The organism is Sulfurimonas sp. (assembly GCF_018698455.1).
In the GTDB taxonomy this organism is placed as follows: Bacteria; Campylobacterota; Campylobacteria; order Campylobacterales; family Sulfurimonadaceae; genus Sulfurimonas.
Genome location: NZ_JABIOQ010000072.1, coordinates 1 through 115,343, shown reverse-complemented (window position 1 = coordinate 115,343; position 115,343 = coordinate 1). Strand labels below are relative to the sequence as shown.

Below are 115,343 nucleotides of genomic sequence, written 5' to 3'. Positions count from 1 at the left end.
GCGGCAGAAGCATTAGCTTTACAAATACAAACAATGGCTACTACTGTAGGAGAGTTTGCAATCTCAGCAAATACTACATACGATGAAGCTAGTTTACAAATATCAGATGTGCAAGACACTATAACGCAGATGTACTCTATTGCAAGTCAGTATAATAGTAGTGAAGCATTAGTTTTAGCAAATGAAGCGAATGCAACAGCTCAAACTCTTAGTAATCACTTTGCCACTTTAGAGGGTTATGTAACTACTGTTAATGATGCAAATTCTTCAATGGTAACAGCAGTGTCAACTCAAAATCTTAACGATGCGACAACTGCATTAAACAATGCTCAAACTGCAATTGATGCGATTGAAGTTTTAGGAACGACAGTTGATCCACTCTTTTTGTCAATTGAAACAAATCATACAGCTATAATAGCAATTAAAACAGCAGCTGATCAAGCGGCAGGTACTGCTCTTGCATTTACTGATGGTATGGTAATCTCTGGCTTCGACGAAAGAGATGGAGATCTTCAAATCTATACAAACACTCTTTCAACGGGAAGTTTACTTAAAACAAAAGAGATCCTAGATGTAACATCAAAAGTTTTTGTAGCAGCTCCATCAAATGATGAAGATGACTTAGTACTTCAAGCTAATGGAACATGGGTAGTTGATACTAGCACTCAAACTTACTCTTTAGTTGATGGAAATTTAGAGTTAACAAATGGTACGAAAGTAAGTATTATGCAACAAATTGACCTTACATCAACATCTACTGAGGCATTAGCAGTGATAAGTGAAGTCAACAATAAAGTTCCAGGTGATGCGAACATCACATTTAGTACTGGTGCAGAGGCTTATATACTAGGTTTTATCCAGCCAGAAAGTTATAAACTTTGGTGGATTCCTGCTGATTGTACAGATTATAACCAAACAACAAATACATGTAATGTAACAGATACACCATATAGCACACTAGAAGAGTTCATGGGTTCTAATAATTCACCTGCAGGAATTCATAATGAATTTGGTAAATGGGAAGGTGTAGACTTTGAAAGAAATCTTGATGATAATACATCATCTTGGGTACTTGATAAAGAAGTAATAGATTCTACTGGTGCAGCAATATCTACACTAAGTGCTGGACAAAGTGGTAATATGATTAAATACGACACTGCATCACCATCATATAGTCCAATGACAGTAGGTAGTTGGAGTGTAATCACACTACCTAACACTACTCAGTTAGCTATTGAATTTACTCCACTTACTGGATACGAAAGCCACTTTGATGGTGATAGCAATCTAGTAGCAGTAGCAAATAGTGTTGTCAATGTAGGTGCTCACATACTTGGAACTACTATCTTTACAGTAGATCAAAATAACGGAGCTAACTTTAATAATATAGCTACAGCGGACATTAAAGCAGCGATAGAAGCTTATTCCGCTTCTATCCCAACTGCTTCTACTTTTGACTATGAAAGCTATTTTGTAAACAAAACAATATACAGTATAGAAACTAGTGAAATTAATGGCTCTTCATATGGGACTTCAACGACCTACACAGGTACAGTTAGTCCTACCATAGGTACATATAGTGGAACCGATGAGTATGGTACATGGGATAATAATGAAACTTATGAAGTTCTAACAAATGGAATTAAATTATTTGATCTAGATGGGAATAGTACTGCTGTATATGATGGAACTGCAAACTTTAACGGTACAGTATTCAAGCTTTTATTAGATAATGGAACACTACTTAAGAGTATTGTCTCTTATTCTACTGTAGAAGATAGAGATGCTGCATTAGCTGCAAATTTAAGTGGAGGAACAACAACTTCTCACTCTCTAGCTAACGAATGGGTTGAAAGTACATCAGGTATGACTTTACGTTTAACACAAGACGGTTACTTTGATACAAATTCCACAAACGATATGGAACATGGTACATACACATCTATTGTAACATTTCAGGGAGTGGATGGAGATACTGATGGAATTGTAACTTTTTCAAAAAATGACGATGCAAATATCGCCAATGGTTTATTTACAGATACAAACACTTCTTTAGAATGTTATTATAGCCTCTCTATGATTGACACTTTATTCTTATCATGTGGTGATCTTGATGGTAATGGGAGTGCTTCTATCGGTTATACATTTTCGGTTGCAATCGCTGCAGACACGAATACTACAACTGATACAAACATAACAACAGTAGCATATGACGATATATATTTAAGCATGATTCCAGGAGAGGCTCTAAGTGGTATCATTCCTCAAGACGATACCAATTCTAGTCTCACTTTTATTATAGAAAGCTTTACTGGAGCGATTGGAGCTGGAACAGACCTTAACGGAACTACTGGAGAGTTTACAGTTGTTATAGATGCAAATGCTAGTGTTGGAACAGCGCTGATAAATGTTAATGTAAATGACGAAACAAATACCACAGTGGATCAGTTTACCGTATCTATTAATGTAACTTATCTTCACCAATCGGTTCCAGAAGCTGAGTATAGTAAATCCGATGTTGTTATGGATATTGATGCATTCATTGCTACTTCGACTGTAGCAATTCCTGGAGATACTAGTCTGCATAGCTTCTATGGAATAGATTACGATACAAATATGACTAGAACTGAAATTATGGAGTTTAACACAACATCAGGTCAACTAATGTTCTCTGGTAATACAAACAATGATGTGATATACTTTACTGACACCCTAGCAACAGGGGAAGTAAATGCTTCAGAAGGCGGCACTACTTATGACATCAATTCACAAGTAGTTTCTATGAAAATGATAGGGACAATTGAAGATAATGCTACTCTTTCAAGCGAATTAAATATTAGTATGCCTTCTGGTTCTATCGCTTATCAAGCGGCACTATTGTTCTTAACAGACGAATATGATTTTTATGGCGTGGAATACGACTATAGAGCGGATCAATCTGGAATTGCTCACAACTCTTTGGAATCTTTTGTTTCTGATGGAAGCAGTATTTCTTGGTCAAGTCAAATCAATAGAGTTTTAGTATTTGATAAAAATGCTACTTTAACTGATGGAAGTGGAAATTTAGTTGAGTTGGATATATCCAACTATTATACAACCGGAACTGCTTTTGTTGTAAACGAAATGGCAGGAACATGGAGTGTGACAACAGATATTAATGTCAATGGCGGAAACTCAGAAATGCTTGTAATTACACCTAATGATCTCGAAAGATTTGACAGTAGAGTATATATTTTGGATGACTTTGGTGTTGCCGATGGAAATACATCGAGTGCAACAAATACAGTTTGGGTAGGTGAAATTAGAAAAGCTGGTAGAATTGAGGTAACAAATTATTTCAACGACACAGCTGCTACCGCGATAATGGACCATTTATCTCAACCATAGTACGAATATATATAAAGGACACTGTAGTAGTGTCCTTACGGTGTGATTTAAATTTCCTCGTTCTCACTTTCTCTGGTGAGAATCATTAATTTTCATGTATTTCCAAAATGTAACTAAATTTCAATATAATAAGTAATTAAAATACTAAAGGCAAAAATAATGCAAAATAGAAGAAAAGCATTCTCTCTCATAGAGTTGATGATAGTTATCGTGATACTCGGTCTTTTAGCGGCTATGGTTATGCCAAGTTTAACAGGGAAAGGCGAAGAAGCTAAACGTGACCTTGTTTGTGTTCAAATGAAGTCTATCTATGATGGTGCTTTAGATATGTACAAGATTAAAAATAGTATCTATCCATCAACGGAAGAAGGGCTTAAATCTTTAACACAAGATGATTCATACTTCAAAGATGGGAAAATGCCAAAAGATTCATGGGGTCAAGAGTTCATTTACACCAACGATGAAGGAAGCATAGAACTTATCTCTTTAGCCGCCGATAAAAAAGAAGGCGGGAAAAAAGAATCTAAAGATATAAAAATGAGTGAGTGTAAGTAGTCATTTGAAAAAAGCTTTTTCTCTCATAGAACTGATGATAGTCATCGTAATCATAGGGGTGGTTTATACTCTTGCGGTTACAAAACTTCGAACAGTTGGTGAACAGAAGATAACTCCTAGTTTTTCCAACTTAAAAGAGTATCTTGGTAGCTTTATAAAAGATGAAGCCGCGAGTGCACGACTTTTATGTCTTGATGATTGTAGCGAATGCAGTATCTATGTGGATGGTGAGAAAGTAAAGACAATAGAGAGCTTTTTTGATGAGAGTTCTGAGATGTATCGTTATGATGTTCTTCAAGGTGTTATCATTAAAAAACAGTCCGTATTTTTTAATGAAGAAGATGTTCAAGAGAGTGTCTGTTTCTCTTTTAAAGTTTATAAAAACAGTATTGCCCAGCAAGTCATCGTCTCTTATAAAGATAAAGCCTACGACTATACAAGTTATTTTGACTCAACACCTGTTTATGACTCTCTAGAAGAGGTCGTAGCGCACAAAGAAAACCTAGCACAAGAAGTGATGCAATGATATTTAAGTACAAAGGCATAAATGCCGAGGGTAAAAAGGTAAGTGATAGAGTAGAAGCTTCCAGCATTGAAGAAGCAAGAAGTAAGCTCAAAGTCATTGGTGTGATTTACCAGTCTTTAGATGAAGATACTCCTGCGTTTTACGAGAAGTTTGACTTTGGTAGAAAGTATAAGATTCCACCAAAAGAGTTATCTTCACTCTCTCGTGAACTTTCTATGTATATTCGTTCAGGTATTTCCATTGTTTCAGCACTTAAAATTGTGCAAACACACTATGAAAAAAATAAAAAGATAAAACTCTTTTTAACTACGGTGAGTACCTATCTTGATGAGGGTCAGAACTTTTACTCAGCTCTTGAGGCTCAGACTATAGTCGAACTTCCAGCTTTTTTTAAAGAGTCTATCAAGGTAAGTGAAAGTGGTGGTATTTTAGATGAAGTTTTACTCGAACTCTCGCGTTTTTTAAAAGAGCAAGACCAAATAAACAAAGAGATTAAAGGGGCATTTGCGTATCCATCTTTTATGATCATCATCTCTCTTGTGATGATCGCGTTTATGTTGACTTTTGTAGTGCCTCAGATTACCGGTATATTTGAGAGTATGGATCAAGCTCTTCCACTACCTACACAGTTTGTCATAGCTGCTGGGGATTTCTTCTCAAACAACTTTGAGCTTATGTTGGTGTTTATATTTATGGCCGTTGTCGCGTTTATGACTCTGAAGAAAAAAGTTTATGCTTTCGCTTATGGTGTTGATAAACTGATTCTTACACTTCCACTTTTTGGAGCCATCGCACTCAAAAGTGAACTTGCTCGTTTTTCTTATATAGCCTCACTTCTTACTCGTTCAGGTGTTCCCTTTGTTCAGACAATTAACCTCAGTGCAAACATCTTAAATAACCGAGTGATTAAAGAGCTTTTTGTAGGGGCTAGTAAAAAAGTTGTAGAGGGGAAACTCCTTTCAAAAGCCCTCAATGAGTCAAGCACAAAAATAGACAATGCTTTTATACAGTCCATAGCCTTAGGTGAGGAAACTTCACAGCTTGAAAATGTTTTGACAAATATCTCAGAACTTTACTTTGAAGAAAATCGTGACAAAATCTCCTTACTCCTTACCTTGCTTGAACCTGCTCTTATGCTTTTTGTAGGTGGAAGTATAGGCTTTATAGTTGCGGCTATGCTTCTTCCAATCTTTTCTATGAGTATTAGCTAAACATGAGAGAGTCCAAAAACGCCATCGCATTACTTATAACCGTTATGTTTGTTATAGTCATAACAGTGGCCATTGGTTTTGGACTCAAACAAGTAAACTCTGCTGCAAAAATCATCAAAGATGAGAACTTTATGTACCAGAGTAGTGTCATAGTAGAAGATGTTTTAAATATTTTAAAAAACTCCGCTGATATCGCTCGTGCTGCAGATTCTAACTCTAGTGATGAGCTTTTCATACTACTCTCTTCGGCATCTTTTATTCCTTTTGAGAGTTCAGGTGTTGAGATAATACTAAAACTGCATAGTGCAAGAGCAAAGTTTAATCCAGCACAGCTTGATGCAAACACAAGCCAAGCTTTTGTTAATTATTTAACTAACAATATGATCAATAGCCAATATCTTGATATATTATTAGATAATGTGAGTGGGATTAAAGAAGATAATAGCTATAATAGTGCCATTTTCGAAGAGAATCCTTATTTATTTAGAGATTACATAGCATCTGCTAAACATTTACAGATAATAAACGATTTTTATTCACAAGAGTATAATGATAATTCTCTTGAAAAAATTAATCTTAAAAACCTTTTTTATTTTACACAAGATAAAAATATAAGCATAGACTTAAACTATGCAACGACTGAAGTATGGGAACTTCTTCTGGGAACAACTAAAGAGAGAGCTGAGTTTTTAAGTATAAATGCAGGTACTTATACCGACGATGATTCTTTAAACCTAGATACAAATGAACTAGAAAAACTTCATAAGTTTAAGACTAGTTTTTTTGAGCCTTTTCTTTTGGTTGAGATAGAGATAAGACAAAATAACAGTATCTCAAACATACAGTTTGAGTATGACATAAAAAATAAAAAGGGTTCCAATTTTGTTTATGAAATTTAGACGTGATACAACGACTCTTTTTTTAGATCCTGCTTCAAAAGAGCAGCTCATCTACGATACGAGTAAAAAAGTAAACATCATTCTTTCCCCATCTCTATACTGGGTAAAAAAGATGTCTTTACCAGTAACTAATGTACGAGAGGTTAAGAAGCTCCTTCCTTCTATCTTTGAGGATTCTTTACCTGTGGGGCACTACTCATACACAGCTTATAAACATGGTGAAGATTTTATGCTCTTTGCTTATGAAGATAAAAAAATACTCGACTTACTCGTACAACATGGCATTTCATCTGTAAATACAACATCTATACATTTTGCTCAAAGTGAGTTTATAGAGATTCCAAGTGCATTTTGTATAAATGAAAAACAGTGCATGTACTTAAAAGGTGAACTTTTAGTGCTTGCTCCATCAGAATGGATAAGTGAAAAAGAAAAACTTAACCTAGATACAGTAACACTCTCAAAACACACCATAAAATTACAACAGTTTGGACACATAGTCGATAATGGAAGTCTCTATAAAATAGGAGCACTTCTTAGTACTCTAGCACTTATACTCATAGGCGAGATATTTATAACAAGTGTAAAAAAAGATACTATCACCCTCGCACAAGACGAGCTTTTTACTAAGTATAAACTTCAATCAACAATGTTTCAAAATCGTTCATCACTGAATAAATACTCTAAGATACATAATAGACAGACAAAATTTAGAGAAAGCATCTCCTACTTTTTAGCCTTAAAGTTAAAAACAAACCAAAAGATTTCACTTGTAGCTTATAAGAGCAATCTCTTAAGTGTTACTATTAGTGGGGTTAATACTTCAAGTAAAAATGCCATTATAAATCAGTTAAATGCTAAAGGTATAAAGTCTACAACTTCACTAACTAATGATAAACTAAAAGTGGAGGTAAAGATATGAACCAGATAAATCCTCTTCATATTGGGGCACTTCTAGTGGCACTTATAGCATTTTTACTTTTTACTTTAAGTAGTATGAAAACAGAAATGCTAGAAGAAAAAACACTCTATGAAACGAGTGAAAAATTAGCGCTAAAACTCAGTTCACTCAAAGATGTATATGCAGACAAGAAAAAGACGAAGAGAGCGATAGAGAGAGTTCTTTCTCAGAGTTCATTAAAAACAGCTGCCCTAGATGTCAAACGCGAGAAATCTTCTGTGAGAATCAGTTCTAAAAGCATAGATACAAAAGCACTCAATGCACTCATGGGGAAAATCTTAAATGGTTCATATAACATTACAGAGCTCAAAATAAAAAAGCTCAGTGAGACTAAGGCAAGTCTTAAGATGGAGATAAAATGGTAAAAAAGATATTGAAATTTTTAGCTTTTTCTTTGTTCTTTGTTCTTGCTCTTGTAGCATTTACACCAAAAGAGAGTTTCTACTTTTTACTAGAAAAAAATCTTAAAAAATTTGATGTAGTTGTTTCAAATGAAATACTTGAGAGTAACTTTTTTGGTCTAGAAATTGAGAACCTAGAGATAAGTACAAAAGGTGTAGAGAGTGCCACCGTAGAGCAGGCTAACATAACACTCCTTCTCTTTTATAATTCACTTAAGTTTACAGATGTAAAACTCTCTTCCCTTGTAGATGCTTATGTGCCCTCACATATTCAAACCATAGAAGTGACTTATACACTGTTTAACCCTCTAGTTCTTTACGTAAATGCTGAGGGGAAGTTTGGTAAAGCAGAGGTGGCGTTTAACATTTTAGATAGAGTGCTAAATGCACATCTTTATCCTTCAAAGATTATGTTGAGTAAGTATAAAAAAACGATGAAGATGATGAAAAAAGATGAAAATGGGGAGTATGTTTATGCAAAAACTTTCTAACACTAAACTCATCGCAGTTATAAGTAAACTCCTAGTACTTTTACTCATCGCCAAAATCATCGCACTTGTCGTTTGGTGGTATCTTCCAAGTGAAGGTGTCGCACTTCATGCCAAGAAATCCTACCAAGCTAAGTATCAAAGAGTGCAGTTCTCCAATATGTTACTTCATTCAAAAGCGGCAGATGTTGCAGGCCTTGAAAAAACTAAGACCAAGGCATACAGTATTAACAACTTACTACTTAAAGGACTTTATGGAAGTAAGTTTAATGGTTTTGTAATTGTTGCTAAAAAATCTTCTCCTAAAAAGACAGAGATTACAGCAGTAGGAGAAAGTTACGAAGGTTATAAGCTTAAACAAATAGACTTAAATAATGTTACTTTTACTAAAGCGTCTAAAGAGTATATATTGTCCCTTAAAGAGAGTAAGAACAAAATGAGTGATGTTTTTACAAAAGTCAAAAGAACTACATCAGCGAGCGAAGATGAGAAGCAAGTAACAAGAGAAGACATTAAGAGATACTCAAATAATCCTTCACAGATATGGAAAGATATAGCAATAGCACCTTTAAAAAAAGCGGGAAAGATAGTAGGTTTTAAAGTAAACCGCATCAAGAAAAACTCTAAAATGGCAACATTAGGACTTAAAAAAGGTGATGTTATTACTAAAGCAAACAATGTCAAACTTTCATCATTTAACGATGCACTTAAACTATATAAAAACATAGACAAGATAGACACTATAGCACTCACAATCCAAAGAGACAATCAAGAGAAGGAAATAATATATGAAATTCGTTAAGACACTACTCCTAAGTACATTTTTAGTTTTTTCGCTAAACGCCAGAGAACAGGTAAATGTAAATTTTTCTGATTTACAGATAGATGACTTTATAAAACTAATCTCCAAGATTACTCATAAAAACATACTTATAAATAATAAAATAAACGGCACGGTTAACTTTGTGAGTACAGTACCCGTTTATGATGATGAGCTTATAGGTATTCTTATTTCTGTTCTAGAATCTAAAGGTTTTACACTTGTAAAAAAAGGTTCTATTTTTGAAGTTGTTCGTTCAACTGAAGCTGCAAAAAACAATGTAGCAGTTATGACTTCTGGAAAGAAAATTTATGGTTCGCTTATGGTCACTCAGGCTATATCTGTTAAAGGTGAAAATGTCGATATTATCGCAGCTAAAATCCGATACCTGATTTCTAAAACAGCAAAACTAATGACAATGAAAGAGAGTAATACTATACTCCTTACCGATTATCCTAAAAATATAGAGACTATCAAGCATGTTATAAAAGAGATTGATACAAACAATCAAGCTATAGTAAAAATCATCCCAATAAAAAATGCAGAAGCAAAAAAACTCCAAACAAGACTAGTCGACATAAGTAAGTCCATTTTTAATGTAAAAGTACTTACAGAGCAGGTCAAAATTATTTTAGATGATAATATTAATGGCCTTATAGTTATAGGACTTAAAGATAACGTGGCAAAGATACAAGAGCTTGTAACTACTTTAGACGTAGAGTCTCATGCGAGTAACGGCATACAGATTTTCTCTCTTAAAAATTCAGATGCAAAGACTGTGGCAGCAACTTTAAATGACATCATTTCAAAACAGACATTTACTGATCCATCCATGAAACCAAATATCGCAGCGAGTGAAGAGATAAACGCCATCATCGCCATCGGTGAACCAATAATAATAAAAGGGATTAAGCTTATAGTTGATGAACTAGATAAAGAGCAGTATCAAGTTTATGTAAAAGCTAGAATTATTGAAATAAATAACAATGATAGCTCTGATATAGGTATAAAATATGGTTTAGCTCTGGGAGATGTTACACCTTCAGGACTCTATGCTATGAGCGCTAATTTTGGTTCAGATGCCTTAACAAGTACTGCAAGTGCATCAGTTCTAGATCACCTAGGAGGGATTGGTAGCGGTGCGGGAAAATCTTTAGCACTAGGTGCTACACTAGATTTTCTTGAAGCAAATGGTGCTTCTAAGTCAATCAGCAATCCATCTATATTATGTGTAAACAATAAGGAATCTTCTATCTATGTTGGTAAGACTATCTCTGTGCAAACAGCCTCAACAGTAGGAACAACAGGACTACCAACTGCCTCTTATAAACGTGAAGATATTGGTTTGACTTTAAAAATAAAACCCTTAGTATCTTCTACTGACAAGGTAACATTAGATGTAGAAGCTATTTTGGAAAATATTTTAGTACCAGATATTAATGGTAATCCAATAACATCAAAACAAGAAGTCAAGACACAGGCTATTCTTGGTCATGGAGAGAGTATTATTATTGGAGGACTTGTTAAAATTTATGATACAAAAACAGTGAGTAAAATTCCTCTCTTAGGTGATATCCCTTGGATTGGTGAATACTTATTTTCCTCAACATCAGTTAATGAAGAAAAAGACAACCTAGTAGTTATTCTAACCCCTTATGTTATTGACAAAAGTGAAGAGTTATCTAAACTCCAAAAAGAGCTAGGAGTACTTGCAAAAATTCAAGCAGAGTATAGCCAAGAAGCTATGGATGCACTAGAAAAAAAGAAAGAAGAAGAGAACGAATAGATGCTAAACCTAGACCCTATTCATAACCTCAAATTAGAAGTATATGAGCCTCAAGAGTTAGTAACTGACATCAGTGTTAAAAACTATCTTCTATTTAGTCAGATGAATGAAGAAGTAGCTGCATTTGCATGTGAAAATCATTTTGCCGAGGCGAGTAACTACTACACAAAACTAGAACAAGAGTACCCTCTTTATATGTTGGACGAGGACTCTTACGACAGACTCTATAATCGTTTTTTAGAACTTCGCACAGATAAAGCCATAGAGACTATGAAAGAAGACTCTGATGAAGAAGACTCTGAAGAAGACATCTCTCTTACAGATTTTTTACGTACGTCTTCAGATATTCTGACAAGTGAAGAGTCAGCACCAATCATTAAGTTTGTAAATGCTCTTTTTTACCAGGCAGTTAAAAAACGTGCTTCAGATATTCACATAGAAGTACAAGAGAAAAAAGGTGAGGTACGTTTTCGTGTAGATGGAATTCTTGCTAAAAACGCCGACCTAGATAAAAAAGTAGTGAGCCTTATAGTGAGTCGTATAAAAGTTATCTCTAACCTTGATATTTCTGAAAAACGAATCCCTCAAGATGGTCGAACACAGATAAAAATAGCAGGAGAGGTTTTAGATATTCGTGTCTCTATACTTCCTACTTTTTACGGTGAGCGTGTTGTTATGCGTTTACTGATGCAGAGTTCTCAAATACCTCAAATAACAGAACTGGGATTTAATGACTCACTAATAGATGACGTTAAAAAACTTCTCCGTTCTTCACATGGAATCATCTTAGTGACAGGTCCAACCGGTTCGGGTAAAACAACTTCACTTCACTCCTTTTTACGTGAAGTGGAAAAACCTGAGATAAACCTTATAACAGTGGAAGATCCCGTTGAGTATAAGTCAGACAAGATTGCTCAGATTCAAGTAAATGAGAAAGTTGGGCTTACGTTTGCCGCAGCTCTGCGTTCGATTTTGCGTCAAGATCCAGATGTCATAATGATAGGGGAAATCCGTGATGAAGAGACAGCAGCCATCGCCGTTCGTGCAGCACTTACAGGTCACTTAGTTTTTTCAACGCTCCATACTAACTCCGCAGCAGCTACAATCTCGCGTTTAGCAGATATGAACATAGAACCATTTCTAATAAGTTCTTCTCTTTTAGGTATATTGGCACAGCGCTTAGTGCGTGTTCTTTGTGATGAGTGTAAAGAAGAAGATGAAATAGCCGAAGATTTTGCAGATGACTATGGACTCTCAACTGATGCAAAAATCTACAAAGCATGTGGTTGTAAATCTTGTAACTATAGCGGTTTTTCAGGCCGTCGTTCCATTGGGGAACTGCTTGTGATGAATGACTCTCTTAAAGAGCTTTTAAAAACAACTACGGATGAACATACTATAAAAATGCAATTAGAGAAAGATGGTCTTAAAACTATTTCTCTACAACTTTCCCAAATGTTACTCGATGGTGAAACTTCTCTTGATGAAGCGATACGCATCGGTTTAGGCCATGACTAAACGCCACTCCACTTATCGCAGTGCATTTACTCTCATAGAAGTGATGGTCGCTGTTATGATAGTCTCTGTTGTTATAGCCGCCCTTCTTCAAATGAGAGGTGATACTAGCAACAAACTTTTTCAACTAAAAAAGATAATTAACACAAATCAATACAACTCGTTTCTACTCTCAAATAGTGAAAATTATGCATTTGAAGATAGTAAAATTGACATGAAAAGACTAGTTAATGAGTTTGAACTAGAGAGTGATTTAAGACGAAAACTAAAAGCCATAAAAACTGAGATACTGTACGAAGAGCTAGAAATTATAGATACGAATGAACTCCAACAAAGTGAAGATGAAGAGATAACAGATGGTAGTGGCATAATCTTCGAGATAGGAAAAACAATGCTAAAAACAGAGGATTTCAGTGGAACGCTAATACGAGTGAGACTTCAATGAGAAAAGCCTTTACTCTCATAGAGCTTATGATCTCTATAGTCATTCTAAGTATATTGATGCTTTTTTTATATAAAAGTTACGCAGGACTCAACAAGTCAAATATAGTATTTGCAGAGGAAGTTCAAAAAGTCTCAAAAATTGAGCGGCTTAAAAAAGTAATATATTTAGACTATAGTTTGGCAATTAAAACCGACATAAATAGCAGCACAATAAAGATTATAAATCAAGCGAAAAATGAAGATGTAATTTTCATGCAGACATCAAATTCCATCCATAATAGAGTGAACCCTTATGTAGCTTATATAGTTAAAAAAGAAAAACTCTATAGACTAGAATCTCTAAAAGAGTTTAGAGAATACCCCTTGGGGACTGATAGTGAATTTGTTGTTGATGAATTGGGTAATGTAAAAAGTTTTAGAGTTTACAAATCAAGAGAAGCTAGTAAAGAGCTCTATTTAGTGCATATGGCGTTTAAAGAAGAGAACGAAATACTTTTAAAAATAAAAGTATTAAACGCGGGTTAGTCTTCTCTATACTTAGAGATTCCACAAGGTTGGTTTGGTGAGGGTGGGTTCTCTTTTAGATATGTTAAATCTTCTAAAGTTTGAGCAAGCACTCTTTTTTGTTGTAAAATTGGAAGCATAAGATTGTCTTTTTCATTGAGTGGAATATCCCAGTTTAAAAGAATCGTTTGGACTTCATCATCAAGCTCTTTAAGGGCATTTTCTATGTGTTTAATTGAATTCATACTTGGATTATAACCAAAAATAAGAAATATTTAGATATAATCCCATTCTCAAAGTATGTTTTGCTCTTCTCTACCTCATAAATGAGGTTAGATTTAGTGCCAGAGCGGTTAGCGCTTTTTTATGGATTTAGTTCATAAAAAACATATTAATGATATTTTTACGTAAAGGACTATCGATGCCAAAAATGAAATCGGTAAAAGGCGCGACTAAGCGTTTTAAAGTTAAGAAAAATGGTACGATTAAACGTGGTAAAGCGTTTAGGAGTCACATTTTAACTAAACAAGACGCTCAAACTCGTCGTGACCAAAACAAGCCAGCAACAGTTGCAAAAGCTGACGCTGCAAACATCAAGGCTATGATAAACTAATTTTTAGTTTATGCATAAATCTCCAATTTTAAACAATTGGGCAAGTCCATCACAGTATGGCACCTTGACTACGTTTAGTAGCTAGGTAAAGAAAAAGGAAAGATATGCCAAGAGTTAAAACAGGTGTTGTTCGTAGAAGAAGACACAAAAAGATATTAAAATTAGCGAAAGGTTTTTATAGTGGTCGTCGTAAGCACTTCCGTAAAGCCAAAGAGCAAATTGAACGTTCACTTTATTATGCATTCCGTGACCGTAAGCAGAAAAAACGTGAGTTCCGTAAACTATGGATCATCCGTATTAATGCAGCAGCTCGTTTAAATGGAATGAACTATTCAACATTTATGAATGGTGTTCACAAATCAGGTATCGAACTTGACCGTAAAATTCTTGCTGACATGGCTATGAACGATGCAACGGCATTTACTGCTGTTGCTGATGCTTCAAAAGCTGCACTAGCAAAATAAGCCATCTTCCTCTCTTTCGAGAGGAGCTTATTTCTTCTCTACTTCTCTAATCTCAAAGTTTATATTATGTTTTCTTATGTTAGACTCAAACTATGATTTTTTTACAATACATAGAGCCTCAGGCTGAACATGTCCAGTTTCAAAGACTAATCTCTGGTCTATTAGTACTTATATTTATTTTTACCAATAATCTTTTATTTATAGAAATTTTTATTCTTTTAAATTTTATTAACCTTATAACTAGGGTAAACTACTCTCCGACAACCCTTCTCTTTAGAGTACTTAGTATACTTTTAAGAAAACAACTTTTTTCAACACCAGTTCAGTATGCCCATTCCTACAAAACTACTCCCTTAGCTTCTATCATTGAAGACTTGATGCGTCTAGTTGGAGGAATATGCATTTATTATCTCTATTTCAACTACTACGGTATCGCAGTAGCAATGGCAATGTTTATGTCTGTAGCCATGCTCATATCTAGCTTTTTTGGTTTTTGTTTATCATCTCTTGTGTACATCGCCTACAAAGTAATAAGGAAAAAGTAAAACAACATGGATGCTATCAATATTTTCACAAAACAAAAACATAATGTAAATAAAAATTGTTCTCTTGCTAGAAATGGATTTACACCTTATGAACGCTGTAACTACTGTAAGTTACATGTTAACTCATGTAGTGGTATGCACTTAAATATTTTCACACTTATTTCGGGTATCTCCATCTTATTGTTTATGTTTTTAGATGACCCTCTACTCATTCGTATAAATATTTTTGTTCTACTAGCTCTTATCTTTGCCTTTGGATACAAAATAACTGTTGATACTGACTCTCTAGCTAGAACAGATTTTATAAACAACAAACTTAATGAAGAACTCAATCAGCACTCAAACTTACTTGAAGAAGAGATACAAGAGAGAACACAAGAACTACAGCAGTTAGCAACACATGATAAAATCACAGGACTCTTTAATAGATATGAATTTGAAAAACGTCTCACTAATCTTTTAAAGTTTTCACCTACATCTTCTTCTAAAAATATTTTATGTTACTTAGATTTAGACCAGTTTAAAGTGGTAAATGACACATCTGGCCATGTCGCAGGAGATGAGCTTCTTAAACAAATTGCATTTATTATGCAAAAAAATGTCGGTCCTAATGACCTAGTATCGCGTTTAGGAGGAGATGAGTTTGGTATACTTTTTACTTCTAATACTCTAAATCAGGTGCATGACAAAGCATTAAATCTTTTAAAGGCAATAAAACGTTACCGCTTCTGCTGGGAAGATAAAATCTTTGTTGTCGGTGCGAGTATGGGGCTTGTTGAAATAACACGGGACAGTTCTTCTCTCCTAGAAGTGGTAGCTTCTGCAGATGCTGCTTGTTATGCAGCTAAAGAACAGGGCAGGAACTGTATTCATGTTGCAACACAAGATGATGTAAAAATGTTAGAAAAACGTGGGCAACTGCAGTGGGTTGAAAAACTAACACGTGCACTTGAATATGATGAGTTTAGACTCTTTATACAGCCAATCGTACCTCTAGACTATAGAGAAACTAAAAAACACTATGAAGTTCTAATTCGTTTACAGAATGAAAATAAAATAATCCCACCAATGGCATTTATACCAGCAGCTGAGCGCTTTGGACTTATGCAAGAAATTGATAGATGGGTTGTAGAAAATCTATTTATCCAGTATGCAAAGATACTAAAACAAACAGGAATTTCCTACTCTTTTAGTATTAACCTTTCTGGAAATTCATTTAGTGATAAAAAACTTGCTGCTACCATTGAGGATCTCTTTAAAAAGTATAAAATACCCTATGAAGATATATGTTTTGAAGTGACTGAAAGTGCTGCAATCGCAAATATTGACACCGCGATAGAGTTTATAAATAAAATGAAACTCTTAGGTGCTAAAGCTTCTCTTGATGACTTTGGCTCTGGTCACTCTTCTTTTGCATACTTACATGACATACCAGTTGATTACCTAAAAATTGACGGTGCCTTTGTAGCAGATATAGATACAAATGAAATAAATAGAGCCATGGTAAAGTCTATAAATGAGATTGGGCATATTATGGGACTAAAAACCATATGTGAATATGTCGAGAATGAAGCTGTAGAGGAAATTTTAAGAGATATGAAAGTGGATTATGCACAGGGTAACTACTACTCTAAACCTCTTCCTATTGAGATTATAGTAGGCTCAGAGTAAGTTTTTATTTTAAAAACTATAATAGCCCTAAGAGAGCCACAAATAGCACAGGTGGAGTAATTACAAGACCTACTTTCATATACTCAGTCCATGTTATTTTTACACCTTTCTGTGCTAAAACATGAAGCCACAGAAGTGTTGCAAGTGACCCGATTGGTGTCATTTTTGGACCAAGGTTTGAACCTAAGATGTTTGCATACACAAGTGATTCATTTCCAATGTAGCCTACTTTATCAATGGCTATATCCATAATCATAATCGTTGGCATATTGTTCATAACAGAACTAACAAACGCAGATAAAAATCCTGTCCCAATGATAGCTACAGTTTTTCCATGCTGGCTAAGCTCTACAATCAGAGATGCTATAACATCGGTTAATCCTGCATTTTTAAGACCATAAACAACAACATAGAGACCTATACTAAACCAAACAACCTGCCAAGGAGCTCCCTTGATAATACTCACAGGTTTTACTGCTTTTTGTAGTGTAGCAATTGCTAAAAACACTAAAGCCCCGCCAAGAGCAAAAAGAGATACTGGAAGATTATATTTATCACCGATGAAATACCCAAGCATTAATATGGCTAGAAATACCCATGAAAACTTAAACATCATCTTGTTCTTTATAACCGATGAAGCCTCCGGTAAATCATCTACATTTACAACAAGTGGAATGTCTTTCCTGAAGTAAAGCCACAAGACAACTATGGAAGCCGCTATACTAAGTAAGTTTGGTAAAAACATATTTTTTGCATACTCTGTAAAGCCTATGTCAAAATAACCAACAGTTACTATGTTAGTAAGATTTGAGATAACTAATGGATTTGAAGCACTATCCCCAATAAATCCTCCAGCCATTAAAAAGGCGAAAATTGCTAGTGGTTTCATTTTTAAGTATTTCATCTTTGCGAGTAAAATTGGAGTGAGTATAAGTGCAGCCCCATCATTTGCAAAAAAAGCGGCTACTAAGGCGCCTAGAAGTAGTATGTACACAAACATTTTATTTCCACTACCACCACTAAATTTTGCCATTTTAATAGCAGCATATTCAAAGAAACCTATCTCATCTAAAACCATTGAAAGAATGATAATACCTATAAACGCAAGAGTCGCGTCCCAAACAATTGAAGTTACTGTTATAACGTCTGCATAACTAACAACACCTATAACCAAAGCCACAATAGCTCCAATAACTGCCGAAGTTCCTATTTGTAAACCACGAGGTTGCCAAATTATAAATACTAAAGTTATTAAAAATATACTAAATGCTATTATCATTTATTTTTCCTGAATTAAAATTATTTATAAAACTATAACACAGTTTTAGACGATGTACTTAGACTTACTTTAAGAGAATGAGTCTCCCCTGCTTTTATGACTCTAAAGTCATCAAAAGCATTTGCAGACTCAATGCACACAAACTCTTTATAATCTACATCTCGCATTCCAGCGAGTCTTGTAGCTTTCTCGCACCATGGATTCCAAACAACCACAGAAGATGAACCACTGTTTTGTACATGCACTACTCTTTTCTTATCTTCTAAAACTACTATAGTATCTACTTCTTGGTAGACTCTATCAACTTCTTTTTCAAATGTTACATCACCTTTTTGAAAGAAAGTTTTTCCTAAAAGAGCATCAAAATAAGGTTTTTTATCTAGGTTCTTGATTTTTACATGACTGATATCTGAAACGCAAAAGTAAGAATGGAGTGCTTGTGTTATCATAAACTCTTCACTCTCACAGTTTTTTGTTTTAAGCTCAATTTCTAAAGACTCGCCAATACTAAAAATCACTTCAAGTTCAAACTTATGGTTCCATATTTTACGGCTTTGCTCATCACCTGTGAGTAAAAATCTCACTTCTGTCAAATCTACTTTAGTCTCAAGAACCTCAACTAGAGTAAACATTGCAGTTCTTGAAAATCCATGTGCCGGCATACTCTCATCAAGTGTTCCAAAACGCGGCCAACAGATGGGAACTCCCCCTCTTATAGCTTTTCCTTTCTCAAAAAAACTCTCAGTACTTAACCATAAAAGATCTTCTTCTTTCTCTCGTTTATACTCAAATATATGCGCACCTTGTAGTGCTATTTTTGCATGTGCGACACTGTTTTGAAGTTCTAAGTATTCAAATCCATTTTCTCTTTTTTTTAAAGTGTACACTTAAAATCTACCAAGTCTTCATTTTATGCCATTTAAGAGCATAAACCAATATAAACAGATAACAAACAATCCCATAAAGATAAGCTTCTTGCATGCTGCCGCTCACCTCTGCAATCTTACCAAACGCGATAGGAAGCAATGCTCCACCGGCAATTGCCATAATGAGTAAGGCACTTCCCTTAGCCGTATGTCTCCCTAAGTCTTCAAGAGCAAGCGGCCAAATAGTAGGCCAAACAAGAGCATTTGCAAATCCTAGTAGCGCTACAAATGTAACACTGTCTGGCAGTGTCATAATCCCACTCCATCCCCATAAAGTCTCCGCTATAACTGAAGATGTTGTTGAGCTAAACGCGACTCCTAAAAGTAGTAAGATCCCACTTACTGCGGAAAATACAAGTGCCTTTTCTTGAGAAAGAAACTTTGGTATGCAAGTCACTCCTACGATATAACCAAAAACCATAAAGACCATAGTGTACGATGTAAGAGTCGTCGCGTTTACAACTCCTAAACCTTGTGCATATAGCCCAATAGTATCTCCTGCTATAACTTCTATACCTACATAGAAAAAGAGTGCTACAGCACCTAACACGACACGAGGAAAGGCAAAAACTGTTCCATTATCAAAATCATCGTCATCTTCATACTCTATCTCTTTTAAAGTCGAGAACTTTACAAAAACAGCTAAAAAAACTAAAGCAATAGCCATATACATATAAGGCTGTATAAGTTTTTCTCCAAGAGTTTCTATTTGTAAAGCATCGAGAGTTTCTATGCTACCGATTCCTGAAAAGATATATGCAGTAAAAACAAGAGGAGCTAATACCCCTGCACTTTTGTTTATAAGTCCCATGATACTTATTCGCATTGCAGCACTCTCTTGTGGACCAATGAGTACGATGTAAGGATTTGAAGCAGTTTGTAAAATAGTAAGTCCTGTTCCTAATGTAAACAGTGCGACTAAAAAAAGTATGTACTCCGCGTTTAATGCCGCAGGAATAAACAATAGACTCCCAATAGCCATCACTAAAAGCCCGATACTCATCCCTTTTTTATACCCAGTTTTCTCTAACAGTGCCGCCATTGGAAATGCCATAACCGTATAAGCTATATAAAACGCGAAGGTTACAAACAGTGCCTGAAAGTCACTCAAGTCACAGATAACTTTTAAAAACGGAATCAAAGAACCGTTAAGCCAAGTCACAAAACCAAATATAAAAAACATTATTCCAATAATTATCATTTTCTTAATCCTTCTAAATACTTTGCTACCGCATCTTCGTGATTTGTATGAGGAAGTACGATGTCAGCTAGTTCTTTCACACCAACTTGTGCATTTGCTACAGCGACAGAGATTCCAGCTAAATCAAACATTCCTACATCATTAAAGTTATCTCCAAAGACTGTAAGCTTTTGTAAGTCAAAGCCCATATACTCACTTATGGTTGTTATGCCATGAGCTTTGTCTGCGTTTTTATGTAAGATGGTTAAAAAATAGCATCCAGTATAAGCTTCTGGAGCAAGAATGTATTTGAGAGTATCGCTAAAGGTAGATTCTAAATTTTTTGCTAATTCTCTGAGTTTTTGCTCTTCACCCATATAGACAAGTTTAAAGTTTTTCTCCATTGCTTGAATGTTCTTTTTTTCTATCAAGTTGTCATCTTTTGTATAACGGGTAAGCACTTCTACTTGGTCTTTGTTTAAAATGTCTGAGTGAAGAAACAGCTCGTTAAAACCTCCATCATCAAGCGCTATTATAAAAGGGTAAATACAAAGTTTAGCTCCTAAAAAGATGATTTCATCCGAAACCTCTTTACTCATAAACTTTGTATCGATTATCTTTTTATCTTGTGTTACAACGAGTGCCCCATCTAAAAGTATCATCGGTGCGTTTACGCTAAAACCATTTAAAAACTGCATTGTTTTTTTGTAGGTTCTCGCAGTAGCAACACTCAAAATCGCTTCATTTTCATAAGAGTTCCATATATTTTTAGTATAATCACTTATGGATAAATCATCATACAGTAGTGTATGGTCTAAATCAGTTATATAAATATTTTTCATAAAAGTAGTATAGCTAAAATTTAATACTAGGAGTACGAAATGCATAGTCATAAAAATGTAGTCATTACCGGTGCAAGTAGTGGAATAGGTAAAGAAATAAGCCATAGACTACTAAGTCTCGGATACAGTGTCATAGGTGTAAGTAGGTCCATAAACATAGACTTTTTTGATAATGGTAATTTTCAAGCTATTCAAGCTGATTTATCAGATGAGAAAGAGACCTTAGTACTGTGTAAAAAACTGGGGCAAGAAAATATCTCCATCCTTATAAATGCAGCTGGTTTTGGTCGTTTTGAGCCGCACGAAGAACTAAGTGCTCAGACAATAACAACTATGACATTCTTAAACCTTACGGCACCTATGCTTCTCACAAATGCTCTTCTTCGAGATATGAAAAACAATGATGGTTATCTCATTAATATCAACTCCATTGAAGCACTTCGTGCTAGTAAATTTGCCGGTGTTTATAGTGCTACAAAAGCTGGTCTGAAGTCATTCTCTAGTTCACTCTTTGAAGAGACTAGAAAAAGTGGACTCTCTGTCACAAACATAAACCCTGACATGACTGAGTCAAACTTTTACGATGAGTTGCGTTTTGCCACAAGTGAGAGAGAAGATGAAAAACTTTTATGTTCAGACATTGCAGATGCAGTTGAGCATATACTAACCATGAGAAAAGGTGCCGTTGTAACTGACTACACTATAAGAAGTTTGAAGTTTGGCATAAAGAAAAAGTAGTTTATAGTTTTATATCTAAACGCCGTGGTGCTTTCAGTTGAGTAGCTTCTAAAAATTTGATATTTTTTTTCATTTGTATCATCGATACTTGGGTATCATCTTTAAAGCCTTGAACTAAAGTAGTTGCTTCTTTTAAAAGACACACTGCCTGATCTAAGTCTTCTTTTTTTTCAAGTTGAGGAAGATTATCCATCAACTCATTTACTTTATCAATGTTTCTCTCAACTATGGCTATAGTAAGCTGCTTAAGCCACATCCGTACTTTCTCTCCATGCCTCCAAAAGAGTTTTGAAAACATTGCTACATTCATCAATCTCTGCAAAACTATTTTTATTTCCTGCTTCTGCTAAAAGGTGTATTTCGTAGTTATATAGACCCTCAAGGTACTCAGAAATATTGCCTTCTTTCATATCAAGAGTAGATATTAATTCAGTAATGACTGCAACAGAACGGTTGAGCCAATAAACTCTTTTCTCAACATCGCTATCTTTGACAGCTTTTTTTGCCTGAGCATTAAAACGAAGTACCCCCTCATATAACATCTCTATAAGCTTAGTGGGTGATTCCACACCAGCATCGTTTTGAGTATAAATACTATGTGCATTATTACCATACATTTGAAATCCTTTTCATGTCTCTTAATTATAATTTTATTTACTAATTACATCGGCATCTTCAATATATTGTTTAGCCATTTACTCTAAAATCAAGTCAAAATTTACAACTTTACTAATTATTATTATTATTATCCGCTGCTACTATCTCAGAGAACATTGATGATGCAGAATTATATTTATTTATCATTAGGTCATATGCAGCAAATTGTTTTTTAAGTATTTCATATCTTGCATCTAAGCGCTCAGTAGCTGTTATTTTTCTATCTTCTAAATCTGAGATACGATCCACTATTGAAGTACTAAATTGATTAAGAGTAGCATTGTACTCTGTGTATCCCTCTACAATTGCCGACATTTCTGTGAACACCCCATCCACTTCCGTAGTACTTGCATCACTATTTGTAAATGTTCCACCTGAGAAAAATGCTTCTATATTTTTAGAATTATCATCCATAGTACTATTGAGAACATCTTTATCGAGGGTCATTCTTCCATCTCTATCTACATCAAATCCAAAATCAGCCATTCTCCCAACACCCCCTCCAACACTACCAAACATACTTTCAATAGCTCTTTTCATGTTCTTTATAGTGCTCTCTGATGAGAAAATTCCTTTGTCCGAATCAGCACTCGGTTTGGTCATCCTATCTAGTTCAGCAATAGATGAGTTGTACTTCTCAACAAAAGAGTCTAGTTTCGTCATAATATTATCACGGTTTTGGGATACACTAACAACTGATGTCCCGGTCTCTTTGAGTGTAATGTCTAGACCAGAAATTAAGTCCTCTACTCTGTTACTACTTCTTGAAATAGCTTGACCATTAAATGTAAATTCAGCATCTACTCCAGACTGTATGGCTGTCATAGCGGTAGTTAGATTTACTCCACCTGCAGTTGTCCCACCATCATCTGATAAGAATCCACTTGTATCAGCAAGAGTTATATCTTGGTTTGTACCCGTATCTACAGAACTGATAAAAAGACGAAACTCTCCACTATTTATCTGAACTATAGTTGCATCTACCTTATCACCTGCTTCTTCGTTAATTAATGCTTTCAAGTCTTTTAGAGTAGTGGTTGTGTCATAAGCTATACTGAATGCTTCACCATCAACATTCAACTCCATTGTACCCGCAGCAGTTGCGACCAATATGTCTTCAGAAGCAAATGCACCCGACTCTTCTATTTGCTTAGTTGCTAAAACATTAACACTTAAAGTAAAATCCTGAATATCCGTATTTGCGGCGGCTATTACTTCAGCCGCTGTACCACTCACTTCTGTCACACGCTCATCATAAAGTGACTGACTTTTAACATCATTGATGATATCAATAAAATTTGTCATAGATGCATCTATAACATCCATCGCATCTTTTTTGTCATTCTCATTTGCAATATCCAATGTAATTGGCTCTATCTGTCCAGCCTCATCAGCCTCTCTTAACTGATCTAATACATCTTGTGTTAGTATACTTGAGCCAACACCTAGAGAACTGATACCCATAATAAATCCTTCAAATAATAATATCTACTATAAAATATAAATCGGCTATTCATCAAAAACATTTAATGTTAACTCAACTACTATGGTACTATTATTGCTTTTAGATTAAAAAAAATGGAATTATTATATGTTAACAAATAAAAATATACTTATCACAGGTGGAACAGGTAGTTTCGGAAAGCAGTTTGTTCGTACAATTCTAAAAAACTATAAACCAAATAAGATTATAATATATTCAAGAGATGAATTAAAACAGTTTGAAATGGCACAAAAATTTAATGACTCTTGTATGAGATACTTTATTGGTGACATTAGAGACTTACCGCGTTTACAAAAGGCGATGGTTGGGGTGGACTATGTTGTTCATGCTGCTGCACTAAAACATGTTCCAATAGCTGAGTATAATCCTATGGAATGTATAAAGACAAATGTTATGGGTGCTCAAAATGTCATTGATGCATGTATTGCAAATGAAGTAAAATATACTATTGCACTCTCAACAGATAAAGCTGCATCTCCAGCAAACTTATATGGTGCATCTAAACTAGTATCAGACAAGCTATTTGTTGCTGCAAACAACCTTACCGGTTCACATGAGATAAAATTCTCAGTAGTAAGGTATGGAAATGTTCTAGGTTCTCGTGGTTCCGTAATACCTTTCTTTGAAAAACTTATTGCAGGGGGTGCTACAGCTTTACCTATCACTGAACCAAATATGACAAGATTTTGGATTACCCTCCAAGATGGTGTCGATTTCGTACTTAAAAATTTTAAACGTATGCAGGGTGGGGAAATATTTGTTCCAAAAATTCCATCTATGAAGATGACTGAACTAGCCTATGCAATAGCACCAAACATGAAACAAGAAGTGATAGGAATCCGTCCAGGAGAGAAACTTCATGAGCTTATGTGTCCTGTTGATGACTCCCATATTACACTAGAATTTTACGATCACTTTGTTATAAAGCCAAGTATAACTTTTTCTTCGCCTATTGACTACTCAACCAATAGTATTGGAGAAAAAGGGGAGAGTGTCGGAGTTGGTTTTGAGTATAACTCAAGAGACAATGACCTCTGGCTCTCTCGCGAAGATCTACGAAGAAAAGTTCAAGAGACAAAAGATGAAGAAAATAAATGTCTAACTTAAGTTACTCGACACAACTGATAGAGGAAGATGATATTGCTGCAGTTGTTAAGGTTTTAGAAGGTAATTTTCTCGCACAGGGTCCAAAGGTTGCAGAGTTTGAACAATCGCTGTGCGACTATACTGGGGCAATGTATGCTGTCTGTTTTAATTCCGCAACTTCTGCACTTGCGGGTGCCTATAGTGTTAGTGGCATCACAAAAGGTGATGAAGTGATTACTACTCCCATTAGTTTTGTAACCACTTCAAATATGTTCGTTGACTTAGATGCTGTCCCTGTTTGGTGTGATGTCACGCTTAATGGCAATATCGATGCAGAAAAAATAGAATCACTCATAACACCTAAAACAAAGGCTATTGTTCCTGTTCATTTTTCAGGAAATCCTGTAGAGCTACAAAAGATTCACCTCCTAGCAAGAAAGCATAACTTGCTTGTTATAGAAGATGCTGCACATGCTCTAGGGTCATCCATAAATGGCAAAAAAATCGGTTCATTATCAGATATGACTCTGCTTAGCTTTCATGCTATAAAACCTATTACAACAAGTGAAGGTGGTGCTATTCTAACAGACAATAAAGAGTATGCCACTAAACTTCGTCTTTTTCGTTCACATGGTATAGTGAAAAAAGAGCTATGGAACTCAGATATGATAAGCATGGGATATAATTATCGTTTAACAGAAGTCGCTGCGGCACTTGGTATTTCCCAACTCAAAAAACTTGACAAATTTATAAATATTAGAAATGAAATAGCTGCATATTATGATAAAAGATTTAAAGATCAGAACTCCTTTCTCACTTTTGAAGTAAAACAAACACACCGTAGTGCAAGACATCTCTACCCTATCATTTTAAACTCGAAACTTCGCTCTAAAAAAGAGGCTATTTTCCAAGAGCTACAAAAGAGAGAACTCGGTGTTCAAGTTCATTATAAACCTATCTATCAAAACTCTTTTTACATAGAAAAATTTGGAAAAACTTTTCTACCTGTAGCTGAAGAATTTTACAAGGGTGAAATCTCCATACCTTGCCATCACAACATGACCCTTAATGATGCGGTATATGTTGCAGATACTCTTTTAGAAGTTCTAGTCTAATGACAAAAAATGCCATTGCGATAATTCCAGCTCGTGGCGGGAGTAAGCGAATACCACGAAAAAATATAAAAGATTTTTTTGGAAAACCACTTATAGCTTATAGTATTGAAGTGGCCCTTAAATCTGAACTTTTTAATAAGGTTATAGTCTCAACAGATGACGATGAAGTTGCAAAAATAGCTAGAGAGTGTGGAGCAGAAGTACCCTTCATTAGACCTAGTGAGCTTTCTGATGATTTTACAGGGACAGGCGAAGTTATACTACACACAGTAAAATATCTCCAAGACCAAGGAGAGAAATTTGACTATATATGTACACTATATGCAACCGCTCCTTTGTTGCAAGTGAAATACCTTATCGAAGGCTTCAACACACTCAAAAATAGTAATGCGCGACACTCTTTTAGTGCAACAAGTATGCCTTTCCCTATACAGAGAACATTTAAACTTACACATAGTGGAAGATGCCAAATGTTTACACCAGAACATTATATGACAAGAAGCCAAGATCTAGAAGAAGCATATCAAGATGCAGGACAGTTTTACTGGGAAAACATAAATATACAGAGTTCTGAAATTATATTTTCAAAAGATTCTATTCCTATAATTTTACCTAGACATTTAGTTCAAGATATAGACACCTTAGAAGATTGGAACAGAGCTGAAAAACTTTATGAGATTTATCTCTTCGAAGGAAGATTAGCCAACAGAGGTAAGACAGTTGATTATCATAACAAAAAAGATTAAAAATGTCAGAAATTAAAAATATACTTTTTAGAGCAGACTCTTCTTCAACTCTCGGTACTGGTCATATAATGCGCGATTTAGTTTTAGCTAGTCAGTATCAAAATGCAACTATTACTTTCGCTGTTCAAAATTTAGTCGGTAACATAAATTATAAGATTTTAGAAGCTGGATACAAGATAAAAATCTTAAAATCAAATGATATCAAAGAACTTCATAAACTCATTGTCAAATTAAATATTGATATGATAGTTATAGACCATTATGGAATTAATTACAGCTATGAAAAAAACTTAAAACTTAAAAACTCATCATTAAAGATTTTCAGTCTTGATGATACTTATAAAAAACATTATTGCGATATACTCTTAAACCATAATATTAGTGGAGATAAAAAGAGGTACAATGGTTTAGTACCAAAATATTGCGAAGTGAGAGCAGGCAGTAAATATACCCTGCTAAGAGATGAGTTCATTAAAGAGAAGAAAAAACTCTATAAACAAAACAAGAAAAAAACTATTTTTCTGTCTATAGGTGGATCAGATCATAGTAATATAAATATTAAAATTTTAGAAGTTCTCCAAAAGTTTAAAAACTTAAAAGTTAATTTACTTACAACATATGCAAATGCAAATCTTCAAAGACTTAAAAACTATACTAAAAATAAAAAAAACATTAAGCTACACGTTAACTCATCTAGTGTTGCACGACTAATGAGAAAAAGTGATTTTGGAATCATAACACCTAGTGTAACAGCTAATGAAGCTTACTTTTTGCAACTTCCTTTTATGCTTGTAAAAACAGCCGATAATCAAGAAGACCTATATACATTTCTTAAATTAAAACACTATGCAACAATTAAAAAAATCAACTATAAAAAACTCACTCGTCTACTAAAAAAGACATTAAAGCAGCTTTAATGAAGAATACTCAACTTCTCAACTTTACTCAACTTTCTAAACAAGAGCTAGAAATGACACATAACTGGAGGAATACAAAGAGTGTTCAGAAATTTATGTTAAACCCTTTAGATATCTCTCTAAAGTCACACTTAGACTTTGTTTCATCACTTAACAATAGAGATGATAAACTTTACTTTTTAGTAAAATATGAAAATAATTATATTGGTGTTATTGACTTTACTCAGATTAAAGGTAAGGGTTGCATGCTTGGTCTTTACAAAAATCCTCAAACCCATAATGTAGGGGATATTCTTTTAAATATCATTAGCGAGTATGCCTTTGATACCCTCAAGTTAGCTATAATTGGTGCTGAAGTATTTTCAGATAATACACAAGCGATTATGCTCTATAAACGACACAGCTTTCAAGAGAAAAGTAGAAAAAACTTAGAAACAAGAGAACTAATATACATGGAGCTAAAAAATGAAGATTAGCAAGTTTGATTTAGAAAATGATGGTGTATATATTATTGCTGAACTAAGTGCAAATCATGGTGGAGAAATCTCTATAGCAAAAGAAACTATAAAAGCAGCCCACGAGATTGGGGCCAATGCAATCAAACTTCAAACCTATACAGCCGATACACTAACACTCAACAGCGACAAAGAGGATTTTATTATTAAAGGCGGCACACTCTGGGATGATAAAAAACTTTATGATTTATACAAAGAGGCCGCTCTCTCTTGGGAGTGGCATAAAGATCTTTTTGAATATGCTAAAAAAATTGGAATAGATATTTTTTCTTCCCCTTTTGATAAATCAGCTGTTGATTTTCTTGAACAGCTTAACCCTTCGGCTTATAAAATAGCATCTTTTGAAATTACAGACTATGAACTTATCCGATATACTGCATCTAAAATGAAACCTATCATCATATCGACAGGTATTGCAACTATAGACGAAATACAAGATGCTGTTGCTATATGCAAAAAAGTAGGGAATAACAATATCATACTTTTAAAATGTACAAGTGCCTATCCTGCAGCACTTGAAGATGCCAATCTTTTAAGCATCCCGAACCTAGCTCAAACCTTCGGGGTTATAAGTGGTTTTTCTGACCATACTCTTGGAGTTACTGCACCAGTTGTTGCTGCGGCACTAGGTGCTAAAGTGATAGAAAAGCATTTTATACTAGACAAATCTCTCGGTGGTCCTGATGCTGCTTTTTCTTTGGATAAAGAAGAGGTTTCACAGATGATACAAGCTATTAGAGATACTGAAAAACTACTTGGTAAAGTTGACTATAGTGTTGATGAAAAAAAGAAACAAAATAGACAATTTGCAAGAAGTCTTTATGTTGCCAAAGATATAAAAAAGGGTGAGGTTTTTACTGAGGAAAACATACGAAGTGTTAGACCTGGTCATGGTCTTCATCCAAAATATTTAAATGACTTTCTTGGTAAGACTGCAAAACATGACATAAAGTTTGCAAACAGACTACAAATGACAGATAAGGAGTAATTATATGCAACAAACACAACAACTACAGGAACTTTTAAAAGAGATGAGTAAACAGTCATCTCTTTACAAACCAACTACATTCTGGCAAGAAGCATCTAAAATTATTAGTGATGAACTTAATGCTAAAGATATAAAATACTTTAGAGCATTTGATTCATCTTTAAGTATGTTTGCACCAACATATGCTTTTCCTTATTATCTCAAAAACAAATCAAAATTTGAACCAGTGCAGAATCTTTTAGAGAAAACAACTGATGACATTAAATCTAAGATAAAACTCACTAATACAATTACAGGGAAAGTGCAAGCATTTGCAGATTATAGAGTACTAAATGCTGGGAATATAGACTCCCCTCCGTACACCGACAAAGTTTCTGAGAGCAATATTGGTACTCCACTTGAACAGTTTGAATTTGATGGTAGAAAATTTTCAAGATCATTTTTAAATTATCTTCTTGGCTTATCTTTCTTAAAGAAGCATTTAGACACAGAAGAAATTAAAACTGTATTTGAGATAGGTGGAGGTTACGGAACTTTAGGAGAGATACTACTCGGAGATTCACGTAACGATTGTTTTTATATAAATGCGGACATTCCACCTGTTGTCCATGTATCTAGTTATTATCTTAAAGAAATATTTGGGGAGTCAAATATTGCAACATTTGAGGAGTTAAAAGATCTAGATACGATTGATATTCAAAGCTTAAAGGTAAATTATAAAGCACTCAATATTCCATCATGGTTCACACCAAAATTACAGGGAAGTATTGACTTGTTTGTTAACTTCATCTCCTTTCAAGAGATGGAACCTGAAGTCGTAAAGAACTACTGCAAGCACGTAGATAGGCTCTCTCCAAAATATATCTTACTTAGGAATATAAAAGAGGGAAAAAGAAAACAAGATAAAGATTTTTTATATGGTGTAAAAGACCCTATTAAAGGTATAAACTATGATGAATACCTTTCAAACTATCGCCTTGTTACAACAGATGAAGCAATTTTTGGATTGAAAATGGAAGATGATTTTCATTCTCAGCTTAGACTATACAAAAAAATAAACACCTAGGGATAACACCAATGGAAATAGATATAAACACAATAATTGCAAAAAACTTTGAAGACAACATGAACTACTTTGAAGTGCATCACCCTAAAGTGTTTCAAAAATTAACTGAATTTGAAGTAGCAATTGATAAGGGATATCACACTCAACAATATACATTGAGCTATAAAAACTCTTCTTTTGATGTTTATGAAGAAAATAGCGAGTCTACTCTCTATCAGGGAAAAGAAATGGAGTATGCACAATGTGCAGCACAAAGTATCAACTTTAATGTGGATGAAGACACATTTGAGACTTTTCATAAACATAGTATCTCAGATAGCGACTTAGATATAATAACAAAAATAGAACCTTTTAGTCATGCAATGTATGGACATGCTCCAATTATGAATTATGCACAAAATATTTCTAAAAAAGAAATATCTTTAAAAAAAATTGAAAAATTTATTTTCTTTGGTACAGGACTTGGTACACATATCAGTACTATTAATAGTAAAATACTTTCTAAGTCTTATCTAATTATTGAAGACAATCTAGAACTATTCAGATTATCTGCAATGACAACGAACTACAAAAACTTATCACAAAATGCTCAATTATTCTTTTCTGTATTTGATGAAAGAGATGAGTTTCTACTTGTAGCTGAACAATTTTTAAACTATAAACCTTACTTTAACCACTATATCAAGTTTTTTCACATGCTAAACCATGAAAATCATAAAAAAGAACAGTTTCACTTAGCAACCTTGTTGCAATCACATCTTTCATTTTTTTACAATGACTTGCTCAACCAAGTACTTCAGCCACTAGAATACATTTCCAAAAATTATAAAATGCTAAAAAAAGGTGGTTCGTTATCAACAAATAACTTGAAAAATAAACCTTTTTTATTACTTGCTGCTGGTCCCTCATTACAAAAAAACATACATTGGCTCAAACAAAACCATCATAAGTTTTTCATTGTAGCCGTTTCGGTTACACTGCCATACTTGGAAAGTGAAAATATACATGTTGATATTATAACTCAACTAGATGCCCAACAAATTGCAATGCGCTATTTTGAACAAATAAAAGATATTAACTACTTTAAAGACTCAATTTGTTTATTTTCTGATAGAACTCACCCTGAAGTCATAAATCTATTTCAAAAAGAACAAGTATTTATGTTTGAGAATGGTACCAACTATACAAAAAACTCTCTCAAGCCAACTGCTCCCTGTGTTGGTTCTATTAGTTACCAATTACTTTTGTTACTTCAAGTTGATACACTCTACCTTCTTGGTCTAGACCTTAGCATTTACATGAGTACAGGACAAACACATTCCTCGTTTCACGAACATAAAAAACTGCAAGTACAAAAGGCTTCGAATGATTTAAGTATACTCAAGTTTAAAGAATCATTACTAGAAGTAGAGGGGAACCTTTCAAAAAAAGTTTTGACTACTCCTCACTTTTTTACTTCAATATACACAATCAATAATTCAACACGACTATTTAAAGGGGACACTGAAATCTATAATCTATCAGATGGTGCGATGCTACAAGATGTACCTGCTGCTAGCAATATTTCTATAAAAGAATCATCCCCTAACATATCCCAACTCACAAGTGCCCTTAATAAAAACATTCAGGAGAACTTCACAAAAGAAGAAATTCTTACACTTAAGAAGAAATTAGCTATTTATAAATTATACAAAGATAATATATCTCAAATTGCCTCAACAAACTATGTATCACATCAACTATACTTAGATGATATCTCTAAGCTCTATGAGCGTATTAGTACATATGAAACAACTTCCTCTGAGCTCAACAATGTATTAAATACATATTTACGTTATGTAATGAGCTATATTTTCAACTTTTTTAACACAAATGAATATTTATCTAGTAATATTTCACACTTTAATATACTGTTATCATCTCACTTGATTGAGATAATTGACTTTTATACTCAAACAGTACAAGAAAGCCTAAAACACGAGGAAAGTAAATGAAAAGTATTGAAGAAAAAGCCCTTCACACATATGAAAAAAACATGAGTTATCTTCTAGATTCACATCCAGATATACATAAAATAGTAAGTTCCATAAGCACTACAACTTATGCCTTGGATTATCTCGAAGAATATTTTGATGTCAAAGAGTTACACACAAATCGCTATCTTTATGCAGGTAATAGTAGCAATATTTCTAAACAATTAACAGATAGAATAAATAATTCTAAAAGTACTTCTTGTTTTGAGGGATTCCCACTTTATTATATTACAAATCAACATAGAGAAAATATAAGTGAAATGAATAATACAATCAAAGGTGTTTTACCTATTATGGAATACTATATTGATAATGTTCACCATTTAAATTTAGAAACTATGAAGAAAATCGAAAAGTACATTTTCATTGGGGTAGGATTAGGCATGCATATAGAGCTAACACATGAGAAGTTAAATGCCCATCAATACTTCATCATTGAAGATGATATTGAGTTATTTCGTCTTTCATTATTTACTACAGACTATGCTAAAATTTCGAAGAATTCTAATATCTACTTTTCTATAAATGATAATGAAAATATTTTTACAAATAAATTTCGAGTTTTTCTGGAGCATACCTTCCACCTGAATAGATTTCTCAAATATACACATTTCCCGGCACATGATACAAGCAAAATTAAACTCATTCAAAATGCACTCTCTTCAAACGACTTTGCAGTCTTTGGATATAATGCTTCTTTATCGAAATTTATTCGGCCCTTAGAGCATATCAATGATGGATATAATAACCTAAATGTTTCTAAGCACTTAGAAGATAAACTTTTTTTTGAGAAACCCGTACTTTTATTAGCTTCTGGTCCATCATTATTAAAAAATATAGCACTGGTACAGAAAAATCAGGGCAAGTTTATTATTATTGCTGTTGCTTCTTCTCTAAAAATCTTACATAAACACAATATTCGACCAGATATTGTCACACATATTGATGGTTTTAATGCTTCATATAGCTTATTTGAAGGCTTTAATGCTAAAGAGTTCCTCCAGGATACTATCGCAATTTTTGGTCCATTCACACCAACAAATTTGAAAATCAACTTTCAAAAACAAAATATATTTTTTTATGAAGAAGGAACTTCTTATTTCAAAGACTCCGGGAATCTTCAAGGCTCATGTATAGGGTCCTTAACTCTTGCATTATCTTTGCTACTAAATACAAAAGAACTTTTTCTGCTAGGTTTAGACCTAGCATTTGATCAAGAAACTGGAGCAACACATTCCAAGGACCATGTAACAAAGACAGTTGTTAATCTTGACAACAAAGAAAGTATTTCTCAAACGATGGGTCTTCGTGTAAATATTTTTCCAATTCCGGGAAATTTCACAGATACCGTATACACCTCATCTCTATTTTATCTTTCAGTTCAGGCTATATTTAACCTTATTAATAATTATAAAACGAAAGAACAGCATATCTACAATCTCAACGATGGGGCAAAACTAAGGTTAACGATTCCTACAAAAATAGAAAGTTTAGATTTTAATAACTTTAAAGAAATAAACAAAAAAGATTTGCACTTTGACATTGAAAAGCTCTTAAGCTCTCATTCTTTTAAAGATTTAAGTAAAGAAGATGAAGTATCAATAAAAGAGAGACTAAAGCATTCCAAAACAATCAAAAAGTATCTTCTAAAGTACAAAAAAAATGTAAAGTATTCTGATACTAATAAATACCTCTACAACTTGCTAGCACTAGAGTTGAAAATTATAGAACGGTTTGACAGAGAATCATCAAATTTGGCTTCTGTGTACGATAGCTTTTTTAAATATATTCTTCCAATAGTTTTTGATTTCTTCAATACAGAGGGTATTAAAAATGAAAAAAAACATCTTAGAGACATGGATATATTTATCCAAAATGCATTATTCGATATCGTAAATATTTATGAAGGAGCTTTTGAGAGTTTTATTGAAAAAAGGTTGTAAATCACAAGAAAGGCTTTAACCCCTCTTATGATAAAAAATATAGTGCCTAAGCAACCTCGTAATGAATCTACTGAAGTAGACGCATTACATTTTGTTGAACAGAGTTAGCTTGACTCATCGCATAAGATCCAGACTGAGCTAAGATATTATGTTTTGCAAAGTTTGCACTCTCTGCTGCAAAATCAACATCTCTAATATTTGATTCAGCTGCAGCTATATTTACTTGAGATACAGAAATATTTCTAACAGTTGATTCAAGTTTATTTTGAGCAGCACCTATTGTTGCACGTAAGCCATCAACAGCTTTGATACCTGCATCCATAGTACTAATAGTAACTTCAGCCTTTGTTAAAGTAGTTACCTCAAATGTTGTCGAAGCACCAACTAAATTTGTTACAGTTGCTGTAGCAATTTGCACACTTTGTGATTCACCAGCATATGCACCTGTATGGAAAGTAAAGGTACCTGAACCTCCAGTACCCCCACTAGCATCTAATAAGTTAATACCATTAAATTTTGTAGTTGATACAATATCATCTGCTGCTTCCATCAATGATGTGATTTCTTGAGAAATAAATCCACGTGAATCAGTATCTTGAGTATCATTTGTTGCTTGTGTAGCCAATACACGAACTCTTTGAAGGATGTTTCCAAACTCTTCTAAGGCTCCATCAGCAGTCTGAAGAAGACCGATACCATCATTAGAATTCTTAATCGCTTGGCCAAGACCTTGTGACTGAGAAGAAAGTTTGTTAGCAATTGCAAGACCAGCTGAATCATCAGCAGCTTTATTGATTCTTAAACCTGAAGAAAGTGAGTTAAGACTTTTATCAAGTCCAACATTATTTCTTGTAGCATTCATATGTGCATTCATAGCACCGACGTTTGTGTTAATTCTAAATCCCATAATAAATCCTTTTTGGGTAGAGCCTTTCGCTCTGGTTAATTTTTAATCTTTCCGGCTTCCTTGCCTTTTAGATGTTAATAGAATCGGCACTACAAAAAATTACTTTAGTAAATTTGCAAATTCTTTTAAATTTGGCTTATTATCTTCAATAGAGTTATAATAGCCTAAGCAGACGAAAGGATTATTTATGCATATTATATCCGCAACAGAGATTAAGCAAAATTCAGAGATAAACCATATGTAGTAGTAATGGACTATGAAAAATATATAAAAATAAATAGTACAAATGATGAATGGGTATTTTGGTCAGATAATGAAATAGATAACTTTTCAAAAATAGTCATCGGTCTCTCTAATAATAACTTTGATGATGAAGATGAGGACTATTGTAAATGGTAGGTCATATCTATTTTATCTCTATGCCCTACTCTGACTTTACAAAAGTCAAAGCTAGACCTATTTTAGTTTATAAGGCCATAGATAAGAGTGACTATTTAGTTTTGCCACTTACTAGTAACCTCAAAAGAGATGGCATCATCATAAAAGCCGATGACATCCTGGATGGAAGTATAAAAAAGGAGTCTGTACTTATAGTTCCAAAATTGACTGCCGTTGATGCAAGCTTACTCATGGGATCAAGATTTATTGCATCACTAAAAAAAGAAAGTTTTTCTAAAGTTAAAAAAGAGTTATCTGCTCGCCTAGAATGCTCGTGATATATTTTATTTAATCTTTTTTTGATACACTTTCGAACTTAAAACAACTATACTACTTATATAGGAAAACTATTTTGGATTTAATAATTGTCGAGTCACCAGCTAAAGCTAAGACTATAAAGAACTTTTTGGGCAAGGGCTATGAAGTTATCGCTTCTAAAGGTCATATTCGTGATTTACCTAAGTCGCGTTTTGGAATCACACTTGATGAAGAGACTTCTCAACTTGTCCCTACTTACTCCGTAGCAAAAGAAAACGCAGCTATCGTCAAAGAGATTAAGGCTTTAGCAAAAAAAGCAGAGATCATCTATATCGCGACCGATGAGGACCGCGAGGGTGAAGCTATTGGATGGCATATTGCCCATGCTATTAAAAAAGACCCTGCAGAGCTTCCTCGTATAGTCTTTCATGAGATAACAAAAACTGCTATCAAGCATGCTCTTGAATCTGCTCGTACACTAGATATGGACATGGTAAATGCACAGCAAGCTCGTCGTATGCTTGACCGTGTTGTGGGCTATAAACTCTCACCTCTACTAGCATCTAAAATCCAAAAGGGTCTTTCAGGTGGTCGTGTTCAGTCATCTACTCTAAAACTCGTAGTAGAACGTGAACGCGAGATCAAAGCTTTTATTCCTGTTGAGTTTTGGACTATTGACACTGCGTTTACAAAAGACATAGAAGCTGCACTCATCTTGCATAAGGGCGAGAAAATTACTAAGATGTCTATAGAAAACAAAGCACAGGCTGAAGCTATCACTTCAAGTGCATCTGCTGACAACTATATTATAAGTAAAATAGAAACGAAACAGAGAAAGTCTTCTACTCCTCCACCATTTATGACTTCTACTCTTCAGCAGACAGCTTCATCTAAACTAGGCTTTACTCCTAAGAAAACGATGATGGTTGCACAGTCTTTGTATGAGGGTGTAAAAACACCAGATGGAACTTCAGGTGTTATAACTTACATGAGAACGGATTCACTTAACCTTGCTGGCGAAGCTGTAATAGCTGTTCGTGGTATCATTGAAAGTAGATTTGGTAAGAAATACTTACCCCAAGAACCAAAAGTTTATAACAAAAAGTCTAAGGGTGCTCAAGAAGCTCACGAGGCTATCCGTCCAACTATGCTTTCTTTTACTCCAGAAGTAGCACAGAGCTTCCTCAAAGCTGATGAGATTAAACTTTACCGTCTTATATATGAGCGTTTTATGGCTTGTCAGATGGAAGACGCACAGTTCGAACAACAAAGTATCATCTTTACTGGTGAAGAAAATGAGTACCGCGCAAGTGGTAGAAAGCTTATTTTTGATGGTTTTTACGCGGTAACTGGAGCTGAAGATAAAGATAAACTTCTTCCAGTGCTTACTAAAGGCGACAAGGCTGAGATACAAAGTATAAAACCAGAACAACACTTTACAGAACCACCTGCTCGTTACTCTGAAGCAAGTCTTATCAAAAAACTAGAGTCTGAAGGTGTTGGTCGTCCATCTACATATGCACCAACAGTTGCAACTTTAAGTAGTCGTACTTATGTGACTATAGAGAAGAAACAGATCATTCCTACTGAGATGGCGTTTACTGTTACAGAAATACTAGAAAAACACTTTGCAAACATAGTAGATATCTCTTTTACAGCAAACATGGAAGAAAAACTCGATGAAGTAAGTGAAGGTAATGAAGACTGGCAGAAACTTCTCGCTGACTTCTATACTCCTTTTATGAAACAAGTAGAAGAAGGAAAAGAAAACATAGTAAGTCTCAAACTAGCGAAACCTCTTGGAATAACTTGTCCAAAATGCGGAGAGTCAGAACTTCTACTACGAAGTGGACGTTTTGGAAACTTCATAGCTTGTAGTGGTTTTCCTAAGTGTAAGTACACTGAACAGTGCGATGAAGAGGGAAACAAGGTAGAAGAGAAAAAAGAGTTAAGCGAAGAGAAATGTGACAAATGTGGGAAAGATATGGTAGTTAAAAATGGTCGTAATGGTCAGTTTTTAGCATGTAGTGATTACCCTGATTGTAAAAACACAAAAAGTATTAATGTTGAAGAGCAAAACAGTGAAACGCCATGTCCAGACTGTGGTGGATCTATAAGTCTTAAAAACTCTCGTCGTGGGCCTTTTTGGGGTTGTAACAACTACCCTGATTGTAAGTTCATCTCAAAGTTTGAACCTACAACTATCAAGTGTAAAGAAAAAGGCTGTAAAGGTGTTTTAGCCCCTCGTACATACAGAAATAAAGAAGTATATGAGTGTGTAAAATGTAAGGCTCGTACTCCTAGAGAAGAAGAAACACCGGCAGTAGTAACAGAAGAAAAGCCAGCAGAATAATATGAAACTAGGAATACTCTCAGACACTCACTCTAAAGTCAAAAAGGCTTCGCGAGCCTTGGACCTACTCATAGACAATGGTGCCGAATTTATAGTTCATGCTGGAGACATAGTCGAGTATGAAGTACTAGAACTTCTTAAAAACTGCGGTAAACAGTATGTTGCAGTCTACGGGAACAACGATGCGCATCTTGCCCAGTATCATAATGACTACAACCTTGTACAAGAGCCTTACTACTTCAAGTATGCTAAAACAAAGTTTAAACTTATGCACCTGCCTTTTTATATGGCTCCTGATGCTGATGTAGTTATTTCAGGTCATACGCATGAATTTCATAGTGAATTTACAGGAGATACCCTCTTTTTAAATCCAGGTGAAGCTTGTGCAAGAAATAAACCTCTTTCAGAATGTGTAATGCTTGAAGTAAGTAAAAAAGAGCTTAAGGTTTCTTACTTTGTCAGAAAACCAAAAAAAGAGTTTCTCTTAAAAGAAGAATTTTTATATAAAAGGAATTTATAATGGATGAAAAAATATTTTTATGCTCAATTTGTAATATAAATAGTGGAACATGTAAGGAAGATTGTAAGTTCTGTTCTCAGAGTGTCCGTTATAAAGCAGACATAGATAGATACAAACAAAAAGATATAAAACTCATTCAAGAAGAAGCAATTACTGCACGAGATAACGGTGCCTTAGGTTTTTGTTTAGTTACTGCAACTAAGGGTTTAACTCCTAAAAGTTTAGAGTTCGTTTGCACTGTAGCTAAGGCAGTTTTAGAAGTAGCACCAAACCTGCGTTTAATAGCGTGTAACGGAACAGCTTCACTCGAACAACTCCTTACTCTTAAAGCAGCGGGTATAAAAGCATATAATCACAACCTTGAGACAAGTGAAGCTTTTTACTCCGAGATCTGTACAACACACCCTTGGAGTGAACGCTACGAGACATGTCAAAATGTTAACAAGTCAGGTTTAGTTCTTATAAGTGGTGGTATTTTTGGTCTTGGTGAAACACAAGCGGATAGAGAAAGCATGTTAGCATCTCTTGTTTCGCTTAACCCAACTTCTGTTCCTATAAACTTTTATCACCACAATGAAGCTCTTGACCTTACCCCAAATTCTCTTAGTATAGAAGAAGGCCTAGAACTCATACAACTAACTCGAAACACACTTCCAAACGCAGAAAGAATTATGGTTGCGGGTGGACGTGAGCTTATGTTTGGGGAACGTCAAAATGAGATTTTTAGTCATGGTGCAAATTCTATAGTTATTGGCAACTATCTTACCACTTCAGGTAGACTAATGAGTAAAGATTTAGATATGTTAAAAGATTTAGACTTAGAAGTAGCAAAAAAAGTACAATAGGAGAAATAAAATATGAATGATAATATCGCACTTATTACGACAATATCGCTCATTATTATATTTTCTCCATTTTTTGCGAAATTTTTAAAACTTCCTACAACACCTATAGAAATCATTCTTGGTTCTGTGCTTGGATATGCTGGATTTATTCATTCAGAACACCTTTTTGACATCATTGCCGAACTGGGATTTTTGTATCTTATGTTTATTGCAGGTACTGAGATTAATCTCAAAAATGTTCTACAAACCTCCTCAACAATTATAAAAAAAGTTGTTATTTACCTAATATTTCTTTATAGTTTTTCCATTATATTTTCCATACACTTTCAGCTTGGTAAAATATTTATGGTGCTTCTACCACTTATCTCCGTTGGCCTTGTCGCAACCCTCTCAAAAGAGTATGGAAAGACCCCTTGGCTTAGTCTTTCTATGACTGTTGGAGGGATTGGAGAAGTCGCTAGTATTGTTATTCTTACCATTACCTCAGCGGCACTCGAGTCAGGCATAGGAATTGGACTTTTTCAAACTATTTTAGCACTCATCGCGTTTTTAGTTTTTATGTTCTTACTCTTTCGCGCGATGCAGCTCCTTTTTTGGTGGTACCCAGTTCTCTCAACCATACTGATGCCTCATGAAGACAACAAAGAACAAGATATACGATTAAGTATGGGAATCTTTTTTCTTCTCATAGGGGCTATGCTTTATCTCCACCTAGAGCTAGCTTTTGGTGCCTTTTTAGCTGGAATATTTATCCCTACATTTTTTGAACACAAGCATGAACTTCCAGAAAAACTTGCCTCTTATGGTTTTGGATTTTTAATTCCTATATTTTTCATTCACATTGGGAGTTCTTTTAACCTTGATGCACTATTTATGACTGGACTCATTGAGAAAGCTCTTACTATCACCGCTGTTATGATTATAATGCGTATCATCGCATCTTTAGTTTTTATACAAGAGTTGGGGGTGAGGGGAGCTATTCTTATGGGGCTTTCTCACTCTATGCCGCTAACACTTCTTATAGCAATGGCTACTCTCGCATTTACAGCGGACTCAATAGATAAACTACATTACTTTGCATTCATCTTAGCGGCACTGTTTCAAGTCATCAGTGTTATGATAGTCATCAAAGTCATTCATATTTTTAAACAAAAAACTGTGAGCCAATAATGGCTAGATCAGTTCTACTTCAACTCGCTCGTGATTCCATAGAAGAAGTCATACAGGCTGAAAATAAAATAGATTCTAAAGCTCTTCTCCTCGAACATCCCTTACTTAATGAAAAAATCGAAGTAACTGTACAGGTATATATAAAGGGTGAATGCAAGCACTCTTTTAGTACAAACAATTCACTAGACTCTCTCTTAAAAAACATCATCATTGCTGCAAAAAAAGCTGCCTTTAGTGACAAAGAAAACTGCTTGTCTACAGCCCAATATCTACACTGCGAATTAGCACTCACTCTAAAAACACCTGATGGAGAAATGAGTGAGAGAGACTCAGCTCTTATTATCTAGATATGCTTAGAAATCTCTAAGCTAGTTTTTGGGGAAATGTCATCATAAACTTTTGAAGTTTTGGTGCAATAACCACCTGACAATAGCCCTGATTTTTATTTAAATTATAATAATCTTGATGATACCCTTCTGCTGGATACACTTCAGGTAGAGCACTTACTTCAGTCACTATCGCATCACTAAATGAAGCTTGGTTTCTTTTAATTGCATCATTTATAATAACTTCTTCTTGTGTATGTGCATAGTAGACCACTGAACGGTACTGTGTTCCTCTATCTCCTCCTTGTGCATTTAAAGTAGTTGGATCATGGATAACAAAAAATATATCGAGTAAATCACTCAAAGTAATTACATCGGCATCATACTTTATATCTACTATCTCTGCATAACCACTTACTCCAGTGCAAATCATCTCATAGTTTGGGTTTGGTCTATTACCACCTGCATAACCACTTGCAACACTTATAACACCTTTCACATTTTTATAAACTGCTTCTGTACACCAAAAACACCCACCACCAAGTACAACTCTTTGCATTGCCATGATTAACTCCTATTTTATTTAATTGTAGAGATTATTACACAATAGCATTAATTAAGATAATAAATAATTCTTTATCTTAGAAAATTAAGCATTAACACAAATAAAAAGGCTTATACTTCCTATAAAGTCACGTATCTAAGGAACTATTATAAAACGCTACAAATGTCCAACTTGTAACTATATTTATGACCCAGAAACAGGAGACCCTGATGCAGGTTTTCCTCCAGGAACTGCCTTTGAAGACTTGCCTGATGACTGGGTTTGTCCTGATTGCGGGGAAGCGAAGTCGGAGTTTGAACTTATTGATGAATAAAGAGAATTTTTCATGCCCTTAATTGATGATGTAACATTTTATTCTAGTGCAATTAAAAAGCATGGAATAACTGCCAAAGGTGTTAACTGGGCTTCAAAGGAAAATCAACTTCTTCGTTTTAAGATGATTCTTGATTTTCTACCAAAAGATTTAACTGACTTTACTATTGTTGATGCAGGTTGTGGTTTTGGAGACTTTTATCATTATTTACTCAAGAAAAAAAGAGTTCCAAAAAAGTACATCGGCATTGATTCGCTCACAGATATGCACTCTATCGCTTCAAACGCAACAGGTCAAGAAATTATTCATGCTAATATATGTACCCAACAACTTCCAACAGCGGATTATTATATCTGCAGTGGTGCGCTAAATGTTCTGACACCATTTGAGTCCTACCAGTTCATACAAAACTGTTATGCATCTTCTAGAGTTGGCTTTATTTTCAATGCCTTATATGGTGAAACAGAGAGTGAAACATACAATTATATAAAACCCTCTCAACTAAAAGACATGCTCCTCACCCTCAATGTTACAACAAAGCGAGAAGCAAAAGACTACATCCAAAATGATATCACTCTAGGCTTTTATAGATAATGTGTGGTATATTTGGAATAGTTGGTGCATATAACGATACTACTGCTAAAGATGCGCTGTCGCGTTTAGCACACCGTGGACCAGACAATTGTGGCATCATCCAAAAAGAAAACCTCTTTTTTGCACACCAGCGTTTGAGTATACAAGACACTCATCACAGTGCACATCAGCCATTACAGCATAAAAACATTTTACTCTCTTTTAATGGAGAAATATACAACTTCAAAGAACTCAAAAAAGAGTTGGGGTACGACTACCAAACACAAAGTGATAGTGAAGTTATCATAGCCGCTTATCTTAAATGGGGAGTTGATTTTGTCCAGCATTTACGAGGGATGTTCGCAATAGCACTCCTCGACAATGACACCTTATACCTTTTTCGTGATAGACTTGGTAAGAAACCACTTTTCTATCTTCACAATAGCTCTTTTGTTTTTGCATCTGAGATAAAAGCATTGACTCCATTTTTAGCGAAGAAAGAACTTGATGATGATGCCCTCCTCTCTTATCTCTCATTTTTAGCACCAACACCTCCTTATACATTTTATAAAGGCATAAAAAAGTTAGCTGCAGGTGAGTATTTAAAACTCAAGAACAATCAAGTCGAGATAAAAAGATATTATGACATCCATACTCCTCCAAATATTATCACCAATGCAGATGAAGCTATTTCTAAGTTGGAAGAAACTTTAAAAGAGTCTATTTCCCTGCGTTTAAGTTCTGATGTTCCAATGGCTTCACTCCTCTCAGGTGGAATAGACAGTGCCACGATAAACTACTATGCAAAAGAGTTTGGTAAGCCACTCCAAACTTATACTTTAGGGTATAAAGAGTTTAGTAAGTATGATGAGAGAGACAATGCAAGGGAGAGTGCTAAGCTCATAGGTCTAAACAACAAAGAAATTGAGATAGATGAACATCAGTTTATAAATGCGATGGATAGTGTTTTGGACTCACTCGATGAACCATTAAACGACCCCGCTTCCATACCTCTGTATCTTCTTTTTGGCGAGATTAAAAAAGATGGATATAAGGTTGTTCTTAGTGGTGAGGGAAGTGATGAACTCTTTTTAGGCTATCGAGAATATTTTGAGTACCTAGACATCCAAAAGACACAAGAACTTGCCCATAAAAGTTGGCTCAAAAACTACTTTAGAGCTAACTACTCTCAAAACCGTGAGTGGGAATGGTATAAACGTATCTTCGATGACACCCTACTCTTTCGTACTTCAGGAGAGAAATTTACAGACCTACAGAAAAACTTTCTTCTTAAACGAAATGTTAAAGATAATCAATCACTTAAATATCTTCAACCATATAGAGATAGATTTGATGCTTCAGAACATACAGATGAAAGTTCTTGGTACTCATACATTGACCTCAATCTTTTTCAGGCCGAGCACTTTTTAACAAAACTCGACCGGGTGAGTATGGCTCACTCCATAGAATCTCGCACCCCATTTTTAGACCATAAACTTGTAAACACTCTCTTTTCTCTTTCTCCAAAATTAAAGTATGAAGATGGTGTGACTAAGTCACTTCTCAAAAAAATAATGCAACCTCATCTAGATGAAAGTATACTCAAACGCAAGAAAAAAGGATTTTCTAATCCTTACATGGAGTATTTAGTAAACTCGGGTAAATTAGAACTCATTCATGAAGTGAATGAGCAGACTGGTTTCTTTAAACGCGATAAACTAGATGAATATGTCCAAGGAGCCTCAACAGGTAAGTTTAAACAACATGTTTGGGGATTATATGTCCTATCTTACTGGATCAAAAAGAATTTACTCTAGTTTATGCTAATATACACTACTACATAAAAGGCTCATAGTGATTCAAAAAATAAAAAAATATTCGACGACAAATACTCTTGTACTACTAGGAATTATTTTGGGAGCTCTCTTTGGAAGCTTTCTACCTGAAATAGCACTCCAGCAAAAAGTTATAGGAAGTGCTTTTGTGTACTTCTTAAAAATGCTTGTTGTCCCTCTTGTTTTTTCAAGCATTTATATTGCCATTTTAGGTTTAGGCTCTATAGAACATCTTAAAAATATGGGTCTAAAAACCATAGGACTTTATCTCCTTACAACGGCTATAGCTGTTCTAACAGCTATCATAGCGATGAATCTCTTTAATATCGGGGAGCAAGTAAGTAATGAAGGATTAGAATTTGCAAAGGCTGCGACTATTGCACCTTTCTCTTTTGAATCCATGATACTCTCATTTATCCCAACAAACATTTTTCATGCTCTTAGTAGCGGAGCCATGATGCAAATCATCGTTTTTGCTATTCTTTTTGGTATCGCCTCTTTATATCTCTCCCAAAAACAACAAGAGCCTTTAGTAAATCTCTTCACTTCTGTAAGCGAAGCTATGCTTAGGATGGCTGGGTGGGTCATCTTAATAACTCCCATTGGTGTTTTCTCACTTATCTCTTATGTTATTGCCGAACAAGGGATAGAAGTTATTTTTGGACTTTATAAATATGTCCTTCTTGTTGTGGGTGTAATCCTATTTCATGCACTATTTACACTTCCAGCAGTCCTTAGATTCTTTACAAAAGTAAATCCTTATAAATATCTATCCCTAGTAAGAGAGGCTCCAATTATGGCATTTTCTACAGCTTCATCGGCAGCAACTCTTCCAGTATCTCTGAGAGTTGTTGAAGAAATTGGTGGTGTTGAGAAAAAGAATGCCTCCTTTGTGCTTCCATTGGGAGCAACAGTTTCTATGGATGGTACTGCTGCTTATCTTACAGTTGCTGTACTCTATATAGCAAATCTAGCCGGAGTTGCTCTCTCATTTGGCGATCAGGTTCTCTTAGGAATTACTGTTGTTGCTTTAAGTGTAGGGGTTGCAGCACTTCCGAGTGCTTCACTTGTTATGATGGTAGTTATCCTTAACCAGATTGGGCTTCCTGTGGAGTATATGGCTCTCATTGTAGCTGTAGACAGAATCTTAGATATGTGTAGAACCTCACTTAATGTAACCTCTGATCTTATAATTACTAAAATTATAGATGAATCTGAAAAACGAAGATAGACTCTACTCATGGCTACTTGTTCTAGCCATGCTCTTTTGGGGTGGAGGCTGGACTGCACTTAAAATACTCACTATAAATATGCCAATGGATATCATTATATTTTGGCGTTTTTTTCTTATGAGTCTTGCGTTTATCCCTATTCTTTACTTTTTCAAAAAACCCATAATCCTTAATAGAGGTGCCCTAAAGTACATTTTTGGAAGTTCTGCACTCAACATTGCATTTATGGTTTCTTCATTTATTGCTGTAAAACATGGTCTAGCAGGTGCGGGAAGTGTCATCATAACCTCCCTATCTCCTCTTTTAACCTTTCTTATCGTTGCGCTACTTCTTAGTAAAGCTATACAAAAACATCAGTACATTGGTCTTTTTCTCGGGCTAGTAGGTGGTTTTGTGATTTTAGAATTAAATGATGTCGACCTTTTCTTACAGGGCTCAAATATCTACTTCGCCTTATCTGCTCTATTCTGGGCATTTGTGACTATATTCTCTCAACGCTCTCATGCATATATTCATCCCATTCACTACAGTTTTTTCATTTCTATTGTAGCTACTATCGCTGCGTTTATATATGCTTATGATTCTGATTTATTAAGTGTGTTTAATCAGGATTATGTATTTTGGTTAGCACTCGTTTATCTCGCTATTTTTGGTCAGACTATTGCCACAACTATCTTTTTTATGGCATCGGGAAAACTAGGGAGTCAAAGAACAAGTTCGTTTATGTTTTTAGTTCCAATATTTGCTCTTTTGACTGCTTGGCTAGTTCTTGATGAAAGTATCCAACTTCACATTGTTATAGGTGGGCTTATAAGTATAATCGCAGTATACTTTATTAACACAAAATTTGATTAAATGTTTAGTTCTCTGCTCTTTCTTTGCGTTTAAGTTTCATTTTTCTCTTTGCTAATTCACGCATATCTATTGTTGTATCACTTTCATCTACTATTTCAACACCTAAGATTGTTTCTACACAATCTTCAAGTGTTATGATTCCCTCTGTTTGATCATAGTTATCCATCACTAAAAACATATGATCTTTTTTGTTAATGAATCTATCTAATGCTTTACCCACTGGAACATTCTCATTTATGGAAAAAATATCTTTTTTGATACTGGCTAGTGTTACACTATCATCAACAAGTGCTTGCTTGAATATCTTTTTAGTAAGTACTAAACCTGTCACTTCCTCTATACTTCCATTAAAAACAGGAATACGAGAAAATCTAAAGATTTCTTCTTGAGTGTTAACAACTTCTTTTATTGTCATGCTCTCATCAATTCCAAAAACAACACTTCTAGGTGTCAACACCTCTGCAATTTTAATATTATTAAGATTTAAAATATTCTCTATTACATCTGATTCTTTCTCATCAATGACACCATCATCTTCACTTTGAAGCATACTCTCTAAGAGTTCCTCTTTAGTAAGTGAGTTTGCATCATCATTTCCATTTGAAATTTTATTGGTTACTGCTAAGGTCGTAAGTATAATCGGGTAAGTAATCCAGATAAGGATTCTTATAAACTGAGAAGCTAATGGTGCTAGCTTCTTCCAGTAAATTGCCCCTATAGTTTTTGGAATAATCTCAGAGAGAAATAAAATAGCAAATGTTAAAACAACAGAAACAATCACAACAGCATCATTTCCAAAAACTAAAGCAGCCTGAGCACCAACTGCAGCTGCACCAAGTGTATGTGCAATTGTATTTAGTATTAAAATTCCCGAGAGAGATTTATTTATGTTTTCTTTTTGCATTCGTAAGAGATGTCCGGCAGCGGGTCGTTCCCTTTCAAGAACAGCGATATAAGACATGTTAGTAGAAAGGAGTACCGACTCCAAAACAGAACAGAGAAATGATATTCCAACTGATAAGATAAAAAATAGTATTAAGAGACTCAATGTTTACAATTTCCTTAAAATAATATATATGTAGCGAGTGCCAGAAAACTAAAAAAACCTACAACATCTGTCACCGTTGTAAGTATAACTGTACTGCCTATGGCAGGATCTATGTCTAAACGCTTAAGTATAAGTGGTACAGATGCACCAAAAATACCAGCCATAAAAAGATTTATAAGCATGCTAAGTGCTATTACAACACCTAACATTCCCTTGTCATACCAGATTGTAGCTATAATTCCCACTATTATAGCGAAGAAGACTCCGTTTAATAGAGAGATTGTTACTTCTTTTTTGATTGTTCTCTTTGCATCACCAGTACTGATGTCCCCAAGAGCTAACTGCCGTACCACAACTGTTAGAGTTTGAGTCCCTGCATTACCGCCCATAGAGGCTACAATAGGCATTAATACAGCAAGAGCAACCATGTTTTGAAGTGTCTCAGAAAATATACCAATAACAGCTGAAGCAATGACCGCTGTCAAAAGATTAAAAAGAAGCCAAACGGCACGCTTTTTGCCTGCTAAAAATATTTCATCATCTTCTTCAGCTTCATCATCAACCCCAGCAAGGTTGTACATCTGTTCAGTTGCATGCTCGTTAATGATGTCATATATATCATCTGAAGTAATTCTACCCAGTAAAACACCGTAATCATTAACAATAGCCAAAACTGAGAGGTCATACTCTTCAAAAGTATGAACAACATCTTTAATGGGATCTGTATCTTTAGCAAATATAGGTTCGAAACTCTCATCAGAAGTATCGATATTTTCCTTTACTGTTTTAGTAAAGTCAAAAATTAATAGATCGTCTAGCCCAACTGCATATTCCAATCTATTATCTTTGTTTTTGATAAAAAGATTTTGTACATTCTCAATCGTATTTTCTTTACGTAATCTTGCAAATCTCTTTATTACATCTGTAACAATTTCATCTTTGTAGGCTGTAAAAAGCTCGAACTGCATATGAGAACCAGCTTCACTTTCGTCATAGTTATGAAGTCTGCGTATCTCTTTTTGATCATCTTCATGAAGTGTTTGAAATACTTCAAAAGCTTTTTCCTCATCAAGTTCGGTAAGCTCTTGCATAAACTCAGCCTGGTCATCAGACTCAAGTTCAGTTACAGCATGTGATATCTCATCTACACTTAAAGACTCTACTAAATCATCAAATAGTCTATCAGGAAGTGCTAATGCAACATCCCCGAGTAAATCTTTTGGGACAAGTGTTAGGGCTTGCGTAAATTCTTCATCATCAAATTCTTTAAGAATTTTTGCAATTTTTGAGGGATGTATCTCACTTAAATCGTGAGATTGAAGATACTCAGTTAGTTTATTCATTATAAACCTAATCGTACTTCATTAATTTGTTATATCGTATCATACTTCCAAGCTCTTTAATGTACTTTTTACCAATTTCTGAATATTTATCTAAGCCATTTATAATTATAAAAACATCATTACTGTCATATCTATACTCTCTAAAGTTTTTATATGCTCGTCCTCTTCCCATCACCTTATAATATTCTCTCACTGACTCTTCTAAAGATGAAAACTTGCGTAACCAAATAGTTTTAGTCCCACCACGTTTTTCACCAGCAGCTATACGAGGTTGGTTTTTATTTGAGCTCCACATTCCAAAGACATTATTTGCCTGTCTAAAAAACCTTGAAGTCGCCCATGCACTTTCCATAGCAGCTTGAGCAAGAACTATACTTGGGGAATGTGGTTTAAGTGCTTTTAAAAGTGCTTTATCGCTTGTGACTTTGTACTCTTTCTTTAAAACTTCAATTCTAGCTTGGTTTATGCCTAGTTTAAGGCTTGACTTCACATCTTGAAATTCAACTAATAATTCTTTATGTACTTTTTGTATGGGAGAAACCATTAGTGCAAAAAATCTTTCCTTTTTTACTTTTACAGTCATATTTTTTGGAATAACTGAAGCTTTATATAAAGGTTTTATCTCAAGTGCAAAAATATTTAAACTTATTAATAAACATAAAAATATATATCTCATCTTTGCTCCAAAATTATATTATTTACAGTAATGAAAATATATATCCATCAGCTATTTTCTTACTCTTATATCTATAGTAACCATCAAGTTCTATAACAACTCTGTAATATCCACTATGATTTCCTACTCGGACACGTGTTACTAAACCTTCATTCTTTACATTCTTTTCATAACTTCGTATATCTATTTCTCTTCTAAAGTCACATACAATTCTATGAGGTTTTACAAGAAGAAACTTTCTCAAAAGTTTATCTTTAGTTGTAATTTTAATTTCATTATCTTTACTATACAAAGATATAAATTTTAAAGTAGCTATCTTTACAAACTTCTTTGTTTTTATTTTTAGTGGCACTTTCTTTTTGTTAGATGCAGTGTCGTCAATATTTTGCGATAAGAAAAGAGGGATATGCCAGTCTATAGAATTTCCCAGAATCTCTTTTTTATCATGTATAGAACCATCTAAGTCTTTATAAGTAATAGTCATACTTTGGATTGTTCTTGCACTAGAAGGTAATGTAACAGCAACACGCTTCAATGGGGATAGTTTTTTCACCTGATTAGAAGTAATTATCATGTCCACTTCACCATCAGATGGGAAGAAAGGGTTCTCTCTGGCATCAACAAAACTAATTATAAATAATAAAAAGATAAAAAAACGTATCATTAAAAATCCTAATATTTGTATGAATTATTGTGCTGTAATCTCTTTTAACTCAAAATATTCACGCTGAAGTTCAGCATTATCTAGTTTAAGTCTATAGACTTCATCTTCAAGATAGCTTTTGTAATCTTGAAGTCCAAAAAGTACTTCTAAAGAACTTGTGCCATAAAGTAAAACACCTAGGTAAATTCCTAGAAATATCACTATAAAAAAAAGAAGGAAAAACTTACTTAAAGAGAGACCTAGATACCGTTGAGTTACACTCTCTGATGTATCTATCTCTTCAAGAAGTTCTTCTGTTTGCATAAAATTACTTAGTTAAAAAGTGCAGTGCCTAAGTACTCACCATATACAACTTCGTTTTCTATTTCAAGCAATCGGTTATACTTAGCAGTTCTCTCACCACGTGCAGTTGAACCTGTTTTAATTTGACCACAGTTAAGTGCTACAGCGAAGTCTGCAATAAATGCATCTTCACTCTCACCAGAACGGTGACTCATAACACAAGTATAACCATTACGTTGTGCTAAACGCACAGTAAGCATAGTCTCAGAAACTGAACCAATTTGGTTTGGTTTAATAAGAATTGAGTTAGCTATACCTTCATTAATACCTCTTGCTAATATGTTGGCATTTGTAACAAAAAGGTCATCCCCAACGATTTGAATCTTGTCACCAAGCTTCTCTGTCATTAGTTTAAAACCATCCCAATCATCTTCGTTAAGACCATCTTCTATAGAAACTATAGGGTATTTAGAACATAAATCAACATAATAATCAACTAACTCTGCAGAAGTAATTGTACGATTTTCAGACTCTAGTCTATAACCACCATCTTCTGCAAGAATTTCAGAAGCAGCTACATCTAAAGCGATTCCAATTTGTTCACCAGGCTTATATCCAGCTTTTTCAATTGCTTCCATAATAATTTGGATAGGCTCTTCATTTGAAGAAAGGTCTGGTGCAAAACCACCCTCATCACCTAGAGCAGTATTATGTTTTTTAGCTTTTAAAATACCTTTTAAAGTATGGTAAACTTCAGCAGATGCACGAAGACCTTCTGCAAAATCTTCAAATCCTACAGGAACAATCATGTATTCTTGAAAATCAACAGAGTTATCAGCATGGCTTCCACCATTAATGATGTTTAACATTGGTGTAGGAATTGTCATTGCGTTTGCACCACCAAGGTAACGGTAAAGTGGCATGCCAAGACTTTTAGCAGCACATCTTGCAACTGCCATAGAAACACCAAGAACTGCGTTAGCCCCAAGGTTTCCATAGTTCACAGTTCCATCAACTTCTTTCATGATAGCATCAACAACAGCTTGATTAAATGGAGATTGACCGATAAGAGCATCAGAAAGCTCGTTATTAACATGAGAAACCGCTTTTAAAACGCCTTTACCCATATAACGCTCATCACCATCACGAAGTTCTAATGCTTCGCGTTTACCAGTACTTGCGCCACTTGGTACTATTGCACTTTCGATCGTTCCATCACTTAACTCTACTGTTGCCTTAACTGTTGGATTACCACGTGAATCCATTACTTCTATCGCACTTACATTTTCTATGTACATCTATTACCCTTATTTTCAAATACCTAAAATGGTATAAAATATTATTAATTAGTGTAATTTTATCTAAATAATATTAAATCTTAGATATCTAGTATAATAAAGATATCTACTTAAGCATCGCTATCTGCATCAGAGTCAGCATCAGAATCATTTATTTCTGATACATCCATAACCATTACATCACTAATTCCCATTGCAACTTTGATTTTTTCTTCTATTTCCGCGGCTAGTGCTGGTTCATCTTTAAACTTTTGTTTAACATTTTCACGACCTTGACCAAGTTTTTTATCTTCATATGCAAACCATGCTCCAGCTTTATCGATAACATCAAGTTTCACACCGTAGTCAACTAGCTCACCCTCTTTAGAAATTCCTTCTCCAAACATAATGTCGAACTCTGCTTGACGGAATGGAGGTGCAACTTTATTTTTAATAACTTTTGCTTTAACACGGTTACCAATGTTATTTTCACCTTGCTTAAGTGCTGCAATTCTTCTCACGTCAATACGAACAGATGCATAAAACTTAAGTGCATTACCTCCGGTAGTAGTCTCAGGTGAACCATAACCCATCATTCCAATTTTCATACGAAGTTGATTGATAAATATAACTGTACAGCTCATTTTACTAAGAACACCCGTAAGTTTACGAAGTGCTTTTGACATTAGACGAGCTTGGACACCTACTTGCTGGTCTGTCATTTCACCTTCAAGTTCAACCTTTGGAGTAAGTGCTGCAACAGAATCGACAACTATTAAATCAACTGCTCCACTTCTTGCAATAGTTTCAACAATATCAAGAGCTTGTTCTCCATAGTCTGGTTGAGAAACTAGAAGATTCTCTACATCTACCCCAAGGTTTTTAGCATATAAAACATCAAGTGCATGCTCAGCATCAATAAATGCGCATACACCATCATTCTTTTGGCACTCAGCTGTAATTTGAAGTGCTAAAGTTGTTTTTCCAGAACTCTCAGGACCATATATTTCTATAACACGCCCTTGAGGAATACCACCTATGCCAAGTGCTAAGTCAAGTCCAATTGAACCTGTACTTATTGATTTCATCGGTTGGATGTCCTTGTCGCCAAGACGCATTAATGCACCTTTTCCAAAAGCTTTATCTATTTGTTTCATCGCTAAGTCTAATGATTTTTGTTTATTTGCATCCATCTTGGGCTCACTTGTTTTAATTTTTATAATTATATGTAATTTTTGATTATTATATTAAAAATATGTCAATTTGTTATATTTTTTATGGAATAAAATTTGAAGAATCTAAATATCTTGGAGGGAGAAATAAAAAAGAGAGTTTCCTCTCTTTTTTACAAAGGCATTATTTTGTTGTAATAGTACCAGTAATCGTTGTATAGTTCGTTGCTAACTCTGCTGGATTAATACCTGAGATACTAATAGTCACATTGTATGTTTTACCAGCCACTTTAAGGTGATCGTTCATTGCTGTAACTGCATCATTACCAGTACAACCGTTAATCGCAGTACAAGCATCAAACGAAAGATCTTCATTGGTTTGAGTTGTTCCAAACGTACCAGTATACTCTGAAGGTTCAGCACCATTAATTGTATCAGTTAAAATAATTGGTGCTGAACCAGGAATTCTTACTTTAGCACTAACATCATTATCTCCTGCTATCAAGACTAAATAATTAAGATTATCACCAAAAGTAGCATTAACTTCATCGCTCGAATCAGCAGCGTTAACAATATGAGCTGATAAAGTTATATTTTGATCTACAAAAGATTTTGTAATTGTTGCACCTGGAAGAACAATACTACTAAAATCAGCAAGAGTGCTAGTACTACTAACATCAACATCTGAAGTAAAAGTTCCAGTTGACGATAAACCTATGCTAAGGTTTCCAAGCTTAAGTGTTGAACCTAAAGTTAAAAGAGCCGGTGTACTTGTAACAGCTGTTTCAAGTTCAGTTACAGCTGCAGAGATATTAGCGTCTAGTGTAGTTGTATTTAAATCCGTACCAGTTGCGTCAAAAACAACTGGATCTCCGTCAGCATCAGTTGTCGCCGAATTTAGAGCATCCGTAGCAGTAGCACCACCATCACTTATCGCGATTATAACTTGTGTAATATCGGTAGTCTGATTTGGAGTTGAATCTACTATGTCTTTTAAAGCGTCAACAACGGTAGCAATGATTTCACATTTTGAGTCAATTGCCGTTTGCACACTTGGAGTCGTTACAGAAGCTGTGATAGCAGCTATATTTGGTACAGTCGAGTTATTTTCTATCAAACTAAGAGTAGACGTTGCATTAAGCTCAGTTGTAGCAGCTGATGATGCACCCGTTTTTTTGATAACCTTGATAGCTTCACCAAGAACCATTAACTGTATACTCTTAGCTCTTGTAGCATTATTGTCACTAGCAGCGCCGATAATGCTCGCAACTGGATTGAAATCTTTCACAACCGCTCTTAAAGCAGTTGCTTCAGCAGATTTACCCTGAGTAATAAAATCTTGAACGAGAGTTGTGAACTGAGAAATAATAGTGTCCTCACCATCAGCCCTCATTTCATAGTTTAAGGTATTATTTTCATCGGCTGAAGTGTAAACATTATCTCCATTAGTATCAACAATTGCATCACGTGGTACACTGATACTACACCCAGTAGCACTACTTAGTCCATTAAAAACCAAAACACCATTGTTTGTCATTACGTTAGTATCCGTTGAATACACCATGTTTCCACAAGTCATTGTCGCAGCAGTATTTATTTTTACAATATATCCATCTGCCGCAATCATTGAAAATGAACTTGAGCTTGAGCTTGAATCTGCTGAATCTTCAGTACCATCAGCACTACATCCAGAAAACATAGTTAGAGCTGTAAAAGATGCAGCCACTAGACCTAAAGTTATTTTATTTTTCATTTTATTCCTTTTTTTTAGCTAATTAAAGTGTAATATCAACCGATATAGTATCATACTTTTAAATACTTTTAACTTAAATTAATGCTTTTTTAGTATAATCTTAGTTATGAATTTAATGAAATACATATCTTTTCTCTTTATTACTTTGTTCTATGGTTGTGGCCCAAGTGGTGATTTAAGCATAGACTCATCAAACAATATTAGCATAAATCTTGATGCCAATCTAACCACTATAACAGTGGAAAGGGGTCCAGTGTTTATGGCAACAGTTAAGGATGCAAATGGTTTAGTGGCGTTAAATAGTAAATTTGGAATGTCAAATATTTATGAATTTAATGCTACCCCAAAAGCTCCGATTAGTGTTAGTGGGGGCTATATTGATATCAATAATAATTCAATACTTGATGAAAACGATACTAAACTAGATATAAACATGAGTTCTTATTCAAATATAGTCTCTCCCATAACCACATTGGTTGGAAACATTGATAATAATTCTACTATATATAACCATCTTATTAATAATTACGAGATAAACAAAAGCCAAATTTTTGACCTTGTACCCTCTAAAACTTCAAAAGATGTAATTATTTTGTCTAATGCAATTTATAAATCTTTGAGATCTAGTTTCGTATTTGCTTCTAGTGACTTTAATCAAAGTATTATCGACATAAACACTTCTTATGAACAAAGCTTTACACATATTACGGATTTAAAAGAATTATCAGTAGAGTTAGAAACTCAACTTATGACAGATTTAGGAATTGCACCGTTAAATAATAGTGATTTTTCAGATAATGATACTCTACTTAGTAGTAAATTCTATGTAGATGCTCTAGATTTAAATAACTCCTCTTTTATAAGAGTTAAGACAAAAGATGACAATATATCCGATATTTGGAATATGGCTCTAAATATTCAGGCAAACCAAACAATAGATAACTTTGATATAGCTGTACATATACTAAAGTCTACTGGAACTATTGGAAACATAATCGCCAAAGGTGTATGTCTAAAAGACAATAATATCACTCAAATATCTTCACTCACTTTCTTCGGTAAACAAGGGACATACACATCAAGAAGACCGTACTCCGCACAACATGAAATAACAAAAAATTCACTCTTTTTGATTCAAAACAAACTCTTGTTTAACCTAGGCTACATAATTAACAACCAAACAATAGTCGCTTCTTCTAAGTTTACAGATCCTGCGAATTACACTGTAAAAATATATGTAAACAAAGTTGATGTCAATGCTTCAGTTACTACAAATGTGGGGTCAATACAAACTGGAAAGAACAGTTATTACTATTTTGACATAGGATCTCAAGAAATTAATGGTACCTTAGAAATTCAATGAATAAAATAAAATTAATACTACTCATACTCTGCTATCAGCTATCTTTCGGGACAGAAACTATTTCTTATTCAAAAAATAGCATTCACGCTTTCTTGCCAAAAAATGGTGAAATCAGTTTAGGAATTGGGATGGAAATGATGAACTCCACCATCGATGTTTTGAAGATCAAAGAACAAGAATTTGGTGGTACGGGACAAAACATAGACTCATTAGGAGACATGAAATCTCTTGATCTTGAGGCGTCTTATGCCGCAAACAATCATTTGTATCTTCATTCTGATTTTAATAAAAAATATTTAGAATACTCAGGTTCGACTCTCGTTAATAACAACGTAGATTTATACGTTAGATATCAAGCTTACCAAAATGATAGTTTTGCTTTTGCAATCGATGGTGGTTTTGAGACGAACAGAGCGGAAGACGTACATTTGTACGACATAGACGTTATCAACAGCAACATTAGAAAAGTGGCGCCAGATAAAGACATTAAAATTTCAGAAGATGGAAGCGACATAACTTACAAACAAGAAGATGGTTTGGAACAGACTGCACCATTAAGCATAAAACCTTATCTAGCGCTACTGGATACGTATGATGAAAGTTTCTATTATAGATTTGTCGCTTCATTAAAAAGTAAAAACATTTTATTTGACGTGTTTGCGGGATACAAACAGATTAAAGTCAACTATGCCATCGATAGCTCTTTAGCTCACGAAACATCTCTTCAAAATGAGATAGGAGATAAAGCGAGTGTCACGCAAGAACGCCAAGATGGAATGATATTTTCTGGATTTGGATTTAGATACTTACTGGGCTCTTTGTCCGGCGAAGTAAACTACAAGTACAACAAAATACTAAGAATTTCGGGGCTATTAGCCATAGACTCTAATCATATTTTAGATATGAATTTACTTTATGGCTTTAACGATGGTTTTGTAATCTACCTTGGTGGGAAAGTAATGTCCAACCAGTTTAACGGTGAAATCCATTATCTATATACGCAATACTCGCAAACCTCTTTTGACCATCCTTATGGATATATGAATATTGGTACAATTATCAGATTTTAATGCTTTTATGGATAAAATGATTTTATGAAAAAAACCTTAATAGCGCACTCACCTGATGCCGATGATATTTTTATGTACTATGCCATTAAATTTGGCTGGGTAGATATGAAAGATACTGTTTTTGATAATATTGCTAAAGATATTCAAACACTTAATGAAGATGCACTCAACGGTGTTTATGACATAGTTGCTATTAGTTTTGCCTTATACCCTCACATAAAAAGTGAATATGCTCCTCTGCGTACAGCTGTTAGTTTTGGAGAAGGTTATGGCCCAAAACTCATTAAACGTAAGGGTGAAAAACTCAAACGCAACTTTAAAGTTGCACTCAGCGGAAAGAATACTACAAATGCGATGCTTTTTCGTATTGCATACCCTGATGCTCGTGTTGTTTACATGGATTTTTTGGAGATTGAGCAAGCTGTTTTAGATGGTGATGTTCATGCTGGAGTTCTCATTCATGAATCTATTTTAACTTATGATGACAAACTAGAAGTTGAAAGAGAAATATGGGATATATGGCAAGAACTGGCAGGAGAAGACCTTCCTCTTCCTCTTGGTGGTATGGCTATTCGTCGTTCACTTCCTCTGCACAAATCTATAGCTTACGAAGAGACTCTTACAAAAGCTGTAAAAGTTGCTCGTGACCATAAAGATAGACTCTCTACAATGCTCATCGAACGTAACCTAGTGCGAATTGATGCAACAACATTAGATAAGTATCTTGAGCTTTATGCAAATGACGAATCAATCACCCTCAGTGACATCCAATACAGAGCTATTGATAGACTTTTTGAGCTAGGCTATGAACATGGTTTTTATGAAACTCCTGTCAATGTAAAAGATTATTTAATTCCAACTGAGTACACCGAGCTACGGAACTCATAAAATGGAAGCAAAACTGATAGCACTTGGTGTTGAAACATTTAAAATAGCACTTATGTTAGCACTACCTGGTCTACTTACTGGTATGTTTATAGGTCTTGCTGTTTCCATATTTCAAGCGACTACTCAGATAAACGAGATGACACTTTCTTTTATTCCTAAAATTATTGGTGTTGTAGTTGTCATAGTTTTGACTATGCCATGGATGCTCAACGAGATGATCGATTTTACAACACATGTGTTTGAATTAATGCCTACTTTTGTTGAGTAATGACTACAAAACTTATAAACTTTAAAAAGTATTCCTCTTTTAAAATAGGAGGAAGTTTTGATGTTTCTATCTTAGAAGAAGATTTTTCTAACATCGAGAACTGTTATCTAATAGGTTCTTGTAACAACACTCTAGTTAGTCCAAATCCACCTCCTTTAATGACCCTTTCCAAAATGTATGACTACATAAAAATAGAAAATGATGTCTTAAAAATAGGAGGGGCAATGCCATCAGGAAAGGTCGCTTCATTCTGCAAAAAGAATAATATTGCAAACTTTGAATTTGTTTCTCATCTTCCCGGTAAACTTGGTGGCCTAGTGTATATGAATGCGGGACTCAAAGAGTATGAAATCTTTAACAATCTTATCTCGATTAAAACGACTAATGGCATTCAAAAGAGAAGTGAAATTGAGCATGGCTATAGATTTACAAATATAGATAAACCGATTTTAGAAGCTAGCTTTAAAATCCAATATGGTTTTGACATCGACAAAGTCGCAATGTTTAAAAAAATGCGCTCAAACCAACCTTCAACTCCAAGTGCTGGAAGTTGTTTTAAAAACCCTGAGGGTGACTATGCGGGGAGACTTATAGAAGCTGTCGGACTTAAAGGAGCACTTAAAGGAGATATGTGCTTTTCTCTAGAGCATGCAAACTTTCTTGTTAACAATGGAAATGGAATTTTTGAAGATGCACTATACTTAATAAAAGAGGCTCAAAGAAGAGTTTATGAAAAGTTTAGTATTTGGCTTGAATGTGAAATTGTAGTTTTAGATGTAGACTGTATGAGTAGCAATTCGCCACTCATAAAGAAGACTTAGAAACGCAGTATTAAACCTGCATAGATTCCTGCAAAGTCAAGTTTAAAATCAACATCTTGAGCTTCGCCCGTTTCAAATTTTTGAACTCTATATCCAACCTCAATAGCCGGTTGAATAAGAGGTGTAATATCAATAGTATAATCAACTTTTACTCTTGCATCATAGATAGTCGTAGAGTCGTAAGAGATATACTTTACGTCTGCTTCAGCTGCTAAATCACTCATTGGGATTTCAAGTCTAGTTCTAACATATACCATAGGAATTGGTAGCATTTGAACTTTATCATACTCTGTACCAGATACTGCATTATCTAGTGTTACACCAGCAACGCTATAATCAACATTTACCATTTTTAAGTCAATACCTAAATCAAGAGTCAGCCAAAAAGTGTTATCCAAAATATTGTAATAAGGAATAATATCGTACTGTGTCATCTCTAATGTAGACTTTCCTGCACTTGCACTAAAGCCAGCAAAGGTACCAATTGCTTCACCCTCACTTGTAACATTTGCATATTCTAAACGCAAGTTAGGGATCACCGGAACAAAATGTTTTACAAGTAACCAAGCATAACCGCCAGCTTGCTGAGTCTCTGATGAAACATCTGAACCAGTTGCTCCACTTTGACTTGATTCAAGACCACCTGTTGGTGTATGCGCCCAAACTCCTGCTCCAACTTCAGCTCTTAAAAAATCTGCACTGAGGGTCGTTGTTAACATTAGTCCAAATGCCAATAAACTTAATACTTTTTTCATATTTCACACCTTTTTATAATTTAAAAGATTATAGCAAATAATCTTTGTCTAATATATTAAAGTCATATGTAAAGTTTTGATAAAAAATAGATTTGAAAAGTTTAAGTTTGAAAAGTAACAAGAAGAATGCCACTCGAATGAGTGGCGAAAGATAATAAAACCTAAAGGCTTAGCTTACTGCAGCGATAGCAGCATCGTAGTTAGGCTCTTCAGTAATTTCTGGAACGATCTCTTTGTAAGTAACAACACCTTCTTCGTTTACTACGAAGATTGCTCTACAAGTAACACCAGCTAAAACAGAACCACCAAGTAGTACACCGTAAGCATTAGCGAAGTCTTTGTTTCTAAAGTCAGAACATACAGTTAAGTCATTGATTCCCTCAGATTGACAAAAACGTCCAGCAGCAAATGGAAGGTCAAGAGAAACGATAGTTGCAGTTACATCACCAAGTGAAGCAGCTTTAGAGTTAAAGTTACGAGTTTCAGTAGCACATACACCTGTGTCTAAAGAAGGAACAACTATAATAAGTTGCTTTTTACCAGTAGCTCCACCAACAACAACGTCACCTAAACCTTCAGAATTTACAACAGTAATTGCTGGTGCTTTGTCTCCAACATTTACTTCATTTCCTATTAGTTCTACGTCTGTACCTTTGAATTTTGTAGTTGCCATTGTGGCTCCTTGAGTTTAATTTTCGTAAGTATAATTGAATCTGATAATTTTACTCTTAAATTCAAGAAACTTCCGTTATGTTCAGTAGATTTTAATACTAATACTAAAGATTACTCCGTGGACTAATGTCCAAATCTTCTAATCTGCTAAACAGTTTTTTCTCATACATCTCAATTGCTACTCGTCCTATCATTGCTGCATTGTCTGAGCAGTACTTTAGTTCACTGAGGATTAACTCAGCATTATGAGGTTTTAACAGTTCTTGTATTTGTCCACGAAGATAAAGATTTGCACTCGCACCACCAACAATAGCAAATGTAGTAGGCTTTATAGTTTTCAAATACTTTTTAAGTTTCATTGTCAAATGTTTCGTCGCTATATGCTCAAAAGAAGCGGCTATATCACTAAAATCTGGTTTTTCTTTTTTCTCTTCTTCCAAAACAGCAAGTCTTACTGCATTTTTAAGTCCTGAGTAGCTAAACGCGATAAGAGGTGACTGATGCAGAGGAACTGTGAAGTTATGCGCAAGTCTATCACCGTTAAGTGCTAGTTTTTCAATGACTGGACCACCAGGATATCCAAGACCCATCATTTTTGCCACCTTATCAAAACTCTCTCCAAAACTATCGTCCATACTCTTAGCAACTGTCTCTATCTCTGTAAGACTTGTTACTTCCATGACTTGTGTGTGACCACCTGAAACTAGTAGACAGGTCAAAGGGAACTGGGTCTCTTTTTCTATAAAAAGCGAATAAATATGTCCGATGAGATGATTAACTCCGATGATGGGTATGTCTAAGGCTACTGCAATAGCTTTTGCCATAGTTACACCCTCAACTAAAGTCACAGCAAGACCAGGAGTTGAAGTAACCGCTACAGCCTTTAAGTCTTTAAAGTAGGGCTCACACTCTTCTAAAATTTTAGGAAGAGCTTCTGCATGAAGACGGGCTGCAAGTTCTGGAACTACTCCACCGTAAACACTATGCTCTAACTCTTGAGAAATTTTTTTATGAAAAAGAAGTTTTTTTGTTTTTATATCCGTGATAGATATTGCACTGTCATCGCATGAACTCTCTATTGCTAAAATCATCTATATTTTCCTTTTATGCACAGTAGTACATTTTTTGTAAGTCTTCTGATGAAATACTATTTTGTGACATAAATGCCAACTGTATTTTATATATTTTACTTAAAATATCACCTTTATTATCACCTGAATGTATCTCACGATGGCAGGTTGGACATAAAGAAAGTATATTATCTACATCATCAAGATTTAATGTGTAATTTTTTTGTTGAAACATTGGCACGACATGATGTCCTTCAACATAATTTACACCCTTTGAGATAAATGTTTCATGTGTCTTATCTATTTGGCATGTGAAATTATCTCTTACTTTAGCATCTTGAATAAGTCTTGCATCGCGTTTATATCTCTCATTCGCCGTTTTTCCATCAAGCTGACAAAACAAGGTCTCATCACCAAAAAAAAGAGACTCAAATGAAAGATTCTTATAAAGTGTCTCTACATCAGCATAAATATCATCAGCTATAAAATAATTTCCATTCTTTTTTTTAAGAATTTCTATGTTTACAAGAGAGTTGACCACCCAAGTATAAAACTTATCATACTCTTGCTCTTTTGCTATTTTTTCTAGATTCCCACTCTTTTCATACAGTACCAAATCATCATAACTTTTCAGATAAATGAGTTGTTCTTTTATAAACTCTTTACTTAAACCCCTTTCCAGTTCACTGAGTAAAAGTTTAAATAAAATCCTAAAAGGAAAAAGTTGTAGTTTAATTTCTTTAGTCGCTATACTCGGGTACTTAGAGTTATCGAGCTGATTCAAAATGTACTTTTTACATTTTTTATACTCTTGTCTTTCATAAAAGTATAAAAACTTATCACCCTCAAGGGTTAGTTCCAAAACCTTTGAGCTACTTATTTTTAAAAAACCTAAAAAAAGAAGTGGTCTAAAAAAATGTGCCGGAGTGGAATTGTTCTCTTCATAGTCTGTATTTTCTTCCAAGTAAGCTTTTATCTCTCGCTCAAACTCGGCTTGTGAAACTTTTACTTTTTCTAAAACAAACTTTAAAACAGCAATAGTTCGACTGTTCATATAACTAACTTCACCTAAAGGCTTGTCAAATATCTTGCCATTCCCAGGAGCCTGCCATCTGTAAACATTAGCCATTATTTTTGAGGCATTACCCCAAGAAGTGAGTCTATTAGCATAGGAGGAACACCTTCTCCTATAACCTGTCTAATAAGATTTTCACTTGCCCACTCAGGAGGAGTCCAGTCATCAGGTAAACCTGTTAATATAAATATCTCTTTAAGAGTTAAAACACGAGCATCACTATATGTTCCATCTGCAAGTAAACGCCCAGGATGAACATTGTTTTGTGAGGAGATTGAACCATTTGCCATTGTAATAGTTGGAGACGGTTTATCCCATTCTATTCGTTTGTAAGTAGTGTCATAGCCTTTAATCCGTGTACCATCTACTTTTTTAGGATAGTGCACCTTGTTATGAAGAGCTGTTTTTCCAGTTGGCGTTTTCTTTAAAAAAGCGATGTGTCTATCGTTATGTTTTTTTGCGTTGTGGTACTTTATATCAGAACTTTGTTCACTTTCTAAAGTTGGTAAATACTCTATCATCTCACGAACTGTAATCTTCTCTTTTTTACTTGGAAGTTCCCATTTTTGGAGTTTAGATATAAGATAAATCGCACGTTTACGACTCTGCGGCGTTCCATAGTCCGATGCATCAACAACAACTGGATTCACTATATAACCTAGTGGTTCTAACTCTTGTTTTATAAAGTCAGTTATCTTTAACTTTTCACCTTTATGAGAAAGGTAAGTATTTAAAACCTTTGGAACATTTTCTATTAAAATATTTGTAGGTTGTAACTCTTGTGCTAGTTTTATTACATATTTTATAAGTGAATTTCTTGGATCGTTTTCATGCATTTTTCCAGCTAAACTCATTCCTTGACAAGGAGGTGTTGCTATTAAAAAATCACATTTTGATTTTTTCGATGCTTTTAGTACTTTAGTAAAAGTTTCATCACTTGTGATATCACCCTGAATCATCTTACATTTAGGATGCATCTCTTGATGAAACCGAGCACGGTTATCTAGAAGTTCATTCGCTACTGCAATGTTAATTTTGTGGTTTTTTATGTAGGTCTCTGCTATACCTACATTTGCAAAGAGGGAAACACCTTGTATCATTTTATTTTTCTCACAAACTCACGAACTTCTGCATCAAGACTAAAAACATCATCAACATTATTTGGTATATCTGTAAACTTGTCAAATGCATTCATAATGTTACTACTGATATCCATAAAATTTATTTCTTTGTTTATAAACTTCTCGATTGCTATTTCATTTGCTGCGTTTACAACAAGACCACGAATCGGATTTTTAAGTAATTCTTCTTTGATATTCCAAATAGGATAGCGACTAGTCTCTATTTCTCTAAATTCTAAACTTCCTATTTTAAGAAGATCAACATGCTCTAAAATGTTCTCATTCATCTTCTCATCAAGTGCATAAGCAATGGGAAGTTGCATGGAAGCATGAGCAAAATGTGCAGTAGTTGAGCCGTCTTTAAAATCTATAAGTGCATGGATAAGTGACTGTGTCTCAATAATTGCATCATACTCACCCTCACCAAAAAGCCATCTAGCCTCAAGAAGTTCAAACATCTTGTTCACCATAGTTGCAGAGTCTATAGTTATCTTTTGACCCATAGACCAGTTTGGATGGTTCTGAGTATCTGCTAATGTTGCATTTTGAATTTTTTTGATATCCCAATCTCGAAATGCTCCACCACTCGCAGTGATAATCATCTTTTTAACGGGTCTGTCTTGCATTAAGTACCAGAGTCCAAAGTGCTCACTATCAATGGGTTGAATTTTACTTACATCTATAAAAGCACCACAAGCAACTAAAGATTCTTTATTTGCTAGTGCTACTTTTTTGTTACACTCGAGTGCTTTGAGTGTTGGACGAAGACCGAGAAAACCGACTAAGGCATTCACAACTAAAGAGCTTGAAGCATCAGCAATAACATCAAGAATAGCTTCTTCACCTGAGTAAACGCAGCTATGATTTACACTCCATATATCTTGAGAATCTGAGATAACTACAACTTTTGGTTTATGCTCTTTTATCTGCTCATTTAAGAGTTTGATATTTTTACCAGCAACTAAAACCTCAACATTAATACCGAATTTTTTAGCGACTAGGAGTGTATTTACACCTATTGAGCCAGTAGAACCAAGGAGAATCAAACTAGACAAGTCCTCTCAAGAGAACAAGCATAATGATTCCACCAAAAAGGTATCCATCAATACGGTCAAGAACACCGCCATGACCTGGAAGTAAATCACCACTATCCTTTACTCCAGCACTGCGTTTGAGTGAAGATTCAAATAAATCTCCAAATATAGAACTCACAGCAACCATAAAAGAGATAACAAAGGCAATACTAAAATCAACAATAGGAAGTCCAAAAAAGAGACCTCCGATAGTAGCAACAGCTACCCCGCCAACTACTCCTTCCATCGTTTTATTTGGACTTGTCTCACAAAATTTTGTTTTACCTATGCTTTTACCTACTACATAAGCACCAATATCACTCAGTGCTACTACTGCAAGTAACCATAGAAGAGAAAGTATTCCATACTCTTGGTACATTGTAAGCATGAAAAGCATACCTGCTGTTGGGTAGATAAAAGGTAAAAAGTCTTTCCATAAAAGTTCTTTGTTAAACGCCACTGCACTCGCATAAACAACACCAGCTAAAACAAAAAGATCATCTCCATAAGGATAGACTCCTGCAAGTAACCAAGTACCTAAAGCAAAAGGGAAAAGATGATCTTTCTCAACTCCAAAGAGTTTCTCTGCTTCTTTAAATGCAAGAAGATAGACACCACCAAAGACTAACCACATTACGAAAAAGTTGTCTATTAAACCTACTATAAGTACTGCTGCTAAAAGAGCAATCCCCGTAATTATTCTCTCTTTATGTGCTTCAAAAATGTCCATATACGTTCCTATTTTAAATAATTAATTAATAGATTATATCGAATCAGACTTTAATCTATTGTTTAATCTCCAACTGGCAGATATGCAAATCCATCATTTTGTTTATCTATCAAGCCAATAGTTGAATTTGGAACTATTTTAACAAAATCCATTATATTATTTACATCAAGTTTATTTTTCAGCATTCCAACTCTACACATTAAAAACTCAACATCATATGTATCAGACATTAATTCGATATGTTTTTTGATGCTCTCCTGTTTTTTAAGTAGTCTCAGGTCATCTTTATATATAGTATTTACAAGATCTTTTACAAAAAACCTGTATGCTCCACCATGAATAACCACAGATACTTCTAACTCCTCAAACTTATTTTCATAATGTGTTTTATTCATTGCAATTGCACTTAACACAACTTTTTCAAATGTTTCTAACTTACTTGTTGTAAGATCGTAAACAACTTTATGCACTTCCTCATCTGCTTGAATTACTGCAAAAGAACACACTAATAGGTAAATTATAATTTTCTTCATTTTCTTTTATACCTCCATATTTTTTATTTTGTATTGCTTTTTTGTAAATTTAGTGTAAAATTGTATCTACTTTAAGCTCACTGGACAATTATGTTACAAAAAATAATTATAATTTTTGTTCTACTTACTGCCATTACTATTTCCATTTTTTTTTATTTTAATAATGAAGTGAATGAGCAAAAACTAAACAATATTGTGGATCAAATGAGATTGACGATTGCCGCACAACTCAAAACTCATCAGATGGATGATTTAAAAGTCGCTATTTTGTTATCAAAGAATGAAGCTCTCGTCAATGCACTTGAAAATGATGACGAAGATTTAGGATATGAATTACTAACCGATGCGCTAAATAGTATAGAAAAAGAGACTAGCCTTCATATCAGAGCACAAATTCTAACAGAAGAATTAAATATATTTGCCCGGAGTTGGGATAATGTTTATACGGGAATGCCCATTGGAGACTACAGGCTAGACCTCAAGTACTTCGACACACATACAAATCCTAGGGCTTCTATTGAAATTGGACGACGAGTGGGAACCAAGGCGACTGTTCCCATTTATGCCAAAGATGGAACAAGACTCGGTTTTGTGGAAGTCATCTCATTTTTTAAATCGATTACAGAATTTTTTAGTAGTATCGGCATTGATTTATATGTTCTACTAGATGTACAGTACATTGATACTGCAGTATTAATGATGCAAAATTTAGCTATCTCCGATTATATTCTCGCAAACAGAAACTATAACTATTCTCATATACAAACTTTAAAGACGGTTGATTTTAAGGAGCTAAAACTAACTGGGTTATTAGATAAAGATAATAAGTATATTTTTTATGACAGCATGCAAGATGGAAATGGAAAAATCATTGGTGGTTTTGTTTTTGTATTACCAAAAAAATATTTAGATTATTTTAGAGACCAAGACGATGATATCTCCTTTTTTATCAACATTACAAAAAGTGGTCTCTATGATATACTTAAAAAAGAAAAGTATGCAAACAATATTTATGCTGATTATTCCGCTAACTCTTTAGTCTATCTACAGGATATAATTGACAAAGAAGATAGAAAACTCTTTTTTGACGAAGCATACGAGAAGTTTGACCAGTACTCAAAAGATGAACTTATACAAATAATGTTAAATAGAAAAATAGTAAAAAAAATAGATGGGAAAATAAAATGAAAATATTATTACTTGAAGATGAGTACTCGTTAAGAATAAGTATTGTGGAATTTTTAATGAAGAAAACCATTATGATATCGTTGCTTGTAAGTACTTCGTTATTTGCTGCTGATTATAGTAGTGTAATAGAAAAGCCTAATGCAAGTGAACTGATTCAAAAAGATTTATTGCCACCGGCTAAAGTATTTACTATGCCTAGTAATTGTGTAACTAATGACAAAGATTCAATTGCTAGAGGTGCTTTTATATTTCACAACTTAAATGGTGGAAAAGTAAAAGGTAAGTTACCTAAAGGCTTAGCGAAGAAAAATGCTAATGGAAAGTCAAAACAATACGGAAACTGTGTTGCTTGTCATAATATAGAAGGTGCCGTAGGTGCTGGAAATATTGGTCCGGATTTAACTGGATACAAAGCTATTTTTGTTGATAGTGGAGTAAGAGATAATCAATTTGTTTATCAAAAAATTGCCGATCCTCGCGTTGAAAATGCTAACACTCACATGACAGTTAACTTAACAACTAAGTTGTTCAATGAACAAGAAATATGTGATATGACTTCATATATCGTATCTGAAAGATAAAAGGAAATTAAATTATGCAAAGAAGAGATTTTTTTAAAAAACTAGGTTTAGTTGCTGCTGCTAGTGCACTAACACCGGCAATAAGTTTTGCAAGCGAAACAAAAGTTGTAAGTAAAAATACAATGTCTTACCAAACAGCTGTTGATGCTATCACTGGAGGCAAAACAGTTACAGTATCATCAAAGATAAAACTTAAAGTTCCAGAAATTGCTGAAAACGGTGCCGTTGTTCCAGTAACAGTTAACATTGACTCTCCTATGACAGAGAATAACTATGTAAAAGCTATTCATATTTTAGCTTCTCATAATTTCAATGCACGTTCTATAGATGTGTATTTAACTCCAGCTAATGGAAAAGCAATGTTCTCAACTCGTATTAAACTTGGTGGAACTCAAGATGTTACTGCTTTAGTAGAATTAAGTAATGGTGACTTCATTAGTGCATCTCAAAACGTAAAAGTAACTATCGGTGGGTGTGGTTGATTTTAACCAAACTAGTTAATTAATTAATTAAATAAATATATATATATATATATAAATTATAGGAAGATTAAAATGCAAAAAAGAAAGTCACTGATTAAAATCAAGCCAAAAAAGTTTAAAGATGGTGAAATTGTAAAAGTTAGTTTTATGGTTATGCACCCAATGGATACTGGTACACAGAAACACAAAGAGACAAAAGAGTTGATACCAGCCAAATTTATAAATAATGTAAAGTTTAACTACAATGGAAAAGACATCACAAATATGACAGTGTGGGAATCTTTATCTACTAACCCTGTTTTTACAACATATATGAAAGTAGATGGTAAAGGCACATTAAAAGTTACTTACACAGATAATACTGGTGAAGTAAATGAAAAAAGTAAAAAGATTAAACCAAAAGGATAATCAATGAAAACAGGAATTAAAATAGCTTTATCTATTACACTTCTTTCATCATTATCGTTTGCTGGTGAACAGTTTGCTATGAGTGATTCAGACCGTGCTATGTATACGGATATGCTAGAAAATAATCCAGCAGACTTAATGATATCTAATGGTGAAGAGTTACTGGAAGAATATTGTGGTGGAGATGCTGGTGTTGCTGCATTTTTTAACATCAGTGAAGATGATCTACCAGCATATATAGCAGGTTTTCCTCGTTACTTAAAAGAATTTAAGCAAGTTGTTACAGTTAGTCAAGCTCTTCAAGGACTTATGAGTAAAAATACTCATAAACCATTTAAGCTTAAAAGTTCTGATATGTTTGACATGAGTGCTTATGTAAAAACTCTTGCTAATGGTGAGAAAAGTAATATTGATGTTAATGCAGATAAGTATATTAAAGAAGCGTTTGTGCTTGGAGAAAAAACTTATATGACTGCTCGTGGTGGAAGAGGTTTATCTTGTAACTCATGTCACTCTGCCGATATCGTTGGTGCAGTTCTTAGAACTCAACCTTTACCGGATTTAACTTCAAAAGGTGTTGCAGTTGCAGCTACTTGGCCAGCATATAGAATGACTAAGTCTTCTTTAAGAACACTACCTCGTCGTTTTCAAGGCTGTATGAAAAATGCACTACTAAAAGTTATTCCTCTAGGTTCTCCTGAAATGGTTGCACTTGAAGTATATCTTACACATGAAGCTAAGGGCACGGAAGTTGCAATTCCTGGCCTTAAGAGATAGGACTGAATAATGGATATTTCTAGAAGAGACTTTATGCATATTGCAGCTGTTTTTGGAATTGGTGCAGCCGCAACTGGCTGTGTCTCTCCAAAAACACCCGCTCAAATATCTATAAATGATATATATAACTTTAAGGCAACTGGTAATTTTACACTTTTACATATGTGTGATATTCATGCTCATATAAAGCCATTGTATTGGAGGGAGCCATCAACATTGATCTCTGCTCCAAACCTTGTAGGTACACCAGGATTTTTATGTGGTGATGCGTTTGCAAAACATTATGGTTTGGAACCAAGTTCACTAGATGCTTACTTTGATACTCATGTTGATTTTGAAGAGTTAGCTAAGAAGTTTGGAAAAATGGGTGGTATTGCTCATATTAAAACTTATCTTGAGCGTGTAAGAACTGAACGCGGTAATGAAAATGTACTGTTTTTAGATTCGGGTGATACATGGCAAGGAACAGGAGTTGCTCTTAAGACTCGTGGTGAAGCTATTGTTAAAGCACAGAATTATCTTGGTGTTGATGTAATGGTTGGCCACTGGGAATTTACTTACGGTAAAGAGAGAGTTAAAGAGCTTATAGAAATGCTAGACGCTAAGTTTGTTACTCAAAATGTTATAGGTAACGATCCTTTTGCAGATGAGTATGAAGAACTTATTTTCGAACCATATACGATTGAAGAAAAAGGTGGTGCTAAGATTGGTATTATTGGTCAATCTTTTCCATTTACATCTACTGCGAATCCTAAAGAGTTTACTGAAGGTTGGAGTTTTGGTCTTAGACTAGATACACTTCAGGAATATGTAAACGAGTTAAGAGATGAGCATAAAGTTGATTGTGTTGTTGTTCTTTCTCATGATGGTTTTAGTGTTGATCAAGAAGTTGCGCGTCAAGTTCATGGTATAGATTTTATACTTAGTGGACATACACATGACCCTTCTCCTCAACCTATCACTATTGATGGAACAGTAATTGTAATTGCTGGAAGTCATGGTAAGTTTATCGGGCGTTTAGATATAGATGCTAAAGATGGAAAAGTAATTGACTACGAGTACAAACTTGTACCAATAGCTTCAAATATTATTCCAGCAGATCCAGCGGGTGTAAAACTTGTAAATGAGCTATATGCACCATTTGATAAAGAGTTTGGTGAAGTACTTGGTCAAACTAAGAACATTCTTTACAAACGCGATACATTCTTTTCAACTTTTGATCAGCTTATCAATGATGCTATCATGGATGAAATGAAATGTGACATGTCATTTACACCAGGCTACAGATGGGGAACTACTGTACTTGCAGGTGATAACATTTTAATGGATAATGTATATGAGATGTGTGGTATAACTTACCCGAACGTATATACATTTGACTTAAAAGGGAAACAAATTGCTACTCTCTTAGAAGATATAGCAGATAATGTTTTCAATGCGAATCCACTTTATCAGCAAGGAGGAGACATGAGTCGTCTCGGTGGTGTTACATACAGTATCGCCGTTGCTAATAAAGCTGGAGAAAGAATCTCTAAACTAATGATTGGTGGAAAACTAATAGATTTAGACAAAACTTATGTTGTTTCATCATGGGGTGGTAACTTGCAAAACGCAGGAAGCAACCTTCAAGAAAACAAAATAAGAGCTGTCTATGATGTTACGAGAGACTATATAAAAAGAGAAAAAATAGTTGATGTAAGTAATGAGGGGAATGTTACTTTAGTTGATTATGATTGTGGGTGTCCGGTTAAAGGTTCTAGAAGCTGTTAAGGGGAAAAATGAAAAAATTACGCATAAGCTTAGTAACTGCTGCGGCATGTTTACTTACTACATCTATAAGTGCTGATGAGGCAAAACCAAAACGTGAATTTAAAAACAATATGATGCTTGTTACAAACCAAGCACCAGGAAGTGTTGATAGCATTAGTGAAATGTTTTCTGAGGGAATGATTTATGGAAGACTTAGAATGAACGCTTTTAAGTGGGACTGGGCAAATGATGATGCTGATGAGTTAAACAAAAGAGATGATAGTCATGCATTTGGTCTTGGTGGTAGCTTTCGTTATAAAACTGCATCATACCAAGGTGTAAGTGCAATGGCTGGACTTTACTACTCTGACAGTCCATTTGAAGCACTACGTGTGAGTCCAGATAACATCGGTACAGTAAAAGCTGGTAAAGACACTGTTAGTCGTTATCAAGTTAAAGAGAATGGAAACTATAGTATGGCTGTTCTTGCTGAAGCTAATCTTCAGTACGAATACTCAAAAACAAAAGTTATTACAGGTCGTCAGATTTTTGAATCATTCCTTACAAAATCAAATGATACAAAAATGATTCCAAATACTTTTGAAGGTTTCGTTCTTGAAACGAAAGATATTCCTGACACAAAAATTCGTGGAGCATACTTCACAGCCCAAAAATTACGTGACCATACTACATTTCATGATGTAATTACATTTAAAGATTCTGCAGAAGATAGCTGGGGTAACAATGATGACTCTGCAGTACACCAAGGTTTATCTTTTGCTAATTTTACAGCTGCTAATGCAGATACTCAACATGAGTTAATTGTAGTTGATGCTAGCAACAAGTCTGTTAAAGGGCTTAAAGTAGATATAACTTATGGTTCTGTACCTGACGTTGTTTCATCACTAACGGGTGAATTAAACTATAAAATTACTCTTGGCGATGGTTACTCTCTAACTCCAGGTGTTCGCTATATGCAGCAAATGGACAATGGGGGTGGTGCTATCGGTGGGGCAACACTTAAAGGTACACTTGCGACTGATGCAACTCCAACAAGTAACTTAGGCTATAAAGAAAGATATACTTTAGATAGTTCACTTGTAATGGCACGTTTAAGTCTTAAAAAGGGTCCTCTTAAGGCTCAAGTTGGTTACTCTGCGGTTGGCGACGAAGCGGATATCGTAGCTCCATGGAGAGGTTTCCCAACTGGTGGATATACTCGTGCAATGGCTCAGTATAACTGGTATGCAAACACTCAAACTGTTTGTGCTGAAGTAAATTATGACTTTGGTAAGGCTGGTTTAGTTCCTGGATTTAGTGCACTTGCTCGTTATGCAATGCAAGACTTTGATGAAGCAAAACAAGCGGCTGGTGTACAGGCTGATAGTAACATCCTCCATATGGATTTCCGTGAAACTATTACACCAAACTTATATGCGAAAATTCGTGTTGGTTTAGCAAGTGCTAACGACCGCGAAAAAGCTGGTGATGGCGATAAAGATTCATACAACGAATACCGTGTTGAATTAAACTACTTATTTTAAGGATTATGCTTTGAAGTCACTTATGTTGAGTTTTGTATTATTTCATTCTCTCCTCTCCTTTGACTATAAACTTCAGCCTATAAAAATCAGTGCAGCAGCAACTCACTGTTTTTTTGGGCTCTCAGAAGTGATGGACGAGCATAACAATGGAAATATTTCTAATTCCTGTTTTGTTAACATGGGGACTAGCTATCTTGTAATAGATAGTGGTCCCTCCTTTTCTTATGCTTCTCAAGCATACTCTCAAATGAAAAAAATCAAAAATCTTCCTATATCTTATGTTGTTAACACCCACTTACATGATGACCACTGGTTAGGCAATGGCTACTACGAAAGTATAGGTGCAAAAATCATAGGTTCTGCCGCGTTTACAGATCTTCCAAAAGAAGAAATGACTAGAATGCAAAAAAGAATTACCAAAGAGGCTTACCTTAAAACAACACAAACCTACCCTTCACTACTAGTGGAAAAAGAAAAAAATTTAAAAATCAACAGTATAAAAGTTTCCATAAAACATGTGAATCAAAAAGCTCATACAGATAGTGATCTTTACGTTTACATACCATCTAAAAAAATAGTCTTTGTAGGAGACATGGTGTTTAACGATAGACTCCCCTCTATACGTGAGGGAAACTTAAGAGGTTGGCTCAAAGGTCTTGATGAGATTAGAAATCTTGATGTAGACTACATAATAGGTGGACATGGAAAGATAATCACTCCTGACTCTGTAAATTTTACATATAACTACATCAAAGGTTTACTCCAACAGATTTCTACTCTAATTGAAGATGGAGAAAATATAACAGATGTCCTTGACATTGTTACAATGCAAGAATATAAAAATATGAATTTTTACGATTCAATACATAGACAAAATGTAGAAATAGCTTACAGAATGTTAGAATGGGACAGTGAGTAGAATTGAAATCTCTTTAGTCTTGTCTACAAAAAAATTTAACAAAAAACATAACTAAGGATAAAAAATGATAAAGTTTACACTAATTTTACTCTCTTTTTGTATTATTGCATTTGGGGAAACCGAGTTCGCTGAGCCAAAACCATCGTTTGACAACCCTCGAAAGATTGTTTTTGGAATTTCAGATGGCACACCACACTCACTAGACCATTTACTTAGTGTTGCGAATAATGTTTTGAAATTTTATGGACCTGAGAATGTGATGATGAAAATAGTTGCATATTCACAGGGAATGAAACTTTTAAACAAAAACAACCCTGTTACTGCAGTACGTGTCGATGCACTCATTCAGTATGAAGTAGAATTTGTTGCTTGTGGGAACACTATGCGAACATTAAAAATAAAAGAAGAAGACCTAGTTGAAGGCTCTGTAATTGTAACTGCTGGAGTAGTTGAACTTATAGAGAGTATAAAAAACGACTGGACTTACATAAACCCTTAGGAAATCAAATGAAAAAAAATCATTACACTTGTACTAGTATTATGCTGTGCAATATCTCTACAAGCAAAAGGTGATTTACACTTACTTAGCGTAGACAACAAAAACGAAACAATAACTCCCGCACTAATAGAAAAAGCTTTAGTTACAAATGGTTTTTCAGTTGCTATAAATTCAGCCATGAATGGACCTTTTCAAAAGCAGTTTCAACAGACTGATTTTAAAGTGTTCAATCTTTTAGTTGTTTACCACAAAGATTTAACAGAAGAAATACCCAGAGGCTGGAGTATTTACTCCAATGACCACTTGTGTAAGTACCATAGCCGAGCACTTCGAATTTTCCCTTCCCACAATTTCTAAACATCTCAAAGAGCTCAGAGAAGCCAAAATAATTACAATGGAAAAAAAAGGAAATAAAATCTATATAGAACCAAATATCGAAATAGTGCGAGAACTAGGTGGTTGCTTCACTACTTTAACAGAAAATTTTGAAAAAAATCGTGAACTATTCTTTGGGGATGTAGTATTCTCTTAAACTTTAATATCTAGCATATGAATAGGTTCGGCTTCGACTTCTTCAGCCTCTTCCTCTTCATGTTTCTCGCTTCTCTCTGTTTCTCTGTCTGCCTCATCACGTGTATGTTCTCTATCTTCATCAACTTCTTGATTCTCTTCTGTTGGACGGACTTCTAAAACTTTTTCATCTTTCTCGTTGACAGTAGCCTGTGCTACCATGTTTTGAAAGTCTACACGATTTTGATGTGCATTTTGAACAGAAGAAACCGCTGGAGTCATCTGGTTTGTAAATATTACACTTCCTAGTGGACTAATAGCCATAACTAACTCCTTTTATCATTTAGCGAGTATCTATCTCTATGGTCTTATACTTATTATACAGTACATTTGCACCATTTTGAATAGTTACTTCTCTTCGTGGAGTATAATCGACCAAATAGCGATCTTTTGTAGTTGTAGTAAAATCCACACAGAGTCTTGCGGCACTTTGCATCACATTCATAGGGAGGTTTTGCTTATCTGTTGTAATGATAACGTGAGCGGATGGTCTATCTTTTAAATGAATCCAAATATCCTTAGCTCTTGCATTTTGAAGTAGCTCAATATTTCCTTTTTCATTCTTACCAAGCTGTACTTTATAGCCCTCAATCCAGAAAACTTCTACAGAATCATTTACTTTAATCTTTTTCGCTTGTACTTTTTTAGGGAAAAGCAGTTCTATTTTAGCAACATCTTGAGCCATTTCAACCGTACTTATAAATAACTTTAGATGCTCTATTTTTGAGAGTAGCGATTCTTCTTCAATATGAAGATGTTTCGCTCTTTGTTTTGCTTTTTTACTCTTAGAGAAGAGCATATTACTTATCATAAAAGCTGTTGGACATGGTTTTTCTATAGTGAGTTCTATCTCTTTTTCTTCTACATAATCATATAGCTTTAGTATCTTTGCATAAGGTTTAATAGTGTTCGCATTGGATAAAACTAGATTTCCATAATGCTCTTGTTCTTTAGCCATCTTTTCCAAGTCAGCTTGGGAATCTAGTTGCTCATAGAGTTTTTTTAGTTTTTTTAGTTTTTTATTTAAAAGTACTGTTTTTTGGGTTTTAAGATTACTCAGTTTTGCATCTTGTTCACGAGAATATGCCTCATACAAAAATACTTCTACATTATCAAGTGGATACTCTTTAGCAACAAAAGGAGCTTGGGGTACGTCAAGAAGAGCTTGCCCTACTCTAACCTCACGAAAAGAAGAGAAAAGGTCTACATGACGGAGTGCCTCAAGAACTACATTTTCCTCATCTAGTATGATGATATTTGTATATTTACCTGTAAATTCTATTTGTAGGTAAGTTGTCTCTTCTTTATATACCGATGTCATTGAAGTCTTAAGACGAATAATTTTATCGCCATTTAAAAGTTCTATATTTAAGATATTTGCACGATTAAAGCGTTTTGCCATAATGACATCAAAAGGAGCATTATAAAGCTTTGAACGCGGATACTCTTCGCACTTAAACATACTAGAGTTTGAACGAGTCATATTGAAGTAAATAGCATCGATTTTGTCAAACACTATTTTGATAATGGTATCGCTAACTCTATGAACAGCCGATATTTTTTTAAAATCTTGTAAGTAGTTTACTATTTGTTTTAAGTGGGAAAGTTTCATAAAAGTATTTTAACATCTATTTTGGTTATAATTCGAAAAAAACAAAAGAGAACTCGTGCATATACCTAAAGGTTTTGGAAAAAACTACTTTTCCCTAGCAGCGATACAAGCCTATATATCTTTAACTAAGATAATTGCACAGGGTTGTTCTGTATACACATTAGATGGTAAACCTCTCACAATTAAAATAGCTTCTCCACCCTCTTCTTAAAATATTTAAACTCATATAAAAAACATAAATATATTAAGGACTACTATGTCAAAAATAATACAATTATCATTACTCCTAGGTGCTTTTTTAAGCCAACTACATGCAACTCAGTCTATAACACTTGCTCCAATTGCCATTACTTCAACAGCCATAAAAACTGATGAATTAAGCTCTACAGATGCTGTAGAAGTTTATACGCAAGAAGACATAGAGAAAGCTCATGTTCAAAATGTATATGAATTTTTGAATAAAAGTACTTCTGTTTTTGCAACATCAGCATATGGAAATCCTTTTTTACAAAAAATGGATATACATGGGTTTGGAGTTGCTGATGGATACCAAAACATAGTTGTTACTATCAATGGGAGAAAGATGAACAATGTAGATATGGTTTCTCAACTATTAGCATCTATATCGCCTAGTTCAATCAAAAAAATAGAAATTATCAAATCTAGCGGAATCGTAGTCGGAGGTGATGGTGCCAATGCAGGTGTCATTAATATAACTACTAAACAAAACAATACAAAAGAAGTTTCATTATATGCTGGTTCATATGGCACAAGGGATGCTTCATTTTATGCTGGGCATAAATGGGAAAAGCTATCAGTTAGTGTAAGTGGAGAGACTCAAAAGAATGATGGAATAAGAGAAATTGATACAGATAGGAATAAAGACGAAAATAAATTTACTACTGCATCTATAGATCTAGAATATTCTCTATCAGATGATTTAACATTAAATATAGGTGCAACAAATACAGCAACTGATGTAACTTATGCAGGGACAATGACAGAAGATGAGTACAAGGACAATCCTAGACAACAGGGAACTAGCAGTGGTTTCGCTAGTTCTTATTCTACTCAAAGGTTTGATTCAACTGTTCTACGTTCTTCTGTAAAGTACTCTATAAATGATGATATCTCACTTAGTGCTCAAGTTGCAAATGAAATAAAAAATTCTGATTACGATCTACCAGCTTGGAGTTCCACTGGTCATAGTGATTATAACTATGTATCTTTTAATACATATCTTGACTATACAACAAACAACTTATCTATCAAAGTAGGTATTGATGGATTTTATGCAGATTTAAAGTATGAAAATAGCTCCAACGTAGATCTAAATATGGAGAAAGATAATCAAGCTATCTACTTGATGTCTGAATACTCTAAAAATAAATTTACGCTAAAAGCTGGATTGAGATATGAAATTATGAAATTCAATGAATCTAATGGTGACAGTGAAAGTGAAGATCTTAGTGGTATTGAACTTGGAGTAAATTACAAACTAAATAAGAATAGTTCAGTATTTACTAATTTTTCACGTAGTTACCAAACAGCACAACTAGATAGATTATTTAGCTATACAAATCCTACAACTGGATACATGGGTTATGTACTACCATCAAAAGCGAATAACTATACTTTAGGATATAACCATATTGTAGCAACAAATAAATTTAAAATTTCTACTTTTTATATTGATATGGAAAATGAAATTTATTACTACTCAGATCCGGGTTGGACTAACTCTAGAAATACTAATATTGATAAATCTCATAAATATGGACTTGATATATATGATAATTATATACTTAACAATCAGCTCAATATGGTATTAAATTATAATTATGTTCAAGCAATTATAGATAAGGAAATAGAAAATGGTGATGACTACAGTGGAAACACTCTTCCTGGTGTATCAGATCATAATGTAAAAGTAATCGTAAATTATCTACCAAATAAAAATTCCACTTTGTCTTTAACACAAGTTTATCGTTCAGAAGCTTTTGCAGCAGAGGACTTTAATAATAATTTTTCTCAAAAACAAGATGCTTTTAATTCTACAGATATATCTGCAACTTATAAAAAGAAAAATTGGGAAATATTTACTAAAATAAATAATCTGTTTAACCAACAAAATGCTTTATGGGTACGCGATAATGCAATTTATCCTGTTAGTTATACAACTACATACATCGCTGGGTTAAAACTCAAATACTAGAAGGTATATGAAAAAAATGAAACTAAACATAAGAGAGTTTATAAAGTATAAACTTCTAAACTCTCTTTTTCTCGGAATAAGTGTTGGGAGTATATTTATATTATATGCTCCACTAGAACCATCAGTTTATAGTCTAGGTGGGATTTTTCTCGCACTGGCTATGCTTGTTGTTGCAAAGTTTTACTATAAGATTTTAAACATTGATTATTTTTTCAAGATTTCTCTTTTTATAGAGATAGTTTTACTCTTGGCTATTAGTTACTTTTTACTTTTTTCGTACTCATATAGCACCGCGTTTATCATCTATATTGGGTATCAAATTACTTTCACTTTTGGCTCTTTTCTCATTCGTGCTGAAACACTCTTTTTAAAATACTCTAAACCTTTAGAGCTAGTCGATGTGGCTAAACAAAAAGGGTATCTTCTAGGTATGCTTATCTCTTATGTTTTTTATCAACTACTGGAGTACTACTTTGGTATAACTAACAAACAAACGCAGGTATATGTTATACACTTTTTACTTCTTTTATCTCAAGTATCTATTATATACTATCTTCTAAAATCATTTAAGAGAATCTCATGACTTATACTTTTTGGCTAAAAGAGCATGAAAAAAAACATAACAACATACTTACTAAACTCCAAGAACAGAACTACACTAAAGAGCAAATAATAGATTACTTTGTTTTTGAAAATATGGTTGAGACGGAGCCGAATTTCTGCCTCCTCTATGCAGAAAAGAAAAAGTGCCATAATGTAGAATACCTCAACTGTTTTCACTGTGCCTGTCCTCACTTCATCTTTAAAGAAGAAGGCTTATATGAAAAAGATGGTTTCACTATTTTCAGTGAATGTTCTTTAGGTCATGGTGGTCAGTTTACACATGAGAAGAAAATCCATCAAGACTGTACAGACTGCACTATCCCACATAACAAGTCCTATGTCAAAAAAACGGTACAATAACACTATGAATATAACAATTAATCAAAATAATTATGAAAGACTAGCCGAGTTCAAAGAGATTTTAAACAAAGATGAATCTACTATGATAAACGCAGCACTCGAACTCTACTTTATAAAAGTCCAAGAAGAGTTAAGCCAAAAAGGTACTAATGATGAAAATGCGATGACAAACTTAGACTTTAATGAGTTTTGGGATGATATAGAGATATGACAAGTTATAATCTCTTCACTTCTGAAGAAGATTCACTTATCTCTGGTAATTGTGACCTCATTACCGACACTTTTGATAACTCCACAGTAAACACCTCTGGGCTTATAACTCAGGCACTCCACAGCTTAAATCCTTTTAGCCATATAGAGCTCTTTAAACCTGAAATTCTTAATGGCTTAGATTCGAAGACTATATTGCGTAAAGGGATGGATCTTGGAATGTCATATGAGCTAAAAGGCACATTTGTTGCACTTAGTATCTCTTTGCAAACACAAGACGATGAGTCTACAAGCAACTTTAATGAATTAGACAATTTCAAATATAAAGAACTTATCTTTTATGCTGGTTTTATTCTCGAAGCATCGAGAAGGTTTCATATAGTCTTAAGTGGTGCAGAGGAAATGGCAATAGTCCTGCTCATAGCAGACAATCTAAGAGAAGAAGTTCTCATGCGCATAAAGAGTGATAACATAACGTTAGCTACAACATCTTACTCAGCAAAAAGTATAGCCCTAAAAACTATACTTGCTAAACTAAGTTACCATCCAAAGGCACTCTATACAGATTTTGACTTAAGTGGTGCAGATATACAAAGTGTAAAAGAATCTCATCATGGGCTAAGAGATAGAAATGGGACAGGTGCTTCCTTGGCTATAGCTTCGAGAGATTCCATAACGAACCAAGAACTTTTAGATGCCCTAGAACTTATAGTTTATATGGCTTAAAAGAAGCACTCTATCTTGAGGAATGTCCTCTTCCTCGTCCATGTGTATAGTTCTTTCTAAAACAGTTCTGACAAATCGCATACTTTGTGTTTAATGGCAAAGGTGCCCTGCAGAGTTTACACATCTGAGAAAGTTGTGCCTGATGCAGTGTTCTTCCTATGTATTTGTTTAAAATACTTCTATATTCTCGAGCTTTATTCTCATCTACAAAGTTCTCACCAAACCTATAAGTAAGCCACAGGTATAAAGATATCTCTTTTACCATGTCCTCAGCTTTTAAGAGTTCATCTGTAGTTCTTGCATGATCACTATTAAGCACAGGGGGATTATAGTAAACATTCTCTTGCTTTTGCAGGGAAAAAATATAACTCTCATAAGCCTCTACAATATAAGGGGATTTCAGTGTCAACGGAGCACAAGCAAGATGATACTTAGTTGCTATGTCTAAATCATAAGTATCAACAATCCTTGAAGCCTCCAGCATATCACTTAAACCTGAGGCATAAAAAGGACCATTAAATTCCATGTTTTCTACAAAGAAACTTAGAATTACCTCAAGAGAGTTCTCTTCAAGTATTTTACTCACAAGTTTTATATGTTCTAAATTTGCCATCACCTTAAAGGGAATAGTTATTGTTTTTGCTTCTTTATAAAAGTTTTTCTTGACTATTTTGAGGGCTTCTTCATTTAATGCACCTACATATCCCTCTTCGCTTAGTCCATACCGTCCAGCACGACCAGCAATTTGATGTACTTCTGATGGCATAAGGCTTCTTTGTGTTATACCGTCAAACTTTTCAGCCTTAGAAAAGAGTATGGTTTTTATAGGTAGGTTCATTCCCATAGCAATAGCATCTGTAGCTATAAGTATTTCGGTTTCACCCTCACGAAAACGCCGTGCTTCTTCACGTCTCACTTCTGGAGAAAGATTTCCATAAACAACACTCACACTAAAGTTAGATGAAAAGTTTTGTTTGAGCCTTAGTACGTCTTTTCTACTAAACGCGATGATGGCGGTTCCCGGTTTTACCTCTGAGGCTTTTGTTGGTTCTTCTAAAAGTGTAAGTGGATTTTTACGTTCAAATTCTATTATTTCTAACTCTTCACCAAGGTACTCAGCTAATGCTATAATGGCCTCTTTTGAATTAATAGACCCCGTCATAATAATCTCTTTAGCAGGTGTTCCTATGATGGCGTTTGCCCAAGCCCAACCTCTATCACGGTCATCTATCATCTGTACTTCATCTATAACACAAACATCAACATCGACTTCAAAGTTTAGCATCTCTATGGTCGAGCTAATATGTGTAGCCTCGTCATCGAGTATTTGTTCTTCACCTGTTATAAGTGAACTCTCGATGCCCTTTGCTTTGAGTGTCTCATAGCCTTCAAGTGCGAGTAAACGAAGAGGTGCAAGATAGTAACCAGTATCTGCTTCTTCTAACTTCTTCATCGCCGTATATGTTTTACCACTGTTAGTTGGTCCTATGTGAAGAGTAAGTTTTCTTCGCATCTCTCTAGCCATTGGAAAGAGGTTTTTAAAGTCACGAATAGTTCGAGCAAGTAATTCTTGGCGTTGTTTTTTTATAAGTAGTTCAGAAATGGAATACACAAATCTTCTGGTAATCTTTTTATGCATCTTAGGAGTTAGGGAGAGTCCATGAGGCATAAGGTCAAGTAAAAACTCATAGACTCTGACATGTAGCTCCTCATCACTTAAATATAAGAGTGCCGTATACTTAGTACAGTCCTCTATTAAAGATTCCAAAGAGCGCAAGAACTCTTTTTCTTCTTCTGCTTTTAGCTCTGCTAATACAGTGTCAAAGTTAAAACGCTCAGCATTCCAAATCTCTTCCAGAAGTCCTTCTAATTCTATGTGTAATTCCAAATTATAAGGAAGCTTTTGCTCTGAGTATGGAAGAGTTATAGATTCATCAACAATAAGTAAAAGTTCTTCCTCATGAAGTTCTAAACGCGACACTTCTAACTTTGCCATTACTATCTCTTTAAGAACTTTCTCTCCTATTCTAGGATGAGAAAATCGCGACTTTGGAGGACTTGACCGCAGGGCATCTATTATTTGTTTTGTTGTGAGGTAAGCATGTGGTGAATGTAGCTGCTCTGTAAATTTTTGAGTATTTTCTTGTTTAGTTTTTGTAGCGAGAAGTTTATCATCACCTATTTTTTGTACTATCTCTTCGAATGAGTTGTTATCTAAAAATTCAAAACTATATGGTTTTGTGTTAAGAGTCACAATTTTGTGAAAACTCTGTCCATAAACCTCATAAAGAATGGAAGCATTAAACTCAAAAGAATCATCTGTGTCAAAGTTTCCCTCTAGCTCTTTTTCTAAGAGGGAGCGTTTATGTTCATGACGGATATGTGTTAGTTTTGATTCCATCTTTTCAATGGTAATCTTTTTACTTCGCATAGTTGAGAAAGCATCATATAACTGTACTGCCTCTTCATGGCTTACATCAAGTTCTCCGAGTAACATTTCTATCTTGTCATCTCTATCTAAAACAGCATCGGGAGTTGTGCTTTTTGGGAGGTTTGATTTATAAATTTCTCCATTATTTTGGAAAAAATCGAGGATATTTTGGCGAACAGAATGTTCTGCTTCACTCCACATCATTCGTATAGTTTTTAAAAGTAATTTTTTATTGTGTGAGATATCATAGATACCAAGTGCTGCGAAGAGTTCACTTAAGGTCTCCGAACTTACACTTTCAATTCCAACATCAAAAGGTTCATCATCAAAATATTTTCGTATTCTCTGGTTTATCTTAGAGTTTTTTTTATTCTTATTAGACATGTGACATTTTATCCTAAATAAATATTATTACTATATAATTAGTTTATGAATTATCCAGATCAATGGACTCAAAAAGAGTTCTTAGAAGCTAAACGTGACCTTGCTAAAGAGAAAATAGCAGTTGTACTCATAGATACTATACTTTCTCCTATAGAAAAAGCATTAACAACTGTTTTTAATCCTCATGAACTTAAAGTGTATCCTGATGGCAGTGTTTTTGTTTTTTACTGTGATAGCGGAAAAGCAACTCTAGATAGACTACAAGAATATAAAGATAGATTTCCAACAATGCACTGCATCTCACTCAAGGGTGGACGTGGCTACTGGAGAAAAAATATGATGCTCATAGACGAGGAAGAATAATGTACAGCCAACACGATAGACTCATAAAAGAGTATAGATTATGTATAGATGAAAAACGTTATTACGATGCTCACGAAGCACTTGAAGAGATATGGTTTCCACGTCGTTTTGAGAAAAATACAGAGATGTTACTACTCAAAGGTTTTATAAACGCAGCTGTAAGTTTCGAGCTTGTTAAACTGGGACGTGAAAAACCGAGTAAAATAGCATGGTTAACATACCTAAAGTATAGACCTTTGCTTTATAAAATTTCATCACCTTACTTGAACGAGTATCATGCTCTTGCTAGACATATTGAAAATTTAAGAAATGCAAAAAAGATTTAAGGCTTTACCTCTTTCCCCCATAAATTTAAAAACACAAAAGCTCCAAACGCCATTACAGCCGAACTTAAGAAGAGATACTCTGCATAGTACTCATAAATATACCCTGCTATTAAAGCTCCGCTGAGTCCTCCAAATCCATAAGTAATTCCAGAAAAAAACTGTTGTGCTAAAGACTTATGTTTGTATAGTACATAGAGATAACTAATGGCTGCTGAATGAAAGAGTGCAAAACTCAGGGCATGAATACTCTGTGCCAAAAACTGAACAAAGATGTTTTGAGCAAAGGCAAAGAGTAAAAACCATCGAAGAGCTGTCATCAAAGTTGTGAATTCTAAGATACGAAGTAATCCTTTTCTCAGAAATCGTCCTTGAAAATAGAGCATAATAATCTCTGTGAAAACTCCAAAACTCCAAAGGTATATAGTCATATCTAATGTAATTCCATTATCTGTAGCATAGATGGTAAAGAAGTTATAATAGGCTCCAAAACTCATCTGCATCAAAATAAGTCCAACCCACAGTTTGTAATCTGCAAAAAGATTTATATCATTTTTTTCATGTTTTGGCTCATGTTCTTTATCTTTACTCGAAACTTGTGAGATAACAAATGCTACCGCTGCTGTTACAAATGTTAGTGTGAGTAAAAAATTCAATGCAATAGTATGCGAATCAAGTATTTTAACTAAGACAAGGGCAACAAGGACAAAACCTATAGAACCAAAAAGTCGTATCTTTCCATATCTTTCTTTGCCTAAAGTATCTAAAGATATAACTTCAACATAGGGTAGAATAAGCCCTAGTCCGAGACTTAAAAATATGTTTGATGTGAGTAATTTATAAAAGTTATCTATAGAGAAGTAAAATGCAATACTACTCAGTGCCATAACAAGAAGGGCTACATTAAAGACTCTGTTGTTTAACTCCAAACCATGTATAAACAAAAATGGGAGTATAAAACGCACCAAAGGACCCGATGCGAAGATAATGCCTATTTCAAGAGCACTGTAACCAAAGTCTGAGATAACCTTTGGTAAAAAAATGATGTAAACACCAACAATAGAAAAGTAAAAAAAGTAAAATATTGATAATAAAATTGCCATAATGGAATTATATCTAAACTATTAACCTACTGTTTACTTATAATTATTATAATTATAAGTCTCGATTATGTTTTACCCTTTCATAACATGAGATATTAAATATACTCTTAACAATTTTCTACACTCAAGTCTTCCCCCTTTTAGCTTGAGTGTATTTATGATAAAATTCCCTTATGAAAATCATACTAACAACTTTGAACGCAAGGTTTACCCATAGTGCTATTGGGCTTCGTTACCTTTATGCAAATATGCACTCCCTTCAAAAAGACACACAAATACTAGAATTTAGTATCAACGATGCCATGCAAAGTGTGGCAGAAAAACTTCTTATGAATTCACCTGATATCATCGGAATTGGTGTGTATATTTGGAATGTCTCAGAAGTTGCTGAACTTATCCATATAATAAAAAAAGTTTCCCCCAATATAAAAATCGTTTTAGGTGGTCCAGAGGTAAGTTACACACCTTTTCGTGTAGACTTAGATGATGCTGACTATATCATCCAAGGGGAAGGCGACCTCGCGTTTTATGAACTTTGTGTAGCTATAGGCAATAACTCTGCTAATGAACGAATTATTAAAATGACTCTTCCTAAACTGCGAGAACTACAACTTCCTTATGAGTACTATACAGACCATGACATTCAAAACAGATATATATATGTTGAAGTCTCTCGTGGTTGTCCTTTTGAATGTGAGTTTTGTCTCTCCTCCATGGATGAGAAAGTACGTGCATTTAATCTTGATAATGTTTTAGAAGAGTTTGAAAAACTTTGGCAAAGAGGAGCGAGGAACTTTAAGTTTGTAGACAGAACCTTTAACCTCAATATCAAATCATCAAATAGAATCTTAGACTTTTTTCTCTCCAAAGAACCTCCTTATTTTGCTCACTTTGAAGTTATCCCTGACCATTTTCCAGTATCACTTAGAGATAAGATAAAAGCTTTCCCCAATGGTGCATTACAACTCGAGATAGGAATACAAACACTTAATCTTGAAATTGCTAACAATGTTTCAAGACAACTCAAACTAGATAAAATACAAGATAACGTTCATTTCTTAGAGCGTGAAACAACGGCACATATTCACCTCGACCTTATCATCGGGCTACCCGGCGAATCACTTAAAAGTTTTGGAGCTAACTTAGACAAACTTGTTAGTATGAGTTCTTGTGAAATACAACTTGGAATTCTTAAAAAACTCTCAGGAACTTACATCAAACGCCATGATGAAGAGTTTCAAATGGTTTATAGTAACATTCCTCCTTATGACATACTCAAAAACTCAGAACTCTCTTTTAATGATATACAAATCATGAAACGTTTTGCACGATTTTGGGACTTGACTTACAACAGTGGAAACTTCAAACATACTATGTCTTTTTTATTCGAAAATAAAAGTGTGTATGAAGAGTTTTATGCTTTTGGTTTATGGATCTATGGAGAGACTGACTCTACTTGGAAGATTTCACTACAACGACTAGGAGAACTTCTTTTTACCTACCTTACAGAAGTAAAAAAAGAGAATGCGCAGGAAGTTGCCGACAGCATGCTTTTAGACATGATGAAGCTCAAAGGACGGGCAATTCCTCCTTATCTTAAACCATATAGCGATGAATTCACCTCTCAAGCTAAGGCCGGAACTGCTGGCTTTAATAAAAGACAAAATTAAAACAAGTATAATTGAAGAATGAAAACTGTAGTTCACTTTTTTTTATTGTTGGTATTTTTATATTCTCCGGTGTTTAGCTCTGAGCTCATCACAAGAGAGATAGAAGAGAGTGCTGAGAAAAAATATGGTAAGTTTGCTAAAAATAGATTTATGGCAATAAAAACAAAACTACTCTTAGAACTCAAAGATGCAAGCGACATGAAAAAACTCAATGTCGTAAATACTTGGATTAATTTCATAAAGTACAAAAGTGATAAAAAGGTTTATTCACAGAGTGATTACTGGGCTACACTTTATGAGTTTATAGGAAAAGATGCTGGTGACTGTGAAGACTATACCATAGCAAAGTACTACATCTTAAAAGAACTTGGAATTAATCCAAGAAGACTAAAGTTCACCTATATTATCTATAAGAGCAGAAGTGGTAAAAAAATCTCTCATATGGTACTTTCATACCTTAAAGTACCAAAACCAAAAACCACAAAAGACATACTCATCTTAGACAACAATAACCGTCTTATCCTTCCTGCTTCACAACGCAAGGATATAGTTAAAGTTGTAAAAATGATAAACGGTGACACGGGTCCAAAATCTAAAAAATGGAAAAAACTCGAAGCCAATATGAAAAGGAAAAAACTATGACTCTCTTTAAACAAGTAGCAATCGCTGTATCGACTATTATTGTCATTATGCTCGGTGCTGTAATGTACATCAACTATGTGTCAGCTAAGAAAGATATGATTACAAGTCTTTATGAGACAACCGTTAACAATATATCAACACTTTCTAGTAACCTAGCACAGGCTGGTGATGAAGAAGCATTCTTGATTACTACTATAGATTCAGAGTTTGATAGTGGTTACTTTAGACTAATAGAATACACCTCGGCAGATGAAAAATTTACATATAAACAAGAGGATGCTTATCCTATTGATGGTGTTCCTCTTTGGTTTGTAAAATTTGCAAATGTTAAACTACAAACGGTTAGAGCCGATGTTACTCTTGGCTGGGAAATCACTGGAGAGGTTAATGTAGAGGGAGATACAACTGTTGTGTATAAAGCTCTTTATAAAATGTTTATCAAGCTCATTTATATCTTTTTTATCTCTGTGTCACTCGCTCTTATTACATTAAGTATCCTTCTGCATTTTGTTTTAAAGCCTCTTAAACGCATACAAGACCAAGCAGAAGCAATTCTAAAAAATGAGTTTGTCATACAAGAAGGAGAACCTTACACAACAGAGTTTAAAGATGTTGTCAAGGGGATGAACACTATGGTTAAAAAAGTAGAAGATATCTTTGAAAAAGGAAATGAAGCAGCACAGAGAAATAAAGAGCTCCTCTATAACGATCCTGTAAGCAAACTCTTTAATAGACGTTACCTTATGTTGAAGCTCTCGAGCCTCATAAAACAAGAAAATAGAATCAATGGAGGAGCAGTCCTCTTTGTTGCTTTAAGTAGTGAGGAGGCTATTATAAAGTCTATTGGAAGGCGAAGTACTGATGACTTCTTTCTTGAACTAGCAAATGGATTTACACAAATTTGTCATGAAAATGAAGAGAGTGTTATAGCCCGTGTTAATTCAACTGAATTTACCCTTATGCTTCCCGGCTGTGAAGCCAAAGATGTAAATACAATAGCCCACACAATAAATGATAAATTTGACTCTCTAGTGACTCATTATAAACTTGATGCAAATGTTGCTTATGTAGATATGGGTATTTATAGATTTAAGCCTAGTGTTAGTGTCGGTGAACTTCTTACACGTGCTGACAATGCTCTTTCACAGGCAAAAGCAAGTGACTCCAAAAATATTCACCTCTATGAAGAAAAAGATGATGATAATGCCATGGGTAAAGAGCAGTGGAGAGCTATCATCGAAGAGGCTATAGAAGAAAAACTCTTTGCTCTGAAGTTCTGGCCAACTGTAAATGCCCCTACAAAAGAGACTAACCACAAGGTTATGACCTTTATTATTGATGGAGGAGAAGGTAAACGCTATTACTATGGTGACTTTATTGCTCCAGCGATCAACCTTGGTCTTGTTAGTAAAATGTACCTAGTAGCTCTTAAAGACCTTATCACGAAGTCTCACGCAGAGGTAGATAACACTATCTGCTCTATCCGTTTGTCTAACGAAGTTCTAAAAGACCCTTCTACTTTTGAAGAGCTATCTCTACTTTTTGAGACTCATGCAAAAAACATAAACTTTAAACTCTCTTTTGAAGTTTCAGATAGTTTTGCGATTAATAATACACAGATAGTAAAAAGTTTTGTCTATCTCTTTAATAAATATGGATTTGGATTTGGCATAAATTCTTTTACTGGGGAATCAAATAGTTTTGCCTACCTCAAACTACTGAACCCTGCGTTTATAAAAGCTGATATTTCATTCTTGCTCGACCAGTCAAGTGATTCGATGAGTTCCCTTCAAATTGTAACAGACTCCTTAGGAATAGATATCATTGCAACATTTGTAAAAGATGAAGAAGATCTAGATAAACTCTCGACTATGCATATACATAAGGTTCAAGGGCCCATAACAGATAAACTTATCGCAGGTTAATTTTATCTGGATAAGGATTCAACCAACTTGGCTTGATCAAATAGTTTGGCGAGATAGTCATCCATGCCAGCTTCTAGAAATCTTTCCCTATCCCCTTTAATTGCATTCGCTGTTAATGCAATGATTCTTGTATGTTTTAGGTTTTGCTCTTTCTCTAATCTAATAATCTCTTGTGTAGCTTTTATACCATTCATTTTAGGCATATTTTCATCCATAAGGATTACATCATATTTCTTATATTTAAATTGTGTATTTTTTAAAAGAGGGCGATATAATTTTTATTATGAATTTATTTGGGACTTACTTTAAAGCATTAATTCCGAAAATTCATCTATAATACAAGATAATATTAATCAAGGGAAATGGATAAATGGACATCCTTATGCTAAACACGAGTAAAGCGATAGACTATCATATAAATTTAAAAGAGCTTTTAGGTATAAATAATGCTATAATTCAAGCCAAACTTATGTCTATCTCAGCATATAATATTAAAAATGACATATATCATTTTCAACTTCATCTTTCTGTTCTTGAAACAAACACTGTGTCAAGATATATGAAGAGTGTCCAAATCAAAATTATTGATGAACTAAAAAATCAATATCTCAAAAATAGACTAGAACAGGGAGATAAAGGTGGTGGTTTCGGAGAGATTCGAACTCTCGGTAGATTGCTCTACACAACCTTTCCAAGGTTGCACCATCGGCCACTCGGACACGAAACCATTAAAGAAGAGCATGATTATAGCTTATTTGCTTTAGATGTACTTGAAAGCAGACCCTTATTCTAAGCTAAGTATAGAATACTTTAGCTATTATTAGATACAAATAAATTCAAGGTTTACCATGTTAAGTTTTGCATCCTTTCTCCAACTTCTAAAAGAGTCTTTTCGTGACCTCTTGCCTATCATTCTTGTTATTATGTTTTTTCAACTCGCTATTATTCAGAGTGTTCCTGATAACTGGTTGAGTACGACTATTGGTCTTGCCATAGTTGGTGTCGGTCTTGCTATCTTTTTACTTGGTCTTGAAGTTGGTATTTTTCCCGTTGGAGAAGGTCTAGCGACTGAATTTGCTCGTAAAGACTCTACTATACTCATTGTTATTTTTGCCTTTATGATTGGTTTTGGTACAACTATCGCCGAACCTGCCCTCATCGTTATCGCTCAAAAAGCAGCCTCTATCAGTTCAGGTCGAATCGATGCTACCACCCTGCGTTTAGTAGTTGCATTTTCAGTTGGACTTGCCATAGTTATTGGTGTTTACAGAATTATTAAAGGGCACCCCATCCACTACTATATCATTAGTGGATATGTTATGGTTGTCTCGGCTACTATTTTTGCTCCTAAAGAGATTGTAGGTCTTGCGTATGACCTCGGTGGAGTAACAACATCTACCGTGACAGTACCTCTTGTAGCAGCTCTTGGCATTGGTTTAGCTTCTACTATAAAGGGGAGAAATCCTGTTTTAGATGGTTTTGGTCTTATTGCATTTGCTTCTTTAACACCTATGATTTTTGTTCAGTTCTATGGTATTTTTGTTTATGAGTTTATAGATGCTGTTGAGCAAGTTCCTCATATTCTTCCCATAGCTGATGCAGTAGCAAATAATGCTGTAAACTTTGACTTTTCCTTTTTAAACATACTCAAAGGAATTGGTGGAGTCATTATAGATGTTGTGCCTATTTTAGCAATCATCCTGTTTTTTCAATATGCAATTCTAAAAAAACCTATAGATAATCTTAAAAATGTCATCATTGGATTTGGGCTTGTAATCCTAGGTTTAGATGCTTTTATTGTTGGTTTAGAGATGGGTCTTTTTTCTGTTGGTGAGACTATGGCTTTCGAGCTAACACAATACGATAGCAATGTTATAGTTTACTCATTTGGTTTTCTCATAGGTTTCTCAACAACTATGGCAGAACCTTCTTTGACAGCTATTGCAAGAAAAGCTAAAGAGATAAGTGATGGCAAGATAAATGACTTTGTTCTACGTCTTTTCGTTGCTCTTGGTGTAGCGATTGGTATCTCTTTAGGTGCTTATCGCATTGTCGTAGGTGGAGAAATAGTTTACTACATCATGGCTGGATACATGATTGTAATTGCCCTTACGTTTATAGCACCAAAGTACATCATTCCCATAGCTTATGATAGTGGTGGGGTTACAACGTCTACAGTTACTGTACCACTTGTTGCAGCACTTGGTCTTGGTCTTGCTACAAACATACCAGGACGCGATCCACTTATAGATGGTTTTGGTCTTATCGCGTTTGCTTCACTTTTTCCTATGATAACTGTTATGCTTTATGGAATTATCACAGAGAATATGGGTATAAAAGGTAAGCATGAGGAAGATGCTATTAAACGCGATGAGTTTAGACATGCCATTGAAGATGCCCATAATATGGGTCTTACTACGGTTAACATTCAAGGAACAGGACAGCGTCACTCATATGAAATGTCCTTTTCTGCTGTACATGTTATAGTTCCAAAAGAAGGCGAAGAAAGAGCTCTCTGTGCCGCTAAGAGTGCTGGAGCGAGAGGAGTGACAATAACAGAAGCCCATGGGATGGGACTTGAAAAACTAGAAAGTATTTACAATAGACTCCATACGGAAAATATTAATTCAGACCTATTATTTATAACACAAACAAAAAATGTCGAACCTATTATCAAGTCTGTTATCGATGAATTGGATATAACAGGGGATGGAAAAGGTCTTACTTACTCTTACCCTATCTCAAATCTTAAGGGTCTTACTTTAAATAAAGCTGACTTATAAAATAGAGACTCTTTCTCTATTTTATTAAATCACTATAGTCATACTTACTTGTGTCTAAATAGTACTTTTTTCCTATACTTATAATTCTCTCATCTTTCAAAGATTTTTTAAGAAAACGTGACTGAATCTTTTTAATCTTTTTATCAGATATATCCAAATTTTTCAGATGTTTCTTTAAAGATATAAGAGAACTTTTATCATCAATTTCTTCAGTTATTTCTTCTTCAACATGTGTGTCTATCGTCTCTACATCTTCAGTTGGAGCTGATATCTGTAACTGTGAAGAAAGAGTTGCTAGTATGTTTTTTAGCTGTTCATCTTTATCTATATAAATCTGCTCTATTTTCTCTCTCTCAGCAATGAGCATTAACTCTTTTTGATCTCGCAGACTTCGAGTCTCATTTTCTAAAAGTGTAATCCTCTCTTGAAGTTTAGCATTTTGTTCTTCTAAAAGTTTATTATATTTATCGTTGTTATTATTCACTTTAACAGTACTCTGTCTTGGCTTAGCTGATGTGTCTTTAGAGTCTAATACAACCATCTTAACCCCATTCTCGACAAGGACTTCTATAGAACCTCTGCGAATACGATTATGAATAGCTTCTTTAGAAATATTTAAAAATCCTGCTGCCTCATTAACACTCATCTTTGTTTTCATAACTTTCCCTTTATCTCATGTTCTCAAAAACTAAAGGAGCATCCCATTCAGCCTCTTTAACCATTGCTATAACCTTTTGTAGCTCATCAAGTTTAGCACCTTTTACACGGATGCTATCGCCCTCTATCTGAGCATTTACTTTTAGTTTCATCTTTTTTATTTCTGCTGTTATCTTCTTTGCTTCTTTACTCTCTATATAATCAACAACTTTAAAAGTCATTTTTCTATTTCCACCTGAAGAGTCTTCTACTTTTAACTCTTCTAAAACTTTTGAAGAAAGTCCCTGTTTTAAAAACTTTGCGATTACTATGTCTTTAAGTGCATCGACTTTATTATCAGAAGAAGCTATAAGGACTAATGTCTTTGCTTTTTCACTGTAAGTAACTTCAAAAGTTGTTCCCTTAAAGTCATAACGGTTTGAAACTTCTCTATCTACTAAATTTATTGCATTTTTAAAGTCTTGCATATCTACTTTTGCTGTTATATCAAATGAGTATTCTTTTGCCATTGTTTTACCTTTTATATTTTAAATTATTATAACATGTTTGTTTGTTAGCTTTAGAAACTAGGACTTCCATCAAAACTACCAAATCCACCAAAGTTAGGATCCATATATCCATACTGTGCAGATTTAAAACGTAGTTTCTCTATATCTGTTTTACTTGAAATATTTTGAGGACAAACTATTGTACATTCATTGCAAAGTGTACAATCCCACACACCATTAAGCTGGACATTATCTATTTTTGTTTTAGGTTCACCCTCGCGTTTATCGCTTACATACTTCCAAACTCTAGTCAATGCGAAAGGTCCTAAAAAGTCTTTGTTAACACTATAAACAGGACAAGCGGAGTAACATGATCCACAAAGTATACAGTCGCTCTGTACTTCATTTATCTTCGCATCGTCCTGAGTAAGTGAAATACCAAGACCTTCTTGTAGCCATGCTTTTGCTCTTGCATTAAAAGTATAAGAAGCATCCATATCAGTAACTAAGTCTCGTATAACCTCTACATTTTTAAGTGGTTCAATTGTATCTCCATCTTGTACCTTATAAGAACAAGCCAAGACCTCTCTTTCATTTACTCGCATTGAACAAGAACCACAAACGCTGCTCCGACAACCACTACTAAATGCTAGACTTACATCTTGTTTTGTTTTAATCTCTATAAGTACTTCAAGAAGTGTTACGTCTTCTAAATCAACACCATATTCTACAAATTCATTTTCACGTTTAATATTTATATTTATCATAATTTCCAACTCTTTACTAAACTATATAGTGAGCACCACAGCTCACCTCGCGTTTAAGTGCTGATGAAACAACCTGCTCACAAACGGCTAACACATTTCTAAACTCTATAAACTCCACAAGGTTTGTATTGTATACCTTCGAAGTGTCTTTTACACCCATCAAAGGAAGTTTTTCTTTAATCTCTAAAATCTCTTTTAGAGCTGATTCTAACTGCTCTCTTGTTCTTACTATTCCTACATCTTTATAAAACATATCACCGATGTGCTGACGAAACGAATAAAAATCTATCTCATTCTTACCTGCTTTTATATCATTCATTACATCAGGTTGCTCAATATAAGAACTTTCAGTATTTTGAGAAAGTGCAAATTTTGCTGCGTTTAATCCTGCTTCTTTTCCAAAAACTACGATTTCTAAAAGAGAGTTTCCACCCAGACGATTTGCACCATGCACTCTATGGTTTGCACATTCTCCACAAGCATATAGACCACTCAGTGAAGTTTGAGACTTATGATCTACTTCAATCCCACCCATAGTGTAATGTGCAACTGGACGAATAGGTATGATCTCATGAACCGGGTCTACATTTTCATACAGTTTTGCTAGTTTCCTCTCTTGAGGTAAACCCTCGTTTATCAGTTCTTCTCCAAGATGTCGTATGTCTAAAAAAACTTGCTCACCCTTTGCTATCTCTGCGTTTATGGCACGAGAGAGTTCATCACGAGGGGCTAGCTCGTTAGTAAAACGCACACCCTTGGAGTTCACAATATGGCCACCCTCTCCACGAGCTGATTCACTTATGAGAATGGATGAGCCTTTAAGTCCAGTTGGATGGAACTGAATAAACTCCATGTCTATAAGCTTCGCACCTGCTCTAAGAGCTACCGCAATCCCATCACCTGTTGAAGCAGTGGAATTAGTAGAGTTTTTATCGTAAATACGACTATAACCACCGCTCGCCATTATGACTGCATTTGCTTCATAAACTTCTACTTCTCCACTTCGAATGTCTAATACTTTCGCACCCTTCACTCTACCTTCTTCATCTTTGAGAAGCTCTAAGAGATATTTCTCATTTTTCATTTCTATGTTCTCTTGCAAACATCTATCATATATAGTGTGAAGTATTTTTAACCCAGTATAGTCTTGTGCATAACAAGCGCGAGCAGCAGAAGCTCCTCCGAGAGCTCTCTGTGCTATTTTTGCATCTTTTGCACGAGAGAAACAAACGCCTATACTATCTAGCCACTCTACTGCATTGATAGCCTCACTACACATAAAACGAACAGCTGCTTCATCTGCTTCACCATGAGCTGACTTTAGTGTGTTTGCAATATGAGATTCAACACTATCTTCTTCTACATTTCCAAGGGCTGCATTTATACCACCCTGAGCCATACATGTTTGACTTCGTGTTGGATACTCTTTTGTAATAACTATAACTCTAGCTCCACTCTCTTTAGCATGTAAAGCTGCTGTAAGCCCTGCTCCACCTGCTCCTATAACTAAAACATCACTTTTATAATTCATTTATTTCTCTTCTGACTCTGTATTGATATTTTTATATTAAAATTATTATACCACAAGAGTCGACAATTGACTTATGCTAATCATTTTGCTATTATAAATCCAAAACAAACTTCTTTCAAAAAAGGCTAGTCATGAAATTTTATTCACTATGTGTAATTGGGTTCCTCTCTATATTTATTGTAGGATGTGGTAGTGAAAAGGACATTACAAGCTCTCTACAAAATACAGCACAAGCAGAATCGGACCTTAATATAACTACTCCAGTTATAAAAACTATTACACAAGCTCAAAGTTACTCAAAATTTCAAAAACCAGAACATCTAGTCATGGACAACGGATATATTTACATTAGCGATGCCGCAAATAACTGTATCAGGAGAATAGCTCCCGACGGCACAGTATTGACTGTTATAGGTAGTACTACCGGAGCCGGTGGAGATAATACCGATACTGAGCAACAAGGAACGACTGCACTTTTTTCAGGTCCTACCGGTTTAGCAATCGATGCAAGCAATCCCCTTGATACGCACCTATACATAGCGGACACTGGTAATAATAAAATATTAGATGCAAATATTACCGGAAATCCTCAAGAATCCGAAATTACCGTCATTAAAATTGCAGGAAGTAAATCAAGCGGTTACGCTGATGATGCAAATGGCTCACTATCTCATTTTTATCAACCTCATGGTTTAGAGGTCATTGGATCAACTCTATATGTAGCAGACACTCTAAACAACGTTGTTAGAGATATCAATATCACAAGCGGAACAGCTCATAACGTTGGAACATTTATCGATTTTAGCCAAATTTCTTCAGATTCACTGCCCATTGATCTGACAAGTACAAGTAATGGAACTAATCTGCTCGTTCTTTTAAAAGGAAGCAATAAAGTTTACGATGTCCCGATAAATAATGTAATTGGAGCGGTTGATACGAATATTATTGGATTAAACGCTCCTGAAGGCATCCTCTTTGATGTAAATACAAATATACTATATATTTCAAATACTCAAGACCATACCATTCTTGACTACAATTCTACTTATGCACCAATCACAACACCGTGCTATGCTGGAGACAATAATGGAACAAATACAACCAAAAACAGGGGTAGTTTAGAGGGAACGAGTACCTCAAGTGCTATGTTTAACGAACCAATAGGCTTATACTCAACCCTAAATGAACTTTACATCGTCGATCGTGGCAATCATAAAATTAGGAAAATTCTTAAAAATGAAAAAATAGTGCGAACAGTAATGGGAAGTGGAGAACCAGGACAAGACATTACTGATGATGATGCCAATCAAAAAATCGAAGAGTTTTTCAAACCTGAAGGTCTAACCGTTAGTCCCCAAGGCAACCTCTATTTTTGCGATACTCAAAATCAAAAGATTAGGCATTTGGATTTAGCTTCTACAAACAAAAGCATCACTGCAACCTTTATTGGACAACAAACCGTTGGGACATCCCAAGGAGATGCAGTAGGTACTCTATCTACAACACTTTTACACAATCCAACATCCATCGTAGGTTTATGGGACTCTAATCAAACTTTTTACATCGTCGATAGCTATAATCATTCCATCAAGAGAGCTATTGGCTCGACTACAACCCTATTTGCGGGTAATGGCTCTGCTGGATATAAAGATGGAAATTCAACACAAGCACTTTTCAACCAGCCATATGCAGCTATTCTGGATGGAAATGGAAATCTTTATGTGACGGACACTTATAATCATCGTATTAGAAAAATCACTTCACAAGGCATAGTCACAACTCTTGCTGGAAGCACCCAAGGGGATATAGATGGACAAGGAGCTAATTCAAAGTTTTCTTCTCCAACTGGAATTACATACGATGGAATAAATACTTTATATGTAGTAGACAATGGTAATAATAAAATTCGTAAAGTCACATTGTCTGGAACAGTAAGTACTCAACTCGTTAACAATGAAACATTCAATAATTTATATGGAGTTGCAATAAGTCATAACAATAAAATCCTCTTTGTTTCTGACATTGGTACAAATAAAATATTTGGAATTGATTTGGAGACAAACTCCGCTGTCAGTATACTAAATGACAATAGTGCTGAATGGGTTGATGGTAATAAGTCTAATGCTCGAATTAATCATCCAAAATCGTTATTTTACGACAAAGATTTAAAAAAGATGTACATTAGTGATACGGACAATAATTTAATTCGCATTATCTCTTTTTAAAATAACTGAGTTAAAAAATAATATCTTGCTACCCTTAAGCAACCTGCAATTATAATAAACCAGACAAATTTAAGTCTAAAAAGACCAGCAACTATTGTTATTGGATCGCCTATTATTGGTAACCATGAGAGCAGTAGTGCCCAATTACCATACCTATTTCCATACTCATAAGATTTTTTACCAACTCTTGATGAGAGTAATTTATCTTTTGTTTTTTTATATAAAAAAAACCCTAAGTAGTAGTTAAATATTATGGCTAATACATTCCCAAAAGAAGCGAAAATCATTGCATTTAAAATTGGCATATCGTTTGTTATTGCAAATAAAAATGTGGCTTCAGAAGAAAAAGGAAGAATGGTTGCTGCTAGAAAAGCACTGATAAAAAGAGTGAGTTCTGCCATAAGGCTCTAAAAACTACTCTTAATGTTTTCTATGACGGATGTTATGAGTTTTTCTCTGGCTTCTACTGAAGTCCAAGCGATATGAGGAGATATATAGAGGTTTTCTTTATTTTTAACATTGAGTAAAGGGTGATTTTCTCTCATTGGCTCTTTTGTAAGAACATCTAAACCAAAGAAAATATTTTTCTCATCAATGATTTTAGCTACAGCTTCTTCATTAATGATTCCTCCACGTCCAAGGTTTAAAATAGTTACCCCATCTTTACATGTAGCAAGTTCTTTATAGTCTAGTAGATTATCAGTTTTCTCATTTAATGGGGCATGTATGGTAATGATGTCACAACTCTTAAGCATCTCGTCTAATGATGTTCTTTGAAAATCTTCAGTGCGGTTCACACCACTAGTAGAGTAGTAAAAGAGTTCTGCTCCAAATGCTTTGGCAATATTTGCAACACCTCTTCCTATACTTCCAAGTCCAATGATTCCCCATTTCTTACCCTTAACTTCGAAAAAAGGATGCGACACATCAGTGAAGATGGGGCTACGAGAGTAGCTTCCATCTTTGACAACTTCATCATAATAACGAGAGTGTCCGAGCAGATAAAAAAGCATTGAAAAAGTATGTTGAATAACAGAATCTGTTGAATACCCAGCTACATTTTTCACTTCTACATTTAACTCTTTTGCCGCGTCAAGGTCTACGTTATTCATACCAGTCGCTGCTATACAAATGAGCTTCAAGCTTTTCGAGCAAAGCATAAACTCTTTTGTTATAACAACTTTATTGGTTATTATAACATTCGCATTTGCTATGCGTTCTTGTGTCTGTGCTGGTGAAGTTGTTTTATAAAGAGAAACCTCACCTAAATCATCAAATACAGATAAGTCTGTATTTCCAAATGTGAGTGTGTCTAGTAAAACTATTTGCATTTAGTTGTCTTTTATTTTTTCAATTAACTCACGAGATTGCTCTAGTGCAGATTCAACTTCATCAAAAACAAGAGCAACTGCTAAACGACGGCCCGCATGTGCTTCTGGTTTTGAGAAGACTCGTACAAAAGAGTTCTCACTAAAGAGTGAATCATCAACACTTATAACAGGTGCATTAGAATGTTTCATCTGCGTTTTATATGCCGCAGAAGCACCATCACCATAAAATGTAAAGCCAAGAGGAAGACCAAGAACTGCACGTAAATGAAGTGCAAACTCACTTTGTGACTGAGTTATTAAAGTAACCATTCCTGTATCGTGTGGACGAGGAGAAACTTCTGAAAAGTAAACCTCATCTCCTTTGATAAAAAGTTCAACACCAAAAAGACCACGACCACCTAAACCATCAGTAATAGTTTTGGCCATCTTTTGTGCTTTTTCTTTTGCCTCGTCACTCATCTGAGCAGGTTGCCATGAAAATACATAATCTCCATCGCGTTGCTCATGGCCAATAGGCTCACAAAAAACAGTTTCCTTTCCATTACGAGCTGTAAGCATCGTAATCTCATAATCAAAATCTATAAAGGCTTCAACTATCAACTCACTAGCATCGCCACGAGCTTCTTTTGCTATTTCCCATGATGCAGGGACATCTTCTTCACTACGACAAATACTCTGTCCATGACCTGATGAACTCATAACAGGCTTTATTACACAAGGATACCCCATACGTTTACTTGCAACTCTGAGTCCATCCTCAGTAGTGACAAACTCATAAGGACCTGTTTTTAGGTCAAGAACTTCTGCCGCATAAGTACGAATGTTTTTACGGTTCATAGTCTTACTTACCGCATTTGCATTTGGAATAACATTATAACCTTTATCTTCTGCTGCAAAAAGTGCATCCATACTAATAGCTTCTATTTCTGGAAGAATATAGTCAGGTTTTTCACGGTAGATGATTTCAAGGAGGGCATCTTTGTCTTGCATGTCTACTACATATGAGCGGTGTGCGACATTATGTGCTGGTGCATTTTGGTATCTGTCAACAGCTATAACTTCAAGTCCTAAACGCTGTGCTTCAATAGCCACTTCTTTTCCAAGTTCGCCGGAACCTAATAGCATTACTTTTTTTGAGTTTGATTTAAGGGGAGCAGAGAATTGCATGGTGGTTCATCCTAATGTATTATATTAGGATTATTATATCGAAAAGAAATTAAAGGAAAAAATCCCTTAATTTTTCAGACCGATTAATGTCTGTAGAAGTTGATCTGAAGTTGTAATTGTTTTACCATTTGCTTGGTAACCACGCTGAATAATTATCAGTTGTGTGAGTGAACGAGAAAGGTCAACATTTGAAGCTTCAAGTGCCGAAGACTGGATAAATCCACGTCCTGATGTAGCTGCTGTACCAATAGTAGGGTCACCAGAGTTGGCAGTTTGTACAAATATACTACCACCTTCTGTTGTAAGACCTTCATTGTTTGTAAACTTAGCCATACCGATTTGTGCTAAACCAAAAGAACGACCATTTGAAAAACTTCCAACAATTGTACCAGACTGGTCAATTCTAATTCCAACTAAATCTCCACCAGTAAATCCATCTTGAGAGATTCCAGATGTAGATGAACGAGAATCAAAAGATGTCATTCCGTCAAAGCCATTAATGGTACCAAATTCTAGTTTTACTTGTTGTTCTGGTGCTGAACCGTTATTTCCAGAGAACGATATGTTTCCTGGGATTAAACTTGATATTGATCCATCATTGTTAAAGCTTATTATTCCTTTTTTTTCATTTGTTGGTGCAACTGTATCAATAGTTGCTGGAGAAGGGACAGAGATAACCATATCCCAAGCACTACCATTACTGGTGTCAAGTTCAACTTTTCTAAATTCCATTCTTAGAGTATGTTTAGAACCAAGTGAATCAAAAACATCAATAGAACTAGAGTGTGTCGCAGCATTAATACCTTGTGAAAATGATGTACCTGCACTACCTCGAGTAAGTACTGAATTCATAGCTTTCATTGTTGTAGCAAAAGTTGCATTTTCTGAAACTACAAGACCTGTTCTTCTGTCAGTATACGATGTAACTTTAAAGTTCATATCATAATCGTCAGTCAGAGAAGTACCTAGATTTTTCATTTTAAATTTTCCAGCTTCGTCAACTTCTATAGTAATACTATTGTTAGCCGGAATAGCCCCAAAAGATCGTGCATCTTCTTGCATGAAACTTCTTAGCTCTGCCATAGTTCTAAAAGTGTCATCACCCTGAGTATTTGGTACTCCACTTGACCTACTGTACTGATATCTAAATGCCGTTACATCCGAATCAGTAACAAGCCCACTATTATCAGCTCCAGCTACGGTTATATTTATATTATGAGAAGCTGAATCTGAAGAGTTTGAATTTGTTAGAGTAATCACATTGAATGTATCAGCAGAGGCTGTAACACCAGTAATAGATGATTGTGCATTAATAGCAGCTACATAAGAACTTGCATTTCCACTTGCTGTTGATGTATCATCTGCTGTTATGTTTACTGTAGTACCTATCCCTAATTCTGTATCAATTGTTAATGTAATATCTAGACCTGGTGCACCAACTACACCAGTAGTAGTAGCAGCTGCTGGGGCTAGTACAGTCGAGTTTTTATATGAGGCCCAAAAACCTTGCTTCTCTTGAAGAGAATAAGCCTTACCAGCTTCATTAAACATCACACCTAAATCACCAGAATCAACTTCAGTTGAGTTTGCATCTCTTGCCGCTGGTTCTGTTGTTAATGCTAGAGACCCTAATGTATAAGCAGGTGAAAAGCTCTCTACTAATGGACCAGAGTTTAAATTCGCCTTTAGCACAACTTCAGCTGTTGGACTTGCAGGTGTTGTTAGACCTGGAGGAATATTTATATTTGTGATGGGTGCAGTAGAATCTACTTTTTTAGTAATTGAATCTCTTAACCAGCCTTGAGTAATAAAACCATTATTGTCTACAAAATTTCCATTTGCATCAAACTTGAAATCTCCAGCACGAGTATATTTATAAGTATTCCCAGCATCAGGAGAAACTATAAAAAATCCATCACCTTGAATGGCAACATCTGTGTTTTTGTCAGAGTTTTGAATAGAACCTTGAGAATAGATTGTTGTCATAGATGCAACAGTTGATCCGAGTCCAACTTGAACAGAATTTTTACCACCAAGATCTCCCTGCGGAGCTGTAGCTATTGATTTTGTTTGCGCTAAAAGGTTTGAGAAATTTGCACGAGAGTATTTAAAACCTGTCGTGTTAACATTTGCAATATTATTTGATTCCACATCCATCGCAATTTGGTGCGATTGTAGTCCGGAAACACCGGCATATAGTGATTTTAACATCTTATATCCTTTTTAATCTATCAAGAAAAGGCACTTAGATAAAGAGAGACTTTTCATATAGTTTATTAATTCTTAAAGATATAAAGCATTTAGTGTTCCATTTTTAAAAACTCTCTTAAGCACCCATACTAAGAGCTTTTTGAAGCATTTCATCTGCAGTAGTTATTAACTTCGAACTTGAGTCATAAGCTCTTTGATAAATTATAAGATCGGTTAAACCAGCTTCCATTCTAACATTAGAACCCTCAAGCTTACTAGTTACTAAACCCGTACCATTTATGTTATTACCATTTTCATCTTGAAAAAATATTGCTTTTCCGCTATTTGCACTTTCTGAAAACTTAGAGCCACTTACTCTCTCTAGACCTTGGTCATTTTGAAAATGGAAGATACCAATGCTACCAACAGCACTCTGCTTACCATTCGTAAAAGTAGCTAGCACAGAGCCATTTTTCTCTATCTCATACCCAACTAGTGTTCCATCTTCTTCACCATCAGAAGAACTTGATAAAGTGCTATCCGTATCAATAGAAATTATGCCATCGAATCCTACACCCATATTTATAGCTACAGGGGATCCTTGATTATCAATAGTATTGAGACTGTTTGATGTTAAGGCACCAAGCTCTTCAAAAGTAACCAATCCATTTTCAGTAGAAAACACTTCAGCCCCATCTCTACTTTGAACCGTTGCTTTTACATTCCATTGAGATCCAGGGGCGACTTGTGGATCAACTTTAGAAAATTCTAGTCTGAGATTATTTTTTACACCATCTGCATTTATTACAGTAGAGCTAACGCTAAGAGCAGCTCTTGGTAAAGTAATCTTATGATTTGGGTCAAGTGCATTAGCCGCAATATCTGCTAATGCAGCGGTATCTTGTTTTATTTGCTCTTCAGTCAAACTTAGATTTCCTAAGAAGGTTACTTCTGTTGAAGCTATTGGTGGGAAATACAATTCTGTTGGAAATGAAAGTTTTTCTTGTTCTGACACATTGGCTAATGCTATCTCGCTTAATGGTTCAGTTAACACATTATTTGCAATGTTATTTCCCATCGTTCCGAGTACAAAAAAACCATCTTGAGTTACTAAATCACGATTCTCATCAAAAGTAAAACTACCGTCACGAGTATACATAGTTTGTCCATTTCCCTCAACACCAAACCAGCCATCACCAAGTATTGCTAAGTCAGTAGCACTATCAGTTAACTGAAAAACTCCTTGAGCTTGATCCATAACTACCCCACCAACCTCTGACCCAACACCTATCCCATTGGCTACTGAGGTAATACTAGCATCAGTATTTATAGCTTTTTGGTACATACTTGAGAATTCTGTTGTGTATCCACGATAACCGACAGTACTAACATTCGATAAATTATCAGTTACTACATCAATAGCCTGAGCATTTGATCTGAGTCCAGAAAGTCCTGTATAAAAAGCTTGAGACATCATGATAGACCCCTTTAATACACTTCTTTTATATTTTCAAGTGGTACATAGGCAGAACCAACTTTCACTAGTGTTTGTCCAGCATCAAATTTAACAGACTCTATCGGATAAGCTCCAAGTCTTGTTTCTAAGTTCTTTCCTGCTGCATTCGTGTAGCTTGCGTTGACATAGTAAAGACCACTTTCAGCTGGATTTCCTCCGTTGTCTGAACCATCCCAATCAAATTGATAGACACCAGAAGGGTTTGTACCCACATCAATACTTTTAATCAAAGCACCTTCGTTATTAACTACTTCTACTGTGCCCTGTGCAATATCTGATGGGAAATAGACTTCAAATGAGCTAACTGAGCCCTCATCATTAACTATAGCATTGCTCCCTAAGTCGGCAGTCTTTCCAATGGCTGCTATTGTTGAGAACTGATTTGCTGTTCCTAAGGATAGAGCTAAGTCAGCTAATGCTTTATTTGTATTTTCTGATGATTCTAATCCTGCGAGTTGAGAGGTCTGTGTTAAAATTTTCTCAGAATCCATCGGTTCCGTAGGGTCTTGATGTTCAAGTTCTACTAAAAGTAGAGTCATAAAGTCATCTTTTCCCAATACTCTTTTATCTTCCACTACTTTTGATGTTGTCGGTTCTGCAGAAAGTGCGGCATTTAAGCCTGTTGATGTGATTGCCATAATAAATCCTTTCTATTTTTATGCGTAGTCGGGGACTACAATTTCTAAAGAGCTTAGTACCTCTTCATTTTCTTCTTCGTTCTCAAAATAGTCATACTCTTCTTTAGCCTCTCTCTGATGTTGAGAGTTCTGCTGCTCATGTGAATTTTGACCACTTTCAGAGTTATTACTAAAGTTTAATGAAGCATTATTTATTCCATTGCTAGTTAACTGGACTTTTAAATCATTTACATTCATAGATAAAGCATTGATCGCTGCATTGTTTGAACTCAGGTTTATATGAAGATTTTTCCCACGCTGAACTATAGTCAAATCAACCTCTCCTAGTCTTTGAGGGTTAAGTTGTACTTTTATTCTCGTAAATGGAGACTTATAATCCTCTATAGCATTTTTAACATCAACAGAAAGATATTTAGTCATCTGTTTCGCTTCATTGAGTTTTACTTCAAAACTATCAGCTTTTGAAACATTTGCACCATCTATTTTTTGAGTGGTATCGCTTGGGTCATTATTGAGAAGTGATTCTAGAGATTTACTCACCTCGGTTGTTGCTTGTGGTGCTATAACACGTGCCGTGGCAACAGAAAAATCTGCAGTTATATTCCCTTCGCTTTTGACAGCTTTATCACCGCGAAGAAGCATCTTTAGCGTTTCTTCTGCTTTTTGCTTAGGTGCCTTTACCTCAATTGCCACTGCTTTTGTATTTACAAGTTGCTCTGTTGTTATCTCTTTACTTGCTTGTGCTTTAAATAGTGGCTCACTTTTTATAGCTTTTGGTAACTCTTTTATTACTTCTTGTCTACTTTGCTCTATTTTAATTTGTTCTGATTGCTTTATATCATCTGGAACATCTTGTATTTGTTTAGAAGAGATTGAAGGTTTTGAGCTTTTTACTTTAATTTTTACATCAATATCATCAATAGCTACTTCAGTTTCATCTAGATTAACAGCGTTATTAGATGATACGGCTTTCTTATTTTCTTCTGTTATGTCAGTTCTTTTGACTGCTACTGATTTATTATCTTCTTTTATCTCAGTTCTTTTTACTGATACTGATTTATTATCTTCTTTTATATCACTCTTTTGTTCTATATGTTTTTTAGATTTAAAATCTTTTCTGAGTAACTCTCTAAGTTCCCCTTTTGTACTTTTAACATCTTCTTTTACAGGACCTTGTTCTTTAGCTATTATTACTATTTTAGCTTCTGGGGTTGAAATTTTTCTTTCACCTTTTGTAGCTACTTTAACATCACCTTGAACTTCTTCTATTGTTATTTTAGAGATATCTATGTCAAACTTCTTTGCCACAGCAGCTAATCCTTTTAATGTTTTAGGAAGAGCAGCTATCTCTGATTTTTTGAAACCTTCGCTCTGGAGTATTTGATCCTTCAAATACTCTTTAGCATCTTTTATCAGTCCTTTGAGCTCATCTATACTCAAGACTGATGTTAACTTAGGATTTATCTCTACAGGTTCTAATTCTATCTCCAGAGATGCTTCTCCTTTGAGAAGAGAAAGTAGTGTGCCTACCTTGGCATCTTTAGATATTTTTACATCCTTTGTATCAGTCAAAGATAAGACAAGAGCACCATTTTGTATCTCTTTATCATCTTTTTTACCGCTAACACCTTTTAGAAGTTCTGAGAAAGAAAGAGTAAAACCCCCTTCTTCTTTTGTATCAGTTGCTAAACTCAAAGGTGAGGACGAAGCCGATGTTTGTTTTGAAGTATCTACTGAAATCATCTTGTTCTCCCATATCTTTCCCTATAATTGAAGGGATTTTAAGAAAACATAGCACTATTTGTTCCATCTTATTAATTAAATCTCAATTGTGCCGATTTTATGATTATGAAATTAATTCCAATATTTATACTAATGCACACTCTACTTTTTGCAGAATCTATATATGATACCCGGACAAAGAAGCTAAATCAAAAAGCTATGGAAAATAAAAAAATAAAATGTAGGTTGGTGTGTGATAAAAAAATCTATAAAGAACAGAGGATAGCAAGTGCTATCTCTTTTTACAAAAATTCTAAATATTATAAGTTTACTAAGTCTACTGACTAGTAGTTTCTAGTAAAACGGTCAAGACAGTGTAAATCTTTTTTTAAAAATGCACTTGTGCTATCTTGCATACTACCGAGAATTTCTTCTGGTTTCTCTCCGTCTGCAGGGTATGCAAGTAAAAATGAATTTAAAAATTTAACAAAGAATTTATCGAACATCTTTTTAACTATATCTGCACCATATTTATCAGTATATGGAAGTACAAAGAAATAGTCTTTTCCATCATTAACAATAGAATCTGAAGTTCTTAAAATATTTTCAAGAGCATCATTGATCAAGCTCTCATCTATCCCAGAAAAATCGCAATACAACAGAGTAAAGCTCTCAGCCCGGTTCTCATCAAGTCTCTCAGAGATACCCATATTTAAGCTCATCAACTCTTTAAAATTTTCAAACGAAAAATGAATCCCTGCCATAAAATACCTCTTAAAATAAAATTATCTTAAGTATAACAAAAAAAATCTATTATAGGAAATTCTAATCTTTACTTACAATAGAATAAAAATCTGTTTTACTTTGATAACCTGGAAAACTTTTAAATTTTGTATCATCTCTATAGTCTATAATATAAGAAACAGGTACTACAGGTGTTGCAAAACGCTTATGCAGTGTTCCTTCTTGACGGTTTACAATAAGAGGAATATATTTTTGTTGTATAAGTTTGTTTATTTTATCAGATGAAAGTGTTCTTTTTTCCAGCTTTCTACACCATGGACAGTAATTAGAAACTTGTATAAGTAACACATCCTTCTTCTCTTCTTTAGCTCTTTTCATTGCTTGTTCATAACTAAGCTCATAACTAAACTTCTTTGCAAATTCTTTATACGATTGTCCATATGCCAATGTACTCATTAACATTATTATAACTATGTATGTGATTTTTTTCACTATTCATTATCCTCTATATATTGTTCTTTAAAGAGCTCAAGAAGATACTCAACAGTATCGATTAAATCCTCGTCTAAATCCTCTACTTCAAAAATATCAACCTTTTGGTATGTAATGGCAAATACCTCTGCTCCATCATCAAGGCGCTTCACTTCTTCACCTATTATAAGAGCCATCTTAAGGGTGAGTTTATCTCCTACTGCTATGCGAGATATCATAATCACAAGAGGCCGGTCAGAGTAACCCTTGGTATTTATACCAAGTTCATCTGTATACTCTTTTAGAATTTTAGTTATTTTAACCTTATAGCTATCTGGTACTTTATCTGTGTATATCTCAACCATTGGGTAGAGACTCTTAAACTTTGTGAGAGTAAAAGGTGTTTGTGCAAAGCTAAGTGTATAAAAAGTGATAAGTATAAATAAAAATTTCATTTTTCTTCCTCTAGTTTAATCATCAAAACCGACTAATTCGCCGCGTTTTAGTTTAGCTATTTTACCACGAAACTTACGAATATAAAAGGCTTTCTCTTCAAAACCAATGCTTTGAGTAAGATTTACTTTACGAAGTTCTCTCTCATAATGTTTACTTAAAAATGTGATTAACTCTGCATTAAGAGCTTCTTCATCTTTAAGAGTTACTATGCTTTCATCTACACTAATTGCCATGAGCTCAGGCGAGTCAAACTTAGAAGCTATTGCAAGTGAAAATTCTCTTGAGTGAAATAGTAAGAGAGAAGGGTCCAAAACATCAAGTATCTGGTTTATAAAATGTGGTTTTTCTAAAACCGTTTTCACTAAAGAAAGTTCCCACATATCTTTATGGCTGTTTTTTTGCATCAGTGGTATATTCTGATTTGTTGTCGTGTTTGAGGTGATTCTTACAAGTGATGGAGAAACTCCAAGCCCACCTAAACGCGATGCAAGGTATGTATTATACTCTTCTTGAAGCAATGGTGAAAGCGTTTTAAGATAACTAATTCCTTCTCCCATACAAGACTCTTTTTCTTTGGGATTGCGAAGATCATAAAGAGAAAGTATCTCGTCTAAAACAAACTCTATAAAAGGCTTAGGATCCCTAAACATATTTGCCAACTCTTCAACACGACCATCTTTTACCATATCTGCAGGGTCTAAGCCTCCGCCAAAAACGGCAACACCACCATTAAATCCACTTGCGCTTAGGAGTTTACTTGCTTTAAGTGCTGCGGCCCGACCAGCCTTATCTCCATCGTATGCCATAACAACACGAGGACTTCCTTTGCGAAGCAGTGGCAAGTGTTCAACTGTGAGTGCTGTACCAAGGGTTGCAACCGCGTTATCAAAACCAGCTTGATGCAACATAATAACATCGAGATAACCTTCTGTTATGATAATTTCTGCTTTTTTATAGAGTGATTGCTTTGCTAAATGATATGCATAAAGTAAACGCGACTTATTAAAGTAAGCTGTTTCAGGAGAGTTCACATATTTTGCTTGATGTCCAGTAATAGTACGACCACCAAAACCAACGATACTACCATTTCCTGAGTATATAGGGAAAGTTACCCTCTCTATGAAACGCGCATATGTCTGGTTTCTCGATGGCTCATACCCAACTACACCCATATCGATTGCTTCTTTAATGGCAAACTGCTCTGAACGAATGTAATTTATAGTCGCGTTTGAGTCAGGAGCATACCCTATTCCGAACTTCTCAACGCTACTCTCATAAATCCCACGTTCTTTAACATAAGCAAGTGCCGTAGCATTTCGAGTGAGAAGAGTTTGGTACCATTCATTCACTTTGTCCATAACTTGAGAACGCGGTTTGTTATGTTTGTTATCTGTATGTGTGAGTGTAAAGTTATAAGTTTCTGCGAGTTTTTCGAGTGCTTCTGGGTAGTTTAGTTTCTCATACTCCATAACAAACTTAACACTATCTCCACCAGCACCACAGCCAAAACAATGATATATCTGTTTTTGGGGGCTTACTACGAAAGAGGGAGATTTTTCATCGTGAAAAGGGCAAGGGGATTTATAGTTCCCGCCTGCTTTTTTTAACTCAACATAGTTCCCTACAACATCAACAATATCAAGTCGAGCTTTGAGGGCTTCTATGGAATCTTGTGCAATCATAGTAAAGATTATACTCCAATGCTGGTTAAAAGATTATATGATTTTCTAGGTTTAAACTAAAGGTCGAACCAACATACTAAGTCCTTTCATTTTTTTCTCCATCTCTATTGAGATAGACAAAGTTTAGCACCATCATCTGATGGTAGGTTTAGTAGGCTCAGCACCTTCTTCTCTTGCTTACATTCTTGTTTTAAGCTTGAAGTTTTTGAATAGCTTGAGAACAATCTTCATTGTTCATAGTTGGCAATTACTTGTTAAATTCATTCATAATACGAACTCTCTTGTCCTGGAGCATTTTCTATCTCTTCTACCTGAGTATCTACACTATCTTCTGCTAAAGCTATTTTTTTTGATTATCAAATAAGGCTTTAATATATAATAAAAAACAAAAATCCACAAAATAACTGTCGATATCCAGGCCACGAGACTTGTCTCTTCATGAAGATGCACCATCTCTGAAACTGAAACATCTTTTAGTATATAGTCTAGTCCAAAACCAAAAGCAACAGAACCAATAATGATAGTTCCAAGATAAACATAGAGAGTTCTTAGACCTAACATTTTTTTTACTACACCTATTGTTACAGTGTTTGTCGCCGGCCCTGCACTTAAAAACACGAATGCCGCTCCAGGAGAGACACCTGCTAGTATCAGTCCTGCAGCTATTGGAAGAGATGCCGTTGCACATACATACATAGGAACAGCTATTGCGATAACTATAATATATGATATCCAACTATGTTCCATAAGGACTTCAGTAAAATTTTGTGGAATAGCTACCGCTATGAGTGCTCCTAATATAAGTCCAAAAAGAAGAGGAGAAGATATATCTTTTAATAAAGTTCCAAAAGAGTATTTAAACACACGAATAAAAATATTTGGTTTTTTCTCTTGCAGAGAAGCTACCGATGAGCAGCAACTTACAGGCTCATCTGTCTTCCTAGTTGTTGTTGAAGCTGAAAAGTTCATAGCCATCGAAGGTTTTACTGGAGATGCCATACTAAATGTAGGCTTTGGTTTTGGTGCTTCTTCTTTATCTCCATAAAAGTTAGCAAGTACTCCGGCAATGATTGAGATTATCATAGAAGTAATCACTCTATAGATAGTAAAAACCCACCCAAACATTCCATAAGTTGCTAAGATCGAATCTACTCCGGTTATGGGTGTTGAGATTAAAAATGCGAGAGTTGAGCCATTACTCGCTCCACTTTTTTTAATACTTGTCGCCAAAGGTACGACTCCACAAGAACAAACAGGAAGAGGTATACCGAAGACTGTTGCTTTTATTACCGACAGTATTGAACTTTGTCCAAGGTGTTTTGAGACTATGGTATCTGGAACGAGTTCATGTAAAATTCCAGCAAAGATTAGACCAAACAGTATGTAAGGAGCCATCGCATTACTAAGATCAATTAATGCATTAAATATAAGTGTTAAGTATTCTATCTGCTACCCCTTTTCACTATTGTAGCACTTCTTCATGTCACAACTTTTTTTCTATTATTATTGTTATATATTTTTACTTTAAAAGAGATTATACTACGGGCTTTATATTTATATCTTATTTTGGTATAATTGCAACTCGACAAAATTTTTCAAAGAAAGTGGGTGATGTGATATGCCTGGTATTGTACTACGCCATGATGATAACTTTGACGCTTCTTATAGACGTTTCAAAAAGCAGACTGACCGTAACTTAATCGTTACTGAAGCTCGTGCTCGCCGTTTCCACGAAACGGAAACTGAAAAACGTAAGAAGTTCAAAATTGCTTCTCGTAAAAAGATGCTTAAGCGTCTTTATATGATGAGACGTTATGAATCACGCCTGTAAGCGTTAGTCCCTCGGGACTGCGTTTCACTACAAAACACACTCAAACAACCACAAAATTACTTCCCGTACATCTCATTATAAAAATTGAGTGCATATCGATCACTCATCGAAGCTATATAATCAGCAATTACTCTATGTTTATTTCTATACTCTAACTGCTTACGATAAAACTCTGGAAGCATCTTTTCTTCTTCCATTAAACCTTTATAAAGTCCTTTTATCGCTTGTCTTCCTGCATACATTTTACGAACTATTTTCTTGTGCTGGTACATTTTTGTAAACAGAATTTTTTTAAGCTTTTTTATCTTTGTTTCAAGTTCTTTCTCAAAACCAATTGGCATTACGTTATTAATATCTTTGATTCTTGGACCCGAGTATTCTAGAAGTGAATACACAAGATGGTTTATAAGATGTGAACTAAATCTATAACGAAACATCTCATCATTCTCTTCACCAACACCTTCTAATGCTACTTTTGCTAAAACTTCAACAGCTAACTCACTCGTCTTTAAGTCATCAAAACTAATAATTCCAGAGTTCACACCATCGTCAATATCATGACTCATGTAAGCTATTTCGTCTGCTCGGTCGACTATCATCGCCTCAAAAGAGGGATGTTTATCTAAGTTAAACTGCTCATGAATCGAATCTGGTAAAAATGACTTATGGTAAGGATATGAATGTTTTAAGATTCCCTCTAATGTTGCAAAAGTAAGATTAAGTCCATCAAAGTCTTTATAGCGTTTCTCTAAACGCGAGACCACACGAAAGCTCTGAAAGTTATGCTCAAATCCATTACTAAAACCATCGGCTTTAAGACATTCATCAAGAGTATCTCCACCAACATGTCCAAACGGTGTATGACCTAAATCATGAGCCAAAGCAATAGCTTCTGAGAGAGACTCGTTTAAACCCAAATTAGAAGTGATTGAACGCGCAATTTGTGAAACTTCAATAGAGTGGGTAAGACGAGTACGAAAGAAGTCACCTTCATTATTTAAAAATACCTGTGTTTTATACTCAAGTTTTCTAAAAGAACCCGAGTGAATGATTCTATCTCTATCGCGTGCATAAGGATTTCTAAAATCTTTATCTATCTTGAAAAAACGATCTTCTTGATTCATATAGTAATGCCTTATGCTTTTTTAATAAACTCAGTCTTTATAAAAATTTTAGTACCATTAACACGACCTTCTACATGACCAGCATCGCCCGGAGCCAAGCCTATACGTGTAACTGTAGTACCGCGTTTAGCAGTAAAGCCAGCACCTTTTACTTCTAGGTCTTTAAGGATTACTATAGAATCTCCAGTATGAAGTTCAACTCCATTAGAGTCTCTATATACTAACTTGTTTGCCGCTGCGTTTACTGCTTGTTCGGCTAAATTTCGTTCATCTTCTTCTAGGTACATCATATCTACCATATCTTGACGACCTAGAGTGTTCCAGAGAATATAACTCATAACTTTTACAGCCGGCGTTTCACTCCACATTGCATCATTTAGACAGTTAAAGTGTGCTTCATCTAAGTCACCGCTTTCTATCTGCCCCTTACAATTTGCACACACATACACTGACTGCTCATCACTTCCATCACTCACAGGAAGTTCTATAACCTCTACACCATCTTCACTTGCACATAGTTCACAAATACTACTTCTACTCATTTTTAATTACTCTTTTTATGAAATTCTATATCTTCTTTACTTACTTTTTTATTCTCTATTGTTTTGTCAAATGCTTTTTGCGCTTCTTCTTCATTGTAAGCTCTACATTCTTGAGGCATTATAGCATTTGGCTCACTAGCTATTTGATCACACATCGTTGCATTTATAGTGAAATTACTACATCCACTTAGAAAAATACCCACTGCTATTGTTAGTAAAATTTTAATCATCTTCTAATCCTGCTTTTTTTTCATAATTAAATCTAAATATTTTTGAGGTGTCACTTTCATCATTTCCTGTGCTAGCCAACGAATTTGAAAAAATGCAGCCCCACTATCACGAAGTGTAAAGTAATTTTTGAGACTTCTGAGATTGAATGTTACAACCATATCTACCTTAACATTATCCGAGATTATATGCTTAAAAGCATCTCCAACATTACGTTTTTTCTTGCCTGATTGAAGTGCATCATAAAGTTTTTGTGCATCATCAGAAAACTCTTCTAAAAAAGGAAGTGAACTTTTTGCAACAGAAATACTGTAAAAGTCTTCAACCTTAGTAAACTGGAAATCAAGCTTGTCGTACATTCCGCCTATTTCCACGCGATTATAAGCTTCATCACAAGTAACGAACATATCTAATAGCAGAATTTTATCTATAAAAAAATCTCTATCCCCTCCATGCTTGGAAGCTACAAATGCATTTATAAGTGAACTCATAGTGTAACGCGTGCTTCTAACGCTTATGGCTTGTAAACGATGGCGTGCATGCTCTTGTAAAACACCACGAGAAGTTCCACGGATTAAAAAACTAAGGTTTGCATGTTCAAGGATTGAGTGATGAAAGTAAGTCCATGCGAGATCGTCCAAAAGTGCTGAATCTTCAATGTCATTTATCTCATCGCACATAGCACCAGTTGGCATGCTATTTTCTATATCTTTTATAACACTATTTTCACTGTTAGTAAAAGAGTCATAACAAGTACGAGCAGCACTCTCTGCAACGCCTATTCCAGTATCTTGAAGAAGCACAACCTCAGGTTTGCTATATTCTATTCCGTACACATCTTCCATGGAAATCCCCATTTTAAATTAAATATATTTTACTATAACAAACTTTAACTACCTCGATAAACTAAATCCTATTCCAATTTTTTCTGCATAATCATCTTCTTGTGGCGCTTGACCAGCATTGTCTGAATTTCCAGCATAAGAACTCATAGTCTCACCATAACCTGTAAAAGCTTTTACATAAAGAAATAAACTCTCTCAAAAAGTGGGTAACTATAGTGTATATCTATTGTGGCCTTACTTTAAAAGTTATTTCTAAAGAGTGTCGTTAAAAGATGTTTTTCATAAGGAAGTATAAACTTAACATGTCCATGGTTAATCGTATCGACTAGCTCTGGATTATAGTCACAATTATCAGGAAATTTAGCCCATAAAGCCAACTCCAAAAAACAGACTTATATTATGGCAGTGTAGCTCCAAGCTCTTTCATGCGGAGCACCCAATCCATTTGAAGTATGTGCAAATGACATGCGAACTGCTTTAATATACTCTTGCTTCAAGGGAACCGTTATAAAAAACTCTGGTGTATAATCACTTACTCTAAAATAAGCATCACCTACATAATATTACCACATTGAGTGCTGAGTGTATGCCACCGTATAGAGTTCTCCCAGACCTAAAAGATTTAGAGAAAAGTCATACTTCACACTCACTTGAAACTCTACTTCGCCATATAAGTATCACGATCTTTTGTAGGATCATCATAATTTTAATTTTATATCCAAGTTTTTACTTTTGAACACCATCCAAAACAGGAACAAAATCACAATCTTCCAATTCTTCTTCTTCAATGATATCGCCATTCTTAATAAATCTTGTTATAACTTGTTTATTGCCTTTTACCATAGGAGCTACTAAAATGCCACCATCGGCTAACTGTTCAAAAAGTTTTGAGGGTATTGCTTTTGCTGTTGCAGAGAAAAGAATTCTATCATAGGGGGCATAGCTTATCCAG

Annotated in this window: 120 protein-coding genes, 1 tRNA gene and 3 pseudogenes (1 of these 124 running past the window's edge); 68 read left to right on the top strand and 56 right to left on the bottom strand. The window is 34.7% G+C overall.

Going from position 1 to position 115,343, the window contains the following annotated elements; translation table 11 throughout:
• The 13 genes from HOG88_RS11060 to HOG88_RS11000 form a co-directional block, all read left to right on the top strand.
• Positions 1–3,387 carry the 3' portion of a hypothetical protein gene (locus HOG88_RS11060; protein WP_295006127.1) on the top strand. It extends 2,331 nt beyond the left edge of the window, so only the last 3,387 of its 5,718 coding nucleotides appear in the window; its start codon lies beyond the left edge, outside the window; its stop codon occupies positions 3,385–3,387.
• Between the two features lie 159 nt (positions 3,388–3,546).
• Complete coding sequence (gspG, locus tag HOG88_RS11055; protein ID WP_295006126.1) at positions 3,547–3,942, top strand: type II secretion system major pseudopilin GspG; 396 nt, start codon at positions 3,547–3,549, stop codon at positions 3,940–3,942.
• A 4-nt stretch (positions 3,943–3,946) separates the two neighbouring features.
• Positions 3,947–4,468 carry a prepilin-type N-terminal cleavage/methylation domain-containing protein gene (locus HOG88_RS11050; protein WP_295006124.1) on the top strand — a complete coding sequence of 174 codons (522 nt, stop codon included), beginning with the start codon at positions 3,947–3,949 and terminating at the stop codon, positions 4,466–4,468.
• Complete coding sequence (locus HOG88_RS11045; RefSeq protein ID WP_295006122.1) at positions 4,465–5,679, top strand: type II secretion system F family protein; 1,215 nt, start codon at positions 4,465–4,467, stop codon at positions 5,677–5,679. Before HOG88_RS11050 ends, HOG88_RS11045 begins: the two co-directional genes overlap by 4 nt.
• 2 nt (positions 5,680–5,681) lie before the next feature.
• Positions 5,682–6,578, top strand: a complete 897-nt coding sequence (locus HOG88_RS11040; protein ID WP_295006120.1) for a hypothetical protein — start codon at positions 5,682–5,684, stop codon at positions 6,576–6,578.
• Positions 6,568–7,500, top strand: coding sequence for a hypothetical protein (locus tag HOG88_RS11035; RefSeq protein WP_295006118.1), 933 nt, complete (start codon positions 6,568–6,570; stop codon positions 7,498–7,500). Before HOG88_RS11040 ends, HOG88_RS11035 begins: the two co-directional genes overlap by 11 nt.
• Positions 7,497–7,904 (top strand): hypothetical protein, encoded by a 408-nt coding sequence (locus tag HOG88_RS11030; RefSeq protein WP_295006116.1) that lies wholly within the window; start codon positions 7,497–7,499, stop codon positions 7,902–7,904. The genes HOG88_RS11035 and HOG88_RS11030 overlap by 4 nt, the downstream gene beginning before the upstream one ends.
• On the top strand, positions 7,898–8,431 hold the full coding sequence (locus HOG88_RS11025) for a hypothetical protein (RefSeq protein WP_295006114.1): 534 nt from the start codon (positions 7,898–7,900) through the stop codon (positions 8,429–8,431). Before HOG88_RS11030 ends, HOG88_RS11025 begins: the two co-directional genes overlap by 7 nt.
• The gene (locus HOG88_RS11020) at positions 8,415–9,230 is read left to right on the top strand and encodes a PDZ domain-containing protein (protein WP_295006112.1); all 816 of its coding nucleotides are present in this window, start codon (positions 8,415–8,417) and stop codon (positions 9,228–9,230) included. The genes HOG88_RS11025 and HOG88_RS11020 overlap by 17 nt, the downstream gene beginning before the upstream one ends.
• Positions 9,217–11,034 (top strand): secretin N-terminal domain-containing protein, encoded by a 1,818-nt coding sequence (locus HOG88_RS11015; RefSeq protein WP_295006110.1) that lies wholly within the window; start codon positions 9,217–9,219, stop codon positions 11,032–11,034. The genes HOG88_RS11020 and HOG88_RS11015 overlap by 14 nt, the downstream gene beginning before the upstream one ends.
• The gene (locus HOG88_RS11010; protein WP_295006108.1) at positions 11,035–12,552 is read left to right on the top strand and encodes a GspE/PulE family protein; all 1,518 of its coding nucleotides are present in this window, start codon (positions 11,035–11,037) and stop codon (positions 12,550–12,552) included. It abuts the gene before it with no gap.
• Complete coding sequence (locus tag HOG88_RS11005) at positions 12,545–12,994, top strand: prepilin-type N-terminal cleavage/methylation domain-containing protein (RefSeq protein WP_295006106.1); 450 nt, start codon at positions 12,545–12,547, stop codon at positions 12,992–12,994. Before HOG88_RS11010 ends, HOG88_RS11005 begins: the two co-directional genes overlap by 8 nt.
• Positions 12,991–13,518 (top strand): type II secretion system protein, encoded by a 528-nt coding sequence (locus tag HOG88_RS11000; protein WP_295006104.1) that lies wholly within the window; start codon positions 12,991–12,993, stop codon positions 13,516–13,518. The genes HOG88_RS11005 and HOG88_RS11000 overlap by 4 nt, the downstream gene beginning before the upstream one ends.
• On the opposite strand, the gene HOG88_RS10995 is transcribed toward HOG88_RS11000, so the two are convergent.
• A complete protein-coding gene (locus tag HOG88_RS10995; protein WP_295006103.1) occupies positions 13,515–13,742 on the bottom strand; it encodes a hypothetical protein in 228 nt (75 codons plus the stop codon). The genes HOG88_RS11000 and HOG88_RS10995 overlap by 4 nt on opposite strands.
• Before the next feature lie 176 nt (positions 13,743–13,918).
• Here HOG88_RS10995 and rpmI point away from each other — a divergent pair, with 176 nt between their 5' ends.
• The 4 genes from rpmI (at position 13,919) to HOG88_RS10975 (ending at position 16,790) form a co-directional block, all read left to right on the top strand.
• Positions 13,919–14,110, top strand: a complete 192-nt coding sequence (gene rpmI, locus HOG88_RS10990) for a 50S ribosomal protein L35 (protein ID WP_295006101.1) — start codon at positions 13,919–13,921, stop codon at positions 14,108–14,110.
• 104 nt (positions 14,111–14,214) lie between these two features.
• Positions 14,215–14,574, top strand: coding sequence for a 50S ribosomal protein L20 (gene rplT / locus HOG88_RS10985; protein WP_295006099.1), 360 nt, complete (start codon positions 14,215–14,217; stop codon positions 14,572–14,574).
• Between the two features lie 92 nt (positions 14,575–14,666).
• Positions 14,667–15,119, top strand: coding sequence for a hypothetical protein (locus HOG88_RS10980; protein ID WP_295006097.1), 453 nt, complete (start codon positions 14,667–14,669; stop codon positions 15,117–15,119).
• A gap of 6 nt (positions 15,120–15,125) precedes the next feature.
• Complete coding sequence (locus tag HOG88_RS10975) at positions 15,126–16,790, top strand: EAL domain-containing protein (RefSeq protein ID WP_295006096.1); 1,665 nt, start codon at positions 15,126–15,128, stop codon at positions 16,788–16,790.
• Positions 16,791–16,806: 16 nt separating this feature from the next.
• Here HOG88_RS10975 and HOG88_RS10970 read toward each other — a convergent pair whose 3' ends face one another.
• The 4 genes from HOG88_RS10970 to HOG88_RS10955 are packed head-to-tail and all read right to left on the bottom strand — an operon-like array spanning position 16,807 to position 21,017.
• On the bottom strand, positions 16,807–18,069 hold the full coding sequence (locus HOG88_RS10970; protein WP_295006094.1) for an arsenic transporter: 1,263 nt from the start codon (positions 18,067–18,069) through the stop codon (positions 16,807–16,809).
• Positions 18,070–18,101: 32 nt separating this feature from the next.
• Positions 18,102–18,956 (bottom strand): D-hexose-6-phosphate mutarotase, encoded by an 855-nt coding sequence (locus HOG88_RS10965; RefSeq protein ID WP_295006092.1) that lies wholly within the window; start codon positions 18,954–18,956, stop codon positions 18,102–18,104.
• Between the two features lie 7 nt (positions 18,957–18,963).
• The gene (locus HOG88_RS10960) at positions 18,964–20,196 is read right to left on the bottom strand and encodes a sugar MFS transporter (RefSeq protein ID WP_295006090.1); all 1,233 of its coding nucleotides are present in this window, start codon (positions 20,194–20,196) and stop codon (positions 18,964–18,966) included.
• Positions 20,193–21,017: an HAD-IIB family hydrolase gene (locus HOG88_RS10955; RefSeq protein WP_295006087.1), complete on the bottom strand. Its 825-nt coding sequence runs from the start codon at positions 21,015–21,017 to the stop codon at positions 20,193–20,195. The genes HOG88_RS10960 and HOG88_RS10955 overlap by 4 nt, the downstream gene beginning before the upstream one ends.
• A 39-nt stretch (positions 21,018–21,056) precedes the next feature.
• On the opposite strand from HOG88_RS10955, the gene HOG88_RS10950 reads away from it, so the two are divergent.
• Complete coding sequence (locus tag HOG88_RS10950) at positions 21,057–21,755, top strand: SDR family oxidoreductase (protein ID WP_295006086.1); 699 nt, start codon at positions 21,057–21,059, stop codon at positions 21,753–21,755.
• 1 nt (position 21,756) lies between these two features.
• Here the strand turns inward: HOG88_RS10950 and HOG88_RS10945 are convergent, their stop codons facing one another.
• The 3 genes from HOG88_RS10945 to fliD all read right to left on the bottom strand — a co-directional run bounded on the left by HOG88_RS10945 (position 21,757) and on the right by fliD (position 23,876).
• Positions 21,757–22,011, bottom strand: coding sequence for a hypothetical protein (locus tag HOG88_RS10945; RefSeq protein ID WP_295006084.1), 255 nt, complete (start codon positions 22,009–22,011; stop codon positions 21,757–21,759).
• Complete coding sequence (gene fliS / locus HOG88_RS10940; RefSeq protein WP_295006082.1) at positions 22,001–22,372, bottom strand: flagellar export chaperone FliS; 372 nt, start codon at positions 22,370–22,372, stop codon at positions 22,001–22,003. Before fliS ends, HOG88_RS10945 begins: the two co-directional genes overlap by 11 nt.
• A gap of 112 nt (positions 22,373–22,484) precedes the next feature.
• A complete protein-coding gene (fliD, locus tag HOG88_RS10935) occupies positions 22,485–23,876 on the bottom strand; it encodes a flagellar filament capping protein FliD (RefSeq protein ID WP_295006080.1) in 1,392 nt (463 codons plus the stop codon).
• 127 nt (positions 23,877–24,003) lie between these two features.
• On the opposite strand from fliD, the gene pseB reads away from it, so the two are divergent.
• The 9 genes from pseB to HOG88_RS10890 are packed head-to-tail and all read left to right on the top strand — an operon-like array spanning position 24,004 to position 34,325.
• Positions 24,004–25,023: a UDP-N-acetylglucosamine 4,6-dehydratase (inverting) gene (gene pseB, locus HOG88_RS10930; RefSeq protein WP_295006078.1), complete on the top strand. Its 1,020-nt coding sequence runs from the start codon at positions 24,004–24,006 to the stop codon at positions 25,021–25,023.
• Positions 25,011–26,117, top strand: a complete 1,107-nt coding sequence (gene pseC / locus HOG88_RS10925; protein ID WP_295006076.1) for a UDP-4-amino-4,6-dideoxy-N-acetyl-beta-L-altrosamine transaminase — start codon at positions 25,011–25,013, stop codon at positions 26,115–26,117. Before pseB ends, pseC begins: the two co-directional genes overlap by 13 nt.
• Entirely contained in the window at positions 26,117–26,863 is a 747-nt protein-coding gene (gene pseF / locus HOG88_RS10920) for a pseudaminic acid cytidylyltransferase (protein ID WP_295006074.1), read from the top strand. Before pseC ends, pseF begins: the two co-directional genes overlap by 1 nt.
• A 2-nt stretch (positions 26,864–26,865) precedes the next feature.
• Positions 26,866–27,780 carry a UDP-2,4-diacetamido-2,4,6-trideoxy-beta-L-altropyranose hydrolase gene (pseG, locus tag HOG88_RS10915; protein WP_295006072.1) on the top strand — a complete coding sequence of 305 codons (915 nt, stop codon included), beginning with the start codon at positions 26,866–26,868 and terminating at the stop codon, positions 27,778–27,780.
• Positions 27,780–28,256: a UDP-4-amino-4,6-dideoxy-N-acetyl-beta-L-altrosamine N-acetyltransferase gene (pseH, locus tag HOG88_RS10910; protein ID WP_295006071.1), complete on the top strand. Its 477-nt coding sequence runs from the start codon at positions 27,780–27,782 to the stop codon at positions 28,254–28,256. Before pseG ends, pseH begins: the two co-directional genes overlap by 1 nt.
• The gene (gene pseI / locus HOG88_RS10905) at positions 28,246–29,283 is read left to right on the top strand and encodes a pseudaminic acid synthase (protein WP_295006069.1); all 1,038 of its coding nucleotides are present in this window, start codon (positions 28,246–28,248) and stop codon (positions 29,281–29,283) included. Before pseH ends, pseI begins: the two co-directional genes overlap by 11 nt.
• 4 nt (positions 29,284–29,287) lie before the next feature.
• On the top strand, positions 29,288–30,349 hold the full coding sequence (locus HOG88_RS10900; protein WP_295006067.1) for a putative sugar O-methyltransferase: 1,062 nt from the start codon (positions 29,288–29,290) through the stop codon (positions 30,347–30,349).
• Between the two features lie 11 nt (positions 30,350–30,360).
• Positions 30,361–32,343: a 6-hydroxymethylpterin diphosphokinase MptE-like protein gene (locus tag HOG88_RS10895; protein WP_295006065.1), complete on the top strand. Its 1,983-nt coding sequence runs from the start codon at positions 30,361–30,363 to the stop codon at positions 32,341–32,343.
• Positions 32,340–34,325: a 6-hydroxymethylpterin diphosphokinase MptE-like protein gene (locus tag HOG88_RS10890; protein ID WP_295006063.1), complete on the top strand. Its 1,986-nt coding sequence runs from the start codon at positions 32,340–32,342 to the stop codon at positions 34,323–34,325. The genes HOG88_RS10895 and HOG88_RS10890 overlap by 4 nt, the downstream gene beginning before the upstream one ends.
• Positions 34,326–34,392: 67 nt before the next feature.
• Here HOG88_RS10890 and HOG88_RS10885 read toward each other — a convergent pair whose 3' ends face one another.
• Complete coding sequence (locus HOG88_RS10885) at positions 34,393–35,232, bottom strand: flagellin (RefSeq protein ID WP_295006061.1); 840 nt, start codon at positions 35,230–35,232, stop codon at positions 34,393–34,395.
• A 249-nt stretch (positions 35,233–35,481) separates the two neighbouring features.
• Between HOG88_RS10885 and HOG88_RS10880 the strand changes: the two genes are divergently transcribed.
• The 7 genes from HOG88_RS10880 (at position 35,482) to HOG88_RS10850 (ending at position 41,163) form a co-directional block, all read left to right on the top strand.
• Positions 35,482–35,631 carry a hypothetical protein gene (locus tag HOG88_RS10880; protein WP_295006059.1) on the top strand — a complete coding sequence of 50 codons (150 nt, stop codon included), beginning with the start codon at positions 35,482–35,484 and terminating at the stop codon, positions 35,629–35,631.
• On the top strand, positions 35,625–35,948 hold the full coding sequence (locus HOG88_RS10875) for a hypothetical protein (protein ID WP_295006058.1): 324 nt from the start codon (positions 35,625–35,627) through the stop codon (positions 35,946–35,948). The genes HOG88_RS10880 and HOG88_RS10875 overlap by 7 nt, the downstream gene beginning before the upstream one ends.
• Before the next feature lie 74 nt (positions 35,949–36,022).
• A complete protein-coding gene (gene topA / locus HOG88_RS10870) occupies positions 36,023–38,281 on the top strand; it encodes a type I DNA topoisomerase (protein WP_295006056.1) in 2,259 nt (752 codons plus the stop codon).
• A gap of 1 nt (position 38,282) precedes the next feature.
• Positions 38,283–38,801: a metallophosphoesterase gene (locus HOG88_RS10865; protein WP_295006054.1), complete on the top strand. Its 519-nt coding sequence runs from the start codon at positions 38,283–38,285 to the stop codon at positions 38,799–38,801.
• Positions 38,801–39,646, top strand: coding sequence for a biotin synthase (locus tag HOG88_RS10860; RefSeq protein ID WP_295006053.1), 846 nt, complete (start codon positions 38,801–38,803; stop codon positions 39,644–39,646). Before HOG88_RS10865 ends, HOG88_RS10860 begins: the two co-directional genes overlap by 1 nt.
• 12 nt (positions 39,647–39,658) lie before the next feature.
• Positions 39,659–40,816 (top strand): cation:proton antiporter, encoded by a 1,158-nt coding sequence (locus tag HOG88_RS10855; RefSeq protein WP_295006052.1) that lies wholly within the window; start codon positions 39,659–39,661, stop codon positions 40,814–40,816.
• Positions 40,816–41,163: an AMMECR1 domain-containing protein gene (locus HOG88_RS10850; RefSeq protein ID WP_295006050.1), complete on the top strand. Its 348-nt coding sequence runs from the start codon at positions 40,816–40,818 to the stop codon at positions 41,161–41,163. Before HOG88_RS10855 ends, HOG88_RS10850 begins: the two co-directional genes overlap by 1 nt.
• A gap of 16 nt (positions 41,164–41,179) precedes the next feature.
• Here HOG88_RS10850 and msrA read toward each other — a convergent pair whose 3' ends face one another.
• Entirely contained in the window at positions 41,180–41,701 is a 522-nt protein-coding gene (gene msrA, locus HOG88_RS10845; protein ID WP_295006181.1) for a peptide-methionine (S)-S-oxide reductase MsrA, read from the bottom strand.
• A 154-nt stretch (positions 41,702–41,855) separates the two neighbouring features.
• Here msrA and rd point away from each other — a divergent pair, with 154 nt between their 5' ends.
• From rd to HOG88_RS10820, 5 genes are read left to right on the top strand one after another with little or no spacing between them, the layout of a single operon-like run.
• Positions 41,856–42,020, top strand: a complete 165-nt coding sequence (gene rd, locus HOG88_RS10840; RefSeq protein WP_295006179.1) for a rubredoxin — start codon at positions 41,856–41,858, stop codon at positions 42,018–42,020.
• 12 nt (positions 42,021–42,032) lie between these two features.
• Positions 42,033–42,614: a class I SAM-dependent methyltransferase gene (locus tag HOG88_RS10835; protein ID WP_295006048.1), complete on the top strand. Its 582-nt coding sequence runs from the start codon at positions 42,033–42,035 to the stop codon at positions 42,612–42,614.
• Positions 42,614–44,410 carry an asparagine synthase (glutamine-hydrolyzing) gene (gene asnB, locus HOG88_RS10830; RefSeq protein ID WP_295006046.1) on the top strand — a complete coding sequence of 599 codons (1,797 nt, stop codon included), beginning with the start codon at positions 42,614–42,616 and terminating at the stop codon, positions 44,408–44,410. The genes HOG88_RS10835 and asnB overlap by 1 nt, the downstream gene beginning before the upstream one ends.
• Positions 44,411–44,447: 37 nt before the next feature.
• Entirely contained in the window at positions 44,448–45,659 is a 1,212-nt protein-coding gene (locus HOG88_RS10825) for a dicarboxylate/amino acid:cation symporter (RefSeq protein ID WP_295006044.1), read from the top strand.
• On the top strand, positions 45,637–46,515 hold the full coding sequence (locus HOG88_RS10820; RefSeq protein WP_295006042.1) for a DMT family transporter: 879 nt from the start codon (positions 45,637–45,639) through the stop codon (positions 46,513–46,515). The genes HOG88_RS10825 and HOG88_RS10820 overlap by 23 nt, the downstream gene beginning before the upstream one ends.
• Before the next feature lie 4 nt (positions 46,516–46,519).
• Here HOG88_RS10820 and HOG88_RS10815 read toward each other — a convergent pair whose 3' ends face one another.
• The 8 genes from HOG88_RS10815 to HOG88_RS10780 all read right to left on the bottom strand — a co-directional run bounded on the left by HOG88_RS10815 (position 46,520) and on the right by HOG88_RS10780 (position 54,730).
• Positions 46,520–47,563, bottom strand: coding sequence for a CNNM domain-containing protein (locus tag HOG88_RS10815; protein ID WP_295006041.1), 1,044 nt, complete (start codon positions 47,561–47,563; stop codon positions 46,520–46,522).
• Between the two features lie 14 nt (positions 47,564–47,577).
• Entirely contained in the window at positions 47,578–48,906 is a 1,329-nt protein-coding gene (mgtE, locus tag HOG88_RS10810; protein WP_295006040.1) for a magnesium transporter, read from the bottom strand.
• 7 nt (positions 48,907–48,913) lie between these two features.
• On the bottom strand, positions 48,914–49,582 hold the full coding sequence (locus HOG88_RS10805; protein WP_295006038.1) for a glucosaminidase domain-containing protein: 669 nt from the start codon (positions 49,580–49,582) through the stop codon (positions 48,914–48,916).
• A 22-nt stretch (positions 49,583–49,604) separates the two neighbouring features.
• The gene (locus HOG88_RS10800) at positions 49,605–50,246 is read right to left on the bottom strand and encodes an AMIN domain-containing protein (RefSeq protein WP_295006036.1); all 642 of its coding nucleotides are present in this window, start codon (positions 50,244–50,246) and stop codon (positions 49,605–49,607) included.
• A gap of 24 nt (positions 50,247–50,270) precedes the next feature.
• Positions 50,271–50,549 carry a hypothetical protein gene (locus HOG88_RS10795; protein ID WP_295006034.1) on the bottom strand — a complete coding sequence of 93 codons (279 nt, stop codon included), beginning with the start codon at positions 50,547–50,549 and terminating at the stop codon, positions 50,271–50,273.
• Positions 50,550–50,557: 8 nt separating this feature from the next.
• Positions 50,558–51,826, bottom strand: a complete 1,269-nt coding sequence (gene eno, locus HOG88_RS10790; RefSeq protein ID WP_295006032.1) for a phosphopyruvate hydratase — start codon at positions 51,824–51,826, stop codon at positions 50,558–50,560.
• Positions 51,827–51,936: 110 nt separating this feature from the next.
• Positions 51,937–52,998 (bottom strand): recombinase RecA, encoded by a 1,062-nt coding sequence (recA, locus tag HOG88_RS10785; protein WP_295006030.1) that lies wholly within the window; start codon positions 52,996–52,998, stop codon positions 51,937–51,939.
• A 163-nt stretch (positions 52,999–53,161) separates the two neighbouring features.
• Entirely contained in the window at positions 53,162–54,730 is a 1,569-nt protein-coding gene (locus HOG88_RS10780; protein ID WP_295006028.1) for a hypothetical protein, read from the bottom strand.
• A 259-nt stretch (positions 54,731–54,989) separates the two neighbouring features.
• On the opposite strand from HOG88_RS10780, the gene HOG88_RS10775 reads away from it, so the two are divergent.
• From HOG88_RS10775 to HOG88_RS10755, 5 genes are all read left to right on the top strand, one after another.
• Positions 54,990–56,093, top strand: coding sequence for a hypothetical protein (locus HOG88_RS10775; RefSeq protein WP_295006027.1), 1,104 nt, complete (start codon positions 54,990–54,992; stop codon positions 56,091–56,093).
• Between the two features lie 134 nt (positions 56,094–56,227).
• On the top strand, positions 56,228–57,163 hold the full coding sequence (locus HOG88_RS10770) for a hypothetical protein (RefSeq protein WP_295006025.1): 936 nt from the start codon (positions 56,228–56,230) through the stop codon (positions 57,161–57,163).
• Positions 57,164–57,187: 24 nt separating this feature from the next.
• Positions 57,188–58,051 carry an MqnA/MqnD/SBP family protein gene (locus tag HOG88_RS10765; protein ID WP_295006023.1) on the top strand — a complete coding sequence of 288 codons (864 nt, stop codon included), beginning with the start codon at positions 57,188–57,190 and terminating at the stop codon, positions 58,049–58,051.
• Between the two features lies 1 nt (position 58,052).
• Positions 58,053–58,319, top strand: a complete 267-nt coding sequence (fliQ, locus tag HOG88_RS10760) for a flagellar biosynthesis protein FliQ (protein WP_295006022.1) — start codon at positions 58,053–58,055, stop codon at positions 58,317–58,319.
• Positions 58,319–59,140 carry a UDP-N-acetylmuramate dehydrogenase gene (locus HOG88_RS10755; RefSeq protein ID WP_295006020.1) on the top strand — a complete coding sequence of 274 codons (822 nt, stop codon included), beginning with the start codon at positions 58,319–58,321 and terminating at the stop codon, positions 59,138–59,140. Before fliQ ends, HOG88_RS10755 begins: the two co-directional genes overlap by 1 nt.
• Here HOG88_RS10755 and HOG88_RS10750 read toward each other — a convergent pair.
• The 8 genes from HOG88_RS10750 to HOG88_RS10715 all read right to left on the bottom strand — a co-directional run bounded on the left by HOG88_RS10750 (position 59,137) and on the right by HOG88_RS10715 (position 66,169).
• Positions 59,137–59,895, bottom strand: coding sequence for a TIGR04219 family outer membrane beta-barrel protein (locus HOG88_RS10750; protein ID WP_295006018.1), 759 nt, complete (start codon positions 59,893–59,895; stop codon positions 59,137–59,139). The genes HOG88_RS10755 and HOG88_RS10750 overlap by 4 nt on opposite strands.
• Positions 59,896–60,064: 169 nt before the next feature.
• On the bottom strand, positions 60,065–60,568 hold the full coding sequence (gene tpx, locus HOG88_RS10745) for a thiol peroxidase (protein WP_295006016.1): 504 nt from the start codon (positions 60,566–60,568) through the stop codon (positions 60,065–60,067).
• Between the two features lie 103 nt (positions 60,569–60,671).
• On the bottom strand, positions 60,672–61,658 hold the full coding sequence (gene tsaD, locus HOG88_RS10740; protein WP_295006014.1) for a tRNA (adenosine(37)-N6)-threonylcarbamoyltransferase complex transferase subunit TsaD: 987 nt from the start codon (positions 61,656–61,658) through the stop codon (positions 60,672–60,674).
• Positions 61,659–61,671: 13 nt separating this feature from the next.
• Positions 61,672–62,766 (bottom strand): HNH endonuclease signature motif containing protein, encoded by a 1,095-nt coding sequence (locus HOG88_RS10735; RefSeq protein WP_295006012.1) that lies wholly within the window; start codon positions 62,764–62,766, stop codon positions 61,672–61,674.
• Positions 62,766–63,812: a DNA cytosine methyltransferase gene (locus HOG88_RS10730; protein WP_295006010.1), complete on the bottom strand. Its 1,047-nt coding sequence runs from the start codon at positions 63,810–63,812 to the stop codon at positions 62,766–62,768. The genes HOG88_RS10735 and HOG88_RS10730 overlap by 1 nt, the downstream gene beginning before the upstream one ends.
• The gene (gene dxr / locus HOG88_RS10725) at positions 63,809–64,879 is read right to left on the bottom strand and encodes a 1-deoxy-D-xylulose-5-phosphate reductoisomerase (protein WP_295006009.1); all 1,071 of its coding nucleotides are present in this window, start codon (positions 64,877–64,879) and stop codon (positions 63,809–63,811) included. Before dxr ends, HOG88_RS10730 begins: the two co-directional genes overlap by 4 nt.
• A gap of 1 nt (position 64,880) precedes the next feature.
• Positions 64,881–65,636 (bottom strand): phosphatidate cytidylyltransferase, encoded by a 756-nt coding sequence (locus HOG88_RS10720; protein WP_295006007.1) that lies wholly within the window; start codon positions 65,634–65,636, stop codon positions 64,881–64,883.
• 62 nt (positions 65,637–65,698) lie between these two features.
• Positions 65,699–66,169 carry a DsrE family protein gene (locus tag HOG88_RS10715; RefSeq protein WP_295006005.1) on the bottom strand — a complete coding sequence of 157 codons (471 nt, stop codon included), beginning with the start codon at positions 66,167–66,169 and terminating at the stop codon, positions 65,699–65,701.
• A 90-nt stretch (positions 66,170–66,259) separates the two neighbouring features.
• On the opposite strand from HOG88_RS10715, the gene HOG88_RS10710 reads away from it, so the two are divergent.
• The 9 genes from HOG88_RS10710 to HOG88_RS10670 all read left to right on the top strand — a co-directional run bounded on the left by HOG88_RS10710 (position 66,260) and on the right by HOG88_RS10670 (position 74,316).
• Positions 66,260–67,357: a hypothetical protein gene (locus HOG88_RS10710; protein WP_295006003.1), complete on the top strand. Its 1,098-nt coding sequence runs from the start codon at positions 66,260–66,262 to the stop codon at positions 67,355–67,357.
• Positions 67,354–67,938 (top strand): sulfur oxidation c-type cytochrome SoxX, encoded by a 585-nt coding sequence (gene soxX, locus HOG88_RS10705; RefSeq protein ID WP_348652958.1) that lies wholly within the window; start codon positions 67,354–67,356, stop codon positions 67,936–67,938. The genes HOG88_RS10710 and soxX overlap by 4 nt, the downstream gene beginning before the upstream one ends.
• A gap of 14 nt (positions 67,939–67,952) precedes the next feature.
• Positions 67,953–68,420: a thiosulfate oxidation carrier protein SoxY gene (soxY, locus tag HOG88_RS10700; protein ID WP_295006001.1), complete on the top strand. Its 468-nt coding sequence runs from the start codon at positions 67,953–67,955 to the stop codon at positions 68,418–68,420.
• A 72-nt stretch (positions 68,421–68,492) separates the two neighbouring features.
• Positions 68,493–68,828, top strand: a complete 336-nt coding sequence (gene soxZ / locus HOG88_RS10695) for a thiosulfate oxidation carrier complex protein SoxZ (protein ID WP_295005999.1) — start codon at positions 68,493–68,495, stop codon at positions 68,826–68,828.
• A 3-nt stretch (positions 68,829–68,831) separates the two neighbouring features.
• Positions 68,832–69,605 carry a sulfur oxidation c-type cytochrome SoxA gene (gene soxA / locus HOG88_RS10690; RefSeq protein WP_295005997.1) on the top strand — a complete coding sequence of 258 codons (774 nt, stop codon included), beginning with the start codon at positions 68,832–68,834 and terminating at the stop codon, positions 69,603–69,605.
• 9 nt (positions 69,606–69,614) lie between these two features.
• Positions 69,615–71,375, top strand: a complete 1,761-nt coding sequence (soxB, locus tag HOG88_RS10685) for a thiosulfohydrolase SoxB (RefSeq protein ID WP_295005995.1) — start codon at positions 69,615–69,617, stop codon at positions 71,373–71,375.
• Between the two features lie 8 nt (positions 71,376–71,383).
• Positions 71,384–72,898, top strand: a complete 1,515-nt coding sequence (locus HOG88_RS10680; protein WP_295005993.1) for an OprD family outer membrane porin — start codon at positions 71,384–71,386, stop codon at positions 72,896–72,898.
• A 10-nt stretch (positions 72,899–72,908) separates the two neighbouring features.
• Complete coding sequence (locus HOG88_RS10675) at positions 72,909–73,817, top strand: MBL fold metallo-hydrolase (RefSeq protein ID WP_295005991.1); 909 nt, start codon at positions 72,909–72,911, stop codon at positions 73,815–73,817.
• A 64-nt stretch (positions 73,818–73,881) separates the two neighbouring features.
• Positions 73,882–74,316 (top strand): DsrE family protein, encoded by a 435-nt coding sequence (locus tag HOG88_RS10670; protein WP_295005990.1) that lies wholly within the window; start codon positions 73,882–73,884, stop codon positions 74,314–74,316.
• On the opposite strand, the gene HOG88_RS10665 is transcribed toward HOG88_RS10670, so the two are convergent.
• On the bottom strand, positions 74,313–74,495 hold the full coding sequence (locus HOG88_RS10665) for a hypothetical protein (protein ID WP_295005988.1): 183 nt from the start codon (positions 74,493–74,495) through the stop codon (positions 74,313–74,315). The genes HOG88_RS10670 and HOG88_RS10665 overlap by 4 nt on opposite strands.
• Before the next feature lie 116 nt (positions 74,496–74,611).
• Here HOG88_RS10665 and HOG88_RS10660 point away from each other — a divergent pair, with 116 nt between their 5' ends.
• Positions 74,612–74,848: a helix-turn-helix transcriptional regulator gene (locus HOG88_RS10660; protein WP_295005986.1), complete on the top strand. Its 237-nt coding sequence runs from the start codon at positions 74,612–74,614 to the stop codon at positions 74,846–74,848.
• On the opposite strand, the gene HOG88_RS10655 is transcribed toward HOG88_RS10660, so the two are convergent.
• Both HOG88_RS10655 and HOG88_RS10650 read right to left on the bottom strand, forming a co-directional pair.
• Positions 74,845–75,150 (bottom strand): hypothetical protein, encoded by a 306-nt coding sequence (locus HOG88_RS10655; RefSeq protein ID WP_295005984.1) that lies wholly within the window; start codon positions 75,148–75,150, stop codon positions 74,845–74,847. The genes HOG88_RS10660 and HOG88_RS10655 overlap by 4 nt on opposite strands.
• 19 nt (positions 75,151–75,169) lie before the next feature.
• The gene (locus tag HOG88_RS10650; protein ID WP_295005983.1) at positions 75,170–76,498 is read right to left on the bottom strand and encodes an NFACT family protein; all 1,329 of its coding nucleotides are present in this window, start codon (positions 76,496–76,498) and stop codon (positions 75,170–75,172) included.
• 55 nt (positions 76,499–76,553) lie between these two features.
• Here HOG88_RS10650 and HOG88_RS10645 point away from each other — a divergent pair, with 55 nt between their 5' ends.
• From HOG88_RS10645 to HOG88_RS10620, 6 genes are read left to right on the top strand one after another with little or no spacing between them, the layout of a single operon-like run.
• Complete coding sequence (locus HOG88_RS10645; RefSeq protein WP_295005981.1) at positions 76,554–76,709, top strand: hypothetical protein; 156 nt, start codon at positions 76,554–76,556, stop codon at positions 76,707–76,709.
• Positions 76,710–76,754: 45 nt separating this feature from the next.
• Positions 76,755–78,713 carry a TonB-dependent receptor gene (locus HOG88_RS10640; protein WP_295005979.1) on the top strand — a complete coding sequence of 653 codons (1,959 nt, stop codon included), beginning with the start codon at positions 76,755–76,757 and terminating at the stop codon, positions 78,711–78,713.
• 16 nt (positions 78,714–78,729) lie between these two features.
• Entirely contained in the window at positions 78,730–79,296 is a 567-nt protein-coding gene (locus tag HOG88_RS10635; RefSeq protein ID WP_295005977.1) for a hypothetical protein, read from the top strand.
• Complete coding sequence (locus HOG88_RS10630) at positions 79,293–79,676, top strand: hypothetical protein (RefSeq protein WP_295005976.1); 384 nt, start codon at positions 79,293–79,295, stop codon at positions 79,674–79,676. Before HOG88_RS10635 ends, HOG88_RS10630 begins: the two co-directional genes overlap by 4 nt.
• A 4-nt stretch (positions 79,677–79,680) precedes the next feature.
• On the top strand, positions 79,681–79,887 hold the full coding sequence (locus HOG88_RS10625; protein WP_295005974.1) for a hypothetical protein: 207 nt from the start codon (positions 79,681–79,683) through the stop codon (positions 79,885–79,887).
• On the top strand, positions 79,884–80,612 hold the full coding sequence (locus HOG88_RS10620) for a hypothetical protein (protein WP_295005972.1): 729 nt from the start codon (positions 79,884–79,886) through the stop codon (positions 80,610–80,612). The genes HOG88_RS10625 and HOG88_RS10620 overlap by 4 nt, the downstream gene beginning before the upstream one ends.
• A gap of 10 nt (positions 80,613–80,622) precedes the next feature.
• On the opposite strand, the gene HOG88_RS10615 is transcribed toward HOG88_RS10620, so the two are convergent.
• Positions 80,623–83,427 (bottom strand): helicase-related protein, encoded by a 2,805-nt coding sequence (locus tag HOG88_RS10615; protein WP_295005970.1) that lies wholly within the window; start codon positions 83,425–83,427, stop codon positions 80,623–80,625.
• 45 nt (positions 83,428–83,472) lie between these two features.
• Here HOG88_RS10615 and HOG88_RS10610 point away from each other — a divergent pair, with 45 nt between their 5' ends.
• Together HOG88_RS10610 and HOG88_RS10605 are read left to right on the top strand one after the other, a co-directional pair.
• Complete coding sequence (locus HOG88_RS10610) at positions 83,473–83,790, top strand: hypothetical protein (protein WP_295005969.1); 318 nt, start codon at positions 83,473–83,475, stop codon at positions 83,788–83,790.
• A complete protein-coding gene (locus HOG88_RS10605) occupies positions 83,790–84,116 on the top strand; it encodes a DUF309 domain-containing protein (RefSeq protein ID WP_295005967.1) in 327 nt (108 codons plus the stop codon). Before HOG88_RS10610 ends, HOG88_RS10605 begins: the two co-directional genes overlap by 1 nt.
• Here HOG88_RS10605 and HOG88_RS10600 read toward each other — a convergent pair.
• Positions 84,113–85,216: an MFS transporter gene (locus HOG88_RS10600; protein ID WP_295005965.1), complete on the bottom strand. Its 1,104-nt coding sequence runs from the start codon at positions 85,214–85,216 to the stop codon at positions 84,113–84,115. The two genes, HOG88_RS10605 and HOG88_RS10600, sit on opposite strands and share 4 nt — an antisense overlap.
• A 173-nt stretch (positions 85,217–85,389) precedes the next feature.
• Here HOG88_RS10600 and HOG88_RS10595 point away from each other — a divergent pair, with 173 nt between their 5' ends.
• Genes HOG88_RS10595 through HOG88_RS10585 form a run of 3 tightly spaced genes read left to right on the top strand, consistent with a single transcriptional unit; the run spans position 85,390 to position 89,453 of the window.
• Positions 85,390–86,886, top strand: a complete 1,497-nt coding sequence (locus tag HOG88_RS10595) for a B12-binding domain-containing radical SAM protein (protein ID WP_295005963.1) — start codon at positions 85,390–85,392, stop codon at positions 86,884–86,886.
• A gap of 18 nt (positions 86,887–86,904) precedes the next feature.
• Complete coding sequence (locus HOG88_RS10590) at positions 86,905–87,528, top strand: transglutaminase-like cysteine peptidase (protein WP_295005961.1); 624 nt, start codon at positions 86,905–86,907, stop codon at positions 87,526–87,528.
• Positions 87,525–89,453: an EAL domain-containing protein gene (locus HOG88_RS10585; protein WP_295005959.1), complete on the top strand. Its 1,929-nt coding sequence runs from the start codon at positions 87,525–87,527 to the stop codon at positions 89,451–89,453. The genes HOG88_RS10590 and HOG88_RS10585 overlap by 4 nt, the downstream gene beginning before the upstream one ends.
• 2 nt (positions 89,454–89,455) lie before the next feature.
• Here the strand turns inward: HOG88_RS10585 and HOG88_RS10580 are convergent.
• Together HOG88_RS10580 and HOG88_RS10575 are read right to left on the bottom strand one after the other, a co-directional pair.
• A pseudogene (locus HOG88_RS10580) lies at positions 89,456–89,689 on the bottom strand (response regulator); the annotation flags it as partial.
• 403 nt (positions 89,690–90,092) lie between these two features.
• A tRNA-Ser gene (locus HOG88_RS10575) sits at positions 90,093–90,180 on the bottom strand.
• Between the two features lie 121 nt (positions 90,181–90,301).
• Here HOG88_RS10575 and HOG88_RS10570 point away from each other — a divergent pair.
• Complete coding sequence (locus HOG88_RS10570; RefSeq protein WP_295005957.1) at positions 90,302–92,236, top strand: DUF1538 domain-containing protein; 1,935 nt, start codon at positions 90,302–90,304, stop codon at positions 92,234–92,236.
• A 16-nt stretch (positions 92,237–92,252) separates the two neighbouring features.
• On the opposite strand, the gene HOG88_RS10565 is transcribed toward HOG88_RS10570, so the two are convergent.
• From HOG88_RS10565 to HOG88_RS10550, 4 genes are read right to left on the bottom strand one after another with little or no spacing between them, the layout of a single operon-like run.
• Complete coding sequence (locus HOG88_RS10565; RefSeq protein ID WP_295005955.1) at positions 92,253–92,894, bottom strand: DNA-binding protein; 642 nt, start codon at positions 92,892–92,894, stop codon at positions 92,253–92,255.
• A 10-nt stretch (positions 92,895–92,904) separates the two neighbouring features.
• Positions 92,905–93,402, bottom strand: coding sequence for a YajQ family cyclic di-GMP-binding protein (locus tag HOG88_RS10560; RefSeq protein ID WP_295005953.1), 498 nt, complete (start codon positions 93,400–93,402; stop codon positions 92,905–92,907).
• 50 nt (positions 93,403–93,452) lie between these two features.
• Positions 93,453–94,148, bottom strand: a complete 696-nt coding sequence (locus HOG88_RS10555; RefSeq protein WP_295005951.1) for a 2Fe-2S iron-sulfur cluster-binding protein — start codon at positions 94,146–94,148, stop codon at positions 93,453–93,455.
• Positions 94,149–94,164: 16 nt separating this feature from the next.
• Positions 94,165–95,679 carry an FAD-dependent oxidoreductase gene (locus HOG88_RS10550; RefSeq protein WP_295005949.1) on the bottom strand — a complete coding sequence of 505 codons (1,515 nt, stop codon included), beginning with the start codon at positions 95,677–95,679 and terminating at the stop codon, positions 94,165–94,167.
• A 131-nt stretch (positions 95,680–95,810) separates the two neighbouring features.
• Here HOG88_RS10550 and HOG88_RS10545 point away from each other — a divergent pair, with 131 nt between their 5' ends.
• Complete coding sequence (locus tag HOG88_RS10545) at positions 95,811–97,904, top strand: hypothetical protein (RefSeq protein ID WP_295005948.1); 2,094 nt, start codon at positions 95,811–95,813, stop codon at positions 97,902–97,904.
• On the opposite strand, the gene HOG88_RS10540 is transcribed toward HOG88_RS10545, so the two are convergent.
• From HOG88_RS10540 to HOG88_RS10485, 12 genes are all read right to left on the bottom strand, one after another.
• Positions 97,901–98,305, bottom strand: coding sequence for a VTT domain-containing protein (locus tag HOG88_RS10540; RefSeq protein ID WP_295005947.1), 405 nt, complete (start codon positions 98,303–98,305; stop codon positions 97,901–97,903). The genes HOG88_RS10545 and HOG88_RS10540 overlap by 4 nt on opposite strands.
• Positions 98,306–98,311: 6 nt before the next feature.
• Positions 98,312–99,235: a D-2-hydroxyacid dehydrogenase gene (locus HOG88_RS10535; RefSeq protein ID WP_295005945.1), complete on the bottom strand. Its 924-nt coding sequence runs from the start codon at positions 99,233–99,235 to the stop codon at positions 98,312–98,314.
• Positions 99,236–100,402: a formate-dependent phosphoribosylglycinamide formyltransferase gene (purT, locus tag HOG88_RS10530; protein ID WP_295005943.1), complete on the bottom strand. Its 1,167-nt coding sequence runs from the start codon at positions 100,400–100,402 to the stop codon at positions 99,236–99,238. It abuts the gene before it with no gap.
• 66 nt (positions 100,403–100,468) lie between these two features.
• A complete protein-coding gene (gene flgE, locus HOG88_RS10525) occupies positions 100,469–102,613 on the bottom strand; it encodes a flagellar hook protein FlgE (RefSeq protein ID WP_295005941.1) in 2,145 nt (714 codons plus the stop codon).
• A 115-nt stretch (positions 102,614–102,728) separates the two neighbouring features.
• On the bottom strand, positions 102,729–104,069 hold the full coding sequence (locus HOG88_RS10520) for a flagellar hook-basal body complex protein (RefSeq protein ID WP_295005939.1): 1,341 nt from the start codon (positions 104,067–104,069) through the stop codon (positions 102,729–102,731).
• An 11-nt stretch (positions 104,070–104,080) separates the two neighbouring features.
• Positions 104,081–104,746, bottom strand: a complete 666-nt coding sequence (locus tag HOG88_RS10515) for a FlgD immunoglobulin-like domain containing protein (protein WP_295005937.1) — start codon at positions 104,744–104,746, stop codon at positions 104,081–104,083.
• Between the two features lie 18 nt (positions 104,747–104,764).
• The gene (locus HOG88_RS10510; RefSeq protein ID WP_295005935.1) at positions 104,765–106,489 is read right to left on the bottom strand and encodes a flagellar hook-length control protein FliK; all 1,725 of its coding nucleotides are present in this window, start codon (positions 106,487–106,489) and stop codon (positions 104,765–104,767) included.
• A gap of 323 nt (positions 106,490–106,812) precedes the next feature.
• Positions 106,813–107,232: a hypothetical protein gene (locus HOG88_RS10505; protein ID WP_295005933.1), complete on the bottom strand. Its 420-nt coding sequence runs from the start codon at positions 107,230–107,232 to the stop codon at positions 106,813–106,815.
• Between the two features lie 61 nt (positions 107,233–107,293).
• Entirely contained in the window at positions 107,294–107,704 is a 411-nt protein-coding gene (locus HOG88_RS10500) for a thioredoxin family protein (RefSeq protein ID WP_295005931.1), read from the bottom strand.
• Positions 107,704–108,138, bottom strand: coding sequence for a hypothetical protein (locus HOG88_RS10495; protein ID WP_295005929.1), 435 nt, complete (start codon positions 108,136–108,138; stop codon positions 107,704–107,706). The genes HOG88_RS10500 and HOG88_RS10495 overlap by 1 nt, the downstream gene beginning before the upstream one ends.
• 15 nt (positions 108,139–108,153) lie before the next feature.
• Complete coding sequence (dnaG, locus tag HOG88_RS10490; protein ID WP_295005927.1) at positions 108,154–109,821, bottom strand: DNA primase; 1,668 nt, start codon at positions 109,819–109,821, stop codon at positions 108,154–108,156.
• Positions 109,822–110,145: 324 nt separating this feature from the next.
• Positions 110,146–111,234, bottom strand: coding sequence for an SO_0444 family Cu/Zn efflux transporter (locus HOG88_RS10485; protein WP_295006175.1), 1,089 nt, complete (start codon positions 111,232–111,234; stop codon positions 110,146–110,148).
• A 205-nt stretch (positions 111,235–111,439) separates the two neighbouring features.
• Here HOG88_RS10485 and rpsU point away from each other — a divergent pair, with 205 nt between their 5' ends.
• Positions 111,440–111,652, top strand: a complete 213-nt coding sequence (gene rpsU / locus HOG88_RS10480) for a 30S ribosomal protein S21 (RefSeq protein ID WP_207561874.1) — start codon at positions 111,440–111,442, stop codon at positions 111,650–111,652.
• A 56-nt stretch (positions 111,653–111,708) separates the two neighbouring features.
• Here rpsU and HOG88_RS10475 read toward each other — a convergent pair whose 3' ends face one another.
• The 7 genes and pseudogenes from HOG88_RS10475 to HOG88_RS10450 all read right to left on the bottom strand — a co-directional run.
• On the bottom strand, positions 111,709–112,776 hold the full coding sequence (locus tag HOG88_RS10475; RefSeq protein ID WP_295005923.1) for a dGTP triphosphohydrolase: 1,068 nt from the start codon (positions 112,774–112,776) through the stop codon (positions 111,709–111,711).
• 11 nt (positions 112,777–112,787) lie between these two features.
• Positions 112,788–113,318 (bottom strand): alkylphosphonate utilization protein, encoded by a 531-nt coding sequence (locus tag HOG88_RS10470; RefSeq protein WP_295005921.1) that lies wholly within the window; start codon positions 113,316–113,318, stop codon positions 112,788–112,790.
• A 2-nt stretch (positions 113,319–113,320) separates the two neighbouring features.
• Positions 113,321–113,548 carry a hypothetical protein gene (locus HOG88_RS10465; protein WP_295005920.1) on the bottom strand — a complete coding sequence of 76 codons (228 nt, stop codon included), beginning with the start codon at positions 113,546–113,548 and terminating at the stop codon, positions 113,321–113,323.
• A gap of 3 nt (positions 113,549–113,551) precedes the next feature.
• A complete protein-coding gene (locus HOG88_RS10460; protein WP_295005918.1) occupies positions 113,552–114,391 on the bottom strand; it encodes an FAD-dependent thymidylate synthase in 840 nt (279 codons plus the stop codon).
• A gap of 239 nt (positions 114,392–114,630) precedes the next feature.
• Positions 114,631–114,774: a hypothetical protein gene (locus HOG88_RS10455; protein WP_295005916.1), complete on the bottom strand. Its 144-nt coding sequence runs from the start codon at positions 114,772–114,774 to the stop codon at positions 114,631–114,633.
• Positions 114,775–114,783: 9 nt separating this feature from the next.
• Positions 114,784–114,924 (bottom strand): annotated as a pseudogene (locus tag HOG88_RS11955) (phospholipase A); the annotation flags it as partial.
• A gap of 193 nt (positions 114,925–115,117) precedes the next feature.
• Positions 115,118–115,343 (bottom strand): annotated as a pseudogene (locus HOG88_RS10450) (protein-L-isoaspartate O-methyltransferase); the annotation flags it as partial.

What these genes read in the sequence shown, in the direction of transcription:
- gspG (WP_295006126.1), top strand. Translation starts at nt 3,547, where the DNA reads ATGCAAAATAGAAGAAAAGCATTCTCTCTCATAGAGTTGATGATAGTT.
- HOG88_RS11045 (WP_295006122.1), top strand. Translation starts at nt 4,465, where the DNA reads ATGATATTTAAGTACAAAGGCATAAATGCCGAGGGTAAAAAGGTAAGT.
- HOG88_RS11040 (WP_295006120.1), top strand. Translation starts at nt 5,682, where the DNA reads ATGAGAGAGTCCAAAAACGCCATCGCATTACTTATAACCGTTATGTTT.
- HOG88_RS11035 (WP_295006118.1), top strand. Translation starts at nt 6,568, where the DNA reads ATGAAATTTAGACGTGATACAACGACTCTTTTTTTAGATCCTGCTTCA.
- HOG88_RS11030 (WP_295006116.1), top strand. Translation starts at nt 7,497, where the DNA reads ATGAACCAGATAAATCCTCTTCATATTGGGGCACTTCTAGTGGCACTT.
- HOG88_RS11025 (WP_295006114.1), top strand. Translation starts at nt 7,898, where the DNA reads ATGGTAAAAAAGATATTGAAATTTTTAGCTTTTTCTTTGTTCTTTGTT.
- HOG88_RS11020 (WP_295006112.1), top strand. Translation starts at nt 8,415, where the DNA reads ATGCAAAAACTTTCTAACACTAAACTCATCGCAGTTATAAGTAAACTC.
- HOG88_RS11015 (WP_295006110.1), top strand. Translation starts at nt 9,217, where the DNA reads ATGAAATTCGTTAAGACACTACTCCTAAGTACATTTTTAGTTTTTTCG.
- HOG88_RS11010 (WP_295006108.1), top strand. Translation starts at nt 11,035, where the DNA reads ATGCTAAACCTAGACCCTATTCATAACCTCAAATTAGAAGTATATGAG.
- HOG88_RS11005 (WP_295006106.1), top strand. Translation starts at nt 12,545, where the DNA reads ATGACTAAACGCCACTCCACTTATCGCAGTGCATTTACTCTCATAGAA.
- HOG88_RS11000 (WP_295006104.1), top strand. Translation starts at nt 12,991, where the DNA reads ATGAGAAAAGCCTTTACTCTCATAGAGCTTATGATCTCTATAGTCATT.
- HOG88_RS10995 (WP_295006103.1), bottom strand. Translation starts at nt 13,742, where the DNA reads ATGAATTCAATTAAACACATAGAAAATGCCCTTAAAGAGCTTGATGAT.
- rpmI (WP_295006101.1), top strand. Translation starts at nt 13,919, where the DNA reads ATGCCAAAAATGAAATCGGTAAAAGGCGCGACTAAGCGTTTTAAAGTT.
- rplT (WP_295006099.1), top strand. Translation starts at nt 14,215, where the DNA reads ATGCCAAGAGTTAAAACAGGTGTTGTTCGTAGAAGAAGACACAAAAAG.
- HOG88_RS10980 (WP_295006097.1), top strand. Translation starts at nt 14,667, where the DNA reads ATGATTTTTTTACAATACATAGAGCCTCAGGCTGAACATGTCCAGTTT.
- HOG88_RS10975 (WP_295006096.1), top strand. Translation starts at nt 15,126, where the DNA reads ATGGATGCTATCAATATTTTCACAAAACAAAAACATAATGTAAATAAA.
- HOG88_RS10970 (WP_295006094.1), bottom strand. Translation starts at nt 18,069, where the DNA reads ATGATAATAGCATTTAGTATATTTTTAATAACTTTAGTATTTATAATT.
- HOG88_RS10960 (WP_295006090.1), bottom strand. Translation starts at nt 20,196, where the DNA reads ATGATAATTATTGGAATAATGTTTTTTATATTTGGTTTTGTGACTTGG.
- HOG88_RS10955 (WP_295006087.1), bottom strand. Translation starts at nt 21,017, where the DNA reads ATGAAAAATATTTATATAACTGATTTAGACCATACACTACTGTATGAT.
- HOG88_RS10950 (WP_295006086.1), top strand. Translation starts at nt 21,057, where the DNA reads ATGCATAGTCATAAAAATGTAGTCATTACCGGTGCAAGTAGTGGAATA.
- HOG88_RS10945 (WP_295006084.1), bottom strand. Translation starts at nt 22,011, where the DNA reads ATGTGGCTTAAGCAGCTTACTATAGCCATAGTTGAGAGAAACATTGAT.
- fliS (WP_295006082.1), bottom strand. Translation starts at nt 22,372, where the DNA reads ATGTATGGTAATAATGCACATAGTATTTATACTCAAAACGATGCTGGT.
- fliD (WP_295006080.1), bottom strand. Translation starts at nt 23,876, where the DNA reads ATGGGTATCAGTTCTCTAGGTGTTGGCTCAAGTATACTAACACAAGAT.
- pseB (WP_295006078.1), top strand. Translation starts at nt 24,004, where the DNA reads ATGTTAACAAATAAAAATATACTTATCACAGGTGGAACAGGTAGTTTC.
- pseC (WP_295006076.1), top strand. Translation starts at nt 25,011, where the DNA reads ATGTCTAACTTAAGTTACTCGACACAACTGATAGAGGAAGATGATATT.
- pseF (WP_295006074.1), top strand. Translation starts at nt 26,117, where the DNA reads ATGACAAAAAATGCCATTGCGATAATTCCAGCTCGTGGCGGGAGTAAG.
- pseG (WP_295006072.1), top strand. Translation starts at nt 26,866, where the DNA reads ATGTCAGAAATTAAAAATATACTTTTTAGAGCAGACTCTTCTTCAACT.
- pseH (WP_295006071.1), top strand. Translation starts at nt 27,780, where the DNA reads ATGAAGAATACTCAACTTCTCAACTTTACTCAACTTTCTAAACAAGAG.
- pseI (WP_295006069.1), top strand. Translation starts at nt 28,246, where the DNA reads ATGAAGATTAGCAAGTTTGATTTAGAAAATGATGGTGTATATATTATT.
- HOG88_RS10900 (WP_295006067.1), top strand. Translation starts at nt 29,288, where the DNA reads ATGCAACAAACACAACAACTACAGGAACTTTTAAAAGAGATGAGTAAA.
- HOG88_RS10895 (WP_295006065.1), top strand. Translation starts at nt 30,361, where the DNA reads ATGGAAATAGATATAAACACAATAATTGCAAAAAACTTTGAAGACAAC.
- HOG88_RS10890 (WP_295006063.1), top strand. Translation starts at nt 32,340, where the DNA reads ATGAAAAGTATTGAAGAAAAAGCCCTTCACACATATGAAAAAAACATG.
- HOG88_RS10885 (WP_295006061.1), bottom strand. Translation starts at nt 35,232, where the DNA reads ATGGGATTTAGAATTAACACAAACGTCGGTGCTATGAATGCACATATG.
- HOG88_RS10880 (WP_295006059.1), top strand. Translation starts at nt 35,482, where the DNA reads ATGGACTATGAAAAATATATAAAAATAAATAGTACAAATGATGAATGG.
- HOG88_RS10875 (WP_295006058.1), top strand. Translation starts at nt 35,625, where the DNA reads ATGGTAGGTCATATCTATTTTATCTCTATGCCCTACTCTGACTTTACA.
- HOG88_RS10865 (WP_295006054.1), top strand. Translation starts at nt 38,283, where the DNA reads ATGAAACTAGGAATACTCTCAGACACTCACTCTAAAGTCAAAAAGGCT.
- HOG88_RS10860 (WP_295006053.1), top strand. Translation starts at nt 38,801, where the DNA reads ATGGATGAAAAAATATTTTTATGCTCAATTTGTAATATAAATAGTGGA.
- HOG88_RS10855 (WP_295006052.1), top strand. Translation starts at nt 39,659, where the DNA reads ATGAATGATAATATCGCACTTATTACGACAATATCGCTCATTATTATA.
- HOG88_RS10850 (WP_295006050.1), top strand. Translation starts at nt 40,816, where the DNA reads ATGGCTAGATCAGTTCTACTTCAACTCGCTCGTGATTCCATAGAAGAA.
- msrA (WP_295006181.1), bottom strand. Translation starts at nt 41,701, where the DNA reads ATGCAAAGAGTTGTACTTGGTGGTGGGTGTTTTTGGTGTACAGAAGCA.
- HOG88_RS10835 (WP_295006048.1), top strand. Translation starts at nt 42,033, where the DNA reads ATGCCCTTAATTGATGATGTAACATTTTATTCTAGTGCAATTAAAAAG.
- asnB (WP_295006046.1), top strand. Translation starts at nt 42,614, where the DNA reads ATGTGTGGTATATTTGGAATAGTTGGTGCATATAACGATACTACTGCT.
- HOG88_RS10820 (WP_295006042.1), top strand. Translation starts at nt 45,637, where the DNA reads ATGAATCTGAAAAACGAAGATAGACTCTACTCATGGCTACTTGTTCTA.
- mgtE (WP_295006040.1), bottom strand. Translation starts at nt 48,906, where the DNA reads ATGAATAAACTAACTGAGTATCTTCAATCTCACGATTTAAGTGAGATA.
- HOG88_RS10805 (WP_295006038.1), bottom strand. Translation starts at nt 49,582, where the DNA reads ATGAGATATATATTTTTATGTTTATTAATAAGTTTAAATATTTTTGCA.
- HOG88_RS10800 (WP_295006036.1), bottom strand. Translation starts at nt 50,246, where the DNA reads ATGATACGTTTTTTTATCTTTTTATTATTTATAATTAGTTTTGTTGAT.
- HOG88_RS10795 (WP_295006034.1), bottom strand. Translation starts at nt 50,549, where the DNA reads ATGCAAACAGAAGAACTTCTTGAAGAGATAGATACATCAGAGAGTGTA.
- eno (WP_295006032.1), bottom strand. Translation starts at nt 51,826, where the DNA reads ATGTACATAGAAAATGTAAGTGCGATAGAAGTAATGGATTCACGTGGT.
- recA (WP_295006030.1), bottom strand. Translation starts at nt 52,998, where the DNA reads ATGGATGCAAATAAACAAAAATCATTAGACTTAGCGATGAAACAAATA.
- HOG88_RS10780 (WP_295006028.1), bottom strand. Translation starts at nt 54,730, where the DNA reads ATGAAAAATAAAATAACTTTAGGTCTAGTGGCTGCATCTTTTACAGCT.
- HOG88_RS10775 (WP_295006027.1), top strand. Translation starts at nt 54,990, where the DNA reads ATGGCAACAGTTAAGGATGCAAATGGTTTAGTGGCGTTAAATAGTAAA.
- HOG88_RS10770 (WP_295006025.1), top strand. Translation starts at nt 56,228, where the DNA reads ATGATGAACTCCACCATCGATGTTTTGAAGATCAAAGAACAAGAATTT.
- HOG88_RS10765 (WP_295006023.1), top strand. Translation starts at nt 57,188, where the DNA reads ATGAAAAAAACCTTAATAGCGCACTCACCTGATGCCGATGATATTTTT.
- fliQ (WP_295006022.1), top strand. Translation starts at nt 58,053, where the DNA reads ATGGAAGCAAAACTGATAGCACTTGGTGTTGAAACATTTAAAATAGCA.
- HOG88_RS10755 (WP_295006020.1), top strand. Translation starts at nt 58,319, where the DNA reads ATGACTACAAAACTTATAAACTTTAAAAAGTATTCCTCTTTTAAAATA.
- HOG88_RS10750 (WP_295006018.1), bottom strand. Translation starts at nt 59,895, where the DNA reads ATGAAAAAAGTATTAAGTTTATTGGCATTTGGACTAATGTTAACAACG.
- tpx (WP_295006016.1), bottom strand. Translation starts at nt 60,568, where the DNA reads ATGGCAACTACAAAATTCAAAGGTACAGACGTAGAACTAATAGGAAAT.
- tsaD (WP_295006014.1), bottom strand. Translation starts at nt 61,658, where the DNA reads ATGATTTTAGCAATAGAGAGTTCATGCGATGACAGTGCAATATCTATC.
- HOG88_RS10735 (WP_295006012.1), bottom strand. Translation starts at nt 62,766, where the DNA reads ATGGCTAATGTTTACAGATGGCAGGCTCCTGGGAATGGCAAGATATTT.
- HOG88_RS10730 (WP_295006010.1), bottom strand. Translation starts at nt 63,812, where the DNA reads ATGATACAAGGTGTTTCCCTCTTTGCAAATGTAGGTATAGCAGAGACC.
- HOG88_RS10720 (WP_295006007.1), bottom strand. Translation starts at nt 65,636, where the DNA reads ATGGACATTTTTGAAGCACATAAAGAGAGAATAATTACGGGGATTGCT.
- HOG88_RS10715 (WP_295006005.1), bottom strand. Translation starts at nt 66,169, where the DNA reads ATGAAGAAAATTATAATTTACCTATTAGTGTGTTCTTTTGCAGTAATT.
- HOG88_RS10710 (WP_295006003.1), top strand. Translation starts at nt 66,260, where the DNA reads ATGTTACAAAAAATAATTATAATTTTTGTTCTACTTACTGCCATTACT.
- soxX (WP_348652958.1), top strand. Translation starts at nt 67,354, where the DNA reads ATGAAAATATTATTACTTGAAGATGAGTACTCGTTAAGAATAAGTATT.
- soxY (WP_295006001.1), top strand. Translation starts at nt 67,953, where the DNA reads ATGCAAAGAAGAGATTTTTTTAAAAAACTAGGTTTAGTTGCTGCTGCT.
- soxZ (WP_295005999.1), top strand. Translation starts at nt 68,493, where the DNA reads ATGCAAAAAAGAAAGTCACTGATTAAAATCAAGCCAAAAAAGTTTAAA.
- soxA (WP_295005997.1), top strand. Translation starts at nt 68,832, where the DNA reads ATGAAAACAGGAATTAAAATAGCTTTATCTATTACACTTCTTTCATCA.
- soxB (WP_295005995.1), top strand. Translation starts at nt 69,615, where the DNA reads ATGGATATTTCTAGAAGAGACTTTATGCATATTGCAGCTGTTTTTGGA.
- HOG88_RS10680 (WP_295005993.1), top strand. Translation starts at nt 71,384, where the DNA reads ATGAAAAAATTACGCATAAGCTTAGTAACTGCTGCGGCATGTTTACTT.
- HOG88_RS10670 (WP_295005990.1), top strand. Translation starts at nt 73,882, where the DNA reads ATGATAAAGTTTACACTAATTTTACTCTCTTTTTGTATTATTGCATTT.
- HOG88_RS10665 (WP_295005988.1), bottom strand. Translation starts at nt 74,495, where the DNA reads ATGGCTGAATTTATAGCAACTGAAAAACCATTTGTAACTAAAGCTTTT.
- HOG88_RS10660 (WP_295005986.1), top strand. Translation starts at nt 74,612, where the DNA reads ATGACCACTTGTGTAAGTACCATAGCCGAGCACTTCGAATTTTCCCTT.
- HOG88_RS10655 (WP_295005984.1), bottom strand. Translation starts at nt 75,150, where the DNA reads ATGGCTATTAGTCCACTAGGAAGTGTAATATTTACAAACCAGATGACT.
- HOG88_RS10650 (WP_295005983.1), bottom strand. Translation starts at nt 76,498, where the DNA reads ATGAAACTTTCCCACTTAAAACAAATAGTAAACTACTTACAAGATTTT.
- HOG88_RS10640 (WP_295005979.1), top strand. Translation starts at nt 76,755, where the DNA reads ATGTCAAAAATAATACAATTATCATTACTCCTAGGTGCTTTTTTAAGC.
- HOG88_RS10635 (WP_295005977.1), top strand. Translation starts at nt 78,730, where the DNA reads ATGAAACTAAACATAAGAGAGTTTATAAAGTATAAACTTCTAAACTCT.
- HOG88_RS10630 (WP_295005976.1), top strand. Translation starts at nt 79,293, where the DNA reads ATGACTTATACTTTTTGGCTAAAAGAGCATGAAAAAAAACATAACAAC.
- HOG88_RS10625 (WP_295005974.1), top strand. Translation starts at nt 79,681, where the DNA reads ATGAATATAACAATTAATCAAAATAATTATGAAAGACTAGCCGAGTTC.
- HOG88_RS10620 (WP_295005972.1), top strand. Translation starts at nt 79,884, where the DNA reads ATGACAAGTTATAATCTCTTCACTTCTGAAGAAGATTCACTTATCTCT.
- HOG88_RS10615 (WP_295005970.1), bottom strand. Translation starts at nt 83,427, where the DNA reads ATGTCTAATAAGAATAAAAAAAACTCTAAGATAAACCAGAGAATACGA.
- HOG88_RS10610 (WP_295005969.1), top strand. Translation starts at nt 83,473, where the DNA reads ATGAATTATCCAGATCAATGGACTCAAAAAGAGTTCTTAGAAGCTAAA.
- HOG88_RS10605 (WP_295005967.1), top strand. Translation starts at nt 83,790, where the DNA reads ATGTACAGCCAACACGATAGACTCATAAAAGAGTATAGATTATGTATA.
- HOG88_RS10600 (WP_295005965.1), bottom strand. Translation starts at nt 85,216, where the DNA reads ATGGCAATTTTATTATCAATATTTTACTTTTTTTACTTTTCTATTGTT.
- HOG88_RS10595 (WP_295005963.1), top strand. Translation starts at nt 85,390, where the DNA reads ATGAAAATCATACTAACAACTTTGAACGCAAGGTTTACCCATAGTGCT.
- HOG88_RS10590 (WP_295005961.1), top strand. Translation starts at nt 86,905, where the DNA reads ATGAAAACTGTAGTTCACTTTTTTTTATTGTTGGTATTTTTATATTCT.
- HOG88_RS10585 (WP_295005959.1), top strand. Translation starts at nt 87,525, where the DNA reads ATGACTCTCTTTAAACAAGTAGCAATCGCTGTATCGACTATTATTGTC.
- HOG88_RS10570 (WP_295005957.1), top strand. Translation starts at nt 90,302, where the DNA reads ATGTTAAGTTTTGCATCCTTTCTCCAACTTCTAAAAGAGTCTTTTCGT.
- HOG88_RS10565 (WP_295005955.1), bottom strand. Translation starts at nt 92,894, where the DNA reads ATGAAAACAAAGATGAGTGTTAATGAGGCAGCAGGATTTTTAAATATT.
- HOG88_RS10560 (WP_295005953.1), bottom strand. Translation starts at nt 93,402, where the DNA reads ATGGCAAAAGAATACTCATTTGATATAACAGCAAAAGTAGATATGCAA.
- HOG88_RS10555 (WP_295005951.1), bottom strand. Translation starts at nt 94,148, where the DNA reads ATGATAAATATAAATATTAAACGTGAAAATGAATTTGTAGAATATGGT.
- HOG88_RS10550 (WP_295005949.1), bottom strand. Translation starts at nt 95,679, where the DNA reads ATGAATTATAAAAGTGATGTTTTAGTTATAGGAGCAGGTGGAGCAGGG.
- HOG88_RS10545 (WP_295005948.1), top strand. Translation starts at nt 95,811, where the DNA reads ATGAAATTTTATTCACTATGTGTAATTGGGTTCCTCTCTATATTTATT.
- HOG88_RS10540 (WP_295005947.1), bottom strand. Translation starts at nt 98,305, where the DNA reads ATGGCAGAACTCACTCTTTTTATCAGTGCTTTTCTAGCAGCAACCATT.
- HOG88_RS10535 (WP_295005945.1), bottom strand. Translation starts at nt 99,235, where the DNA reads ATGCAAATAGTTTTACTAGACACACTCACATTTGGAAATACAGACTTA.
- purT (WP_295005943.1), bottom strand. Translation starts at nt 100,402, where the DNA reads ATGCAATTCTCTGCTCCCCTTAAATCAAACTCAAAAAAAGTAATGCTA.
- flgE (WP_295005941.1), bottom strand. Translation starts at nt 102,613, where the DNA reads ATGTTAAAATCACTATATGCCGGTGTTTCCGGACTACAATCGCACCAA.
- HOG88_RS10520 (WP_295005939.1), bottom strand. Translation starts at nt 104,069, where the DNA reads ATGATGTCTCAAGCTTTTTATACAGGACTTTCTGGACTCAGATCAAAT.
- HOG88_RS10515 (WP_295005937.1), bottom strand. Translation starts at nt 104,746, where the DNA reads ATGGCAATCACATCAACAGGCTTAAATGCCGCACTTTCTGCAGAACCG.
- HOG88_RS10510 (WP_295005935.1), bottom strand. Translation starts at nt 106,489, where the DNA reads ATGATTTCAGTAGATACTTCAAAACAAACATCGGCTTCGTCCTCACCT.
- HOG88_RS10505 (WP_295005933.1), bottom strand. Translation starts at nt 107,232, where the DNA reads ATGGCAGGGATTCATTTTTCGTTTGAAAATTTTAAAGAGTTGATGAGC.
- HOG88_RS10495 (WP_295005929.1), bottom strand. Translation starts at nt 108,138, where the DNA reads ATGAAATTTTTATTTATACTTATCACTTTTTATACACTTAGCTTTGCA.
- dnaG (WP_295005927.1), bottom strand. Translation starts at nt 109,821, where the DNA reads ATGATTGCACAAGATTCCATAGAAGCCCTCAAAGCTCGACTTGATATT.
- rpsU (WP_207561874.1), top strand. Translation starts at nt 111,440, where the DNA reads ATGCCTGGTATTGTACTACGCCATGATGATAACTTTGACGCTTCTTAT.
- HOG88_RS10475 (WP_295005923.1), bottom strand. Translation starts at nt 112,776, where the DNA reads ATGAATCAAGAAGATCGTTTTTTCAAGATAGATAAAGATTTTAGAAAT.
- HOG88_RS10470 (WP_295005921.1), bottom strand. Translation starts at nt 113,318, where the DNA reads ATGAGTAGAAGTAGTATTTGTGAACTATGTGCAAGTGAAGATGGTGTA.
- HOG88_RS10465 (WP_295005920.1), bottom strand. Translation starts at nt 113,548, where the DNA reads ATGATTAAAATTTTACTAACAATAGCAGTGGGTATTTTTCTAAGTGGA.
- HOG88_RS10460 (WP_295005918.1), bottom strand. Translation starts at nt 114,391, where the DNA reads ATGGAAGATGTGTACGGAATAGAATATAGCAAACCTGAGGTTGTGCTT.